The 110,502-nt window shown below is 66.4% G+C and carries 113 protein-coding genes (1 of these 113 only partly in view); 66 read left to right on the top strand and 47 right to left on the bottom strand.

Annotation, left to right across the window (positions count from 1 at the left end; translation table 11 throughout):
• Positions 1–125: 125 nt before the first annotated feature.
• The 7 genes from AC07PZ_RS00820 to AC07PZ_RS00790 all read right to left on the bottom strand — a co-directional run bounded on the left by AC07PZ_RS00820 (position 126) and on the right by AC07PZ_RS00790 (position 5,601).
• Positions 126–1,037: a helix-turn-helix domain-containing protein gene (locus AC07PZ_RS00820; protein ID WP_495293098.1), complete on the bottom strand. Its 912-nt coding sequence runs from the start codon at positions 1,035–1,037 to the stop codon at positions 126–128.
• Positions 1,038–1,472: 435 nt separating this feature from the next.
• Positions 1,473–1,802, bottom strand: a complete 330-nt coding sequence (locus tag AC07PZ_RS00815; RefSeq protein WP_495293097.1) for a hypothetical protein — start codon at positions 1,800–1,802, stop codon at positions 1,473–1,475.
• 235 nt (positions 1,803–2,037) lie between these two features.
• On the bottom strand, positions 2,038–2,256 hold the full coding sequence (locus AC07PZ_RS00810) for a hypothetical protein (protein WP_495293096.1): 219 nt from the start codon (positions 2,254–2,256) through the stop codon (positions 2,038–2,040).
• Between the two features lie 45 nt (positions 2,257–2,301).
• Positions 2,302–2,733, bottom strand: coding sequence for a large conductance mechanosensitive channel protein MscL (gene mscL, locus AC07PZ_RS00805; RefSeq protein ID WP_495293095.1), 432 nt, complete (start codon positions 2,731–2,733; stop codon positions 2,302–2,304).
• Positions 2,734–3,378: 645 nt separating this feature from the next.
• A complete protein-coding gene (locus AC07PZ_RS00800) occupies positions 3,379–4,068 on the bottom strand; it encodes a peroxiredoxin-like family protein (RefSeq protein ID WP_495293094.1) in 690 nt (229 codons plus the stop codon).
• A 31-nt stretch (positions 4,069–4,099) separates the two neighbouring features.
• Entirely contained in the window at positions 4,100–4,870 is a 771-nt protein-coding gene (locus tag AC07PZ_RS00795; RefSeq protein WP_495293093.1) for an enoyl-CoA hydratase/isomerase family protein, read from the bottom strand.
• Between the two features lie 95 nt (positions 4,871–4,965).
• Entirely contained in the window at positions 4,966–5,601 is a 636-nt protein-coding gene (locus AC07PZ_RS00790) for a glutathione S-transferase family protein (RefSeq protein ID WP_495293092.1), read from the bottom strand.
• A 103-nt stretch (positions 5,602–5,704) separates the two neighbouring features.
• On the opposite strand from AC07PZ_RS00790, the gene AC07PZ_RS00785 reads away from it, so the two are divergent.
• The 8 genes from AC07PZ_RS00785 to AC07PZ_RS00750 all read left to right on the top strand — a co-directional run bounded on the left by AC07PZ_RS00785 (position 5,705) and on the right by AC07PZ_RS00750 (position 13,871).
• Positions 5,705–6,598, top strand: coding sequence for a LysR family transcriptional regulator (locus AC07PZ_RS00785; protein WP_495293091.1), 894 nt, complete (start codon positions 5,705–5,707; stop codon positions 6,596–6,598).
• A gap of 227 nt (positions 6,599–6,825) precedes the next feature.
• Entirely contained in the window at positions 6,826–7,635 is an 810-nt protein-coding gene (locus AC07PZ_RS00780) for an IclR family transcriptional regulator (protein WP_495293090.1), read from the top strand.
• A 54-nt stretch (positions 7,636–7,689) separates the two neighbouring features.
• Positions 7,690–8,709, top strand: a complete 1,020-nt coding sequence (locus AC07PZ_RS00775; protein ID WP_495293089.1) for a TRAP transporter substrate-binding protein — start codon at positions 7,690–7,692, stop codon at positions 8,707–8,709.
• Positions 8,706–10,574 carry a TRAP transporter large permease gene (locus AC07PZ_RS00770; RefSeq protein ID WP_495293088.1) on the top strand — a complete coding sequence of 623 codons (1,869 nt, stop codon included), beginning with the start codon at positions 8,706–8,708 and terminating at the stop codon, positions 10,572–10,574. The genes AC07PZ_RS00775 and AC07PZ_RS00770 overlap by 4 nt, the downstream gene beginning before the upstream one ends.
• Positions 10,575–10,641: 67 nt before the next feature.
• Positions 10,642–11,274 carry a hypothetical protein gene (locus AC07PZ_RS00765; RefSeq protein ID WP_495293087.1) on the top strand — a complete coding sequence of 211 codons (633 nt, stop codon included), beginning with the start codon at positions 10,642–10,644 and terminating at the stop codon, positions 11,272–11,274.
• A 56-nt stretch (positions 11,275–11,330) separates the two neighbouring features.
• Entirely contained in the window at positions 11,331–11,768 is a 438-nt protein-coding gene (locus AC07PZ_RS00760) for a hypothetical protein (protein ID WP_495293086.1), read from the top strand.
• 168 nt (positions 11,769–11,936) lie between these two features.
• On the top strand, positions 11,937–13,070 hold the full coding sequence (locus tag AC07PZ_RS00755; RefSeq protein ID WP_495293085.1) for a hypothetical protein: 1,134 nt from the start codon (positions 11,937–11,939) through the stop codon (positions 13,068–13,070).
• A gap of 177 nt (positions 13,071–13,247) precedes the next feature.
• Complete coding sequence (locus AC07PZ_RS00750) at positions 13,248–13,871, top strand: TIGR02466 family protein (protein WP_495293084.1); 624 nt, start codon at positions 13,248–13,250, stop codon at positions 13,869–13,871.
• 85 nt (positions 13,872–13,956) lie between these two features.
• Here the strand turns inward: AC07PZ_RS00750 and AC07PZ_RS00745 are convergent, their stop codons facing one another.
• Entirely contained in the window at positions 13,957–15,234 is a 1,278-nt protein-coding gene (locus tag AC07PZ_RS00745; protein WP_495293083.1) for a twin-arginine translocation signal domain-containing protein, read from the bottom strand.
• Between the two features lie 414 nt (positions 15,235–15,648).
• Positions 15,649–16,248 (bottom strand): hypothetical protein, encoded by a 600-nt coding sequence (locus AC07PZ_RS00740; protein WP_495293082.1) that lies wholly within the window; start codon positions 16,246–16,248, stop codon positions 15,649–15,651.
• A 241-nt stretch (positions 16,249–16,489) separates the two neighbouring features.
• On the opposite strand from AC07PZ_RS00740, the gene AC07PZ_RS00735 reads away from it, so the two are divergent.
• Positions 16,490–16,906, top strand: coding sequence for a hypothetical protein (locus AC07PZ_RS00735; RefSeq protein WP_495293081.1), 417 nt, complete (start codon positions 16,490–16,492; stop codon positions 16,904–16,906).
• Positions 16,907–16,951: 45 nt separating this feature from the next.
• On the opposite strand, the gene AC07PZ_RS00730 is transcribed toward AC07PZ_RS00735, so the two are convergent.
• A complete protein-coding gene (locus AC07PZ_RS00730; RefSeq protein ID WP_495293080.1) occupies positions 16,952–17,689 on the bottom strand; it encodes an SDR family NAD(P)-dependent oxidoreductase in 738 nt (245 codons plus the stop codon).
• A gap of 208 nt (positions 17,690–17,897) precedes the next feature.
• Here AC07PZ_RS00730 and AC07PZ_RS00725 point away from each other — a divergent pair, with 208 nt between their 5' ends.
• The 5 genes from AC07PZ_RS00725 to AC07PZ_RS00705 are packed head-to-tail and all read left to right on the top strand — an operon-like array spanning position 17,898 to position 22,491.
• Positions 17,898–18,671 carry a class II aldolase/adducin family protein gene (locus AC07PZ_RS00725; protein WP_495293079.1) on the top strand — a complete coding sequence of 258 codons (774 nt, stop codon included), beginning with the start codon at positions 17,898–17,900 and terminating at the stop codon, positions 18,669–18,671.
• Positions 18,672–18,702: 31 nt separating this feature from the next.
• A complete protein-coding gene (locus AC07PZ_RS00720) occupies positions 18,703–19,698 on the top strand; it encodes an aliphatic sulfonate ABC transporter substrate-binding protein (protein ID WP_495293078.1) in 996 nt (331 codons plus the stop codon).
• A 32-nt stretch (positions 19,699–19,730) separates the two neighbouring features.
• Positions 19,731–20,546, top strand: a complete 816-nt coding sequence (locus AC07PZ_RS00715; protein ID WP_495293077.1) for an ABC transporter permease — start codon at positions 19,731–19,733, stop codon at positions 20,544–20,546.
• A gap of 2 nt (positions 20,547–20,548) precedes the next feature.
• Positions 20,549–21,265: an ABC transporter ATP-binding protein gene (locus AC07PZ_RS00710; RefSeq protein WP_495293076.1), complete on the top strand. Its 717-nt coding sequence runs from the start codon at positions 20,549–20,551 to the stop codon at positions 21,263–21,265.
• Positions 21,266–21,294: 29 nt separating this feature from the next.
• A complete protein-coding gene (locus AC07PZ_RS00705) occupies positions 21,295–22,491 on the top strand; it encodes an acyl-CoA dehydrogenase family protein (RefSeq protein WP_495293075.1) in 1,197 nt (398 codons plus the stop codon).
• 3 nt (positions 22,492–22,494) lie between these two features.
• Here AC07PZ_RS00705 and AC07PZ_RS00700 read toward each other — a convergent pair whose 3' ends face one another.
• Genes AC07PZ_RS00700 through AC07PZ_RS00650 form a run of 11 tightly spaced genes read right to left on the bottom strand, consistent with a single transcriptional unit; the run spans position 22,495 to position 35,697 of the window.
• A complete protein-coding gene (locus AC07PZ_RS00700) occupies positions 22,495–23,868 on the bottom strand; it encodes an MmgE/PrpD family protein (RefSeq protein WP_495293074.1) in 1,374 nt (457 codons plus the stop codon).
• Positions 23,865–25,094, bottom strand: a complete 1,230-nt coding sequence (locus tag AC07PZ_RS00695; RefSeq protein WP_495293073.1) for an SfnB family sulfur acquisition oxidoreductase — start codon at positions 25,092–25,094, stop codon at positions 23,865–23,867. Before AC07PZ_RS00695 ends, AC07PZ_RS00700 begins: the two co-directional genes overlap by 4 nt.
• A gap of 17 nt (positions 25,095–25,111) precedes the next feature.
• The gene (locus AC07PZ_RS00690; protein WP_495293072.1) at positions 25,112–26,413 is read right to left on the bottom strand and encodes an NtaA/DmoA family FMN-dependent monooxygenase; all 1,302 of its coding nucleotides are present in this window, start codon (positions 26,411–26,413) and stop codon (positions 25,112–25,114) included.
• The gene (locus AC07PZ_RS00685; RefSeq protein ID WP_495293071.1) at positions 26,410–27,633 is read right to left on the bottom strand and encodes an acyl-CoA dehydrogenase family protein; all 1,224 of its coding nucleotides are present in this window, start codon (positions 27,631–27,633) and stop codon (positions 26,410–26,412) included. The genes AC07PZ_RS00690 and AC07PZ_RS00685 overlap by 4 nt, the downstream gene beginning before the upstream one ends.
• The gene (locus tag AC07PZ_RS00680; protein ID WP_495293070.1) at positions 27,630–29,012 is read right to left on the bottom strand and encodes an LLM class flavin-dependent oxidoreductase; all 1,383 of its coding nucleotides are present in this window, start codon (positions 29,010–29,012) and stop codon (positions 27,630–27,632) included. The genes AC07PZ_RS00685 and AC07PZ_RS00680 overlap by 4 nt, the downstream gene beginning before the upstream one ends.
• Before the next feature lie 11 nt (positions 29,013–29,023).
• Positions 29,024–30,091 carry an ABC transporter substrate-binding protein gene (locus tag AC07PZ_RS00675; protein ID WP_495293069.1) on the bottom strand — a complete coding sequence of 356 codons (1,068 nt, stop codon included), beginning with the start codon at positions 30,089–30,091 and terminating at the stop codon, positions 29,024–29,026.
• Between the two features lie 29 nt (positions 30,092–30,120).
• Positions 30,121–31,188 carry an ABC transporter substrate-binding protein gene (locus AC07PZ_RS00670; RefSeq protein WP_495293068.1) on the bottom strand — a complete coding sequence of 356 codons (1,068 nt, stop codon included), beginning with the start codon at positions 31,186–31,188 and terminating at the stop codon, positions 30,121–30,123.
• A gap of 29 nt (positions 31,189–31,217) precedes the next feature.
• Positions 31,218–32,027, bottom strand: a complete 810-nt coding sequence (locus AC07PZ_RS00665) for an ABC transporter permease (protein WP_495293067.1) — start codon at positions 32,025–32,027, stop codon at positions 31,218–31,220.
• Entirely contained in the window at positions 32,024–32,932 is a 909-nt protein-coding gene (locus AC07PZ_RS00660; RefSeq protein WP_495293066.1) for an ABC transporter permease, read from the bottom strand. Before AC07PZ_RS00660 ends, AC07PZ_RS00665 begins: the two co-directional genes overlap by 4 nt.
• Positions 32,933–32,942: 10 nt before the next feature.
• Complete coding sequence (locus AC07PZ_RS00655; RefSeq protein ID WP_495293065.1) at positions 32,943–34,037, bottom strand: ABC transporter ATP-binding protein; 1,095 nt, start codon at positions 34,035–34,037, stop codon at positions 32,943–32,945.
• 25 nt (positions 34,038–34,062) lie between these two features.
• Complete coding sequence (locus tag AC07PZ_RS00650) at positions 34,063–35,697, bottom strand: rhodanese-like domain-containing protein (RefSeq protein ID WP_495293064.1); 1,635 nt, start codon at positions 35,695–35,697, stop codon at positions 34,063–34,065.
• A 109-nt stretch (positions 35,698–35,806) separates the two neighbouring features.
• Between AC07PZ_RS00650 and AC07PZ_RS00645 the strand changes: the two genes are divergently transcribed.
• From AC07PZ_RS00645 to AC07PZ_RS00600, 10 genes are all read left to right on the top strand, one after another.
• Positions 35,807–36,706: an IclR family transcriptional regulator gene (locus tag AC07PZ_RS00645; protein WP_495293063.1), complete on the top strand. Its 900-nt coding sequence runs from the start codon at positions 35,807–35,809 to the stop codon at positions 36,704–36,706.
• A 43-nt stretch (positions 36,707–36,749) separates the two neighbouring features.
• A complete protein-coding gene (locus AC07PZ_RS00640; RefSeq protein WP_495293062.1) occupies positions 36,750–37,085 on the top strand; it encodes a hypothetical protein in 336 nt (111 codons plus the stop codon).
• A 353-nt stretch (positions 37,086–37,438) separates the two neighbouring features.
• Positions 37,439–37,963, top strand: a complete 525-nt coding sequence (locus AC07PZ_RS00635; protein WP_495293061.1) for a TIGR02444 family protein — start codon at positions 37,439–37,441, stop codon at positions 37,961–37,963.
• Positions 37,964–38,194: 231 nt separating this feature from the next.
• A complete protein-coding gene (locus AC07PZ_RS00630; RefSeq protein WP_495293060.1) occupies positions 38,195–38,992 on the top strand; it encodes a class II aldolase/adducin family protein in 798 nt (265 codons plus the stop codon).
• A gap of 49 nt (positions 38,993–39,041) precedes the next feature.
• Positions 39,042–39,836, top strand: coding sequence for a substrate-binding periplasmic protein (locus tag AC07PZ_RS00625; protein WP_495293059.1), 795 nt, complete (start codon positions 39,042–39,044; stop codon positions 39,834–39,836).
• A gap of 41 nt (positions 39,837–39,877) precedes the next feature.
• Positions 39,878–40,642, top strand: coding sequence for an amino acid ABC transporter permease (locus tag AC07PZ_RS00620; protein ID WP_495293058.1), 765 nt, complete (start codon positions 39,878–39,880; stop codon positions 40,640–40,642).
• Positions 40,632–41,294: an amino acid ABC transporter permease gene (locus AC07PZ_RS00615; protein WP_495293057.1), complete on the top strand. Its 663-nt coding sequence runs from the start codon at positions 40,632–40,634 to the stop codon at positions 41,292–41,294. The genes AC07PZ_RS00620 and AC07PZ_RS00615 overlap by 11 nt, the downstream gene beginning before the upstream one ends.
• On the top strand, positions 41,291–42,046 hold the full coding sequence (locus AC07PZ_RS00610) for an amino acid ABC transporter ATP-binding protein (protein ID WP_495293056.1): 756 nt from the start codon (positions 41,291–41,293) through the stop codon (positions 42,044–42,046). Before AC07PZ_RS00615 ends, AC07PZ_RS00610 begins: the two co-directional genes overlap by 4 nt.
• Positions 42,039–43,472, top strand: a complete 1,434-nt coding sequence (locus AC07PZ_RS00605) for a UbiD family decarboxylase (RefSeq protein WP_495293055.1) — start codon at positions 42,039–42,041, stop codon at positions 43,470–43,472. Before AC07PZ_RS00610 ends, AC07PZ_RS00605 begins: the two co-directional genes overlap by 8 nt.
• On the top strand, positions 43,472–44,050 hold the full coding sequence (locus AC07PZ_RS00600; RefSeq protein ID WP_495293054.1) for a UbiX family flavin prenyltransferase: 579 nt from the start codon (positions 43,472–43,474) through the stop codon (positions 44,048–44,050). Before AC07PZ_RS00605 ends, AC07PZ_RS00600 begins: the two co-directional genes overlap by 1 nt.
• A 47-nt stretch (positions 44,051–44,097) precedes the next feature.
• Here AC07PZ_RS00600 and AC07PZ_RS00595 read toward each other — a convergent pair whose 3' ends face one another.
• Positions 44,098–45,030: a LysR family transcriptional regulator gene (locus AC07PZ_RS00595; RefSeq protein ID WP_495293053.1), complete on the bottom strand. Its 933-nt coding sequence runs from the start codon at positions 45,028–45,030 to the stop codon at positions 44,098–44,100.
• 67 nt (positions 45,031–45,097) lie between these two features.
• Here AC07PZ_RS00595 and AC07PZ_RS00590 point away from each other — a divergent pair, with 67 nt between their 5' ends.
• Positions 45,098–46,021, top strand: coding sequence for a LysR family transcriptional regulator (locus AC07PZ_RS00590; protein WP_495293052.1), 924 nt, complete (start codon positions 45,098–45,100; stop codon positions 46,019–46,021).
• A gap of 5 nt (positions 46,022–46,026) precedes the next feature.
• Here the strand turns inward: AC07PZ_RS00590 and argE are convergent, their stop codons facing one another.
• Genes argE through AC07PZ_RS00570 form a run of 4 tightly spaced genes read right to left on the bottom strand, consistent with a single transcriptional unit; the run spans position 46,027 to position 49,675 of the window.
• Positions 46,027–47,211, bottom strand: a complete 1,185-nt coding sequence (gene argE / locus AC07PZ_RS00585) for an acetylornithine deacetylase (RefSeq protein WP_495293935.1) — start codon at positions 47,209–47,211, stop codon at positions 46,027–46,029.
• Entirely contained in the window at positions 47,204–47,878 is a 675-nt protein-coding gene (locus AC07PZ_RS00580; protein WP_495293051.1) for a DUF1028 domain-containing protein, read from the bottom strand. Before AC07PZ_RS00580 ends, argE begins: the two co-directional genes overlap by 8 nt.
• A gap of 20 nt (positions 47,879–47,898) precedes the next feature.
• Positions 47,899–48,336, bottom strand: a complete 438-nt coding sequence (locus AC07PZ_RS00575) for a RidA family protein (protein ID WP_495293050.1) — start codon at positions 48,334–48,336, stop codon at positions 47,899–47,901.
• Positions 48,337–48,376: 40 nt separating this feature from the next.
• Entirely contained in the window at positions 48,377–49,675 is a 1,299-nt protein-coding gene (locus tag AC07PZ_RS00570) for a flavin-containing monooxygenase (RefSeq protein WP_495293049.1), read from the bottom strand.
• A 29-nt stretch (positions 49,676–49,704) separates the two neighbouring features.
• Between AC07PZ_RS00570 and AC07PZ_RS00565 the strand changes: the two genes are divergently transcribed.
• The gene (locus AC07PZ_RS00565; RefSeq protein WP_495293048.1) at positions 49,705–49,872 is read left to right on the top strand and encodes a hypothetical protein; all 168 of its coding nucleotides are present in this window, start codon (positions 49,705–49,707) and stop codon (positions 49,870–49,872) included.
• Between the two features lie 37 nt (positions 49,873–49,909).
• Here the strand turns inward: AC07PZ_RS00565 and AC07PZ_RS00560 are convergent, their stop codons facing one another.
• Positions 49,910–50,761 carry a LysR substrate-binding domain-containing protein gene (locus AC07PZ_RS00560; protein ID WP_495293047.1) on the bottom strand — a complete coding sequence of 284 codons (852 nt, stop codon included), beginning with the start codon at positions 50,759–50,761 and terminating at the stop codon, positions 49,910–49,912.
• Between the two features lie 120 nt (positions 50,762–50,881).
• Here AC07PZ_RS00560 and AC07PZ_RS00555 point away from each other — a divergent pair, with 120 nt between their 5' ends.
• Positions 50,882–51,844 carry a tripartite tricarboxylate transporter substrate binding protein gene (locus tag AC07PZ_RS00555; protein ID WP_495293046.1) on the top strand — a complete coding sequence of 321 codons (963 nt, stop codon included), beginning with the start codon at positions 50,882–50,884 and terminating at the stop codon, positions 51,842–51,844.
• 14 nt (positions 51,845–51,858) lie between these two features.
• Positions 51,859–52,962 (top strand): TauD/TfdA family dioxygenase, encoded by a 1,104-nt coding sequence (locus AC07PZ_RS00550; protein ID WP_495293045.1) that lies wholly within the window; start codon positions 51,859–51,861, stop codon positions 52,960–52,962.
• A 310-nt stretch (positions 52,963–53,272) separates the two neighbouring features.
• Here the strand turns inward: AC07PZ_RS00550 and AC07PZ_RS00545 are convergent, their stop codons facing one another.
• Positions 53,273–54,217: an AraC family transcriptional regulator gene (locus tag AC07PZ_RS00545; RefSeq protein WP_495293934.1), complete on the bottom strand. Its 945-nt coding sequence runs from the start codon at positions 54,215–54,217 to the stop codon at positions 53,273–53,275.
• Positions 54,218–54,302: 85 nt separating this feature from the next.
• On the opposite strand from AC07PZ_RS00545, the gene AC07PZ_RS00540 reads away from it, so the two are divergent.
• The gene (locus AC07PZ_RS00540) at positions 54,303–55,511 is read left to right on the top strand and encodes a multidrug effflux MFS transporter (RefSeq protein ID WP_495293044.1); all 1,209 of its coding nucleotides are present in this window, start codon (positions 54,303–54,305) and stop codon (positions 55,509–55,511) included.
• Positions 55,512–55,554: 43 nt separating this feature from the next.
• Here the strand turns inward: AC07PZ_RS00540 and AC07PZ_RS00535 are convergent, their stop codons facing one another.
• Entirely contained in the window at positions 55,555–56,121 is a 567-nt protein-coding gene (locus AC07PZ_RS00535) for a cupin domain-containing protein (RefSeq protein WP_495293043.1), read from the bottom strand.
• 130 nt (positions 56,122–56,251) lie between these two features.
• Between AC07PZ_RS00535 and AC07PZ_RS00530 the strand changes: the two genes are divergently transcribed.
• The 8 genes from AC07PZ_RS00530 to AC07PZ_RS00495 all read left to right on the top strand — a co-directional run bounded on the left by AC07PZ_RS00530 (position 56,252) and on the right by AC07PZ_RS00495 (position 65,445).
• On the top strand, positions 56,252–57,799 hold the full coding sequence (locus AC07PZ_RS00530; RefSeq protein WP_495293042.1) for an acetolactate synthase large subunit: 1,548 nt from the start codon (positions 56,252–56,254) through the stop codon (positions 57,797–57,799).
• Positions 57,800–57,940: 141 nt separating this feature from the next.
• Positions 57,941–59,551, top strand: coding sequence for an ABC transporter substrate-binding protein (locus AC07PZ_RS00525; protein ID WP_495293041.1), 1,611 nt, complete (start codon positions 57,941–57,943; stop codon positions 59,549–59,551).
• A 12-nt stretch (positions 59,552–59,563) separates the two neighbouring features.
• The gene (locus tag AC07PZ_RS00520) at positions 59,564–60,490 is read left to right on the top strand and encodes an ABC transporter permease (RefSeq protein WP_495293040.1); all 927 of its coding nucleotides are present in this window, start codon (positions 59,564–59,566) and stop codon (positions 60,488–60,490) included.
• Between the two features lie 3 nt (positions 60,491–60,493).
• Complete coding sequence (locus tag AC07PZ_RS00515) at positions 60,494–61,354, top strand: ABC transporter permease (protein ID WP_495293039.1); 861 nt, start codon at positions 60,494–60,496, stop codon at positions 61,352–61,354.
• A gap of 2 nt (positions 61,355–61,356) precedes the next feature.
• A complete protein-coding gene (locus AC07PZ_RS00510) occupies positions 61,357–62,397 on the top strand; it encodes an ABC transporter ATP-binding protein (protein ID WP_495293038.1) in 1,041 nt (346 codons plus the stop codon).
• On the top strand, positions 62,397–63,398 hold the full coding sequence (locus tag AC07PZ_RS00505; protein ID WP_495293037.1) for an ABC transporter ATP-binding protein: 1,002 nt from the start codon (positions 62,397–62,399) through the stop codon (positions 63,396–63,398). Before AC07PZ_RS00510 ends, AC07PZ_RS00505 begins: the two co-directional genes overlap by 1 nt.
• Complete coding sequence (locus AC07PZ_RS00500; protein ID WP_495293036.1) at positions 63,395–65,029, top strand: amidohydrolase; 1,635 nt, start codon at positions 63,395–63,397, stop codon at positions 65,027–65,029. The genes AC07PZ_RS00505 and AC07PZ_RS00500 overlap by 4 nt, the downstream gene beginning before the upstream one ends.
• A gap of 41 nt (positions 65,030–65,070) precedes the next feature.
• Complete coding sequence (locus tag AC07PZ_RS00495; RefSeq protein WP_495293035.1) at positions 65,071–65,445, top strand: RidA family protein; 375 nt, start codon at positions 65,071–65,073, stop codon at positions 65,443–65,445.
• 22 nt (positions 65,446–65,467) lie between these two features.
• Here AC07PZ_RS00495 and lipP1 read toward each other — a convergent pair whose 3' ends face one another.
• On the bottom strand, positions 65,468–66,442 hold the full coding sequence (gene lipP1, locus AC07PZ_RS00490) for a LipP1 family hormone-sensitive lipase (protein WP_495293034.1): 975 nt from the start codon (positions 66,440–66,442) through the stop codon (positions 65,468–65,470).
• Between the two features lie 239 nt (positions 66,443–66,681).
• On the opposite strand from lipP1, the gene AC07PZ_RS00485 reads away from it, so the two are divergent.
• Genes AC07PZ_RS00485 through AC07PZ_RS00460 form a run of 6 tightly spaced genes read left to right on the top strand, consistent with a single transcriptional unit; the run spans position 66,682 to position 72,632 of the window.
• A complete protein-coding gene (locus AC07PZ_RS00485) occupies positions 66,682–68,217 on the top strand; it encodes an ABC transporter substrate-binding protein (RefSeq protein ID WP_495293033.1) in 1,536 nt (511 codons plus the stop codon).
• A gap of 18 nt (positions 68,218–68,235) precedes the next feature.
• Positions 68,236–69,180 (top strand): ABC transporter permease, encoded by a 945-nt coding sequence (locus AC07PZ_RS00480; RefSeq protein ID WP_495293032.1) that lies wholly within the window; start codon positions 68,236–68,238, stop codon positions 69,178–69,180.
• The gene (locus AC07PZ_RS00475; protein WP_495293031.1) at positions 69,177–70,058 is read left to right on the top strand and encodes an ABC transporter permease; all 882 of its coding nucleotides are present in this window, start codon (positions 69,177–69,179) and stop codon (positions 70,056–70,058) included. The genes AC07PZ_RS00480 and AC07PZ_RS00475 overlap by 4 nt, the downstream gene beginning before the upstream one ends.
• The gene (locus AC07PZ_RS00470) at positions 70,058–71,107 is read left to right on the top strand and encodes an ABC transporter ATP-binding protein (protein ID WP_495293030.1); all 1,050 of its coding nucleotides are present in this window, start codon (positions 70,058–70,060) and stop codon (positions 71,105–71,107) included. Before AC07PZ_RS00475 ends, AC07PZ_RS00470 begins: the two co-directional genes overlap by 1 nt.
• Complete coding sequence (locus tag AC07PZ_RS00465) at positions 71,104–72,087, top strand: ABC transporter ATP-binding protein (protein ID WP_495293029.1); 984 nt, start codon at positions 71,104–71,106, stop codon at positions 72,085–72,087. Before AC07PZ_RS00470 ends, AC07PZ_RS00465 begins: the two co-directional genes overlap by 4 nt.
• Positions 72,088–72,122: 35 nt before the next feature.
• Positions 72,123–72,632, top strand: coding sequence for a RidA family protein (locus tag AC07PZ_RS00460; RefSeq protein WP_495293028.1), 510 nt, complete (start codon positions 72,123–72,125; stop codon positions 72,630–72,632).
• 62 nt (positions 72,633–72,694) lie between these two features.
• Here the strand turns inward: AC07PZ_RS00460 and AC07PZ_RS00455 are convergent, their stop codons facing one another.
• Positions 72,695–73,519: an IclR family transcriptional regulator gene (locus AC07PZ_RS00455; protein WP_495293027.1), complete on the bottom strand. Its 825-nt coding sequence runs from the start codon at positions 73,517–73,519 to the stop codon at positions 72,695–72,697.
• 92 nt (positions 73,520–73,611) lie between these two features.
• Between AC07PZ_RS00455 and AC07PZ_RS00450 the strand changes: the two genes are divergently transcribed.
• The 12 genes from AC07PZ_RS00450 (at position 73,612) to AC07PZ_RS00395 (ending at position 84,113) form a co-directional block, all read left to right on the top strand.
• Positions 73,612–74,802 (top strand): aminotransferase class V-fold PLP-dependent enzyme, encoded by a 1,191-nt coding sequence (locus tag AC07PZ_RS00450; protein ID WP_495293026.1) that lies wholly within the window; start codon positions 73,612–73,614, stop codon positions 74,800–74,802.
• A gap of 46 nt (positions 74,803–74,848) precedes the next feature.
• Positions 74,849–76,318 (top strand): M81 family metallopeptidase, encoded by a 1,470-nt coding sequence (locus AC07PZ_RS00445; protein ID WP_495293025.1) that lies wholly within the window; start codon positions 74,849–74,851, stop codon positions 76,316–76,318.
• Between the two features lie 131 nt (positions 76,319–76,449).
• Positions 76,450–77,232 carry a GntR family transcriptional regulator gene (locus tag AC07PZ_RS00440; RefSeq protein ID WP_495293024.1) on the top strand — a complete coding sequence of 261 codons (783 nt, stop codon included), beginning with the start codon at positions 76,450–76,452 and terminating at the stop codon, positions 77,230–77,232.
• A 45-nt stretch (positions 77,233–77,277) separates the two neighbouring features.
• Positions 77,278–77,973, top strand: coding sequence for a dienelactone hydrolase family protein (locus tag AC07PZ_RS00435; protein ID WP_495293023.1), 696 nt, complete (start codon positions 77,278–77,280; stop codon positions 77,971–77,973).
• A gap of 30 nt (positions 77,974–78,003) precedes the next feature.
• On the top strand, positions 78,004–78,774 hold the full coding sequence (locus AC07PZ_RS00430; protein ID WP_495293022.1) for an SDR family NAD(P)-dependent oxidoreductase: 771 nt from the start codon (positions 78,004–78,006) through the stop codon (positions 78,772–78,774).
• Between the two features lie 28 nt (positions 78,775–78,802).
• Positions 78,803–79,933, top strand: a complete 1,131-nt coding sequence (locus AC07PZ_RS00425; protein WP_495293021.1) for an ABC transporter substrate-binding protein — start codon at positions 78,803–78,805, stop codon at positions 79,931–79,933.
• Positions 79,934–79,957: 24 nt separating this feature from the next.
• Positions 79,958–80,833 carry a branched-chain amino acid ABC transporter permease gene (locus tag AC07PZ_RS00420; protein ID WP_495293020.1) on the top strand — a complete coding sequence of 292 codons (876 nt, stop codon included), beginning with the start codon at positions 79,958–79,960 and terminating at the stop codon, positions 80,831–80,833.
• 10 nt (positions 80,834–80,843) lie between these two features.
• The gene (locus AC07PZ_RS00415; protein WP_495293019.1) at positions 80,844–81,731 is read left to right on the top strand and encodes a branched-chain amino acid ABC transporter permease; all 888 of its coding nucleotides are present in this window, start codon (positions 80,844–80,846) and stop codon (positions 81,729–81,731) included.
• Complete coding sequence (locus tag AC07PZ_RS00410) at positions 81,728–82,525, top strand: ABC transporter ATP-binding protein (RefSeq protein ID WP_495293018.1); 798 nt, start codon at positions 81,728–81,730, stop codon at positions 82,523–82,525. The genes AC07PZ_RS00415 and AC07PZ_RS00410 overlap by 4 nt, the downstream gene beginning before the upstream one ends.
• Positions 82,518–83,237: an ABC transporter ATP-binding protein gene (locus AC07PZ_RS00405; protein WP_495293017.1), complete on the top strand. Its 720-nt coding sequence runs from the start codon at positions 82,518–82,520 to the stop codon at positions 83,235–83,237. Before AC07PZ_RS00410 ends, AC07PZ_RS00405 begins: the two co-directional genes overlap by 8 nt.
• A gap of 205 nt (positions 83,238–83,442) precedes the next feature.
• Positions 83,443–83,682, top strand: a complete 240-nt coding sequence (locus AC07PZ_RS00400; protein ID WP_495293016.1) for a hypothetical protein — start codon at positions 83,443–83,445, stop codon at positions 83,680–83,682.
• A gap of 107 nt (positions 83,683–83,789) precedes the next feature.
• Positions 83,790–84,113 carry a hypothetical protein gene (locus tag AC07PZ_RS00395; RefSeq protein ID WP_495293015.1) on the top strand — a complete coding sequence of 108 codons (324 nt, stop codon included), beginning with the start codon at positions 83,790–83,792 and terminating at the stop codon, positions 84,111–84,113.
• 49 nt (positions 84,114–84,162) lie between these two features.
• On the opposite strand, the gene yghU is transcribed toward AC07PZ_RS00395, so the two are convergent.
• The 6 genes from yghU to AC07PZ_RS00365 form a co-directional block, all read right to left on the bottom strand.
• A complete protein-coding gene (yghU, locus tag AC07PZ_RS00390; protein ID WP_495293014.1) occupies positions 84,163–85,014 on the bottom strand; it encodes a glutathione-dependent disulfide-bond oxidoreductase in 852 nt (283 codons plus the stop codon).
• Between the two features lie 172 nt (positions 85,015–85,186).
• Complete coding sequence (locus AC07PZ_RS00385) at positions 85,187–85,915, bottom strand: amino acid ABC transporter ATP-binding protein (RefSeq protein ID WP_495293013.1); 729 nt, start codon at positions 85,913–85,915, stop codon at positions 85,187–85,189.
• Positions 85,916–85,946: 31 nt separating this feature from the next.
• Positions 85,947–86,642 (bottom strand): amino acid ABC transporter permease, encoded by a 696-nt coding sequence (locus tag AC07PZ_RS00380; RefSeq protein WP_495293012.1) that lies wholly within the window; start codon positions 86,640–86,642, stop codon positions 85,947–85,949.
• Between the two features lie 4 nt (positions 86,643–86,646).
• The gene (locus AC07PZ_RS00375) at positions 86,647–87,333 is read right to left on the bottom strand and encodes an amino acid ABC transporter permease (RefSeq protein WP_495293011.1); all 687 of its coding nucleotides are present in this window, start codon (positions 87,331–87,333) and stop codon (positions 86,647–86,649) included.
• 28 nt (positions 87,334–87,361) lie between these two features.
• Positions 87,362–88,189 carry an ABC transporter substrate-binding protein gene (locus AC07PZ_RS00370; RefSeq protein ID WP_495293010.1) on the bottom strand — a complete coding sequence of 276 codons (828 nt, stop codon included), beginning with the start codon at positions 88,187–88,189 and terminating at the stop codon, positions 87,362–87,364.
• Between the two features lie 50 nt (positions 88,190–88,239).
• Positions 88,240–89,172 (bottom strand): prephenate dehydrogenase, encoded by a 933-nt coding sequence (locus AC07PZ_RS00365; RefSeq protein ID WP_495293009.1) that lies wholly within the window; start codon positions 89,170–89,172, stop codon positions 88,240–88,242.
• A 77-nt stretch (positions 89,173–89,249) separates the two neighbouring features.
• Here AC07PZ_RS00365 and AC07PZ_RS00360 point away from each other — a divergent pair, with 77 nt between their 5' ends.
• Positions 89,250–90,167 carry a LysR family transcriptional regulator gene (locus AC07PZ_RS00360; protein WP_495293008.1) on the top strand — a complete coding sequence of 306 codons (918 nt, stop codon included), beginning with the start codon at positions 89,250–89,252 and terminating at the stop codon, positions 90,165–90,167.
• A gap of 95 nt (positions 90,168–90,262) precedes the next feature.
• A complete protein-coding gene (locus AC07PZ_RS00355; RefSeq protein ID WP_495293007.1) occupies positions 90,263–91,261 on the top strand; it encodes a xylose isomerase in 999 nt (332 codons plus the stop codon).
• A 31-nt stretch (positions 91,262–91,292) separates the two neighbouring features.
• Here AC07PZ_RS00355 and AC07PZ_RS00350 read toward each other — a convergent pair whose 3' ends face one another.
• Genes AC07PZ_RS00350 through AC07PZ_RS00305 form a run of 10 tightly spaced genes read right to left on the bottom strand, consistent with a single transcriptional unit; the run spans position 91,293 to position 100,602 of the window.
• Positions 91,293–91,901: a glutathione S-transferase family protein gene (locus tag AC07PZ_RS00350; RefSeq protein WP_495293006.1), complete on the bottom strand. Its 609-nt coding sequence runs from the start codon at positions 91,899–91,901 to the stop codon at positions 91,293–91,295.
• 26 nt (positions 91,902–91,927) lie between these two features.
• The gene (locus AC07PZ_RS00345) at positions 91,928–93,637 is read right to left on the bottom strand and encodes an FAD-dependent oxidoreductase (protein WP_495293005.1); all 1,710 of its coding nucleotides are present in this window, start codon (positions 93,635–93,637) and stop codon (positions 91,928–91,930) included.
• Positions 93,634–94,368 carry an SDR family NAD(P)-dependent oxidoreductase gene (locus tag AC07PZ_RS00340; RefSeq protein WP_495293004.1) on the bottom strand — a complete coding sequence of 245 codons (735 nt, stop codon included), beginning with the start codon at positions 94,366–94,368 and terminating at the stop codon, positions 93,634–93,636. The genes AC07PZ_RS00345 and AC07PZ_RS00340 overlap by 4 nt, the downstream gene beginning before the upstream one ends.
• Positions 94,369–94,385: 17 nt before the next feature.
• On the bottom strand, positions 94,386–95,138 hold the full coding sequence (locus tag AC07PZ_RS00335; RefSeq protein ID WP_495293003.1) for an SDR family NAD(P)-dependent oxidoreductase: 753 nt from the start codon (positions 95,136–95,138) through the stop codon (positions 94,386–94,388).
• A gap of 33 nt (positions 95,139–95,171) precedes the next feature.
• Positions 95,172–95,879: an ABC transporter ATP-binding protein gene (locus tag AC07PZ_RS00330; protein WP_495293933.1), complete on the bottom strand. Its 708-nt coding sequence runs from the start codon at positions 95,877–95,879 to the stop codon at positions 95,172–95,174.
• A gap of 25 nt (positions 95,880–95,904) precedes the next feature.
• Positions 95,905–96,669, bottom strand: coding sequence for an ABC transporter ATP-binding protein (locus tag AC07PZ_RS00325; RefSeq protein WP_495293002.1), 765 nt, complete (start codon positions 96,667–96,669; stop codon positions 95,905–95,907).
• Positions 96,666–97,622 (bottom strand): branched-chain amino acid ABC transporter permease, encoded by a 957-nt coding sequence (locus tag AC07PZ_RS00320; RefSeq protein WP_495293001.1) that lies wholly within the window; start codon positions 97,620–97,622, stop codon positions 96,666–96,668. The genes AC07PZ_RS00325 and AC07PZ_RS00320 overlap by 4 nt, the downstream gene beginning before the upstream one ends.
• Positions 97,619–98,521, bottom strand: coding sequence for a branched-chain amino acid ABC transporter permease (locus AC07PZ_RS00315; protein WP_495293000.1), 903 nt, complete (start codon positions 98,519–98,521; stop codon positions 97,619–97,621). Before AC07PZ_RS00315 ends, AC07PZ_RS00320 begins: the two co-directional genes overlap by 4 nt.
• A gap of 52 nt (positions 98,522–98,573) precedes the next feature.
• A complete protein-coding gene (locus AC07PZ_RS00310; protein ID WP_495292999.1) occupies positions 98,574–99,782 on the bottom strand; it encodes an ABC transporter substrate-binding protein in 1,209 nt (402 codons plus the stop codon).
• A 46-nt stretch (positions 99,783–99,828) separates the two neighbouring features.
• Positions 99,829–100,602, bottom strand: a complete 774-nt coding sequence (locus AC07PZ_RS00305) for an SDR family NAD(P)-dependent oxidoreductase (RefSeq protein WP_495292998.1) — start codon at positions 100,600–100,602, stop codon at positions 99,829–99,831.
• 159 nt (positions 100,603–100,761) lie between these two features.
• Here AC07PZ_RS00305 and AC07PZ_RS00300 point away from each other — a divergent pair, with 159 nt between their 5' ends.
• From AC07PZ_RS00300 to AC07PZ_RS00260, 9 genes are all read left to right on the top strand, one after another.
• Positions 100,762–101,448 (top strand): GntR family transcriptional regulator, encoded by a 687-nt coding sequence (locus tag AC07PZ_RS00300; protein WP_495292997.1) that lies wholly within the window; start codon positions 100,762–100,764, stop codon positions 101,446–101,448.
• A gap of 97 nt (positions 101,449–101,545) precedes the next feature.
• The gene (locus AC07PZ_RS00295; protein ID WP_495292996.1) at positions 101,546–102,193 is read left to right on the top strand and encodes a TetR/AcrR family transcriptional regulator; all 648 of its coding nucleotides are present in this window, start codon (positions 101,546–101,548) and stop codon (positions 102,191–102,193) included.
• Between the two features lie 302 nt (positions 102,194–102,495).
• Positions 102,496–103,794, top strand: coding sequence for an aminotransferase class III-fold pyridoxal phosphate-dependent enzyme (locus AC07PZ_RS00290; RefSeq protein ID WP_495292995.1), 1,299 nt, complete (start codon positions 102,496–102,498; stop codon positions 103,792–103,794).
• A gap of 55 nt (positions 103,795–103,849) precedes the next feature.
• On the top strand, positions 103,850–105,421 hold the full coding sequence (locus AC07PZ_RS00285) for an ABC transporter substrate-binding protein (protein WP_495292994.1): 1,572 nt from the start codon (positions 103,850–103,852) through the stop codon (positions 105,419–105,421).
• Positions 105,422–105,452: 31 nt separating this feature from the next.
• Positions 105,453–105,794: a N,N-dimethylformamidase alpha subunit family protein gene (locus tag AC07PZ_RS00280; RefSeq protein WP_495292993.1), complete on the top strand. Its 342-nt coding sequence runs from the start codon at positions 105,453–105,455 to the stop codon at positions 105,792–105,794.
• A gap of 7 nt (positions 105,795–105,801) precedes the next feature.
• Positions 105,802–108,066 carry a N,N-dimethylformamidase beta subunit family domain-containing protein gene (locus AC07PZ_RS00275; RefSeq protein ID WP_495292992.1) on the top strand — a complete coding sequence of 755 codons (2,265 nt, stop codon included), beginning with the start codon at positions 105,802–105,804 and terminating at the stop codon, positions 108,064–108,066.
• Entirely contained in the window at positions 108,066–108,857 is a 792-nt protein-coding gene (gene fabG / locus AC07PZ_RS00270; RefSeq protein WP_495292991.1) for a 3-oxoacyl-ACP reductase FabG, read from the top strand. The genes AC07PZ_RS00275 and fabG overlap by 1 nt, the downstream gene beginning before the upstream one ends.
• A 3-nt stretch (positions 108,858–108,860) precedes the next feature.
• Complete coding sequence (locus AC07PZ_RS00265; protein WP_495292990.1) at positions 108,861–109,802, top strand: ABC transporter permease; 942 nt, start codon at positions 108,861–108,863, stop codon at positions 109,800–109,802.
• A gap of 53 nt (positions 109,803–109,855) precedes the next feature.
• Positions 109,856–110,502, top strand: partial view of an ABC transporter permease gene (locus AC07PZ_RS00260; protein WP_495293932.1) — the 5' portion only. It continues 250 nt past the right edge of the window; 647 of the gene's 897 nt are visible here — the first part of the coding sequence; the start codon lies at positions 109,856–109,858; its stop codon lies off the right edge, out of view.

Genomic DNA, 110,502 nt, shown 5'->3' with positions numbered 1-110,502 from the left:
TGCTCGCTCGACTGAGCCTGGATGCGACGACGTAGTCAATTTAAATCCGATCATTGTCGACAAGGCGACTGCGAGTCGTCTCTGACAAATGTGCTCGGCGCATGGTATGTCCGTGCTCGATTGGGCTATCTCACACGCCGCAGAAGCCGGTAGTCCGTTGGCGTCATGCCCTCGGAATTCCGAAAGGCCCGCCCGAAATGGCTCGCATCCGAAAATCCACAGTCCATGGCTATCTGAAGGATGCTCTGATCCGTGAACTCGAGTCGAATCTTGGCCTGCTGCAGCCGGGTGGCAATCAAATGTGAATGCGGAGAGAGTCCGAATCGAAGGCTGAATTGGCGAGAGAAGTGGTGCTTGCTCATCCCGGCCAGCTCCGCGAGCTGCGCGACCTCAATTCGTTGTTCAGGAGAGCGTGTGACGCGATCGAATGCCAGTTGCAGCGCATCCCGGGTGCTGCCGAGCAGCGGCTGGGCTCGACGGGCGTGCTGATAGTTCAGAAGAAGGTGGGATATGAGCGACTGCGTGATGCCATCTGCATACATTCGGCCTTCTCGCAGCGGCATGGCCATTGCCTTCACAAAATGCCCGCCGAGGACGTCGCCAAGTTCATCCGACAGATAGAGCGGCATGCTCTCCGCAATGGATCCGCTGAAGTCGATGCCGAAACGCCTGGCCACCGTCCTGATTCCATCGAATGGAATGTGGATGTGAAGCAGGTCGAATGAATTGGAGCACTGAAACCCCAGCGGGGCGCGAGGGGAGAAGCGCATCAGTCGCAGGCTGCCGGCTTGGACTGGTCCGGACCAGATTTCGCGATCGCCAATGTACGATTTCGCGCGCATCGGCTGAAGGACGATCGAGACAATGACCGAATGCGGCGGAACATTCGAAGAGACCTCGAAGAGACGAGCCGTAGGATTGGACCATCTGAATACGGATGCGCCGGAAGTGGGGAGCGCGACCAACGCGCTCGCGGACTGCATGCCCCATCGGCTTTCGATGAGATCCACTTGCTTGGGCGTGAGGGATGTCGCCATGTGAGTCACACTCTCGCTTGTTCAGTTCGGGCAAGCCCGTGGAGCACGGTGAAGCACATCAATTGAGTCAGGTCTAGATCTTAGTAAGCGTCGATCCGGGCATCCCTCATGTAACAAAACATGATCAAAAGATTCGGAAATAAATCACGAGTTAGCCGAGATACTCAGGATTTATTTCCAGGACCTCAATTCGAGAGAGTCACCCGAATGCCCAACACTCGCGCACGAGTCTCCGCGGTTTCATGTGCTACCGATTTAAGACATTGCTCATTGTTTGAATGTCGGCAACTTGCGTGTGGTGCATTGCAAGATATATCGCCGTGGTGCTCTGGAAAACCCGCATGCGGCCGATGAATGGCATCACTTACTGTGACCAGGATTCACTGGAGAACACTCTCTTGATCGATAGTCTGCTGTTCAGCCTCGGCGAGTCGTTCAGGGGGCACGGCGGCTGTCCTCGACATCGCTGTCCAGGCGCGCGAGTCCGAACTGCGATCCCAGCACCCGCAGATGACACCACATTGCATCGTAACGGCCACGCAGTGAGTAATTGGCCTGGACGATCCAGGTGTCCTCGCTGCGCGGCGTTGCTGGCCACTGGCTCGATGCCTCCAGATTGATGGATGGGCCGATGCGCTTGCTCACGTATTCTCCACATGCGACACGAGCATCGGCAACCTGCTTTTCTTTGGTCAGGGACAGCCAGGAGCCAATCGCGAGAAAGACGATTGCACAGATCAATACGAGGTAATGCCTATTCGCCATGGGCTTCTTCTACTTCGAACAACCTGCACCCGGCGCGCATTGGTCAGGTGCAATCCCATCAGGAAAAGACGTGCGGATTCTGTCAAATCTCATGGCAGGCGTCTCGCTTGAATCTGCTCGATCGATGGAACATTTGTGCTCCGCTGAGCTTTGCAATCCCACCATCGATGGGATTGTCTGATTTCTTCTGCTCAGCGCGGGAGGGGTGAAGCGCGGCGAGACCGGTTCGGGCCTGCTAGCGTCTCGTCCTCTTGAGGGACTTGCGCCGTGCACGGATGTATTTCTTGATCACTCCGAACACGGTGACACAGAGGCTGCCGAGAAGCACGATCAGCATGACAAGAAAAATGCTTCCCAGCAGAACCATGAGGTCGCCCTCAATGGGAAGGAGGATGAGTAAGGCAAGCATCGCAAGGAGTGCTGCCGCCAGATAGCCGTTGTTCTTCCAACTCATTTATTTTTTCTCTGAACTACTTGACACGATCAGGGTGCGTGTCGGCTACCTGCTTTTCAAGCTATCCCGGATTTCTCTCAAAAGCACGATGTCTTCTGGCGTGCTGACCGGGGCTGGCACTTTTGCAATCTCACTTCGTCTCAGTCGGCCAAGTTGCTTCACCATCATGAAGATGACGATGGAAAGAATGAAGAAATTGACGGCAATGGTGATGAAGTTGCCGTATGCGAGAACGGCGACGCCTGCCTTCTTGAGGTCTGTCAATGTGTTGGGAACACCCGCAGGAACGCTGCCCAGCACGATATAGAGATTCGAAAAGTCCAATTTCCCGAACAGGAGACCGACCACCGGCATGACCACGTCGCTCACCAAGGAGTCCACGATCTTGCCAAACGCTCCACCAATGATCACGCCGACTGCGAGATCGACGACATTTCCTTTGATTGCGAATTCCCTGAATTCTTTGGAGAGGCTCATATGACTGCGTGGTGGAGGCTTCTTTGAAGAGAAGAGAGGAATGAGACGACGTGCATCTGAACGTCGGAGGCGCGAGGATAGCGTCAGTACCCACAGCCCATGGCACTTGACTCGGTCTAGTCTCGAGTTTCACGACACATTCGTGAAATAATTCATACGAATAGTGTCCTGCGATGATCGACGGCCCACTCGTAACAAAATGTCGAGACTTTGAAGTGAGAAGACACAGGGCATCACGAATTGGATACCGCCTCATCCGCATAAAAAGGAATGAATTGGCAAGCGACGACGCCCACCGCTGGACAGGCAGAGGTGGGCTTTTCATTCTCGGAAGAGGAGTGCGGTCTCAGCGCGATTCGTTATGTTCTATATTTATTTTCTTTGCACTCGACGCGTGACAGGCTGTGTGAATCCAAATCCAATTCGGCGATTGTCTTCATAGGATACACATGATGTCTCGCTCTTTCATGCTCTTTGAATGGCACATTCGTGCTCGACGCAGCAGATGTCTCACGCGCAGGGACGGTCGCATTTGCTTGTCGCCGTGCCCGTGTGCGTGAGCCACTTTCCGTCATGAATCGAAGAGTCGGATTCAAGCGCCGTCACGATTCGACTTCAATGTCGTACTTGCGGTTGGCCGAGTTGTCATCGCGGAGCGCCCTGCCCATGATCGATGGCAAGTGCTTTCAATGTCGGCAGTAGTTCCGACGGGTCGGGGCGAAGGGTGTAATCGGGATTCACCTCCGCATAGGCGATCACGCCGTCCTGGCCGATGACGAAGCGAGCAGGCATGGGCAATGTCCAGCTCGGGTCGCCATTGAAGGCAGGCAGGTCGTTCTTCAGGCTCTTGTAGAGTTCGACCAGATAAGGCGGGAGCGCAAAGCGCAGGCCGAAGCTGGCGGCCACGTCATTGCGCACATCCGACAGGATGGGGAAAGCCAGTGCGTTTTGCCGCATCGACTTGCGGCTGTTCGGCGCGGTCTGGGGCGACACTGCGGCGAGGCTGGCACCTGCCTCCTGGAAGGCGGGCAAATTCGCCTGCAAGGCCTGCAGTTCCATGTTGCAGTAGGGACACCACACACCGCGATAGAAGCTCAACACCAGAGGACCTTTCTGAAGGAGCGAGGCCGAGGAGACGAGGTTTCCTTCTGCATCGGGCAAGGTGAAGGGCGGTGCGATGTCGCCCGCCTTGCGTGCACGTCGCGCCGCGCCCGAGGCAATGAGTTCGGTCGTGGCCTGGTGCATGGTGTCGATGACCGAGCGCGGCACGCTGTACGGCGGCTTGCCTGCTTCGAAGTCGGCCTTGAAGGCGTCGAGTCGGACCTGGAGTGTCATGGTCGTTCCTTGGTTGGGATGAGGCGGAAGGTCAAGCGGTCGTCGACATCGAACGGGCCACGTCGGCAGCGCTGATGCCTTCCAGTGCAAGTCCGTAGCCGGCGCCTTCGTCGACGAGGCGGCGCAGCTTCTGCGTGAGTGCGATGCGGGTGTAGCGGCCGGTCAGCGGCGGCAAGGCGGCGAGCGTCTCGGCGATCTCGTGAGCCCGGGCCAGCAGCGCATCGGCCGGCACGATTTCGTTGACCACGCCCCAGTCTTTCGCGGTTTGCGCGTCCAGCTTCTGCCGGGTCAGGATGAAGTAGCGGCCACGCACACTGCCGACGACCTCCGGCCAGAGCAGGTTGACGCCGTCGCCCGGCACGATGCCGAAGTCGAAATGCGGCTTGTCCTGGAACACCGTGGTGGGCGCCGCAAGCACGATGTCGGCGAGCAGCACATATTCCGAATGCAGCAGCACCGGGCCGTTGAGCGCGGCGATGACCGGCACTTCGATGTCCAGCAGATTCATCAGGACCTTCCTGCCTTCGCGGAAGATCTTGTCGTAGCCCCGGGGCGTGAAGAAGTCGAAACCTTCGGGATTGATGGCGTCCATGAAGGCGTCGCCGGCACCGGTCAGGATGACGACGCGGTTGTCGGGGTCGGAGCCGATCTGGTGGAACAGCTCCACGAATTGCTCGTGGGTGTGGCCGTTGAAGATCAGCTTGTCGCCATCGGTGTGAAGGGTGACCTCGAGCACGCCGCTGGCGGTGCGGGTCAGGCGCGCGTTGCTGAAAGAGTCGCTGTAGGTTTCGAAACGGGACATGGTGATTTCCTTTGGCTGAAAGCGGAGACGCAGAAGAATTGCGTGGTGGACAGGAACGAGAAGCGGGAAGCGGGAAGCGAGAAGTGCAGGGCGAGTCAGTCCGCCGCGAGCGCTGTGACACGAGCGATGGCTCGTTGAACGGCTGGCCGGGCCAGGAGCTGCGCGTACCAGCGCTGGACGTGGGGGAAGTCGTGCCGCTCCACGCCGGGAAACTCGCTGCGCCAGAACCATCCGAAGTGCGCGATGTCGGCGATGCTGTAGTCGCTGCCGGCGACGAATTCGCTTGTCGCCAGGTTCTCGTCAAGCAGCGCGGTCACCCGGTGCGCTTCGTTGGAAAAGCGTTGTTCGGCAATGGGCTGCGCCTGACCAGACAGGCGCTTGAAGAAGCCGGCCTGCCCGAATGCAGGGCTGACGGCCGACGCATGAAAGAAGAGCTGCTCGAACACCTTGGCGCGACCGAAGCCGCTGGCCGGCAGAAGGGCTCCGTGGGTTTCGGCCAGGTGCACCAGGATGGCGGCGGACTCGGTCAACACCTGGTGCCGGCCTGTGTGCGGATCGGCCTGCACCAGCACCGGCACCTTGCCGTTCGGGTTGAGTTCGAGGAAGGACGGCGCACGTTGCGCGCCTTGTTTCACGTTGACCGGGTGAAGCTGGTAATCGAGCCCCAGCTCTTCCAGGGCGATGGGCACCTTCAGGCTGTTGGGGGTTGCGAATGCGTAGACCTGAATCATTGGGCTGCTTCCATGTGTGTTGCGATGGATGCAGTGTTCCTCTATGGCCCAGGGAATGGAAGTTAGACTGAAAGCATATTCATGATTCCTGATAGGAATAAATATGGACCGTTTTCAGGCCATGAAGACCTTCGTGCGGGTGGTCGAGGCCGGCTCTTTTTCTGCCGCGTCGCGGCTGCTGCATGTGGGGCAGCCCGCGGTGTCGAAGACCGTGGCCCAGCTGGAGGACCAGATCGGCGTGCGGCTCCTGATGCGCTCCACCCAACGTCTGGCGCCGACCGAGGCGGGCCAGCGCTTCTACGAGCGGGCGAAGATCGCGCTGCAGGAAGCCGATGAAGCCGAGCTCGCCGCACGGGGCGCTGGCAGGGCGCTGACCGGGCAGTTGCGAGTCTCTGCCGCGCCCACGTTCGCACGGCTGCACGTCATTCCGCGATTGCCGCTCTTCCTGGCCGCGCATCCTGAGCTCGTGGTGGACTTCGTGCTCGATGACCGGCAGATCGACTTGATCGCCGAAGGCATCGATGTGTCGCTGCGCATGGGCGCCTTGGCCGAGTCCGGCGCCGTCGCGCGTCGCCTGGGGCGTTCGGCCCGCTCGGTCGTCGCCACGCCGGGCTATCTGGCGCGGGCCGGCAGGCCCCTGGTGCCCGGTGATCTGGCAGGGCACGAAACGCTGCTGGTGAGCCAGCCCAGCCAGGCGTGGAGCTTCACGAAAGACGGCACCGAAGCCTCGGTCATCGTGACAGGGCGGGTACGGCTGAGCGCTGCGGAAGGCATCCGCGCGGCGGTCTTGGCAGGCATGGGCCTGGCTATCGCATCCGACTGGATGTTCGCGCCCGAACTCGGCGATGGCCGGGTCGAACGTGTGCTGCCGGACTGGTCCTTGCCCGACATCGATCTGTGGGCGGTGTTTCCTACCGGGCGACTGGCCAGCGCGAAAGCCAGGGCCTTTGCAGACTTCGTTGCATTGGGGTTGGCGGAGGACAGCCTCGGCGCTTGAGCGTTCGTTCGGCAGATGGCGGTTTGCGTGGGTGGCGCGCCGACTCGGCAGGGCAAGAGAGGCCGCCCATGTGCAGCGCGGCCCGGCGACGCTTCTCGCCTGGAGAGCTTGCAAGTTCGCATAGGGTAAACACCACGCATTGGATGAAGATTTCATTTTGGAATCGACTTCCAAAATGAAATCTGATTCCCTAGAATGAGCCCATACCGGTTTAGAGCGGGGAGCTCATGAGCAACATCGTCGATCGCAGCTTCAAGATCCTGGAGGAGCTGTCCCATCACTCGGAAGGTCGCACCCTGTCCGAACTGGCCGAAAAGGCCGAGATGCCGCTGAGTGCGGCGCACCGCCTTCTCAACGACCTCATCGCCGCCGGCTATGTCCGCAAAGACGAACGGCACGGCGAGTTCGCCTTGACGATGCAGATCGTGTCGTTGGCGCTGCGACATCTCAGTTCCGGCGGCATCGTCGACGCAGCGCAGCCAACGCTCGAACGGCTCGCCACCAAAAGCAAGGAACTGGTGCGGCTGGCCGTCGTGGACGATGACCAGCTCGTCTACGTTGCAAAAGCGCAGGGCGCGACCCACGGGCTGCGCTACGACCCCGAGATGGGCCAGGTCGTCACCATCTCATGCAGTGCCGCGGGACTCGCATGGCTGGCCACCAAAAGCGAGGATGAGGCGCTGCGCCTCGTGGCCAAGCAGGGACTGGGTGATCCGGGCAACTACGGGCCCGATGCGCCCAGGACGCTCAAGCAGTTCATGGCCCAGGTGCAAGCGACCCAGAAGCGCGGGTACGCCACCACGGTGAACGTCTTCCTGCCCGGAATGAATTCGATGGCCGCGCCCGTCTTCAGTCCAAGGAAGGAAGTCATTGCGGTGCTGATCATCGCGGGCCCCATGAGCCGCCTTTCGCAAGAACGCATGGACTCGCTCAGCGACGCATTGCTGGATACGGCGAGCGAATTGGGCGCGGCCAGTTCCATATCCGCAATCTTCCAGCGGCGTCCGAATCAGCCCATTCCTTCCCGCAAGGCCTGATCGATTTTTTCTCACTGTTTCCACGTCAATACCAATTCATATCAGAGACGAACCATGACCACTCCATTCACTCGCCGCGCTCTTCTGGGAACCCTCGCCGCCGCACCGTTCGTGAGCGGGCCCTTCGTCACGCGCGCACGCGCCGCCGAATACACGTTCAAGGTCGCGCATCCGCTGGCCGCCAATCACCCTACCAATCTCAGGCTTCAGCAAGCTGCCGACCAGATTGCCAAAGACACGGACGGACGCGTCGAGCTTCGCCTCTTTCCCAACAATCAACTGGGCGGTGAGGTCGATCTGCTCAATCAGGTTCGCTCCGGCGCCGTGGAGATGTTCGTCGTGGGTGGACTGATCGCGTCCAGCGTGATCCCGATGGCCGCCCTGGACGGCGTCGGGTTCGCCTTCAAGGACTCGACATCGGTCATGAAAGGCATGGACGGCGCATTGGGCACGCACATCCGCAACGCGCTCAAGCAGGCCAATCTCTATGCGCCCGCCACGGTCTGGGACTACGGCTTCCGCCAGATCACGACCTCGACCCGAACGATCAAATCGGTGGAAGACATCAATGGAATGAAGATCCGCGTGCCGGGCGCCGCGGCGTATGTCGACCTGTTCAAGGCACTGGGTGCAGCACCGACGAGCATTCAGTTCAACGAGGTGTACCCGGCACTGCAGACGAAGATCGTTGACGGCCAGGAGAACCCGCTTGGCGTGATCGTGACGTCCAAGTTCTTCGAAGTCCAGAAGAACTGCGCACTCAGCAACCATATCTGGCAGGGCAACTGGATCCTGATCAACGGCCGCATCTGGCGCGGCCTGCCTGCAAACCTGCAGGAGATCATCGAGAAGCGTCTGAACGAAGCTGGACTTGCGCAGCGCCAAGACCTGGCAGGCCAGGAACAGTCTTACAAGGACGCGATGACGAAGGGTGGCGTTCAGTTCAATGCCATCGACGCCGACTCGTTCCGCAAGAAGCTGACCGCCGCAAACTACTACAGCGACGCGCGCAAGAAATTCGGCGATGCCGCCTGGAAGGTGCTCGAGCAAGCGGCGGGCGGGGAACTTGCATGAGTTCGCCTTCGCTGGCCCATGCCCCGCCGAGCCCGGCAGGGCGATGGCTCGATTCCGTGGATTCCTGGCTGGCGCGGATCGTCGAGTTCGTTGCCGCCGCATTGATCGTGGCGGAGGTGTGCCTCCTGTTCGCAGGAGTCATTGCCCGCTATGCGCTGCACCATCCGATCGTGTGGTCCGACGAGCTCGCCGGAAGCCTATTTCTCTGGCTCGGCATGCTTGGCTCCGTCATTGCGTTGAGAAGGGGAGAGCATCTGGCCTTCAGCGCGCTTTCTCGCAATGCGTCGCCAAAAATGCAAATTGTCTTGCGCGCCTCGGTGATGGCGGTCCTGCTGGTCACGCTGGCCCTGATGGTCCGCCCGGTCATGGATTACGTTGAAGACGAGGCTTTCGCACAATTGCCCAATCTCGGCGTGCCGTCGAGTTGGCGGGTGTTCGGCATCGAGCTCGGTATCGCGCTCATGATCGTGACCGTCGGGCTTCTCGCCATGAAGTCCAGACTGCTGGGCCCGACCGTTCTCGCCGCGTTGGGTCTCGCCGTCGCGGGTGTGGTCCTTTGGCTGGTTGCCCCCTGGCTGATGAAGATGGGCAATCTCAACCTGCTCGTCTTCTTCGTGCTGATCGTCGGGGCAGCGATCTTCATTGGCGTGCCGATCGGCTTCTCTTTCGGGATCGCGACGCTCAGCTACCTCGCGCTGACGACCACCACCCCGATGAGCGTGATCATCAATCGCCTCGACCAGGGCATGTCGCAACCCTTGTTGCTTGCGATTCCTCTGTTCATTTTTCTCGGCCTGCTCATCGAAGTGACCGGCTTCGCGAAGACGATCATCGCGTTCCTGGCTTCCTTGCTGGGGTTCATTCGCGGCGGACTGTATTACGTCCTGCTGGTCGCCATGCTGCTGGTGTCTGGCATTTCGGGCTCCAAGGTCGCCGACATGGCTGCCGTCGCGCCCGGGCTGTTTCCAGAAATGCGGCGCAGGGGCGCCAACGATGGCGATCTGGTCGCGCTGCTGGCGAGTTCCGCCGCCATGGCCGACACCATTCCTCCCAGCATCGTTCTGATCACGCTGGGCTCGGTCACGGGCATCTCGATTGCAAGTCTCTTTGCTGCAGGCCTGCTTCCCGCGCTTCTCCTGACGTTGTTCCTGGCTGCGGTCACCTTCGTCCGCTCGCGCTCCGAGCCGCCGCCGGCGGAAACCCGGCCGAACTGGACACTGGTGCGCAAGACGTTCATCTCGGCACTGCCGGCCATGGCCCTGCCTTTCGTGATTCGCTGGGCGGTCGTGGAGGGTGTGGCGACAGCGACCGAGGTCTCGACGATCGGCATCGTCTATGCCCTCGTGATCAGTATCCTGATCTACAGGCCTGTCCAGTGGTCGCGCTTCTATCCGATCCTGATCGAGACCGCCGCATTGTCGGGGGCCATCCTGTTCGTGATCGGCACGGCGACCGGCATGGCGTGGTCGCTGACCCAGTCGGGCTTTTCCGGCGACCTTGCGAGAGCGATGACCGCAGTGCCCGGCGGCGCGGCCGGCTTCCTCGCGATCACGATCGTCGTGTTCCTCCTCCTTGGGAACATCCTGGAGGGAATCCCGGCGATTCTTCTGTTCGCTCCGCTGCTGCTGCCGGTATCGCATGCCTTTGGCATCAACGATGTGCACTATTCGATGGTCGTCGTCATCGCGATGAGCATCGGGCTGTTCGCGCCGCCTTTCGGCATCGGTTTCTACGCCGCTTGCGCCATCGGCAAGGTGACGCCCGACGCAGTGATCAAGCACATGTGGCGGTATCTCGCCGTCCTTGTGGCTGGACTCGTCGTCATTGCTGCAGTACCTGCAATTTCCACCGTCTTTATCAAGTAAGCGAAGCGTTGATATGGCTCTTCTGGGCAAAGCTGCACTCGCCATGTGGTGGAACATGGCGAGCGAAATGAAATCCGAGTTCGAGGATTGGCATTCGCACGAACATTTCCCCGAGCGCCTCGGGGTCCCCGGCTTTCTTCGGAGCTCGCGCTGGACGAGCGTCGAAGGCGGCGAGGGCGTCTTCGTCATCTACGAGCTGCTGGATCATCAGGTCCTTTCGTCGCCCGGCTATCTTGCGCGACTCAATGACCCGACGCCCTGGTCCCGCAAGCTGATGCCGTATCACAAGCAGATGGTTCGCTGCCAGTCCCATGTGCTGGCTTCGCACGGAAGCCTGACGGCGCGATTTGCAATGACCGTCCGACTCGCTCCCGTTTCCGACGGGGCAGTGCGGTTATCTTCGGCGCTGATCGAGTTGGCCGGCAAGCTCGCCCGACATCCGGGGCTGACGGGCGTTCACCTGCTGCGACATGAAACCCCGGCCATCTCGCAGACCACCGAACAGAAGATCCGCGGAACGCCGGATGACGTGGCGGATTTCGTCCTGCTCGCGACCGCCTATGAAAGAGGGCCGCTTGGCGCTCTCGAGGCGGGTCTTCTGGCCGACAAGGCGCTTCAAGAGATGGGCGCCAGCGCAGATTCAGTCAGAAGAGGTATCTATTCGATCTCGCACTCCGCGGTCCCGACCGACGTTCGGTGATGAAACCACCGACCGCGGCAGGGCCATGTGCTGTCGACCTGCATGCAAGAGTCACCTTGAAAGCGGATGCTGATGATCAACTGATGCGCGCATACAGGGTTGCCAGCAAGGCCCTCAAGCGTGAAGACATCGATTGGTTGTGCAACGGGTTCTCTGCGTTCCTGGCCAGCAGCGGCCGCGTTCCACTGGAGCGGTGCTTGCGCCTCCCGACCAACGAGCGCGCACTGAGGCGCGCACGGCGCGATGACCTGCTGTGCATCGCCTGGCTCGCAACCGACCCGACGTCGTCCGCATGGCAACGCTCCGAGGCACTGGCTGCGGAGGTCAGGCGCTTCGGCACCCGCAAGTGGCCCAGATGGTCGACCCTGGTCGCGGCTCCCGACGGGGCGAGTGCCATGGATCGGGCACTTTTCGACGTATTCCGTTCGCACGAGCGCATACCCGGCACCGCCATGCAATTGCACAACATTGCGGCGCCATGTCGCAGCGATTGAGATAGCGCACAAGCGCCGTCTTGCGGGTCAATTGAAATCCGGACATGCCTGTCCGGCGCTTCTGGCGGCTCCTGCGTCGTGGCGCTCACAAAATTTGTTGCAGGCCTAATTTTGTGGACCCCTCCCTACACTCGTCTGACCGAATGCACCAAAACACTGGAGACAACGATGGAGAGACGCAATTTTCTTTCGGGCGCTGCCGTCATGGCGGCCGGACTGGCACTGGTCAAGGAGTCTGCCGCACAGACCGTCACGATCCCGGGACCGCAGAAGCTGGTCACCCAACTTTGGTCGCGTCATCTGCAATGGGTCAGTACCCAGGCCTATGCGCAATCAAAGCCCGAGAGCACTGGCATCATGATCGGCGATGCGCTCAGGCAGGCAGGGTACGCTGCCGTTGACCTCACAGTGCGGGCCGATGGTCATGTGCTTCCCCAGAACGTGGCCACGGTCCTTCCGTTGATGCTCAAGGGAATCCGCAGCACGGGAGCGATCTGTGATCACATCGGTGTCAATTTTGCGCCGCCGGCCGATCCGAACAACACCCAATGGATCACCGATCAGTTCGTGCACGAGATCCTGTCGGTGGCCGCCGCCAATGGGATCAAGAAGTACCGCTTCAACAATGCGGCAGCTGCCAGCTTCACGCCCAATACGTATGGCGACACCATGACGGCATTGCTCGATGGCGTCCGCGTGAATCATCAGCGGCTGGCGGCGATCAACGCCCAATACGGCGGGCTGTGCGGTGTTGCCCATACGCACGGGAGCAACATCGGCACCACCGTGTACGACTACGAATATTCGATGCGCGACATTGATCCCAGCCTGATCGCCATCAATCTCGCGATCAGCCATACGGCGGGCGCGGCGCCGCCTCCATCTTCGGGAACCGCGTTGTGGCAATTGGAGATGCGTCGCCATATGCCACGCATCAAGTGCACGGCCGTCGAGGACATGCGTGCAGCGGTCGACGGCGCCACCGGCGCAGTCAGCACCAGCACGATCGAGCCAAACCCGGCAACCACGGGTGGCGGCTTGATCAACTGGACTTCGTTCTATGAGTTGCTTCTCAATGGCGGTTACAGCGGCGCGGCCGAGTCGCAGATCGAATACACCATTCCCGACGCCATGGGTGGGACCATCAGCCTGAACAGCGCGTTCTTCGCGGACAACGCCGCATTCACGTCGGCGAGGTTGACGCCCGCCATGATGATCGCGACCATGAAGAACGCTTCCGATTTCATCCGGGCGCGGGCGACAGCTGCCGGTTGGGGGCAGAACGGGACTCAGATACTCTGAGCTCTTTCAGGGGAGGCCGCTTCTTGGGACGGCCGCTCCAGGGGAATGACGGGTGCGCCTTGTGCGCGCCCGTTTCCATTTGCGAAGTTGCCGATCGATGGGGCACGCCCTCCGGTCAGTCACACGCTCCGTGCCTCGGTCGGCTGGTTGCCGGCGACTCATACGAGAAGAAATGCCATGAAAGATGAAGTATTTGGCTTGTTTCCCACCCCCGTCCTTCGGGCCCCGGGCACGCTTGATAGGCGTTTGGTCGAAGGCCTGGTGAAGCACTTCAGCGCGCGAGCGACGCAGGACAACCAGGAGTCCGGCAAGCTGTCGCATACCGCGATGCTCAACCCCAACGACAGTCCGCTGCTGGTAGAAGCAGCATTGGCCATCACTCCCAAGGTCGTCGACATGGGTGCACTCATGTTCGGTCAACGGCTCGAGTGGGCAATCAAGGAAATGTGGGTCAATGTGCTCGAGTCTGGCGGCATGCAGGCGCAGCACATCCACGCCAACAGCTTCGTGTCGGGAATCGTCTATCTGACGCCAACGCACGCGGGTTCGCAAACCGTGTTCATGAAGTCGTCGACCGGCACCGACTTCGTTTTCAAGAACGACGGACCCGATGTGGCGTCCACGCCATTCAATGCCGAGCGCTGGATCAGTCCCGCCCCTGCGCCAGGCGACTTGCTGCTGTTTCCAAGCTATCTGCTTCACGCCGTTCCCCACAACCAGGGAGAGCGCCGCATGACGATGTCGTTCAACGCCATCCCGAACGGACTGAACTCGTGGGGTTACAGGGTCGAATTCGGCTGAACCAAAGAGAAACGGGCGCGCTCATGGCGGCGCGCCCGTTTTTCGGTTCAGGGGGCACGACCAGGAACGGCGCGCCCGTGAGTCCTCAGAGTATCTTGCTGTTGCTGCCGGCCTGGCCCCAGCCGGCAACTGCCGCACGCTCTCGAATAAAGGTGGAGGCGTTCTTCATGGTCGCGATCATCATCGCGGGCGTCAGATTGCCATTGACGAAGTTGGCGTTATCCGACCAGAAGGCAGTGTTCAGACTGATGCTCGCACCGGTGTTGCCGTTCGGAATGCTGTATTCGATCTGCGACTCTGCCGCGCCGCTGAAGCCGCCTCTCAGCAAGTGTCCATAGAAGTTGGTCCAGTTGATCACGCCGCCACCGGCGGTCCCCGGAAGCGGTTCGATCGTCGTACCACTCAAGGCGCCTGTGGTGGTATTGACTGCCGCACGCATGTCCTCGACGGCCGTGCACTTGATGCGCGGCATATGGCGACGCATCTCCAACTCCCACGCCGGGTTGCTCGTACCACCCAACGCTGCGCCCGCCGTGTGGCTGATCGCGAGATTGATGGCGATCAGGCCGGGATCGATGTCGCGCATGGCGTACTCGTAGTCGTAAACGCTGGTGCCGATGTTGCTACCGTGCGTATGGGCGACGCCGCACAGGTTGCCGTACTTGGCATTGAGCGCCGCCAGGCGCTCGTGATTCACCCTGACGCCATCGAGCAGCGTCGTCATGGCGTCGCCGAAGGTGTTGTTCGCAAAGGCGGCCAATGTGAGGGTGCCTGAGGTGCCTGGGACAGCAGTGCCGCCGGCATTGTTGAACCGGTATCTCTTGATGCCGTTGGCAGCCGCCACGGCCAGGATCTCCTCCACGTTCTCCGCCGCGATCCAGGTGGAATTGAGCGGATCTGTCAGCGGCGTGAAGTTGACGCCGATGTGGTCGCAGATCGCACCCGTGCTGCGTACGCCTTTCAGCATGTCCGGCAGATGTGTTTTCACGTTCTGGGGCAGTACATGGCCGTCGGCGCGCACGGTGAGGTCGACGGCCGCATAGCCGCATGCCAGGAGCGCCTCGCCGATCTTCACGCCGATGCCGTAGGGGTCCGTTCCATTCTGCGATTCAGCCTGTGTGCTGACCCATTGCAGGTGGCGCGACCAGAGTTGCGTGACCAACTGCTGAGGCTCTCCGGGCGTTGGCTCGACGGGAGGCGCCGGAGGTGCGGGGTCCGTGGAGACGGCATCTGCAGGAGGAGGCTCGGACCCCGACGGCAATTGCGCGACCTGTTCGGCGTCCGAACCGCCACCACCGCAGGCCGACAGGCCGACTCCAGCCACCAATGCGGCAGCCCCCGAAAGAAAATTACGTCTCTCCATCGCTCGTCTCCAGTGTTTTGATGCATTCGGTCGGACGAGTGTAGGGAGGGGGTCACAAAATTAGGCCTGCAACAAATTTTGTGGATGCCGCATGGCGGGGCTTCGCGCGGAGGCGTCAGATCGCCATCGGCAAGGTTGGAACGCCGGTCGACTGCGTCAACGCAGCCTTGCGATCGCCGCAGCAGAAGCATCCGACTGCCGACACGCCTCAAGGACCTCGGCCTTGAACCGCTCGCTGTGCATGCGACGGAGGGGCCGCTTAACCACCCCCATCTATTGCGTCCACATCGTTCATCGCGGACATGATGTCCGACTCTCAGGCAATCAAGATGACTTCACCGGGTGCTTACAAATGTGAAGCGGTTTAGGCATGCCATTTGATTTTGGCTCCAGCGCTAAAGAGGTCGTCCGCTGTTACCACTTCTCGTCTTTGGTAGGCGCGGCGACGGGACTGTATTCATCGGTCGTGTCAGACCCCTTTGTATGACCTGCGGATTTGGTAGTCGTGACGGACTTGGTCTGCGCAGGCTGACTGGCAGAGGCGCTGTGAGTGCAACCGGCCGGGGCACCCCGGGCTTCCGCCGAAATCATCTTGCTCAACTGCTCACGAAGTTCCAGCGCACCGGGCACGAAGGCGCGTGCGCCGAGACCGACGGAGCCCTCCTCCAACGTGCCATAGGAGGTCTGCGAGGCGACACGGTCAACGCGAAGGATGCCGGTTGGCGCCTCGCTACGGCCCAGGGAGCGACCGGTTTGCGGGTCTTTCAGCTCCTCACCCAAGTACACTACCCTCCAACGCTGGCCGGCGTGCAGCGTATCGCCGCCCTGACTCAACACCGCCTGATCTCCGTTCAAGGCGACGATGGACACCGGGAATATCTCGGAGATGATGGCGCTGCCGATTTGATCCGATAGCGAGTCCATCATCTGTGCGGCCATGCTCTTGCCGTCGATCACGCGGGGCATCGTGCTCGGATCTGCCGAGACCAACTTGTGCTCGAAGCTGTCCGACATCACAACTTCGCCTGTGGCCGCGTTGAGCCTCGGCGAACTGGGTAACGGCGACGGCGTTCGTGGCGTGATCTTCTCGTCAGGCGACACTTGGCTTCTCCGAACTCGCACGGCCGGTGGGGCAACAGTTCCTGCCTGGCTTATGCATGGAACCGGTTCTGCGACTGGGACAAGTTTCCGCGTTGCAGGCGCCTCAACGATACGGGTGGAACAGAACGCTGTATCGAGCATTGAGAGCACGTCGATGACGGTTTCTTTTGTCCAGTCGAGCAGTTTCAACGGCTCTTGGACGCAAACGTCCACCGGTACAACATCGATTACAGCGGCGTATCAGCCCAACCAATTGCCACTGCCTTCCTTGCCCAGCCTTGTTGGCAGCTATGGAGATCCCGCAGACAAGACCAGCGCCGCACCGGCGACCGTCTCCGCCGACGGCTCCATAACAGCTCGTATCACAAGCACCTGTTCAGTTGCGGGGACTCTCAGCCTGGCCGCTGGCGATCCCGCTTACCGGGTCACGCTCTTGGCAAGAGGCACATGTCCGGCCGGCTTTATTCCAGGCTCGGGTATCGTCATCTTCGACAAGAAGAATAATCAAATCTATCTTGTCTCGATGTACAACAGCGCCTCTGCAACTCTAGTCTCTGCAGTCAAGCGATAAGTCTCGGCGCGGTTGATCACACGGCCGTCCGGCCGCTGTCATTGTTCAAGTCCGATAGGACGGTCCGCCACCATCGACCTTCAGTACCGAGCCATTCACGAAGGCCGAAGCATCCGACAGCAAGTAGGAGGCCGCCTGTGCGATGTCGATCGGCTGACCCGGTGCGCCGATGGCGACATCGGGGCGCTTTCCGGCGTCGGGTCCGGCCTGTTCCATCGCTGCATAGCGCGGCGACAGGATAGGGCCCGGCGCGATGGCATTGGTGCGGACGCCGTGAGCGCCGTAGCGTCGCCCCAGGCCCTGGACCAGCAGGTCGAGCGCTGCGTTCACGCTCGCGCCGGGAAAGTGATGCGGTGGCGGATCGATGCCGCCACGCCCGGTGATCACGACGACACTGCCTTTGCCTTGTTGCACCAGGGCTGGCAGCGCCGCGCGCACCACACGCACCGTGCCCAGCAGTTTGGCTTCGATCACGCTGTGCCATTGCGCATCGTCGAGTTCCAGGAAGTCGCCGAAGGCGCCCACGTTGGTGCTGGCGACCAAACCGTCGAGCCGCCCATGCCGTTCCAGCAGCTGCGTCGTGGCGCGCTTCACCGCCGCATCGTCGGTCACATCGAGCGGCACCACGTCGATGCCCGGAAAGTCCGCGAAATCCTCCGCGCGGACGGAGCGTCCACTAGCGACCACGCGCGCGCCTTCGCCCGCCAGATGCCACGCCACCGCGCCGCCGAGCGCACCGGATGCACCAGTGACCCAGAAGACTTTTCCCGCATGGATGCTCATGTCGTTTTCTTTCGCGCAGCCGCGTCTGGCGGCCGCAAGTTTCAAGATTCAAGAGAGGACGACGATGCTAGATGGCGGTGCCGCAGGCCCAAACTCGTTTCCCGTACTTGCATAAACGGGGCGACCACATGAGCTCATTCGATATGCGTCGTTCGCAACGGTCGCTGCCGTACCTAGCATGCAAAGTTTCGACGACAACACGCGACGCATGCCTGCCGACACATTCACCGACACCGAGCACGCCGCACGCATCGACCTCGCTGCAGCCCACCGCGCTGCGGTGATGCACGATTTCCACGAGGGCATTGCGAATCACTTCACCTTTGCGCTGCCTGGGCAGCCCGGCCGGTTCCTGGTCGCGCCGTACGGACGCCACTGGGCCGAGATCAAGGCCAGCGACTTCATCGTGCTCGACTACGACGCGCAACAGCTTTCGGGCGATGGCGTGGTCGAGCAGTCCGCACTGTGCATCCACCTGCCGATCCATGCGGCTGATCCACAGCGTCACGCTGCGGTGCTTCACACGCACATGCCGTACGCCACGGCGCTCACGCGCCTGCAGAACCAGCACCTGCAACCCATCGGCCAGGCCGAGTTGCTGCTGCTGCCGCACATCGTCTACGACGAGGACTACGACGGCCTGGCCTATGACCTGTCGGAGGGCAGGCGCCTCGCGCGGCTGCTGGGCGACAAGAGCATCCTGTTTCTCGCCAACCATGGCGTGGTCGTGACGGGCCGCAGCGTGGCCGAGGCCTACGACCGGCTCTACCTGCTCGAACGCGCCGCGCGATTCCAGGTGCTCGCGTATTCCACCGGCCAACCATTGCGCATCCTGAGCCAGGCACAGCAGGACAAGGTTCGCCGCCAGTTCTCCGAGACCGCCCGCGACGGCGCAGCCTGGGGCGGTCAGCCCTACCACGCCTTGCATTTCGCGGCGCTCAAGCGTTTGCTGGACCTGCACAACCCGGGTTATGCCCTCTGACCGCCGCATCCAATCGATCCATAGGACTCCCATGACTGAAGTTCAACACCCGTTCTTCCCACCCACCGGCTTGCGCCGCCGCAATATCGTGACCGGTGCCGTCGGCATGGCCGCCGCATTGGCGCTGCCTTTCCATGCGGCGCGCGCTGCCCAGCAGATTCGCGCGGCCGACATCACCGGCTCGGGATTGAAGGCATTCTTCGAAGCCTCGGGCGAGGGCAAGGGCATCGACTACGAGGTGTCGTGGAGCCGCTTTCCGGCCGGCCAGCCGGTACACGAGGCCTTCAACGCGGGTGCCATCGACGTGAGTCGCACGGGGGATTCCGTGTTCCTGTTCGCCTACGGAACCGGCAGTCCGGCCAGGGCCGTGAACGCGTATGTGCTGCAGCCGACCTTCATGGAACTCGTAGTGAGCCCCAAGTCCGGCATCAAGACGGTGGCAGACCTCAAGGGCAAGAAGCTGGCTGTCAATTCCGGCGGCGGCCCGCACCTGATGGCCTTCGACCTGCTGGAGCAGGCCGGTGTTGCGCGTGAGGACGTGCAGCTCGTGTTCCTCACGCCGACCGATGCCAAGCCCGCATTTGCTTCGGGCGCCGTCGATGCCTGGCTGAGCTGGGCACCGTACTCGACGCTGGCCAAGGAACAGAACGGCGGCATCCCGATCGCCAACCTGAGCAACAACCGGCTGTACTCCGGCAACGACGTGTTGCTGGTGCACAAGGACACGGCGGCCAGCAAGCGCGCACTGGTCGAAGACTTTCTCGGTCGCACCGCTCGTGCGCACCGCTGGGCACTGGCCAACGTGGAGGAGGGCGTCAATGCCTTGTCGCGCGACACCAAGCTGGACAAGAAGGTCGCCCGCGCGATCCTCGCCGATTACCGGCCAACCCTTGTTGGTCTGACACCGGGTGTGCGCCAGTCCCTGCGCAACGCGGCCGAAGGCTTCTATCGCTACGGAATGATCAAGCAGCCCATCGCGAACATCGACGGCGCATTCGATGCCAGCTTCGCGCAGGCGACCGCCTGATTCCGTCGACTTCACCACCAGGACCGCATCGCATGCCGATCACCAACAGCATCGCCGTGGCCGAGCCACGCACAACGCCGCGCCGCCGGTCGGTCGCCCCCCTCGCACGCTACGTCTCGCCCGTGCTGGTGCTGGCGCTGTGGCAGCTGGCGTCCAGTGCGGGATGGGTGGACGAGCGCCTGTTCTCGTCGCCCCGGCAGGTCGCCATCACGCTGTGGGAACTGACCGCTTCGGGCGAGCTGGGCGAGCACCTGCTCAGTTCGCTGGCGCGCGCCGGCACCGGCCTGGCTGTTGGGCTGAGCCTGGGCGTGGCGCTGGCTTTGCTCGCGGGGCTGTCGCGCCGCGGGGAGAACGCGGTGGACGCCCTGTTGCAAATGGGCCGCACGCTGCCGCACCTGGCGCTGGTGCCGCTGTTCATCCTGTGGCTCGGCATCGGCGAGGCGCCCAAGGTCGCGCTCGTGGCGCTCGGCTGCCTGTTTCCCATCTACCTGAACCTGTTCGCCGGCGTGCGCGGCGTGGACCGCAAGATCCTCGAAGCCGCCGACACGCTGGGCCTGACGCGTGCCGAGAAGATCCGCCACATCGTGCTGCCCGGCGCGCTGCCTTCGTTCCTGGTCGGGCTGCGCTATTCGCTGAGCATTGCCTGGCTGTCGCTCGTTGTCGGGGAGCAGATCAACGCCACCAGCGGCATCGGCTACCTGGCGATGACCGCGCGCGACTACATGCGCACCGACATCATCATGGCCTGCCTGCTGGTCTATGCGGCGCTGGGCCTGGCCACCGACGGCCTCGTGCGCCACGCCGAGCGGCGCCTGCTGGCCTGGCGTCCCAGCGTGCTGAGAGACTGACGATGGCCGCGCAAGCTTCCCCTGTCGTGCGCGTGCGCCAGCTGACGCGGCGCTTCGGCGAGAACACCGTGCTGAAGCAGCTCGACCTGGACATCGCGCCCGGTGCCTTCGTGGCGCTGCTGGGCCGCTCGGGCTCGGGCAAGTCCACGCTGCTGCGCACGCTGGCCGGACTGGACACCGCGCCGGCCGGCAGCCTGAGCGTCCCGGCGCGCCGCTCGGTGGTGTTCCAGGAGCCACGGTTGGTGCCGTGGAAAACGGTGCGCGAGAACATCGCGCTGGGCCTGCGCGTGCCGAAGCCCGGCGCCCTCATCGAGGCTGCGCTGCAGGAGGTCGGCATCTCGCATCGCACCGACGCCTGGCCGCTCACGCTGTCGGGCGGTGAGGCACAGCGCGCGGCACTCGCGCGCTCACTGGTGCGCGACCCCGAACTGCTGCTGCTCGACGAACCCTTCGCAGCGCTCGACGCACTGACGCGCCTGCAGATGCAGCGGCTGGTTGCGCAGCTGTGGCAGAAGCACAAGTCCACGGTACTGCTGGTCACGCACGACGTGGACGAAGCACTGCTGCTGGCCGACCGGGTGCTGGTACTGGAGCACGGCCGCATCGCCGAAGACTTCGAGGTCGACCTGCCACGCCCGCGGCACAACGCGCATCCCGCGTTCGTGGAACTGCGCGAGCGCCTCCTGAACAGCCTGGGTGTGGCCGAACACACCGCATGACTCTTTACCCCGCATCTGAATCGATCCACGTGCCCCACAAAGACCTCCCACCCGTCTCCCTCGCCGACCTCGAAAAGCTGCTGCCCTGGGTCAGCGAACAGGAAGCCACGCCGCAGCGCGACACGGCCGCCGTCAAGCAGACCATGCAGCGCCTCAAGCAGGCCCGCCTCGGCGCGCTGCGCCTGCCGCGCGAACTGGGTGGCGCCGGCATCACGCTGACAGCGCTGTTCGATCACGTGATCCGTCTGGCCACGGCCGATGCGAGCGTGGCCCACGCCTGGCGCAACCACCTGAATGCCACCGAAGGCTTCCTGATCGACCGCAGCCGCATCGATGCGTACGCGCCCTGGCTGAACCGCATCGCACGCGGTGAAACCTTTGGCGCATCGGCCACCGAGCTGGGCCGGCAGAACGTCGGCAACCTGCGCTACGAGACCGCTGTCACGCAAGGGCCGCAGGGGCTGCGCCTCAACGGCCGCAAGTTCTACAGCACGGGCAACATATACGCCGACCACCTCTGGGTCTACGCGGTGGACGGCCAGGGTGAGTCGGTCAAGGTCATCGTGCCGGCCACGCGCGCCGGTGTGCACATCGCAGACGACTGGGACGGCTTCGGCCAGGAATTCACCGCCAGTGGCAGCACCACCTACACCGACGTCGTCGTCGAGCCGCAGGACGTCATACGCGATGTGCGCGCGACCGCATTGCCGTACTTCGCGACCTTCCCGCAGCTGTACCTGTCGGCGGTGGTGGCCGGCATCGTGCAGCGTGTCGTCGACGACGCAACGACGCTGCTCAAGGCGCGCGAGCGCAACTTCTACCATGCGGTCGAGCCCGTGGCGGCCGACGATCCGCTGCTGCAGACCGTGATCGGCCGCCTGGCCAGCGTGGCCCACATCGCACGCGTCGGCGTGCTGGACGCGGCCACACTGCTTGGCGCCGCCTACGACAGTGCCACCGCCGGCCAGGTGGATGCAGCGCTGTTCGAGCGCGCAGCCGACAGCACGGCGCGCACCAAGGTAGTCGTGGACGAACTTGCTTTGCGCGCCGCTGGCGAATTGTTCGAAGTGGCTGGCGCGTCCGCCACCCGCCGCGGTCAACGGCTGGACCGCCACTGGCGCAACCTGCGCACCGTCACGGCCCACAACCCGATCGTCTACAAGGCGCTGGCGATCGGCCGCAAGGTCGTGCACGGCACGCCGCTGCCGAACCTCTCGTATTTCTGAGCCTCAGCCTGCCACCGGCAGCAGGTCGTCGAACAGTTGCGACACGTCATGCATGCGCTCGATGTTGTCGATGCGTTCGATCAGAAGGTCGATGGACGTGCCGCCCAATGCTGCTCGGCCATGGCCCAGCGCCTGACGAGCCTTGGCGTGCAGAACGGCGTCGGTCACCGGCGCCTCTGGACCACCGGGCACCTGGTCGACCTGGCGCGACCAGCGGCGACCGTCGCTGGTCGTGACGTGCACGGTGGCCGGTGCGAACTGGCCGGTCCAGTCGTCGCGCGTGCGCACCACGATGCGGCGCGCCAGGGCGCCGACCTCGACGTCGTGCACGCGCGGTGCCTCGGTGTCGGCCAGCCCCAGGCTGCCACGAAGCAGCACGCAGGCGATGCCGTAGCGCACGCTGAACTGCGCGGCCACCTGCGGCGCATCGCCCGGTTCGAAGTCGCCGCCGATCAACCAACTGACGTGCGGTGTGAGTTCGACCTCCACCGCTTCGATGTCAGCGGCAGCGAGCGGCCCGTCGACCACGCGTGCCAGTGCGGCGGCCAGCGGCGCGGCGCTGAACAGGCAGACCGGAAACACCTTGACGGTGGTGTCCAGCAGCCGATAGTCCTCGCCGAAACCGTGCAACAGGCGTGTGCGATCAAGTGGACCGTAGAGCGCTTGCAAGCCGAAGCGGCCATCGAGAAAGTCCCAAGGGCCGGTGACGCCGCCAGCCGCGAGTTGCGCCGACAGCACGCCATCGCGCGCGGCAAAGGCCGTCAGCAGCCGCTTGGTCAGGCGGCGCTCGATGTGACTCTGATGGCTGCCGCGCGCGTTGCACTGCGCGATGCCGAGTGCGTGGCGCGTGCGCTGCGCGTCCAGATCCAGCAGCAGCGCGCCGGCCAGGCTGGCGCCGAACACGCCATACACCGAGCTCAGGAACCAGCCGCGGTCTTCCTGCGCGGCACCGGCCAGCCGGCACACAAGTTCACTTCCCAGCGCCAGCGCGCGAATCAGCGCACGCCCGCTGCGGCCGTGCTGCTGCGCCAGCGCGAGCGCGGCGGGCACCACGACGGCGTCGGCATGCACGCCGCCGTCCTGGTGCACGGTATCGAAATCCAGCGCCGCGGCCAGGCTGCCGTTGGCCAGCGCCGCACTCTGCGCGTCGATACGCAGGCCACCGTTCGCCCACAACGTGGCTGCGCCCTGGGCGCCCCGCGGCAGTGTGTCGCGCACGGCCTGCATGGCGTCGGCATCCGCGGCGGCCCAGGCCACGGCCACGGTGTCCAGTAGATGGCGCTTCACGGCGCTGCGCAATTTGGCCGGGATGTCCGCGTAAGCCGTCGCGTGCACGCGTGCCAGCAGCCTGCCCGCCAGGTCGTCGTCTGCGCTCACAGTGTTCCCGCCCGGGGTGGCGCGCTTCCGTTCAGGTAGTAGCTGCCGATGGTGTGGAACTTCCAGTGCACCGGGTCGTGCACGGTGTGCGTGCGCGCATTGCGCCAGTACAGGTCGAAGCCGTTGGCCGTGCGCGTGGTGCTCGCACCACCATACTGAAACAGGGCGTTGGTCGCGGCCAGCGCGACTTCGGTGGTCAGCACCTTGGCCTCGGCCGTGGCGACTGCGGCAGCGGTCACGCGCTGCGCCGTGGGTTCGGCCACGGCCACGTCGATCAGGCGACCGGCACGCTCCAGCAGCGCCTCGCCCGCGCGCAGGCGCACGCTGAGGTCGCCGATGCCGGAGATGACGTAGGGGTCGTCGCTGGCGCGCTCGATGCCGCTGCCGTGCAGCGGGCGGGCGCGCGTGCGCACGTAGTCGATGGTGGTGGCGACGGCCGCCTGGGCGATGCCGGCGTCGATGGCTGCATGGCCAAGCTGCGCCACGGTGCCCAGCGGCGTGCGCTCCTGGGCCAGTGCGGCGTCGAACACGCGATCGGCCGGCACGTCGACGCCCTCGAAGATGGCCGTGCCGCTGGCCGTGGTGCGTTGGCCCATCGCATCCCAATCGTCCAGGATGGTCACGCCCGGCGCATGGCGGTCGATGATGGCCACGGCGAGCCGACCGTCGTCGTCCAGCGCCGCGACGTTGATGAAGTCCGCATGCAGCGAACCCGTGGTGTAGTACTTGCGCCCGTCGAGGCGGCGCACGTCGCCGCGACCGGCGATGCGGGTTTCGAAGGTCTCCGGCGTGCGCCCGCCAATCTCCGACCAGGCATTGGCGAAGCGATGGCCCTGCAGCAGCTTGCCGAAGAAGAAGCGCTTCTGCGCATCGGTGCCCACCGCGTCGATCAGCCGCACCGTGATGTTGAAGTTGTTGACCACATGGCCGAGCGACGCGTCGGCGCCGGCCACCGCAGCGGCCACGCGCGCCACGGTCGCGTACGACACGCCGGCACCGCCATGGGCCTTGGGCACGGTGGCGGCGCTCAGGCCATGGCGCGTGAACGCGTCGAGCTGCGCCTCGGGAAAACGGCGCGCGCGGTCGCGGTCCAGGGCACCTTCGGCAAAGCCGGGTGCGAGGCGTGCGGCGACCTCCAGTGCATGGTCGTCGGAGCGGATGGGTTCCGCCGTGCGCTGCGGCGAGCGCCTCGCGGCCGGGGAGGGGGCGATGGTGGATATGGACACGTGGTGTTCCTCGGAAATCAGGCGGCGGCGGCCAGGCGGTCGATGAGCCGGCTCTGGGCATAGTCCGGCGGCCGCAGTCCGCGCCGGCGCAGTTCGGGCACGAGCAGGTTGACGAAGTCGTCCATGCAGGTCGGCAGTGCATGCGTGATGCACATGAAGCCGTGGCCGCCGCCGTCGGCCAGCAGCGCCTCGAGCTGCGTAGCCACCTGCGCCGGTGTGCCGACGATGTGCGGCCCCTGGCCGGCGGCATAGACCTTGGCGATCTCGCCAAGCGGCACGTCGGCGCCGAAGTCCTCGGACATCATCGACAGGTGGCTGCGGATGCCGCTGGTCTCGCCGATGTCGGGCAGCGGTTGCGTCGGGTCGAAACGGGCCAGGTCGGTGTTCAGGAAGGCAGAGAGCATCGTGAGCCCGGCGTCCACCGTTACGTTGTCGCGGATCTGCTGCTGCTTGCGGCGCGCTTCGGCTTCGGTCTCGGCGACGATCGGCACGATGCCCCACAGCACCTTCGGCCCGCCGTCGGTACGGCCCGCCAGCGCCGAAGCCTGCGCCACCTTGCCCACGTAGTCGCGCATGCCGCGCGCCGTATGGCGCAGGCCGAACAGCACGTCGGCATGCCGCACCGCGAAAGCCAGTCCGGCCGACGAGGCGCCGGCCTGAGCCAGCGCCGGCCGGCCCTGCGGCGAGCGCGGCACCGTGAAGCGACCTTCGCTGCGGAAATGCTTGCCCTCGAAATTCGTGCGCCGTACCTTGGCCGGGTCGGCGTACACGCCGCTCGCGCGGTCGGCCACGACGGCGTCGGCGTCCCAGCTGCTCCAGAGCTCGTGGCACAGCGCGAGGTATTCCTCGGCCCGGTCGTAGCGCGCGTCGTGCGCGACGAAAGGCTGACCGAACAGCCGCGCTTCGGCTTCGCCGGCCGAGGTCACGATGTTCCAGCCCACGCGGCCTTCGGTCAGATGGTCGAGCGTGGCGAACTGGCGCGCCGTCCAGTAGGGCGGCAGGAAGGCCGTGCTCAGCGTGGTGATGACGCCCAGGTTCGTGGTGACGCGCGCCATGATGGGAATCAACGGCAGCGGGTCGTGCCGCGGGCACTGCACGGCGAAGCGCACGGTGTCGTCGCCGTTGCCGCGGTAGGTTTCGTAGATCGAGTACGAGTCGGACAGGAACACCGCGTCGATGCCACCGCGCTCGGCGGTGCGCGCGATATGTTCCCAGTAGGCAGGGCGGTCGTAGCGAAAACCCTGGAAGGACTGCGGCAGCCGCCACTGGCCCACGGTGTGCGGCGATGCCGAGTGCGACAGGAAGAAGGTGAGGATCATCGGTTCGACACCGAAGGTTGCTCGATGCCCAGCACGTGGCGGCCGACGATGCCGGTCTGCTTGTCGACCGAGTCGTGCAGCGTCAGCGTGCGCGCATTGCGCCAGAAGCGGTCGGCCGCGTAGGCGCGCGACGCCAGCCGTGCACCGCCGATCTGGAACAGCCGCGAGGACGCCTCCAGCGCCACCTGACTGGCGAACACCTTGGCCTGGTAGACGGCGCTGAGCACCTCCTGGATCGTGCCTTCGCCGCGCTCGATGCCGTCCATCAGGTCGGCGGCATTGCGCACCAGCGCGGCCGCGGCCGAGAGCTGGATGCGCAGGCTGCCGATGTGGCCTTGCAGAGAGGGCTCGTCCGCTGCGCGTGCATAGCCCGCCGTGGGCTTGAGCCGCGTGTTCACGTGGTCGATCGCGAAAGCCAGCGCGGCCTCGCCGATGCCCACGAAGATGCTGGCAAAGCCCAGCTGGAACAGCGGCGCGAAGATCTGCGCGCGCGGTCGCGTGGCGGCGTCGCCGAGCACCCAGAGCGGTTCGACCACCGTGTCCTGCACGATCAGCTTGCCGCTGGTGGTGGCGCGCTGGCCCATGCCGTCCCAGGTGTCGAGCACGCTCAAAGCCGCGTGCTCGCGCGGCAGCACCACCCAGGTGGTGGCCGGTGGCGCCAGTTCGCCGGGCGTGCCGGCGGCGCCGCTCGCGCACTGGAACAGCGCGTAGCTGCATCCCAGCGAGCCGGTGGCAAAGGCCTTCTCGGCGCGGATGCGCCAGCCACCGTCCACCGGCTCGGCCGTGGACTGCAGGTTGACACGCTTGTTGTCGTGCGTGAAGCGCTCGTTCGGCTCGGCGCCGACGAAGCAGAAGGTGGCAGCGCGCTCCCGCACGTCGGTGGCGATGCGGTCGGCCAGCGTGTCGCTGCCCAGCAGTTCGACCGCGAACAGCGCGGCGTTCTGCACGGCGAACAACTGGGCCGTGTTGCTGCACGCCGCGGCCAGGCGCACCAGCCCGTCGAAGTACGCGCGGTAGGGCAGGTCCACGCCCAGGCCCAGGCCGCCGCGCCGGCGCGACAGGCCCACGCGCAACAGGCCGGCCTCGGCCAGCAGGGCGATGCTTTCGGTCGGGTAGGTGGCCTGTTCGTCGACCTGCGCGGCGCGCGCCTGCAGTGCGGGCCAGGCCTGGTCGATGGCGGTGCGCAGGGCGTGCGCGGTCGGGGTCGAGTGGGTGCTCATTGGAAAGCCTCGGGTGGGCGGCGATGGGTAGCGGCCGGGTGCTGCACGGGCAGCCAGGGACCGCGGCCGGGGAAGAGCTTTTCGCGCAGGGTGCCGCTGTCGCAAGCCGTCTTGTAGCGGCCACGCCGTTGCAGTTCGGGCACCGCCAGGTCGACGAACGCGTCCAGACTTTCGGGCTGCACCACGCGCATGAGGTTGAAGCCATCGACATCGGTGCGGTCCAGCCAGTCGAGCAGCCCATCCGCCACGTCGGCCGGTGAGCCGACGATGAAGGGGCCACGCCCGCCGATGCCGTCGAAGCCGATCAGGTCGCGCGGCGTCAGCGGCTTTTCGCTGCGCACCGTGATGTTCTCCACCATGGACTGCAGCGAGTTGGTCTTGACGAAACCGACGGGCTCGTCGAGGCCCTGGCGCGACAGGTCGATGCCGGTCCAACCTGACAGCAGCGCGAGCTGGCCGACCGGATCGATGTAGCTTGCGTATTCGTCGCGCAACGCCTCGGCCTCCGCGCGCGTGGGCGCCACGATGACGGTGGCGCCGAGGAAAACCTGCACGTCGTTGGCGTGACGACCCTGCGCAACCGCGTGCTCGCGGATGTCGCGCACGGCCTGGGCCACGATGGCTTGCGTCTGGCCATTCAGGAATACGCACTCGGCATGCCGGCCGGCGAACTCCTTGCCGCGCCGTGAGGTGCCGGCCTGGTAGAGCACCGGCACGCGCTGCGGCGAAGGCTGGCTCAGGTGCACGCCATCGACCTTGTAGTAGGGGCCGTCGTGCTGCACGCGGTGCACCTTGCGCACGTCGACATAGGGCTCGCCCGGGCCGGCCTGTGCGTTGAGCGCGCCATCCTCCCAGCTGCCTTCCCAGAGCTTGTAGACGGCATCGAGAAAGTCGTCCCCGGCCTCGTAGCGCTGGTCGTGTTCGCGCACTGTCTGCTGGCCCATGCCGAGCGCTGTGCTCTTGAGATAGCCGGTCACGATGTTCCAGCCGACCCGCCCTTGCGTCAGGTGGTCCAGCGTGCTGAAGCGGCGCGCGAACTGATACGGGTTCTCGTAGGTCAGGTTGGCCGTGAGCCCGAAGCCCAGGTTCCGCGTGACCGCGGCCATCGCCGGCACCACCAGCAGCGGATCACAGGAAGGCGCCTGGGCACCGGTGGCCAGCGCGGCGTCGGTGCTGCCTTCATAGACGTCGTAAAAGCCCAGGCCGTCGGCGATGAAGACGCCGTCGAACAGGCCGCGCTCGGCGGTCTTCGCCAGATCGGTCCAGTAGTCGAGCGCGACGTGCCGGCGCGACTGGTCGCGCGGATGGCGCCACAACCCTGCCCAGGAGTGCGACGGTGTGTTCATCTGGAACACGTTGAGCCGGAGTTGCTTGGCCATCGGTCGGGCCCTCAACGCGCCGTGATCACACGGTTCCACTGGTCCACGGCACGTTCATGCGCGGGCCAGTACTTGTTCCAGTCCGGCAGGTAGAGCTGCTTGACCTGATCGATGGTGTAGATGATCTTGCCCGACAGCTCGGTGTCGGCCGCGATCACCGGCGCCAGCAGGCGATTGGTCGGGCCGTAGTAGAAGTCGATCGCCAGGCCCAGTTGCAGCAGCGGCCCCAGCGTCTCGTTGATGAACTGGTGAGCGGCCTCGGCGTGCGGCGTGCCGGCCACGATGTCGATGGTCGAGTTGTACGAGACCGATCCCTCCTTGGGCCGCACGACCTTGATGGTGCGCACCTGGTCGCCGATGGCGTACGCACGGCCGTCGGCCCACGGCGCGGCCCAGACTTCGCCGGCCTTGAGCTGGTTCTCAAGATCCTGCGAGGTGTTGTAGTAGCTGCGTGCCTTGATCTTGGCGATCTCGTTCACGGACTTGGTCAGGTCGGACTCGTCACCGCCTAGCTGGCGCGCGGTCTGGATCGCGAACGCGCGGCCGGCACCGTTGTCCAGCACCGGGATGGCGACGCGGTTGGCCAGGCGCGGATCCCAGAGGTCCTTCCACGAGGTCGGCGCCGGGATGCCGGCCTGCTTGAACTTCTCGGCGTTGTAGACGAGCGCCAGCGAGACGAAGTCGAAGTCGGGGCCGTAGCCGTCCTTGTTCTTCAGTTCGTCGTAGACGTACTTCGCGTTCGGGATCTTCGAGAAGTCGGGCTTCTGCAGCACGCCGGCCTTGATGGCGTTGGCACGCACGTCGCTGTCGAGCAGCACCACGTCGTAGGGCACGTTGCGACCGCGCGCCGCAATCAGCTTGGCCACGTGATCGGACGAGTTGCCGTCGATGAACTGGACCTTGTTGCCGGTCTTGTTCGTGTAGATCGTGGCCGCGTACTTGATGAAGGTCTGGGTGGCCTTGCCGCCCCAGTTGGACACGCGCAGCGTGATCGGTTCGGGATCGGCGGCGTGGCTGGGCACGCTGGCGGCGAGGAAGGCGACGCTCAGAGCGGCCGTGAAGAGGGTGCGACGTTGCATGGTGTGTGGCTCGGTTGGCTTGTGAGAGGTCAGCGTTTGGTGATGAGGCGGTTCCACTGGTCGAGCGCGCGTTCGTGCGCGGACCAGTACTTGTTCCAATCGGGGTGGTAGAGCGTGCGCAGCTGCTCCAGCGTGTAGATCAGCTTGGAGGCCAGCTCCGGATCGGCCGCGATGACGGGGGTCAGCAGCCGGTTGGTCGGGCCGTAATAGAAGTCGATGGCATTGCCCAGCTGCAGCAGCGGGCCGTAGACCTCGTTGATGAACTGGTGCGCGGCCAGCACGTGCGGCGTGCCGGCGACCACGTCGACCTTGGCGTTGTACGACACCGTGCCTTCCTTGGGCCGCACGCCCTTGAGCGTGCGCACCTGGTCCACGATCGAATAGACACGGCCGTCGGCCATGGGCGCGGCCCAGACCTCGCCCGACTTGAGCAGCGCCTCCAGTTCCTGCGACGTGGTGTAGTAATTGCGCGCCTTGATCTTGGCGATTTCCTGCACGGCCTTGGTCAGGTCGGACTCGTCGCCGCCGAGCCGGCGTGCGGTCTGGATCGCGAACTCGCGGCCGGCGCCGTTGCCGAGGTCCGGAATGGCGACGCGGTCGGCCAGGCGCGGGTCCCACAGGTCCTGCCACGAAGTCGGCTCGGGGATGCCGGCCTGGCGCAGCTTCTCGGCATTGATGACGATGGCGGCCGACACGAAGGCGATGTCCGGCCCGTAGCCGTCCTTGGGCTTGAGCTCGTCATAGACCAGCTTGGCGTTGGGCGCCTTGTCGTAGTCGAGCTTCTGCAGCACGCCGGCCTGGATGGCGCTGGCGCGCGTGTCGCCGTCGAGCAGCACCACGTCGTAGGGCACGTTGCGGCCGCGCGCGGCGACCAGCTTGGCCACATGGTCGGCGGAGCTGCCGTCGATGAACTGGACCTTGATGCCGGTCTTGTTGGTGAAGATGGCCGCAGCGTATTTAGCGAACATCTGGGTCGACTTGCCGCCCCAGCCGGACACGCGCAGCGTGATCGGTTCCGGGTCGGCCGCCTGGCTGAGCGGGGCGGCGAGCAGCAGTGCGGCGGCGGCCAGCGGTGCGAGCAGGGCTTTGAATTTCATGGGCGTGGATGTGGGGGTGAAAGAAGAATTCAGCGGCCGAACGGGCCGGCGCGGTCCAGCCGCAGGAAGCGCGACAGCACCAGCAGCAACACGGCCCAGGCTGCGACGATCAACGTGCTGAGCGCGGTGATGGCGTTGTCGAACTCGACCTCGATGGACGTGAACAACTTGACGGGCAGCGTCAGCACGGCGGGGTTGCCGATGAACCAGGCGATGACCATGTCGTCGAACGACAGCACGAACGCGAAGATGGCGCCGGCCGCGATGCCCGGCACCAGCGCGGGCAGCGTGATGCGCACGAAGGCGTAGAACGGCGCGGCGCCCAGGCTCTGTGCGGCCTCGTCGATGGCCACGTCGTAATGGGCAAAGCTGGCGACCACGGTGCGCACGACGATCGGCAGCGTCATGACGCCCTGCAACAGCACGATGGCGACGGTGCTGCCGTTGAGCGCCAGACCGATCTCGTCCTGCGCCAGCAACGCGAACTTGAAGCCCGCGACCGCCACGACGATGGACGGCACCGCCAGCGGCGCCAGCAGCATGGCGTTGAGTGGCACGACGAAGCGCGACCGCGACCGTGCGATGACAACCGCTGCCGGTACGCCCAGCAGCAGCACCAGCAGCGTGGAGGACGTGGCCAGTTGCACGCTGTACCACAGGGCCTCGAAGTAGCTCGGGTCGATGCTCTGGTACCACCGCAGGCTGAAGCCCTGCGGCGGGAAGCTCAGGGCGCCTTGCGGCGACAGCGATGCCAGCACCACACCCACGAAGGGCAGCAGCAGGAACACCGGTACGGCCACCACCAGCATCCGATAGACCAGGCGCAACAGCGTGTTCATTTCGGCACCTTCTCGGCCATCAGGCGCATGGCGACCAGCATCGCGACGATGGCGGCCACCATGGTCAGCATGGCAGCCGTTGCGCCGACCGGGTAGTTCAGGACGGCGCGGATCTGCTGGTTGATGTAGAGCGCCATCAGCATCACGCGCTTGCCGCCCAGGATGCCGGGGGTGACCAGTGCGCTGATGGAGGCCATGAACACCAGCAGCGCGCCCGCGATCAGGCCCGGCCGCGCCAGTGGCAACACCACGCGCCAGAAGGTCTGCCAGGGCGTGGCGCCCAGGTTGATCGCGGCCTCTTCGATGGCCGGATCGATCTTGCGGATCGTCGCGCTGAGCATCAGGATCATGATGGGGAACTGCACGTGGACCATGCCGATCACCGCGCCCAGGTAGTTGAAGATCCATTGGTGCGGCTGTTCAACCAGGCCGGTCCGCAGCAGCAGCCAGTTGAGCAGGCCGTTCTCGCCCAGGATGGGCAGCCAGCCCAGATTGCGGATGACCACGCTGACCAGCAGCGGCACCACGGTGACGAAGAGCAGGGCGGGCCGCCAGCGCGAGGACGTGCGTGCCAGGAAATAGGCGAACGGAAAGCCAAGCACGGCGCAGACCACAGCCGTGGTCAAGCCATACAGGAAGGTGTCCCAGAGGATGCCGACGTAGTAGGCGTCGGTCGCGAAACGCTGGTAATTGGCAAGCGTCCAGCCTGGGTCCACGCGGCCCATGCCGCCGCCCGGATGCAGCGAGACCGTGAACAGGTAGCCGATGGGCGCTGCGAACAGCAGCGCCAGGAACACCAGCGCCGGGCTGGCCAGCAGAAGGCGCAGCGGGCTGGCCTGCCACGGCGGTGCGACGGCAGCGGGGTTGGCAAGCACAGGGCGCAGGGGCAATGGAATGCTGGACATGCGTCTGCCTTCAGTGCGGGACAGCCGGTGCGTCGTCCAGCAGCACCGATCGCTCGGGCTGCCAGCCCACGTCGAGCAGCTCGCCCACGCGCGGTGGCGCCGCGCCGTGGCTGCGGATCTGCAACTGCAGTGCATCGCTGGCACGTACCGTGATCTGCCAGCCGTCGCCCTGGTAGAGCACCTGCTCCACCGCGACACGCAGCTGGTTGGGATGTTGGTTGCCGAATTCGATGCTCTCGGGCCTCACGGACAGGATGCGTTTGCCACCTGGCAATGTCGAGCGGGACGTCGAAGCGGTGCTGCTTAGCCGTATCGCCGTCGCATCGGCACCGTGGCGCAGCGCCTGCACACCATGCGCATCGGGCGGGCCGTCGAGCTCTACGTCGATGAAGTTGGTCTTGCCGACGAAGCCGGCCACGTACTTGTTGGCCGGTCGCTCGTACAGCGCGCGCGGCGTGTCGATCTGGCTGATGCGGCCACGGTCCATCACCGCGATGCGGTCGGACAGCAACAGCGCTTCGCCCTGGTCGTGCGTGACGAACAGCGTCGTGATGCCCAACCGCGCCTGGATCGCCTTGATCTCGGCCTGCAGTTCTTCGCGCAGCTTCTGGTCGAGCGCGCCGAGCGGCTCGTCGAGCAGCAGCACGCGCGGATTGACCACGATGGCGCGCGCCAGTGCCACGCGCTGCTTCTGTCCGCCCGACAGCTGCGCCGGCAGTCGTGCCGCGAAGCCTTCCAGGCGCACGAGTTTCAAGGCGTCGCGCACGCGGCGCTCCGCTTCGGCGCGTGGCACCTTGCGCACGCGCAGGCCGAATGCCACATTGGCCGCCACGTCCAGGTGCGGAAAAAGCGCGTACTGCTGGAACACCATGCCGGTGTCGCGCAGGTGGGGCGCGAGTGCGGTGACATCCTTCTCACCGATCACGACACGACCGGCATCGGGTGCCACGAAGCCGGCCACCATGCGCAGGCAGGTGGTCTTGCCGCAGCCGCTGGCGCCCAGCAGGGTGACGAACTCGCCGTCGGCGATGGAAAGCGAGACGTCGTCGACGACGCGCTGCACGCCATAGGTCTTGACGACATTGCCCAGTTGTAGGGTGGCCATGGGTGCTCTCGTGCCGTTGCTGCGCTCAGGCGCGCGCCGGGGTGGCGGGAAAGTCGCGGAAGGCGACCAGCGGATCACGCTCGATCTGCGCGAGCAGGTCGATTTCCCAGCGCAAGTACTCGCGGAAGGCGGCGTGCGGGTCGGCCACGCGGTAGGGCGAGCGCCAGCTGTCGTCGGGTTCGTGCAGCAGGGCGGTGGGGCCGGTCTCCAGCGGCTGGCCGAGCGCTTGCCACGCCGCCGTGCCGCCCTCCAGCGCGCTCACCGTGCGGCCGAGCAGCCGAGCCAGGTCGGCGGCTGCCAGGCGTGCCAACCGGCCATCGGGCGATGTGGTGACCAGCGGCTGGCCGGACAGGCCGGCCAGCCCGTCGGGCAGGCGTGCGCGGACCGCATAGAACGCAGCCGGAATGTGACCGTCTTCGTACACCGGCGCCGGTGCGAAATCGATGACCTGTGCCGAGCCCTCGGCCAGCGACCGCGCCAACGCGGCCGGCGTCACCAGCGGCACTTCGGGCAACGGGGCCAGCAGCAATTCAGGCTCGGCACCCGTAGCCGTGGCGCCGCCCGCCGGCAGGCGGTAGGCGAAGACCTCGCCCCAGGCCAGCTGTTGCAGCCACGAGGCCGTGATCGCCGCGCGTGCGCCCAGCGCGTCGTCCACCAGCACGATGCGCGCATGGCGCGCGCCGACATGCTTGTCGAGCTCCTGCACCAATTGGCCGCCCTCGATCCAGGCACTGCCGGGCAGATGTCCGGCGGCATATTCGGCGCGCGTGCGCACGTCGTAGATGTACAGGCTGCGGCTGTCTTGTTGCGCTTGCAGGTCGGCCAGGCCGGCGGCGTCCAGCCAGTGCAGGCCGTAGCGTTGCGTCAGGTGCGCTACGGTCTGGCGCGGTTCCGGTGCGTCGACTGCGGGAGCCGCGGGCAATTGCGCGGGCTGGCCGTGCTGCAGTGTGTAGCCCTCCAGCAGCCAGTCCATGGTGCCGTTGCGCAGCGCGACCACGCGGTTGGGGAGCCCGGCGTTGATCAGCGCCTGCGCGCCGATGATCGAGCGCGTGCGGCCCGCGCAGTTGACGACCACGAGTGTCTCCGGCGACCGCAACAGGCCGTGCACGCGGTAGGGCAGTTCGGCGTTCGGCACCGAATGGGCACCAGGCAGGCTGAAATCCTCGAACTCCTGCGCGGTTCGGCCATCCAGCACCACCAGGTCGTCGCCGGCGGCCAGCCCGGCTTTCAGCTCGCCCACGGAAACCGAAGGCGTGTGGTCGCGATGTTCGACGAATTCGCCGAAGGCCTTGGTGTAGGTGCTGGCACCGGTGTAGACCTCCTGGCCGGCAGCGTGCCAGGCTGCGAGGCCGCCGCGCAGCACACGCACGTCGCTGAATCCAAGTGCCTGCAAACCCCCAGCGGCGCGTTGCGACAGCAGGCCGCCGTCGGCATCCGTCACCACGATGCGCACGTCGCGCCGGCGCAGCAGGCGGCCTGCGCGCAATTCCAGCTGGCTCAACGGCAGTGGCACCGACCACAGGAGATGGCCGTCGCGCACTTGCACGCCTTCTTCACGTGCATCGACGATGGCGAGTTCGTGGCCGTCCTGGAGCGCGCGCAGCAACGCGTCCACGTCCAGGAACTCGAGGGATGTCAGATCGGCGGTGGCATGGGTCATGGCGTAGGAACAGCGGGAGTCGCTGCAATGATTTCCGAATAACGGAAGATGTAATGTGAATATCGGAATACTTGTTCCGAAATCAGTTTAGACTTGCGTTGAAACTGGCATGAAAGTGTTTTCGCATAAGGAAATGCGAAACCTGAGCAAGGCACATGCGGTGATCGAGAAGCACAGGAGGCAATGCATGGACGGGGTGTCGTCGGTCGCTAGGAGAGCGTCGGAAAAGTCGAGCGAATCAGGCTCATTGGCTCGCGGCCTTCAGGTGATGGGCGTGTTGCACGCGGCGATGCGTCCGCTGGGCGTCTCCGAGATCGCGGAAGAAACGGGGCTGGCTTCCAGCACCGTGCACAGGCTTCTGCAGACCCTCGTGGAGCATGGGCAAGTCACGCGCACGCCGGCGAGCCGCTACCGACCATCGGCGCGCAGCCTGCTGCCGTTGCTGCTGGACCATCCGGTCAGTGCGTTGCGGCGCGACAGCAGCGAACTGCTGCGCACGCTGTGCACGCGTTATGGGCCTTCGACCAGCCTGATCCTGTTCTTCGGTTACGAGCGTGCGTTGATTGAGTTGGCCCTGGGCCGCTACAGCGTGACGCCGTACTACGACACGCACCTGAGCAATCCGTATCACGCGACGGTTTCAGGCAAGTTGCTGCTGAGCGGCCTCGCACCGGCCGAGCGTGCCGCGCTGCTGGGCGACAAGCCGCTGCGCGCGCCGACACCCAACACGCTGGTGGACCGGGACGCACTCGAGCGCGAGCTGGAAGTCGTGCATGCTGAGGGCTATGCCACGAACATGCATGAGAACGTGGTGGGAATTTCGGCGGTGGGCGCACGCCTGGTGTCGCCGAGTCGGCGCAACATCGGCGCCATCGTCATGTCGGGGCCGAGCGAATATTTCGGCGCCGAGTCCCGGAAGGCTATGAAGGACGACCTGTTGCAGACGGCTGACCTGCTCAACAACACCTCGTCGGCCTTGCGGGCTGTTGCGCGCTATCTGGCCGAGTGACGCGTCGGCCTCGCCATCCGGGCTCGGGCAGTATGCTGGACCGATGGAAAGCTTCTTCCTGTTCCTGTTGATCACCGTCGCTGTCGGGCCGCTGATGCTGCTCGGGCTCTATGTACTGGCCGACTACTTCGGATTGAAGATGGCAGGCCGGATGCTCGATGCGCTGGCTGGATTGCTGAAATTCCAGTGGCTGGCCGGCAGCGCGCTGAACATCGTTGGCGGGCTCGCGATCAGCGCGTTGGGCGGCTGGTTTATCTGGCACTCCGATGCGCTTCCCCAGAGACTCGCGGGTGCGCTGCTCGTGCCGTTCGGTCTTTGGCGAACCTGCAGAGGCGCCGTTTTCATGAGCGCGTTGCTGAGGCGCCGGACGCCGCGCTGACGGAAAGCCCATGCAGCGCCGTAGGCGGCCAATCAGGTGTTGCTTGGCGCACCCGATGCTCCAGCGATCAGTCTCCCGCCGGACATCGAACACGGCCCCCGTGGTGAAGCTGTACGCCGGGCTGGCGACCCAGGCGACCATAGCGGCTACCTCATCGGGCAGGCTGATGCGTCCCATCGGAAACGGCGCGTATCGCTGCCGATATTTAACATAAGACACATTGTATAAATTCAAGACTTCTGAACGATCTCAGCCTCATATGGATAGATGATCTATTCTGAATATCCGCCCAAGCAGGATTGCGCATCATTTTGAACAGCACCTTGCCAATGCCGCACCAAACTGAGTCGAACATGCACGCTGCCGGCCATTCACCGCATCCACGCCAGGACGAGCCAACGGACCCGTTATCGCTCGCCTGGCAACGCGTTCTCCATCTGTACGACCATCCTGGCGTCTCACAGGCATGTCTCTTGCTTCAAAATGAAGCATCGGTCGATGTGATGGTTTTGCTGTTCGCGATCGATTTGGCAACCGAGCAAAACATTGCGCTTTCGGATCCGGCAATTGCCGAGGCCGACAACGCCGTGGCCTCGTGGCGCTCGCGGATGATTCTGTCGTTGCGCGCGCTGAGAACAGATTGCACGGGCAAAAACGAACTGAAATCGCTCAGAAAAGCCCTGCTTGAAGCAGAGCTTCAGGCCGAACGATGTTCGCTCAGGTTGCTGATGGAAGCATTTGACCGCTCGAGAACAAATGAAACTGGATCGTCCGAAAATCTGATTTCACGGATAGTCCGGTTTTATTCGAAGGCGGCTGCCCGTCCGGAGTTGAATATTTCAATTGATTGCCTGCAAAGGCTCGTGACGACTCGTTAGGCTTCGAGCCTGCCCCGAGTCCGCCGTCTCGCCGAAAACCCCGGCGCCTCACTCTCCGCATCGGATTTCTTGCGATTTTTGCTCGCAGGAAGAGCCGCGCATTCTTTTTCGACTGCATAGGCTGAAACTGGCGGTTGCATAAAAATATTGTTTTTTCTTTTTTTGTCCGGGCGTTTGATAATTCGGCGTCCGGCAGCCTGATATCCGGCATTGTGCCACCCTCCCCTCAAAATGAATATCAATTCAAAATTGCAATTCAATCCAAATCCGAAGCGCCACGGCTGGTTCGACCCGGAACCTGAGCGCTCGCTGGACGACGAACGCCTGCATCGGCGCCAAATGCTCGCCGGTGCGTACAGAATTTTCGCGGACGTGGGCTTCGGCCAGGGGCTGGCTGGTCACATCACCGTGCGGGATCCGGAATACCAGGATTATTTCTGGGTGAATCCATGGGGCAAGCACTTTTCGCAGATATGCGTATCGGATCTGTTGCTTGTCAATTCAAAAGGCGAAATCATGATCGGCAAGGGGCCGTTGAATGGTGCAGCCTTTGCGATCCATTCTGCATTGCACGAGGCGCGCCCGGACGTCACGGCAGCCGCTCACACCCATTCGCTTTACGGCAAGGCTTGGTCGACATTGAAACGTCCGCTGGATCCGATTTCCCAGGATGCCTGCGTATTTTATGGACAGCATGCATTATTCGACGAATACACGGGAGTCGTGATCGACCTGAGCGAAGGCCAGCGTATTGCCAAGGTATTGGGCGACAAGCGCGCGGTGATTCTTGCAAACCATGGCTTGCTGACGACCGGCCCGACGGTCGAATCCGCTTGCTGGTGGTACATCCTGATGGAAAACGTCTGCCAGGTTCAGTTATTGGCCGAAGCTGCCGGGAAAGTGATTTCGATCGATCACGAAACCGCCGTCAAGACGCACGAAGTCATCGGCCGCGTCGGCAGTGCGCAAAAGTCATTTGAGGCTCTTTACCAGGTCATCCTCAAGAAGGATCCCGGCTTTCTCGAATGATCGCGTTCTAGGTCGATCATTTTTCAAATCAATAATTGAAGGAAAAGTCATGTCAATTCAGATGAAAATCATCGGTGCCGCAACGGCAGCGCTTGCATTTATCGGCACCGCACATGCCGCGGACGAGCTTTTGCAGCAAATCAAGGCGCGCGGCGTTCTGCGTGTTTGCCAGAGTCCATATACGCCCTACAACGTCAAGGACCCGATGACCAACGAATGGTCGGGCATCAATGTGGATATCGTGAAGGCCATCGCGGCGGATCTGAAGGTGAAGATCGAGGACGTGGATTCCACATTCCCGACAATCATTCCTTCGCTGCAGTCCAACAAATGCGATGTGTCCGCCGGGGCGACGTACATCACTCCCGAGCGGTCGAAACAGGCGCTCTTCTCCATTCCCAATGCGGAAGACACCAAGACTGCCGTCGTGCCGAAGAACTCCACCGCCAAGACGTTGGCGGAGTTGGACAAGCCAGGCACGGTCATCTCGGTGCGGGCCGGATCCGGCGAAGAAACGCTGGCCCGCAGCGTCTTCAAGAACGCCACCGTGCGCCCCACCACATCCGATGCGGCACAGCCCCATCTGATGGAGGTGGCGACCGGGCGCGCAGATGCGGCCATCGCGGGATATACCGGCGCCTACATGTTCGCCAGCCGCAATGCCAACATGAACATCAAGCTGCTGGACAACATCAAGATGGAGCCCACGCCCTTTGCCTTGATGATGCCCCTCGGAGAGGTGCGGCTGAAGCAGGCGATCGATGGCGTGATCGAACGCATGCAAAAGAATGGTGAACTGACGGCCATCGTCAACCGATACATGCCCAAGCAGGCAGGCAACTGAATCCCGGGACAGCTGGACAAAGTCGCCCGGAGGTATCGACGGTGGTTTCTTCTCGCCGAGCGAAGCATGTTTCGCTCGCTATCAGCCTGGCTCTGCTGGCGTTGGCGTTGAGCTCGGTCAATTGGCAATTCGTCTCGACGTTGAGCTTGACCGAAGTCTTGAAATGGTGGCGGCCGCTGTCGATCGCCGGCTTGCTCACGCTGTCGATCACGGCCTGCGCCGTGGTTCTGGGCTTGGGCATGGGCATCCTGATTGCGGTTGCCATGTGGCTGCCTATCGGGCGGGTGCTCAAGGCGTTCCTGAGCCTGTACATCGAGTTCGGCAGAAACGTGCCGTTGATCGTTCAGTTGTTCTGGATCCACTTCTCGCTGCCATTGCTGACCGGCGTGTCCACCAATGCATTCGTCAGCGGATTCGTGGCGCTGGCTCTTCAATCCAGCGCCTACCTGGCCGACATCACACGCGGCGGGATTCAGTCGGTCGCGCCTGGCCAATGGCAGGCGGCGCACGCCCTGGGCCTGCCCAGCCGCTGGATATGGGGCGAGGTGATATTGCCCCAGGCGATGCGAACCATGCTGCCGGCCATCGGCAACCTGGCCACCAGTTTTCTCAATGCCAGCGCATTGCTCAGCCTGTTGGGCGTGAGCGAATTGACCAATGTGTCCACCAAGATCAGCGACTACGCGATGAGACCCATCGAGATCATGACGGCGACCGCCGTTCTCTACCTGGCCTGCAATCTCGTGGTGGCGGGCTTGTTCCACTGGCTGGAACGCCGGTTCTCGCGGGCTCCTCATGCAATTTGATCCGCTGTATGTCCTGTCGGCCATCCCCGAATTGTTGAAGGGGCTGCAGTTCACCCTGTGGTTGGTGCTGGCGTCGACAGTGCTGGGCGTCCTGATCGGTCTGTTGGTGTGCTTCGGCAAGCTGTACGCGACTGGGCCGCTCAACATGGCCTGCCGCGTGTACGTGATCGTGGTGCGCGGGATTCCCGAGATCATCGTCATGTTCTGGGTCTACTACTGTTGCCCGCTGGTCTTCAATGCGCGCCCTTCCGGCTTTGCAAGCGCGGCCATCGCCATGGCGCTGTATTCGGGCGCGATGCTTGCCGAGATATTCCGCGCGGGCATCCAGGCCGTGCCGAGCGGGCAGCACCAGGCAGCCAAGGCGCTCGGTTTGCCAAGCCTCTGGTTATGGCTGGAGGTCATCGGGCCGCAAGCCGTACGGACCATGATTCCGGCATTGCTGGGAATCCTGTCGCTGCAGATCAAGATCTCCGGTATGGCGTCGGCGATCGGCGTTGGCGAACTGGTGTACCGGACCACCATCCTGGCCGGCCAGAACTTCCGTTACTTCGAGCTCTACACGACAGCCGGGCTCATCTATTTCATGATCATCTTCGCGCTCAGCGCGATGGCGCGAGCCTATGAGCTTCGCCTGAGAGGCACTGCCAAATGACGATTGCTCCCAATGCGCCTGCCGAGGTCATCATCGATTGCAGGCAGGTCACGAAGACCTATCAGGCGGTGCAGGTGCTCAAGGGCATCGACCTGCGGGTGAAGCGCGGCGAAGTCATTTGCCTGGTGGGACCGTCCGGCGGCGGCAAGTCGACTCTGCTGCGCTCGCTCAACGGCCTCGAGGACATCTCGGGCGGCTCGATCAACGTGATGGGTTCCCAGTTGCCCGGCGATGCGCGGACCATCCGCCGCATCCGGGCGGAGGTGGGCATGTTGTTCCAGAACTTCAACCTGTTCCCGCACCTCACGGTGCGCCGCAATCTCACCATCTCGCCCATGCGTGCAAGGCATGTGGCCAGGGCCAAGGCAGAGAAACGCGCGGAAGAATTGCTGGAGCGGGTCGGCATTGCCAATCAGATCGACAAATACCCATCGCAACTCTCCGGCGGCCAACAGCAGCGTGTTGCCATTGCGCGGGCACTGGCGATGGACCCGCAGGTCATGCTGTTCGACGAGCCGACCTCGGCACTCGACCCGGAGATGGTTCAAGAGGTCTTGCAGGTCATGCGCGAGCTGGCGTCGAGCGGGATGACGATGCTGATCGTCACTCACGAGATGAGGTTCGCCGAGGAAGTCGCCGACCGCATTCTCTTCATGCACGACGGCGTCATTGCCGTCGATTGCTCACCGCGAGCGTTCTTCCATGAGCAGGACGACCCGCGTGTGAAGCGTTTCCTCAACCGCCTTGGCTGAGTTTCAGCCGAGCCCGTACCGTTTGTTTGATTGCACTTCCATGAGTAAAGAATTCAGTCTCCGCCATTTCCTGCAACGCATTGAGGAAGACGACCCCGGCGCCATCGTCCGGGTGAAGGACCAGGTCACCACGGACCATGACATGACGACCGTGATCATGAACCTGGACCGCGCCAATCAGTATCCGGTGGTGATTTTCGAGAACGTTGCGGGACACTCGATGCCGGTCGTCACCAACCTGCTGGCCACGCGGCGCCGTCTGGCGCTGGCACTCGGCGTGGCGGAAAAGGACTTGATCGAATCGTGGTCCAGCCGTTCCGACGCCCTGATCGACCCGGTCCTGTGCGAGACCGGACCCGTCCGCGATATCGAATTGACTGGCCTGGATGTCGACCTGGGCAGCCTGCCGATCACCTCGCACTTCAACGAGGACGCCGGCAAGTACATCACCAACGGCATCATCGTGGCCAAGCATCCGGAGACCGGCGTGCGCAATGCCAGCTTCCACCGCATGCAGATCAAGGGGAAGAGCCGGATCGGCACCAGCCTGCACAGTCGTCGGCATCTGTGGAATTACGCCAAGCGCGCAGAAGAACTCGGCCAGGATCTTCCTATTTCCATCGTGATCGGCGCCGCACCGGAATTCACCTTGGGCGGCCTCTGGAAGGGCTCGATCGAAATCGACGAATACGCGGTGATCGGCGGCATCGTGGGCGCCCCGATGGAAATCGTGGCCGGACTGACCGTGCCGGTCGAATCGCCAGCGGCAGCCGAGATCGTGCTGGAAGGCAAGATCCTGTGCGGCGTCCGCGAACCCGAAGGCCCATTCGCCGAATTCACCGGCTATGCGACCGCGCGTTCCACCCAGCACGTGGTGGAGATCACGGCAATTCGTCGCCGGGCCGATGCGCTTTATCACGACATCATTCCGGGCATCTCCGAAGAGCACACGCAGTTGCTTGCGGTCCCCCAGGAAGCGCGCCTGCTGCGCACGCTGCGCCAGCAATATCCCAACGTCACCAAGGTGGCGTACCCCAAGTCCGGCACCTGCCGCTTTCATGCGGTGATCGCGCTGCGCGATTGCGCTCCCGGGCAGGCGCGCAATGTCGCCGCGGCCGCACTGGGGGATGACCTGAGCCTGAAACTCGCGGTTGTGGTGGACGACGACATCGACGTCCACAGCGACTTCGATGTGATGTGGGCCATCTGCACGCGCATGCAGGCACATCAGGACATCGACATCCTGCACCGCGCGATGGGCGCGATCCTGGACCCATCGAACGACGCCGGCCTGACCTCGAAGATGATCGTCGATGCCACCCGGCCCAGCGCCGAGTACGCGGTGCGCCACACGCTGACGCCGGCATCGATCGAACGGACCAAGAACATCGTCGCCGCCATCCTGGCCGGCAAGCGGACGGTGTGATGGCGGAGTCGACGCGACGCCGCATCATCGTCGGGATCGCCGGCGCATCGGGGGCCATCTACGGCGTCCGGTGTCTCGAGCTGCTGCGAGCGGCGGGCTGCGAAACCCACCTGGTCGTCAGCCGCGCGGGCGAGATGACGTTGAAGGACGAGGTCGGCCTGTCGCGCGACGACCTGCTGTCGCGTTGCGACGTACTGCATGCGATCAACAACATCGGCGCCTCCATCGCCAGCGGTTCGTTTCGCAACGAAGGCATGATCATCGCGCCTTGCTCCGTCAAGACACTGGCGGAGATCGTCACCGGCGTCACTTCGACGCTGCTCACTCGTGCGGCAGACGTCGCGCTGAAGGAGCGCCGCAAGCTGTTGCTGATGGTGCGCGAGACACCGTTGCACCTGGGTCACCTGCGCTCGATGACACAGGCGGTGGAAATGGGCGCGGTCATCATTCCGCCAATGCCGGCTTTCTATGCAAAGCCGAGAACGGTGGACGACATCGTCCATTACACGGCGAGCCGGGCCCTGGACCATTTCGGGATCGACACCGGCATCCATCGCTGGCAAGGACTCGGTGCCTGAGCCGCCACGCGATGCACAGATCCACGCGTACCGAAAACCTGCGCCACCTACACGCGGTGACTGCTGTGCAGAAGCTTGATCTCCGCCTCGCAGAACGATGCGAATCGTTGAACCACCATCCGCGGCTTGAGCGCGGCAGAGCGGGCTATTCCCACCGTGGTCGGTGCGAGTTCTTCCTTGAACGGCTTGACCACGAAGTCGGCGCCATCGACCGTGCGCGCGGACTTGAGCGGAAAGTTCAGGATGCTGAATCCGAGTCCGTTGGCCACCATGCCGCGCACGACCTCCGGTTGGGACGACCGGAAAGCCGGCACCGGGCAAGGTCCCACCGCATCGAAAAGATGCGCGAAGTATTCGCGGCTGTAGGGCAGGTCGAGCAGCACGTAGGGCTCGTGCAGCAACTGCGTCAACGACACGGCGGACTCTTTGGCGAGCGGGTGCTGCGCGGGCAATATCAGGTAGGGCGGCAGCGCTGCGATGGGGGTGAACGAAATATCCTCGGTCAGGTTCAGGTCATAGGTCAGTGCGAGGTCGAGCGTCCCCACGCGCAAGCCGTGCAGCAGGTCATGCTGATGTTCTTCGAGAGTCCGAAAACGGATACCGGAGAAATCGCGAATGAACCGGCTGATGAGCGCCGGCATGACCAACGGCGCCAGCGACACCATGCAGCCCAGCGAAATCTCACCCGTCATTCCGCCGTCCATGGTCCGGGCCGCCAGCTGCAGGTCCTCGGCATTCTTCAGCAGGTTCTGCGCCTGGCCCAGCATGTCGCGTCCGGCCTGGGTCAACGACAGTCCGCTCGCGTGATGGCGCATGAAAAGCTGAATGCCGAAGGACGACTCCAGCTCGGACATGGCGGTCGAGATCGAGGGCTGCGAGATATGCAGTTTCTTTGCGGCTGCGGTGAATGACAGCACCTCCGCAGTCACCACGAAATAGCGCAACTGCTTCAGCGAAAAACGGACTTTCGTTTCATCCATGACGCGTATTTCTTCTCCCGGATTTCAGTTCAGGCAACGCGGACGCCAGCGTGCGTGAAGGCAGTGTATGGCTTCCTATACCCTCAGACAGCTCAAGTATTTTCTGACGACGGTCAAGGCCGGCAGCGTGGCCGAAGCCTCGCGCCAACTGTATATCGCGCAGCCATCCATCGCGCATGCGATCAAGACGCTGGAGGACAACTTCGGCGTGAAGCTGTTCATCCGCCACCATGCCCAGGGAGTGTCGTTGACGCCGAGCGGCACGCGCTTCTATCGCGAGGCCGAAGAGCTGCTGCGCATTGCGCGTGAATTCGAGCAGAACGCGCTGGCCGACAACGACATCGTGGCGGGTCAGGTCGACATCGGTTGCTACGAAACGGTGGCACCGCTCTATCTGCCGCAACTGATGGCGGAATTCAAGGCATTGCATCCCACGGTAGGCATCCGGATACGCGACGGAGACCAGGAGGAACTGGTGCAGGGGCTGACTGCCGGAACCTTCGATCTGGCCTTTCTCTACGACCACGATCTGGACGACACCATCGTGAGAGCAGCGCTCATGCCGCCGCAGAAGCCTTATGTGCTGCTGCCGGAGGACCACCGCTTTGCAGGTCGGGCGCAGGTATCGCTGCGCGACATGGCGCAGGAGCCGATGATCCTGCTGGACGTGCAGCCCAGCCGAACCTATTTCGTCAGCGTCTTTCACGAACTGGGCCTCAAGCCGAACATCGTCTTCGGCTCGCCCTCCATCGAGATGGTCCGCGGCATGGTTGGACAGGGCTTCGGGTTCTCGCTGCTGGTGACTCGTCCGCATTCGCCCTTCACTTACGACGGGAAGAAGGTCGTGGCCATCGACATTGCCGAGTCGATATCCACTTCCGGCCTGGTCAGCGCCCGGCTGCGCCGCGGGCAGCTGACCAAGCCAGCCAAGCTGTTCGAAGACTTCTGCCGCGAACGGCTCGGGCGGCTGAGCGCCGGTACGGCGCACTGACACCGTCAACTCTCGCCAGCGAGTGGGTCGTCCGGCCGGCACAGGATGTCCGCGAGGCGGGCCAGCATGGCGTCGCACCGCGTCAACTGATCCACGCTGACGAACTCGTCGGGCTTGTGGCCTTGGTCCATGCTGCCCGGGCCGCAGACCACGGTAGGAATCCCCGCCTGCTCGAACAGTCCGCCTTCGGTCCCGAAGGCCACCGTGCCGAAGTCGTCCGATCCGCACAGTTGGGCAAGCAGACGTGCGCCTGGCGAGTTCGGTGGCGTTGCCAGCCCGGGATACGCGCTTAGGTGCTCGAACTCGATCGCCGTGCCCTGGTTCACCGACTGCATGCGTGGCAGCAGTTCGGTCTCGGCGTATGTCCGAAGTCCATCGGGCACCTGTTGCGGATCGAAGCCTGGCAGCGCGCGAACCTCGAAATCGAAGACGCATTCGGCCGGCACGATGTTGAGCGCCTGGCCGCCCCGAATCAACCCGGTCTGTACGGTGCTGAACGGAGGGTCGAAGCGGCCGTCCTGCAGCTCGGGCCGCGTCAGCCCCTCGCCGATATCCTCGAGCCTGGCGATCAGCCGGGCCGCGGTCTGGATGGCGTTGACACCATAGGGCGCATAGGCCGAGTGGCAAGCGGCTCCCTTGACCTGGCAACGCATCGCGAGCTTGCCCTTGTGACCCAGCACGGGCTTCATCTCGGTCGGTTCGCCGATCAGGCACAGGCGCGGCTTCACGGGACGCGCTGCCAGTTGCGCGAGCATCGGCCGCACCCCCAGGCAACCCACTTCTTCGTCGTAGGAAAACGCCAGATGCACCGGCAGCTTCAACGGACGGGCGAGAAAGAGCGGCACCGCCGCCAGCACGCAGGCGATGAAGCCCTTCATGTCGGCCGTGCCGCGCCCATGCAGGCGTCCGTCTTTTTCGGTCAGGCAGAACGGCTCGACAGTCCAGGACTGTCCGTCGGTGGGCACCACATCCGTATGGCCGGACAACGCGATGCCCCCCACTTCCTGCGGGCCGATGGTGGCGTAGAGGCTGGCCTTGGTTCCTTCGGCGTTGTGAAAAAGCTCGCAAGCGACGCCCAGGCTCGCGAGGTGGTCGCGGATGAAGGCGATGAGGGCGAGGTTGGACTCCCTGCTGACGGTCGCGAAAGAGATCAGCCGCTCGAGCAACGCCCGGCTGTCGCACTCATTCATCGCCGGGCACGCCGTAGCTGGGCGCGGCGGACGGGTCGAGCGCACGGTCCACATAGGCTTGCATCTGCGGGCTGTATGCCTGCCACAGGCGGTCGAGCTGGCCGATAGGATCTTCATCGGCCCAGTCCACCCGCAAGTCGACCAGCGGCCATTCGAGATCACCGTAGATCTTGAGCGCGGCCGAATGCACGGGCCCCGCCTCGCCGCCTTCGCCCATCCCGGCATGCATCGCGGCGAGCAGGCGCTGCGGCAGGCTGCCGGATGCCGTTTCGAAAGCGCGGGGCATGCATTGGATGACCTCCAGGCTCGCCAGCATGTTGCCCGCCGCAACGCATTGGATGCCCGACACGGCGGTGTTCAACCCGAGCGACTGGCCGCCGGAGAAGAAGGCCGTGCGACCCTGTGCGTCCACGACGGTGACTTGCCGATAGGCATTCCATGCGTCGCCAGCCAGCGCCCGGTCGAGCGCCGCAGCGGGATTCAACTGCTGTTCGAGCCCGTCCAGAACGCGCAGTCCCAACGCAGGCAAGGTGACGTTCTGGCTGGACACGGCACCGACGCCTGAACGCACCCACGGGCAGCGCGCGCCCACGGCGATGCTGGACGAACTGATGGCGACGCCGAGTTGGCCGGTTCTGGCGCATCGGCCGACGATGGAAAAGGTCATCGGATGTTCCTCGTGCCGGGTCAGGCCTGCGGCGGCTGCCAGCCTTCGGGGATGACGGCGATCACATCGATCTCCATCAGCCATTGCGGCTGGCCCAGGGCCACCACCACCAGGCCCGTGGAGATGGGAAATACGCCCTTGAGCCATTTGCCGACCTCCTGGTAGACGGGCTCGCGGTAGCGCGCGTCCGTCAGATAAGTCGTGGTCTTGACGACGTGCGACAGGTCGCTGCCGGCTTCTTCGAGCAGTTGCTTCAGGTTCTTCATCGCCTGCTCGGCCTGTGCGCGCGGGTCGCCGAGGCCGACCAGCCGGCCGTCGAAATCGGTACCGACCTGGCCGCGTACGTAGACCGTGTTGCCGGCGCGGACCGCCTGGCACAGGTCGTTGTTCAACGACTGATTCGGATAGGTGTCCTTGGTGTTGAACATCCGGATCCGCTCATGCGTCACTGGGCTCATCGGGTCCTCCTGGAAAAACTTGAATGAAGAATGAAGGCGATCAGAGAGCGCCCGCCACAGCGGCCTCGGGCGCAGGCACTTTCGCGCCGGCCGCATAGGCCAAGTAGCTGCGCTGGATGGCGATGTGGTCGGCCACCAGCTTGGCGTCATGCCATACGCCCCATATGAACGTCGAGCCACGGCGCGACTGCCAGGGCAGGCCCAGGAAATAGACGCCAGGCTCGCTGGACACACCGCGTTGATGGCGCGGCGCACCGTGGGCATCGAAGGCATCGACCTCCAGCCAGCCGTAGTCGCGGGTGTAGCCCGTGGCCCAGATGACCGAAGCGACCCCGGCCGCAGCGAGGTCCAGTTCCAGCACCGGGTTGGCCAGGCAGTCGGGGTCGGCAGGCATGTGGCGCGCTTCGGGCTCTTCGGGCAGATCCAGGCCATTGCGTTCGACATACGCATCCGCCGCGTCCAGCAGGGCCAGGTAGTTCTCGTCGCCACGAGAAATGTTGGCCGCCAGGTCGGACTGGAAATGCGCAATGCCGTTCTCGAACGATCGAGTCAAGCCGAGCAGGGTCATGCCCTGATGTGCGAGCCTGCGGAAGTCGATGGTCTGGCCACCGCGCGCGCCGCTCACGGCGATGGTCACGTGCTCGTAGCCGGGCCGGGGGGCTTCCACATCCCAAAGGCCGAGCACCCCCAGCCACCAACAGTAGTCGCGGCCGCGATACGCCCGCGGCGGGCGGTCATGTGCGCCGACCGACAGATAGACCTTGCGGCCGGCGCGCATCAATTCATCCGCGATCTGGACACCGGAAGAACCCGCACCCACCACCAGCACGGCGCCCGCGGGCAGTTGCGAGGGATTGCGGTAGCCGGCGCTGTGCATCTGCAGCACGGTGCCTTCTTTCGGTGCGATCGGCGGGATCACGGGCGTCTGAAACGCACCTGTCGCCACCACCACGCGAGTCGCATCGATGGTGCCCTGGCTGGTTTCCACAGTGAAGCCGGCCCGGCCCCGGTTGCGCACCACGCGCGTCACGTCCACGCCGGTGCGGACCGGCGCTGCGAACTTTCGGGCATAGGCTTCGAAATAGGCGGCCACGCGCTCCTTGTGCGGAAATGCGTCGGGATCCAGCTCGTCAAATTCGAGTCCGGGAAAGCGGTCGTGCCAGGCCGGACCGTTGGCCACGAGCGAATCCCAACGGCCGGTGCGCCAGCGTTCGGCGATGCGACTGCGTTCCAGCACGAGATGGGGAATGCCCAGGCGGGCCAGATGCTCGCTTGCTGCGACACCGGCCTGCCCTGCGCCTATCACCAGGGTGTCAATGGACTCGATTTCAAATTTCATACATAGCTCTGGCAATCCGCCTGGAATTGATGACTCGACGCTTCGAGAAACTGATCGCGCAGCATGATTTCGGCTGCGATGGCGGATTCTGGTCGGGCCAGAGACAATGCGAAACGAGGTTTTTTATGGTCGCTGAGAAGGATATTGGTGCATTGCCAATGGCGGTTAATGCCTGGACCGTGGTAGAGATCCGGTGAAGGTGCTCAGGCCCATACCGGCCCGCGTCCCGGCGCCCTAGCGCAGCAGCGCCCGAGCCGACTTCTTGAATTCCTCGATGAAGCCGCGCGCCAGGGCCGACAGAGGACGCGCCGGATTGCCGATGACGGAAATGTGCAGTTGCGCGGGCGCCTTGAATGGTCGCCAGTGGACCTGGATACCCGGGCCGGCCACCGTGGCGCGGTCCACCAGCGCCACGCCGACGCCGGCCCTGGCGAACCAGCAGGACGAAGGCCCGGATCGCAATTCAAGGTCGATGTCTCGCCCGTTCAGCAACTGCTGCGCCACCGGCCGGACCTCCGGGTAGGAAATGACGCGCTCGCCACGCAGATCGCTGGCGGTGATGTGCCTGCGCTGGGCCAGCCGATGGTCCGGCGCCATCGCGCAGACCACCCCGCACTCGAGTGACGCCAGAACCTCCAGATTCGGCAACGGGGGCGCCTGCAGAAGGATTCCGACCTCCGCATCGCCGTCCTCCAGTGCCCGCAGCACCAGGGCCGGAACCAGCAGGCTCACGTTCAGGTCGATCATCGGCCGCTCCTTGAGCACCTGTGCGACCGCATGCGGGACCAGCATCGTGGCGAGGCTGGCCGTGGCGGCGATCCGCAATGACCCCGTCTTGCTGTCGCCGAGGTCCTTGCCCAGCGCGCGAACCCGCTCGACACCTCGCCATACGCGCTCGATTTCCTCATAGAGCACATGAGCCTCGGGTGTAGGCACCAGCCGGCCCTTGATGCGCTCGAAGAGTCCGCAACCGGCACGCGCCTGTGCGACCGCCAGCAGCTTGCTGGCCGCGGGTTCGGAGACGTGCAGCAACTGCGCGGCGCCCCGCACGGTACCCGTCAGCATGACCGCCCGAAATACTTCCATGTGCCGAAGATTCATGGGCGACAGATTAACTTAAGGTTAATTTTGTCCGACGATATTTCAATTGTGATTAACCACTTCGCACGCGAGACTCGATGACCGATTCATAACAAGGAGACCTCGATGAAGTACCGCGACCGGCTCATGCTGCCTTGGCTTGCATGCCTTCCCCTCGTGTCGCGCGCGAACGGCGTCTGGCCGGCCCGGCCCGTTCGCCTGGTGGTGCCCTTCTCGGCGGGCGGCGCCACCGACTCGGTGGCACGATTGCTGGCGAACCGGCTCAACACCGCATGGGACCAGCCCGTGGTCGTCGACAACAGGCCCGGATCCGGAACCATCCTGGGCACGGACATCGTCGCCAAGGCACCGGCCGATGGCTACACCTTCGGCGTCGTGGTGTCGTCGCATGCCATCAACCCCAGTCTGCGCAGCAAGCTGCCCTACGACACCCTCAAGGACTTCGCGCCGGTCAGCGAGGTCGGCGTGCAGCACATGGTGATCGCGGCCAACCCGGCCTTGCCGGCGAACAACATCGCCGAACTCATTGCCCTCGCGAAGCAGCAGCCCGGCAAGCTCAGCTATGCCAGCCCGGGCACCGGCACCGCCCTGCATCTGGGCATGGAGCTCCTGAAGGTCAAGGCCGGACTGGATATCCTGCATGTTCCCTACAAGGGTGGCGCGCCAGCGCAGCAAGACGTGATGGGCGGCCAGGTACCGCTGCTGCTGGACATCTATCACAGCGCCGCCCCGTTGATCAAGTCGGGTCGCCTCAAGGCCATCGCATTGCTGAGCCCGCAGCGCCCGCCGTCCATTGCGGACATACCGACGGTCGATGAGACCGTGCCCGGCGTCAGTGCGCTGAGTTCGATCGGGATCGTCGCGCCGGCAGGCACGCCCGATGCCATCGTCCACAAGACCAGCGCCGACATCGCAACGCTCCTGGCCAACAAGGCGTTCGCGCAGCAGTTCCGCGACATGGGTGTCGACCCGGTCGCATCCACGCCAGAAGACTTCGGTCGTCGGATCCGAGCCGACATCGCCAAGTGGGCACCCGTCGTGAAATTCTCTGGCGCCACCGTCGATTGAAAGGACGCGTTGAAATGACCCATCCCCTACCCCACGGCTCCAGCTCCTTTGCCTGGAATGCCAACTCGTTCGAGTCCTCTGCCGACTACTGCCTGACGCTGTCCGACGTGGAGCGCCAGGAGCTGCGGCGTGCCGTTGCAGGGCTTGCCGATCCGAAGCATCCCGAGGCCGGACCGGTCGATGCCGATGCGATGCCCACGCTGTCGCCCCGGCTTCGTGCCGCCTACGAGGAGGTCCGCAACGGCCGTGGTTTCGTCGTCCTGCGAGGACTTCCGGTCGACGACGACGTGAGCCTGGACGAGTTCATTGCGGCCGTCTGGATCGCCGGCAACCAATTCGGCAAGCCGCTGTCCCAGAACACGCGGGGAGATCTCATCGGCCACGTGGTGGATGCATCGGCAGAGGACGCGACGCCACGGATGTACCGCAGCAACCTGGAGCTTCGTCCGCACAGCGACATCACGGCGATGATCTCGCTCGCCTGCTGGCACAAGTCCCAGTCGGGAGGCGCGTCGGTCATCGCCAGTGCGGTGACGGTGCACGACGAACTGGCGCGTCGGCATCCCGAAGCGCTGCCCTACCTCTATCGCGGGTTCCACTACCACCAGGTGGGCGAAGAAGCGCCGGGCGCGCCGCCCGTGACGCGCAACCGCGTGCCGGTGTTTGCCGTGCGCGACGAACAGCTGAGTTCTCGCTACCTCCGCTCCAACCTGGTCGCGGGGCATCGGGCGCTGGATCTGCCGCTCAGCCCGGAAGAGATCAACGCGCTGAACGCGTTCGACGAGGTCTCAACGGCGCCGGAGAACAGGCTGGCCTTCTTCCTGGAGCGTGGCGACATGATCATGATCAACAACTACACGGTCATGCATGCGCGCACCTCCTTCACCAACTTTCCGGAGCCGGAGCGAAAGCGCCACCTCGTCCGGCTGTGGCTGGATCAGCCGGGCTTCCGCAATGTGCCGCCGGAGTTCATCTTTCACGAAGCCAACGGCGTTCCGCGGCGAGAGGGCCAGACCGCGACGCTCAACTTCAAGCAGCTCTACAAGGACGACCCCGTGGCGAGCGGCGGCGTCGCCGACCTCAAGGTGACGGACGAGATGGCGTCGGCGCGGCGCTGATCAGCGCCACACGTAATGTCCCCTGACCAGGTGCCCATGTTCGCGGTGCGCCGGAACCCACACCTTCTTCTTGTGATGAGGCCGCACGTCGTGGCGCGCAGGCCCGTCGTGGCGTGGCATGGGTTGGGCGAAAGACGTGGCGCAAACCACCGCCGTGGCAAGGAGGACAACAAGCTTTTTCATGGAGATATCCAAGGATGACAAGCCCAGATCGGGCTCAGATCGACCATAGCGGTGATGGCGGAGTGGCCCGTCAGCTAAATACGACTGTCGGTGAGCGACATTGGCAGTTGCCACGACAGCCCTTTGCTCATCCGCCGCCGGGTTGAGGTTCGCGCAGGGCCGACCTGAAGCGTCCCGGGCTCTGGCCGGTGGCGCGCTTGAAGGCCGCGCTGAACGCGGTGTCCGACTGGTAGCCCACACGCTCGGCGATGTTCGCGATGCCCGAGTCGCCGTGCTTCAACGCATGCCGCGCGACCGTCATCCGCCAGTGCACCAGATAGTCGAGCGGCGTGCTGCCGGTGAGCCGTTTGAAGCGCACCGCAAAGGCTGTGCGTGACATGCCCGCCACGTCGGCAAGGCTGTCGACCGTCCAGCGCCATGCCAGGTCGCCGTGCAGCGCCGCCAGCGCCGAGCCGATGCGGGCGTCGCCCATGGCGCCAAGCCAGCCCTGCGGCTGCGGCGTGGTCGCGAGGTACACCCGCAGCGCCTGCACCAAGACCAGCGCCGCGAGGTTCGCCTTGGCGATCACGGCGCCCGGGCGCACATCGCCAGCCTCCCACCGCAGCAGGTCGAGCAGTCCGGCCAGCGGCTCCGTGCCGCTGGCGGCGGCCCGCAAGTGAATCAGCGGCGGCAGATGGCGCAGAAGCAATTCGCCGATCTCGCCTTCGAACGTGAAGCGCCCATTGGAAAGCACCACACGCGCACCGTCCGCCGGATCACCGAAACGCACCACGCCGTCGGCTCCCCGGTGATCGCGATAGGCCGGACCGGCGTCCTGTTCAGGCCCGCCAGGCGGCACGCTGGCCGCCGAAAACGGCTGGCCGTTGGTGAGCAGGTAGAAGTCGCCCTCTTCCATCAACACAGGCGGCGCGTCGGCCAACTGCAACTGCATGCGCCCCGCGAGCACGCTGCCCAGCTTGATGTGCGATGCATAAGGCGGATAGCGGAAGGCCCAGCGCCCATGCGCCTCCAACCGGGAAGACAAGGTGCTGCCGACCTGCAGCATCGAGAGCACGTCGGAAAGCGGATCCATCGGCTTGGGCATGGTGTACGTTCGAATAGGAAAAGGCGCGTTCTGATTATTCACAACAACGCCTGGAAACGGAAAGATGGGGTGCATGTCCTCCTCCACCGCCCCGCTCACCCACGCCGCCCGGATTCGCCGCCACGCGATCGTCCTGGGCCTGCTCACCGCCATCGGCCCCTTCGCCATCGACATGTACCTGCCTGCGCTTCCTGCGATCGGCCGCAGCCTCGGAGCCGCAACGGACGCCGTGCAGGCCAGCCTGATGGCCTTCTTTCTTGCGCTCGGTGCAGGCCAGTTGCTGGCCGGTCCGCTGTCGGACATGCTGGGGCGGCGGCGGCCGATGCTGGTCGGCCTGAGCCTGTTCATCGCGGCCAGCATCGGTTGCGCACTGGCCCCGAACATCGAACTGCTGATCGCCCTGCGCTTCGTGCAGGGGCTGGGCGCGTGCGCCTGCATGGTCACGCCGCGCGCCATCGTGCGCGACCTCTACGTCGGCCCCGACGCGGCACACCTGATGTCTCTCGGGCTCACGGTCTACAGCGTCTCGCCGATCGTCGCCCCGCTCTTCGGGAGTATCGTGGCGGACGTCGCGGGCTGGCGCAGCGTGTTCGCCGTGATTGCCGTACTGGCAGTGGCCGGCGTCGCGACGGTCGTCTGGCTGCTGCCCGAAACGCGCCCCGCGGCCGCCCGGCGGCAGAGCGGCCTGCGCAGTGCACTGGCGGGATACGGCGTGCTGCTGCGCGACCGCCAGTTCCTGAGCGTCGCGTGCATGGCGTCTCTGGCCCTGTCGACATTCTTCGTCTACGTCGCCAACTCGTCGTTCGTGATGAGCACGCATTTCGGCGTCGCACCCCGAAGCTATGCGCTGCTTTTCGCGGTCAACGCGGTGGCGCTGGTAGTGGTGTCGCAATTCAACGGGAGGCTCGTCGCAAGGTTCGGCCTGCGGCGGCTGCTGCGCATGGCCGTGTCCGTCCAGGCGATCGTCATGGTCGCGCTCTTCGTGCTGACGGTGGCCGGCATCGACCGGCTCGATGTGCTGGTCGGCATGCTCGTCATCGGCTATGGATGCAACGGCGTGATCGTGCCCGCGGCGTTCGTCCTGGGCATGGAGAAGCACCCTGCCCTGGCCGGCACCGCCTCGGCCCTGATGGGCACCTTCAATTTCGTCGGCGGCGCGGTGGTGGTGGCGCTGGTCTCGCGCTTTGCAGATGGCACGCCGCTTCCGATGCTCGCGGGGATCGCGACCTGCGCCGTCGGTGCGCTTGCGCTGGCTTGTCTCGGCGCCGGACGGATCCGATAGCGGCTGCGCGCCAAGCCGACGAAGGCGCGCGGTCCGGCTTGCTTCAGAGAAACGGCGGCGTGCAGCCGCTCACCACTTCGCAGGTCTCATCGCCCACGTTGCGGAAGCGATGCGGCTGCCGGCTGTCGAACAGGTAGGCATCGCCCGCCTTGAGAATCTGCTTCTGCAGACCCACCGTGAGTTCGAGTTCGCCGCGCACCACGATACCGCCCTCTTCCGCCTCATGCTGCAGCATGGCCCGCCCGGTGTCGGCACCCGGCTCATAGAACTCGTGCAAGACCTGCAAGGTGCGGCCCCGGACGTCACCGACCTGGCGGAAGGAGATCTTTCCCTTCGTCAGCGGGATCAGTTGCGACGCGCGATAGAACACCTGCTCCTGTGGTGGCGAATCCAGTGCGAAGAACTCGGCCAGCGGCATCGGTATGCCTTGCAGGATCTTGCGCAGCGACGCAACCGAAGGGCTCACGCGGTTCTGTTCGATCAGGGACACGATGCCGTTGGTCACGCCCGAACGCCGCGCCAATTCGCGCTGCGACAGACCGCAGCGGGTGCGCAATGCGCGCAGGCGCGCACCCACGTCGAAGTCTTCGTGAACGTTCAGCTCTTCCATCCCGTCTCCTCCTGATCACTGTTTAACATATTTGCCATTTTATAGATTTCGAGCAAAATTCGGAACACCCGGCGTACACCTCGAACCCCCGCCGCTGCCACTTCATCACCCACTTTGAAAGGATCACAAAATGATAGGAGCAGATGCGCTGGTGCGGACGCTGCTTGCCGCGGGCATCGACACCGTCTTCGCCAATCCGGGCACGTCCGAGATGCACATGGTGTCGGCGCTGGACCGCAATCCGGGCGTGCGACCGGTGCTTGCGCTGTTCGAGGGCGTCGCCACCGGTGCGGCGGACGGCTATGCGCGCATCGCGGAAAAGCCCGCGGCCACGCTGCTGCACCTCGGGCCGGGCCTGGCGAACGGCCTGGCCAACCTGCACAACGCGCGCAAGGCCCGCACGCCCGTGCTGAACATCGTCGGGGACCATGCCACCCATCACCTGGCGTACGACGCGCCACTGACTTCGGACCTCGACGGCATTGCGCGCACGGTGTCGCACTGGGTCGGCCGCGCCGGTTCCGCCGCCGAGGTGACGGGCGTCACGGCCCGCGCCATCGGCGCCGCGCGGACCCGCCCCGGACAGATCGCGACCCTGCTGCTGCCGGCCGATGCGGCCTGGGGCGCGGCCAGTGCCGACGTCGCGCCGATCGCACCGCCTGCCGCACCGACCCTGGACACCGGTGCCGTCGAAGCAGCCGCCGCCCTGCTTCGACGCCTGGGCAGCAAGGCCATGCTGCTGCTGGGTGGCACGGCGATGCTCGGTGATGGTGCGCGGCACGCACTCGCCATCGCCCAGGCGACGGGCTGCCGCCTGAGCGCCCAGGGCGCCAACGCACGCATCCAGCGCGGCGGCGGCACGCCACTGTTGACGCGGGTCCCGTTCCAGGTCGATCAGGCTGTTCAATATTTTGCACAGACCGAGGTGCTGGTGCGCATCGGCGCGCCGGTGCCGGTCGCCTTCTTCGCCTATCCGGACAAGCCCAGCCTGCTGATTCCCGACACCTGCGACGTGTTCGATGCCGCGCCGGAAGGCCACGACCCGCTGCTCACGCTGCAGGCGCTCAGCCAGGCGCTGGACACCGGTCCCCACAAGGCGGTCGTCCCGCTGCTCCCGGCGATCGCCGTGCCGCACGGGCCGCTCAACCACGACAGCATTGCCGCGGCAGTGGCGTCGACCTTGCCAGAGAACGCCATCGTGGTGGACGAAGCCATCACCACCGGTCGGCAGATCTACCCGGTCACGGCCGCGTCGCCGACCCACGACTGGCTCAACAACATGGGCGGATCGATCGGCTACGGCTTGCCCGTGGCGCTGGGCGCCGCCATCGCGGCGCCGGGCCGGAAGGTGCTCGTCATGGTCGGTGACGGCAGCGCGTTCTACACCGAGCAGGCGCTGTGGTCGATGGCACGCGAAGGCCTGGACGTGACGGTTCTGATCTTCGCCAACCGCTCCTACGCCATCCTGCGCAACGAGTGGCAGAAGATCGGCGCAGGCGACGCGGGCGCGCGGGCACGAGACATGCTCAGTCTCGATCGCCCCGACCCGGATTGGGTCGCCATCGCACGCGGACATGGCATGTCGGGCGAGCGCGTCACCGACGCGCAGGGGCTGGCCGCAGCGCTCACGCGCCGCTACGGGCAGAGCGGGCCGGGGTTGATCGAGGCGTGGTTCTGACGGGCGCGAACTTTGACCTGATTAAAATAATTGACATAATTTAACTTTCGTCTATTATTTGATTCAACCGTCTGGTGGATCAGATCCACGTCGCCGCAGTTTTCCGAGCCCCACGCCTTTGAACGAACGGACACGATCGACATGAACAAGCGCACTGCCACCCTCCTGGTGCTGGCCCTGACTGCAGCCACAGCCGCCACGAGTGCCGAAGAGCCTCGGCGCGGCGGCACCTTCAGCTACATCGCGCCGCATGGCGACAGCGTGTCGACCCTGGACCCGTCGCGTTCGACGCGCACCCAGGACTTCATGATTTCCTTCGGCCTGCACTGCATGCTGTACCGCTGGGACGCCGCACAGAAGAAGCCCGTGCCCGACCTGGCGGAGAGCATCGAGAAGATGCCCGGCGCGGCGCCGAAGTACCTGGTCAAGCTGCGGCCGAACGCCAAGTTCCACAACGGCCGCAGCGTGACCGCGGACGATGTGATCTACAGCTACAACCGCACGATGGAGCCCGGCAAGGGCTACAGCGGCGTGCGCTACGTCAGCTCCATCGCCGGCGCGGAAGACGTGGCGGCCGGCCGCAGCAAGAGCATGTCGGGTCTGCGCAAGATCAACGACACGACGCTCGAACTCACCATGGCCGACAGCATCGATCCCGGCTACCTGCTGTTCTGGCCGGCCACCGCGATCCTGCCCAGGGAAGAACTGGAGAAGCGCGGCGACCGCTTCGGTGCGCAGCCGGTCGGCTGCGGCCCGTTCGAGCTGCAGGAGCTGGTGCGCGGCAGCCACGTGACCTTGAAGCGCTTCGACGGTTACTACATCCCGGGCCGGCCGTACCTCGACAAGGTGGTCTACAACATCATGGGCGAGGCCGCACCGCGCGACCTCGCCTTCCGCTCCGGCCAGCTCGACGCGACCACGGTCGTCGCGGCGCAGATCACCGCCTACCGGAACGATCCCGCGCTGCGTGCCAACCTGCTCGAGGTCGTGACCGACTACACACGCCACATGGGCTTCAACCCCGACTTCAAGCCCTTCCAGGACAAGCGGGTGCGCCAGGCCATCAACTACGCGGTCGATCGCAAGCTCGTGATCGAGAAGCTGCTGCGCGGCCAGGCGATGCTCGCCACCGGCTGGCTGCCGTCGACCAGCCAGGCCTACGACCCGGCGCTGCCACCCTATGGCTACGACCCGGCCAAGGCCAAGGCGCTGATGAAGGAGGCCGGCTACGAAAAGGGCTTCGACCTCGAGGTCACGACCAACAACAACAGCGCCTACGGCATTGCGGTGGTCGAGGCGATCACGCCCTACCTGAAGGCGATCGGCATCACGCTGAAGCCGAAGGTGGTCGAGAACGCGATCGCGGTCGAGACGATGTTCCAGACGGGCAAGTACGAGGCCTACATGTGGGCCTACAGCTCCGGCCCCGACCCGTACGTGGCCGCCAAGCGCTTCACGTCCGACACCTCGCGCAGCTCGGGCAACTCGATCGCCTACAGGAATCCGCAGTACGACAGCGTCGTGGCCGCTGCCGGGCAGGCCAAGACGGAAGCCGAGCGCATCGAGCGCCTGCGTATCGCCAACAAGATCATGGTCGAGGACGCGCCGATGTGGTTCTTCAACTACGACAAGGCGGTGATGGCGTACAAGCCCTGGGTGCACGGCCTGCAGCCCAACTCGGTGCACATCACCTACCAGTATCCGGACCTGATCTGGGTCGACGCCAAGTCGCCCCGCGCCAACGCCAGGTAAGCGGGGCACCCCATGCTCCATTACGCACTGCGCCGGCTCTGGCAGCTGGTGCCCACCGTGGCCGTGGTCACGCTGATCATCTTCGTGCTCTTCAACGTGGTGCCGGGCTCGGCCGTGTCGGCCAACGCCACCGACCACCTCGACCCGCAGGCCATCGCGCAGATGCGCGAGCAGTTCGGCCTGGACCGGCCGCTGTACGCGCGCTACCTGAGCTTCATGGGCCATCTGGCGCTTGGCGATTTCGGTGTCTCGATCAACACGCAGCAGCCGGTCTGGGACCTGCTCGCGCCGCGGATCTGGCCGTCCTTGCAGCTCGCGCTGGCCGCGATGGGCGTGGCGATCGTGCTGGGCGTTCCGCTCGGCTTCCTGTCGGGGCTGCGGCAAGGCACGGCGGTCGATTCGGCCGCCAGCGTGATCGCGGTCTCGGGCCTGTCGATGCCGCAGTTCTGGTTCGGCCTGCTGCTGATGTACCTGTTCTCGGTCAAGCTCGGCTGGCTGCCGACCATGGGCTACGGTGAAGGCGGCATCGTCAACCTGATCCTGCCGGCGCTGAGCCTGGGCGTGTCCTTCATGGCGCTGCTGGCACGCACCACGCGCGCATCGGTCATCGAGATCCTGCACACGGACTACATCCGTACCGCGCATGCCAAGGGGCTCAAGACCTCGCTGATCTACGGCAAGCACGTGATGCGCAACGCCGGCACGCTGATCCTCACGACCGCCGGGCTGCAGTTCGGCGCCATCATGGGCAAGGCCGTGATCATCGAGAAGCTGTTCAGCTGGCCGGGCGTGGGTTCGCTGCTGATCGACTCGATCTTCGTGCGCGACATCGCGGTCGCGCAGGCCTGCGTGATCGTGATGATCATCTTCTTCCTGCTGGTCAGCCTGGCGGTGGACCTGCTCTACACCGTCGTCGATCCACGCATCGAGCACCGCTGAGCCATGACCACCTTCAAGTCTTTCAAGTTCATCGCCTTCTCGCGCAGCCATGCCAGCCTGGTGGCGGGCGCCGTGATCATCGTGGGCATGCTGCTGTTCGCGCTGCTGGCGGGCTGGCTCGCGCCCTACAACCCGTTCGACGGCGGCAACCTGATGGTGGCCGACGAGGCACCGTCCGGCGCCTTCTGGTTCGGCACCGATGCCCAGGGCCGCGACGTGCTGTCGCAGGTCATCTACGGCGCGCGGGTGTCGCTGGCCATCGGCGTCGGCACGCAGCTCGTCAACGCCGTGATCGGCATCGTGCTGGGCCTGACGGCCGGCTACTTCGGCGGCTGGTGGGACGACGTGGTGAGCTCGCTCACCGGCATCTTCCTGACGGTGCCGACGCTGATCTTCGCGCTGGCCATCATGGCCGTGCTCGGGCCGGGGCTCACCAACGTGTTCGTCGCGCTGGGCCTCACGCACTGGGCCTACACCTGCCGCATCACGCGCTCCCAGGTGCTGCTGGTGCGCTCGATGGGCTACGTGAACGCGGCGCACCTGATGGGCTTCGGGCCCTGGCACATCATGTTCCGCCAGATCCTGCCCAACATCGCGGGCCCGATCCTGGTCATCACCACGCTGGGCATCGGCGCGGCGATCCTGCTCGAAGCATCGCTGTCCTTCGTCGGGCTCGGCGCCCAGCCGCCGAGCGTGAGCTGGGGGCTGATGCTGGCGACCGCCCGCGAGGTGATCTTCACGTCGCCCTGGATGTCGGTGTTCCCGGGGCTGGCGATCTTCCTCGCGGTGCTCGGCTTCAACCTGCTGGGCGACGGCATGCGCGACCTGCTCGACCCGCACACCCAACAGGCCATGAAAGGCTGAGCATGACGAGCCTGTCCACGCCCGAACCCGCGGCCGCCGGCGCCGCGCCGTCCACTGCACCACTGCTGCAGGTGCGCGACCTGTCGCTGAGCTTTCCCGGCCCCGCCGGCCGGCACAACGTCATCGACCACGTGTCGCTCGAACTGCGCCGCGGCGAAGTGCTCGGCCTGGTCGGCGAATCGGGCTGCGGCAAGAGCGTCACGGCGCTGTCGGTGGCCGGGCTCGTCAAGCGGCCGCCCGGCCGCTTCGAGAGCGGCTCGATCCTGCTCGAAGGCACCGACCTGCTGAGCCTGCCGCCGGCTGCGCACCGGCTGATCCGCGGCCGGCGCATCGCGATGATCTTCCAGGAGCCGATGACCTCGCTCAACCCGGTGTTCCCGGTCGGCCGGCAGATCGCCGAGGTGTTCGAAACCCATCTGGGCCTGTCGCGCGGCGAGAGCTGGGAGCGGGCGGTGCACACGCTCGAGATGGTGCAGATCCCGGCGCCGGCGCGCCGCGCGCACGACTATCCGCACCAGCTGTCGGGCGGCATGCGCCAGCGCGTGATGATCGCCATGGCCCTGGCCTGCAGCCCCGACGTGCTGATCGCCGATGAACCGACGACGGCGCTCGACGTCACCGTGCAGGCGCAGATCATCGACCTCATGCACAAGCTGCGCGACGAGCTCGGCACCACGATCCTCTTCATCAGCCACGACCTGTCGCTGGTGGCGGACTTTGCCGATCGCATCGCGGTGATGTATGCGGGGCAGATCATCGAGGAAGGTCCGGCCCGCTCGGTGTTCCGTGAGCCGGCGCATCCGTACACGCAGGGCCTGCTGCGCTCCATGCCGCGGCTGGGGCAGCGCCTGTTGCACGGGCGCACCCGGCTGCCCGAGATTCCCGGCACGGTGCCGCGCCCATCCGAGCGGCTGGTCGGATGCCGCTTCCGGCCGCGCTGCGGGCTGGCCGTGGCGGCCTGCGCCGAGCCGCTTCCGCTGTTCGCCGGCAACCTGACGCAGCGCGCACGCTGCGTGTTGGCGCCCGCGCAGGAGGCTTCGTGATGAATTCGCCGATCGTCACTGCCCCCCCGGACCACCCGATCGACACGGCCGAGGCACTGCTGGACGTGCGCGACCTGTCCGTGCATTTCAAGGTCAAGCCCGACCGCATGTTCGGCAAGCCCGCGACGCTGCGCGCCGTCGACGGCATCAGCTTCAGCCTGCGGCGCGGCGAGTCGCTGGGCATCGTGGGCGAATCGGGCTGCGGCAAGACGTCGGCCGCCCTGGCGCTGGTCGGCCTGACGACGCCGACCCATGGCGAGATCCGCATCGACGGCAAGCCCGTGGCGTCCGACCGGAAGCAGCGGCTCGCACTCGCGCAGCAGGTGCAACTGGTGTTCCAGGACCCGTACAGCTCGCTCAACCCGCGCATGACGGTGGGTGCGACGCTGCGCGACCCTTTGCTGCTGCATGGCCTGTGCACGCGCGAGACGGTCGATGCGCGGGTGCACGAGCTGCTGGCACAGGTCGGGCTGCGACCCGAGCACGCCGACCGCTACCCGAACGAGTTCTCGGGTGGCCAGCGGCAACGGATCGGCATCGCGCGCGCGCTGGCGCTGAAGCCGGCGATCCTGGTGGGAGACGAACCGGTGAGCGCACTCGACGTGTCGGTGCAGGCGCAGATCCTCAACCTGCTGCTCGACCTGCAGCAGTCGCTCGGGCTGTCGCTGGTGATCATTTCGCACAACCTGGCGGTGATCGAACACCTGTGCGATCAGGTCGTCGTGATGTACCTCGGCCGCATCGTCGAGCAAGGCAGCTATGCGGACGTCACGGGCGCGCCGCTGCATCCCTACACGCAGGCGCTGATCGCCGCGGCGCCGGGCAGCGTGACCGCGGGCCCGCGCGTGGTGCTGCAGGGCGACCTGCCGAGCCCGCTCGATCCACCGCCGGGCTGCCCGTTCAACCCACGCTGCGCACGCGCGACCGACATCTGCCGCTCGGACATGCCGGCACTCGAGAAGCGCACGGCCACGCATGTCGTGGCCTGCCACCACGCATGACAAGCCCCTCGCACGCCACCCCGGTCGACGACGGCCTGCTGGTGCTCGGCGCACGCGTCGTCACCATGGACCCGCAGCAGCCCGAGGCGCAGGCGATTGCCGTGCGCAACGGGCGCATCGCCCACGTGGGCGGCACCGACGCCGCACGCGCCGCCGCCGGCCCCGCCGCACGGGTCATCGAGGCGCACGGTGGCACGGTACTGCCCGGCCTGATCGATTGCCACGGCCACCTGCTGAGCTACGGCGAGAGCCTGCGCCGGCTCGACCTCCATCACACGCCCGACTTCGCGACGCTGGTGGAACGCGCGGCCGCGCAGGCCGCGACGCTCCCCGCGGGCAGCTGGATCAGCGGCCGCGGCTGGGATTCGAGCGTCTGGGGCGGCGACGGCGCGGTCGACCTCGACCTGCTGTCGCGCGCCGTTCCGCACCATCCCGTGTTCCTGAATCGGCACGACGGCCATGCCGCGATCGTCAACCAGGCGGCGCTCGACCGCGCCGGCATCGACGCCGCCACGGCCGACCCGGTCGGCGGTGCGCTCGCGCGGCGCGACGGCCGCCTCACCGGCTTGCTGATCGAGAACGCCGCCCGCCTCGTGTCCGCCCACATCGCACGGCCGCAGGCCGCCGAACGGCAGGAACTGATCGCGCTGGCCGGCCGGCGTTGCCTGGAACTCGGCATCACCGGCGTGTTCGACGCCATCGACGCGCCGGAATGGCTCGACGACCTGCACGCGCTGATGGATGCCGCCACGCCGATGCCGCGCGTGTTCGGGCTCATGCGGGCGCAGGAGCACCCGGACCCCGTCGCCCTGGCGGCCGGGTTGTTCGACGACGCGCACGATGGCCATCTCTCGCTGCGGCGGCTGCGCATGATCATGGACGGCGGCATGGGCGCACGCGGCGCGCGCATGCATGCGCCCTATCTCGACGACGAAGGCACGCGCGGCTTCCTGATGCTGGCGCCCGGGCGCGTGGCCGCCGCCACGCGCGCCGCGCTGGCGCGCGGCTGGTCGATGTGCGTGCATGCCATCGGCGACGAGGCCATCGACCAGTTGCTGGACATCTGGGAGCCCCTGCTGCAAGGCGTGCCCGCATCGACCCATCGCTTCATGGTGGAACACTGCGTGGTACCGACCGACACGGCGCTGGCACGGCTCGCGCGGCTCGGCGTGGTGGCGTCGGTGCAGCCGCTGCATGCGGTGAACGTGGCGCGCTGGATCGGTGCCCGGCTCGGCCCCGAACGCGCGGCCCATGCCTATGCATTCCGCCGGCTCCGGGATGCGGGCATTCCGCTGGCGATGGGCTCGGACTTTCCGGTCGCGTCGCCCGACCCGCGGCTCGGATGGCGCGCCGGCATCACCCGCAGCTTCATCGGCGCGGGCGGCCAGCCCGAAGTCTCGTTGCCGGCACAGCGCCTGCCCGTGCAGGACATGCTGGCCGGCTACACGCGCACCGCCGCCTGGACGGCCTTCGCGGAAGACCAGCTCGGCATGCTGCGTGCCGGCCTGAAGGCCGACCTCGCGATCTTCGACGGCGACCTGCTCGCGACCGATCCGCATGCGCTGGCCGACCTCCCGCTGCGCGCCACCGTGATGGACGGCGTCGTGGTGCACGAAGCCGAGGCCGCATGAGCCCTCTCCCACCCTCATCTCACTCATCCGAAAGAACAGCGATGTCGATCGTCCGCAGCGGGCGCCTGCCCTACATGAACCGCGTCGTGGCCCACCAGGGCGTGCTGCACCTGGGTGGCGTCATTGCCGACGACCGCAGTGCCGGCATGGCCGGCCAGATGGCCCAGATCGCCGGCAAGATCGACCGGCTGCTGGCCGACAACGGCAGCGACCGGCGCCACATCCTGTCGGCGGTGATCTACGCGACCGACCTGTCGCGCAAGGACGAAATGAACCGTGCCTGGCTCGAGTGGCTGCCGGACGACGCGCTGCCGACGCGCGCCACCATCGGCGTGAGCGATCTCGGCGCGCCGGACATCCTGCTCGAAGTGACGCTGTGCGCCGCCCAGGCCGGCGCGGCGGCGCCTGCGGACTGAGGCCGGTGGTGCCGGGCCGGCCTCAGGCGCCGGCCACGAACGCCCGCTGCAGTTCCGCGCAGCACAGCGCGACCGCGGTGCGCGCTTCGGTCAGCACCCGGCCCATCGGCACGAAGCCGTGGATCTGCCGCTCGAAGCAGACGTGGCTCACCACGTTGCCCGCGCCTGAGAGCGCATCCGCATAGTCCAGGCCTTCATCGCGCAGCGGGTCGTAGCCGGCCGTGATCACCAGCGTGCGCGGCAGGCCGGACAGGTCGGGCGCGAGCAAGGGCGACGCGCGCCAGTCCGTGTCCTGCCGCGGGTCCGCGATGTAGTGGTCGTGGAAGTACGCCATGGTGTCGCGCGTCAGCAGGTAGCCCTGGCCGTTGGCGGTGTGGGACGGCTGGCCGCGCCGCATGTCGGTGGCGGGATAGATCAGCAACTGGAACATCACCCGCAACGCATCGCCGGCCTGATCGCGCGCATGGTCGCGCGCCATCAACGCCATCACCGCCGCCAGGTTGCCGCCCGCGCTGTCGCCGCCGACCGCGATCCGGCGCGCATCGAGGCCGAGGCGGCCGGCCTGCGCATGCACCCAGCGCAGGGCGGCAAAGGCGTCGTCCACCGCAGCGGGAAAGCGGTGCTCGGGCCCCATCCGGTAATCGACTGCGACGACCGCGCAGCCGGCGCCCTTTGCCAGGTCGCGGCACAGCGTGTCGTGGGTCTCGAGGTCGCCGATCACCCAGCCACCGCCGTGGAAGTACACGAGGACGGGCAAGGCGCCGCCGACGGGCGCATCGCTCGCCGGCAAGGGCTTGTAGAGGCGCAGCGGAACCGGCCCGTGCGGCCCGTCGGCCGCGAGGTCGACGACCTCGGCCATCTCGACCGGATCGGGCTGCGTGAAGGTACGCCGGTCGCGGTACAGGCTGCGGGCTTCGGCCGGACTCAGCGTGTGCGTCGGCGGCACGCCGCGTTCGGTCATCAGGTCGAGCAAGGCGCGGGCTTCGGGATGGAGCATGCGGGGCTTTCGGAGGTGGATGGAGAAGTGGATCTGCAGATCGCATCCTGCCACCGACACACGCTCTGCGGGGGCTGGCGGTAGCCAAGGCGACACCCGGCCCGAGACAGGCGAACGCCGTCCGCAACGAAAGGTTGCCCGCTGTAAACGCTTGGTCTATGATTCCATATCAATGATATTTATTCCATAACAATGGAATTTTCGACGGCTTCTTCAACGTTCATCCTGCGGGGTCATCCATGAACATGTTCAGTAGCAAAAGGCGAGCCGTGCTCGCCATGTCGGCCATGCTGGCATTCGGCGCCATGCTGCCAGCCGCGGCGCAGAACCGCGGCGGCGTGATCAACGTCGCCACCGCCAGCGAGGTGCCCACACTCGACCCGATGGCGTCGACGGCCGACCTGGTCGGTGTCGTCACCCAGCATTTCTACGAAACGCTCTACACCTTCGACGCCAAGTGGATGGTCGCGCCGCTGGTGGCCGAATCCCTGCCCGAGATCAGCGCCGACAACCGGGTCTACACCATCGCGCTGCGCCACGGCATCAGCTTCCACAGCGGCGCCGCGATGACGTCCGCGGACGTGGTCGACTCGCTCAAGCGCTGGACGCGTGTCGCGCCGCGCGGCAAGCAGATCGCGGCCAACATCGAGGCGATCGAAGCCGTCGACCCCTACAAGGTGCGCATCCGGCTGAAGGAGCCCTATGTGCCGCTGATGTCGCTGCTGGCGTTCAACAACTCAGCGGCCGTCGTCATGCCGGCCGGCACGCCCGACGCCGCGCCGAAGATGCCCGTGGGCACCGGCCCCTACCAGGTGCGCGAGTACAAGCCCGACCAGTACCTGCAGCTGGTGCGATTCGACAAGTACGCGCCGCGCACCGAAGCGGCCAACGCCTATGCCGGCGCGCGCAAGCAATACCTGGACGAGATCCGCTTCGTGCCGGTGTCCGACGTCAACACGCGCATCGAGGGCGCGCTGTCGGGCCAGTACGACTTCGCGGATGCGATCGGCTCCGAGTCGATCGACCGCATCAAGGGCAAGGTCACGCCCTTCATGCTGAAGCCCGCGGGCTGGTCGCTGTTCGTGCTGAACACGCAGAAGGGCCTGTTCGCCAACCAGAAGCTGCGGCTGGCGGTGCAGGCCGCGCTGAGCATGGACGACATCATGGTCGCCTCGATGGGACGCAAGGAGTTCTACAACGCGAGCGGTGCGCTGTACCCCGAAGGCTATGCCTGGCACACGATGGAAGGCGTCAAGGGGCACTACAACCTGGCCGATCCGCAGAAGGCCGCGGCGCTCATGAAGGAAGGCGGCTATGACGGCAAGCCGGTGCGCATCCTGACCACCCGTGCCTACGAAAGCTTCTATCAGCAGACGCTCGTCGCCAGCGAATACCTGAAGGCCGCGGGCTTCAAGGTCGACCTGCAGGTGGTCGATGGCGCCACGCTGTTCCAGCGCCGCGTGAATCCGGAGCTGTGGGACATGTTCGTGACGGCGTCGCCCTTCCTGCCCGAGCCCGCCTTGATCGCGACGCTGTCGGAGAGCTATCCGGGCTGGTGGTCCACGCCGGCGCGCAAGAAGGCCGTGGACGCCATGAACTCCGAGGCCGACCCGGCCAGGCGCGTGAAGCTCTGGGCCGAGGTGCAGAAGGCGGTCTACGACGAGGCGCCCTGGATGAAGCTGGGCGACTACAACTCGCTGGCCGCCAAGTCGAACGGCCTGCAGGGCCTGACGCCGATGCCGTGGCCGTTCTTCTGGAACGCCTACAAGAACTGATCCGCCCCGCCACGCCCCGTGATCCGCTACATCCTCCAACGCATCGCGGGCCTGGCCGCCGTGCTGTTCCTCGTCGCGACGATCGTGTTCGTCATCGTGCGGATCGCGCCCGGCGACCCGGCGGCGATCATGCTCGGCCCCGACGCCAACGCGGCGGACATCGCATCGCTGCGCCAGAACCTGGGGCTCGATGCACCGCGCTGGAAGCAGTACGGCATGTTCCTCGCGCAACTGGCGAGCGGCGACCTGGGACAGTCGATCTTCCTGAACCGGCCTGTCGCGACCGCGCTGCGCGACCGGGCCGAGCCCACGCTGTTCCTGACGCTCTTCACGATGGTGATCGCCACGCTCTGTGCGGTGCCGCTGGGCGTGCTCGCCGCCTACCGCCGACACGGCCTGCTCGACCGCTGCGTGACGGCCTTCGCGATGCTGGCCGCCAGCGTGCCCAGCTTCTGGCTCGGACTGCTGCTGATCCAGCTCATCGCCGCCTGGCTCGGCTGGCTGCCGGTGTCGGGCTATGGCGAGCCCGGCGCTTCGCTGGCCACCCGGCTCTCGCACCTGGTGCTGCCGGCGCTCGCGCTCAGCGCCGGTGCCAGCGCGATCATCCTGCGCTCGACCCGGGCCAGCATGCTCGATGTGCTGAACGACCCTTATGTGCGCACCGCGCGCTCCAAGGGCATGGGCGAGTTCCGGGTGGTCGCACGCCACGCGCTGCGCAATGCGCTGATCCCGATCATCACGGTGCTCGGGCTGACGGCGGCTTCGCTGATCTCCGGCGCGGTGGTCACCGAGACCGTCTTCAGCCTGCCGGGCGTGGGCAACCTCGTGGTCTCGGCGGTCACGCGCCGCGACTATCCGGTCATCCAGGGCGCGCTGCTCGTCGTGGCCGCGATCTACGTCCTGTTCAATTTCGCGGTCGACATGCTGTACCTCGCCGTCGACCCGCGGGTGCGCTACCAATGAACACCATCGTCTCCATCGACACGCTGCCGCCGCCGCCCACGCGCTGGCAGGCCTTGCTGACCCTGCTGGCGGGGCACAAGCTCGCAGCCACGGCGCTGCTGCTGTTGTTGGCCATGGGCCTGCTGGCGGTGCTGGCGCCCTGGGTCTCGCCCTTTCCGCCGGGCAAGCTCTCGATCGCCAATCGCCTGCTCGCACCGTCCGCCATCCACTGGTTCGGCACCGACGAGTACGGCCGCGACGTGTTCAGCCGCACCGTCTATTCGGCGCGCGTCTCGCTGCTGGTGGGCCTGTCGGTGGTGGCCGCCTCCGGCGTGGTCGGCATCGTATTGGGCATCCTCGCGGGCTCGTCGCGGCGGCTCGACCTCGTGCTGTCGCGCCTGATGGACGCGATGATGGCCTTCCCCGACGTGCTGCTGGCCATCGCACTGGTCGCGGCGCTCGGCCCGTCGCTCGCCACGGTCATCGTTGCGCTGAGCATCGTCTACGCGCCACGGCTGGCGCGCGTGGTGCGGGCATCGACGCTGGTCATCCGCGAACTGCCTTATGTGGAAGCCGCGCGCGCCCTGGGCGTGTCGAGCCTGCGCATCGCGGTGCGGCACGTGCTGCGCAACCTGGTGTCGCCGCTGCTGGTGCAGGGCAGCTTCATCTTCGCCTACGCGATCCTGGCGGAGGCCGGACTGTCCTTTCTCGGCGTGGGCGTCGACCCGGACGTGCCGACCTGGGGAACCATGATCGCCGCCGGCCGGCAGTACGTCGGCCGCGCGAACTGGCTCATGTTCTGTCCCGGCGTGGCGATCGTGCTGGCCGCCCTGTGCCTGCAGATCGTCGGCGACAGCCTGCGCGACCTGCTCGACCCCACCGTGCAGAAGACCCTGTGATGAACACACCCATGACCGTGTCCGCCCCTCGCACCGCCCTGCCCGAGGACGTGGCCTGCCGCGTCGAAGGCTTGCAGACCAGCTTCCGGCAAGGCCGCCACTGGGTGAAGTCGATCGACGGCGTGAGCTTCGACGTGCCGCGCGGCCGCACGCTGGCGATCGTCGGCGAGTCCGGCTCCGGCAAGTCGGTCACCAGCCTGTCGATGCTGCGCCTGCTGCCACCCAACGGCCGCGTGGTGGGCGGCAGCGTGCTGTACCGCGACCGCGCGGGCAGCGTGCACGACCTCGCCAGCCTGCCCGAACGCCGCATGCGTGCCATCCGCGGCAGCGGCATCGCGATGATCTTCCAGGAGCCGATGACCAGCCTGAACCCGCTGTTCACCGTCGGCGACCAGATCGCGGAAATGGTGCAGCTGCATGAGCCCGTCACGCGCGCAGCGGCGCTGGCGCGTGCGACCCGCATGCTCGAACTGGTCGAGATCCCGTCCGCCGCACGCCGGGTGAACGACTATCCGCACCAGATGTCGGGTGGCATGCGGCAGCGCGTGATGATCGCGATGGCACTGGTGTGCAACCCGACGCTGCTGATCGCCGACGAGCCGACCACCGCGCTGGACGTGACCATCCAGGCCCAGATCGTGGCGCTGCTCCAGCGCCTGCAGGGAGAGCTGGGCATGAGCATCGTCTTCATCACGCACAACCTGGGCGTGGTCGCCGAGGTCGCGCACGACGTCGTGGTGATGTACGCAGGCCGCGTGGCGGAACGCGCCTCGGTGCCCGACCTCTTCGCACGCCAGAAGCATCCCTACACCCGCGGCCTGCTGGCCTGCATTCCGAATGCGGCGCGCGACCGCGCACCCGACGGCCGCAAGCTGCGGCTGAAGCCGATCTTCGGCAACGTGCCGCCGGCCGGCCGCTGGCCGCCGGGCTGCACCTTCGCGCCGCGCTGCGAGTTCGGCGACGCCGGCTGCACGAGCGCCGTGCCGCCGCTGGTGGCCGCTGGCGCGGCCGGCCATCTCTCGAGCTGCTGGAAGCAGGCCCAGCTATGACGCAGACATCGATTCCCGTTGCCACCGAAGCGCCACTGCTCGACATCGTCGACCTGGTCAAGGAATTCCCGGTGCGCTCCGGTTCCGTGCGCGCGGTCGACGGCGTGAGTTTTTCGATCGGCCGCGGCCGCATCGTCGGCCTGGTCGGCGAATCGGGCTCGGGCAAGACGACCGTCGGGCGCAGTCTTCTGCGGCTGGTCGAGCCCTCCGGCGGACAGGCGATGTTCGACGGCGTCGACCTGTTCTCGCTGCCGGCGCAACGGATGCGCGCCTACCGGCGACGCTTGCAGATGGTGTTCCAGGACCCGTTCTCGAGCCTCAACCCGCGCCTGCGCGTGGGCGACATCATCGGCGAGGCGATCGACACGCACCGGCTCGCGACCGGCGCCGCGCGGCGCGAGCGCATCGCCGATCTGCTCACCCAGGTCGGACTGAGCCCCGACCATGTGCGGCGCTTTCCGCACGAGTTTTCGGGCGGCCAGCGTCAGCGCATCGGCATCGCGCGCGCCCTGGCGGTCGAGCCCGAATGCATCGTGGCGGACGAGCCGGTGTCGGCGCTCGACGTGTCGGTGCAGGCGCAGATCATCAACCTGATCCAGGACCTGCAGGCACAGCGCGGCTTGAGCGTGCTGTTCATCTCGCACGACCTGTCGGTGGTCGAGTACCTCTGCGACGACGTGGTCGTGATGTACCTGGGCCGCGTGATGGAACGCGGACCGAGCGCACAGGTGTACGCCGCGCCGCGCCATCCGTACACGCGCGCGCTGCTGTCGGCGTCGCCGGTGCCCGACCCTGGCCGCCGTTCGCAGCGCATCGCGCTGCGCGGCGACATCCCGAGCCCGCTCGCGCCGCCTTCGGGCTGCGTCTTCCGCACGCGCTGCCCGCACGCGATCGCGTCCTGCGCCGAAGTGCGTCCCGTGCTCGAAACCGTCGGCAACGCGCACAGCGCGGCCTGCATCCGGCTGGCCGAACTGGCCTGAGCCTCTTCGGGTCTGCAAGTTTTCAAGGAGTCCTTTTGAACGAAACCGCTTCATCGTCCCCGTCGTTGCGTGCGACCTCGCTGTCCCGCTACGAACGGCTGCGCGCGATGGGAATCGCCCTTCCGCCGCCGCCGCCGCCGGTGGCCAACTTCGTCACGCACGTGAGTGCGGGCGGCGTGCTCTACCTGTCCGGCCAGGGTCCGCGCACGGCCGACGGCCACATGTACACGGGCAAGGTCGGCGCCGACGTCAGCGTGGCCGAGGCGTATGCGCATGCGCGCCTGACGGGCATCAACCTGCTGGCCGTGATGCAGGAGGCCCTGCAGGACCTGGGCCGCGTCGGCCGCATCCTCAAGCTCTTCGGGATGGTCAACGCCGTGCCCGACTTCGCGGAACATCCGCAGGTCATCAACGGCTGCTCCGACCTGTTCGTCGAACTCTTCGGCAGCGTTGCCGGCAGCCATGCGCGCTCGGCCGTGGGGCTGGGCTCGCTGCCCGGCAACATCACGGTCGAGATCGAGGCGATCGTCGCGATCGAGGACTGAACCGTGCGCCGTTGTTTCGCCACGCGTGCCGCATGTGCCACATGTGCCACACGCACCGCATGTCAGCCGGGCCAGCCCAGTGTCTTCTGCACCTGCAGCGACGCCTTCTTGACCGCGTTGGTGTAGTGCGCATGGTCGTCGTCCACCCGCTGTTCCGGCAGCACGATCGAGATCGTGGCCACGCAGGCGCCGCTCGCGTCGCAGATCGGCGATGCGATGCAGGCGATCGCGTAGTCCGATTCGCCCACCTGGATCGACAGCCGTTCGTGCAGCGCCACTTCGGCGGCGCGCGCCAGTTGCGTCGCGTCGGTGTCGGCGCGGCCGGTGCGCGAGGCCTTGGCGCCGCGACGGAACAGCGCGATGCGCTCGGACTCGCGCAGGTGCCCCACCAGCAGACGGCCGGACGCCGTCCAGTTGAGCGGCACGCGCGAGCCTACGCGCGAGTTGACCTGGAAGTGCCCCGGCCCTTCGGCCATGCCGACGACGACCATGTCGTCGCCGTCGCGCATGCAGACCTGGACGGTCTCGCCCACCTCGTCGCGCAGCACCTGCATCTCGTGATTCGCCACTTCGAGGAAGTCGAGCGAGTGCGCGTAGCTCAGCCCGTAGTGGTAGAGCCGTGCGCCGAACCAGACCGTGCCGTCGAGCCGGCGCGACAGCAGGCCACGCTCGACCAGGCTCTCGATCAGCAGGTAGGCGGTCGACAGCGGCAGCCCGAGCGACTTGGCCATGGCATAGGGCGCGGCCGGCGTGCCGGTCTGCTGCAGGTGGTCGAGGATCTGCAGCGCACGGTCGATGCCGCTGACGCGCGAGCGCCGCTCGGTGCCCGGCTTGTCGTCGGCGTCGGTGCCGGTATCGGAGGCCGCAGCGGCTTTCGAGGCAGTCATGGCGTGTTTCGTATTTATGGAATGAATGCCGTTATTCTGGCATTCGGACCGCCGGGCGCGATGCGGCCGGCTTCTTCTCCAAGGAGTCAGATGTGAAAGATATCCGCGAATCCTACGGCTTGCGCCGCGTCATCAATGCGTCGGGCACGATGACCTCGCTCGGTGCGTCGATCGCCGTGCCGGAGGCGATCGAGGCGGCGTCCGCGATGCTGCGTCAGTTCGTCGAAATGTCCGACCTGCAGCGCCATGCCGGCCGCACGATCGCCGAGGCCTGCGGCAGCGAGGCCGGCTTCGTCACCGCTTCGTGCTCGGCCGGCATCACCATGGCGGTGGCCGGCGCCATGACGCGCGACGACCTGGGCGCGGTCGAGCGCCTGCCCGACACCCGTGGCCTGCGCGACGAGGTGCTCGTGCAGGCCGGCCACCTCGTCAACTACGGCGCGCCGATCGACCAGGCGATCCGCATCGCAGGCGCCAAGGTCGTGCCGGTGGGCCAGGCCACGACGGCGCGCCGCTACCAGCTCGAGTCGGCCATCACCGAACGCACCGCCGCGGCGGTCTACGTGGTGTCGCACCACACGGTGCAGTACGGGCTCATCGACCTCGCCGAATTCGTCGCGGTGTGCCACGTGCACAACGTGCCGGTGATCGTCGACGCCGCGTCCGAATACGACCTGCGCGGCTTCCTCGCGACGGGCGCCGACGTGTGCCTCTATTCGGCGCACAAGTTCCTGGGCGGGCTGACGGCGGGCATCGTGGCGGGCCGCAAGGATTGGGTGCGCCGCGCCTATATCCAGAACATCGGCATCGGCCGCGGCATGAAGGTCGGCAAGGAAAGCATCGCCGGCGCGATGGCCGCGCTGCAGGCGTGGACCGTGCGCGACCATGCCGCGGACCGCCAGCGCCAGGACGGCCATCTCCACCTGTGGGCCCGGACGCTCGCCGACCGGCCCGGCGTGCGTGCCGAGATCCTGCCCGACCCCACGCGCAATCCGTTGAGCCGGCTCCGCGTCTGGGTGGCGCCCGAAGGCGCACGCACCACGGCCTGGGACCTGGCCGACAGCCTGGCACAGGGCGAACGGCCGGTGATCGTGCGCGACGACGAGATCGACCAGGGCTACTTCGAGCTCGACCCATGCAACCTGCATCCGGGCGAGGAAGCCATCGTGGCGCAGCGGCTGGCCGACGCGTTCGACGCCGCACTGCGCGACGCACCGCCGCCCTCGCCGATCTTCGAACGGCGCAACCGCCATGCCGCCAGCCTGCTGCGCTGGCCCGACTGACCCGACGCCCCAACCCTTCCTGACAGTCCACGATCCGGAGATCGACATGCGCCTCTTCTCGGCCACGCTGGCCACTGAAACCAACACCTTCTCGCCGCTGCTGACGTCGCTCGACGACTACAAGGCCGCCGTCTTCCTGCGCCCCGGCGAACATCCGACCGAGGCGCCCCTGTTCGGGACTGCGCCCTTGTGGGTCGCCCGGCGCCGCGCCGAAGCCGAGGGCTTCACGCTGATCGAGGGCAGCTGCTTTGCCGCCGCACCCGCAGGCACGACCGGCCGGCGCGCCTACGAGACCATGCGTGACGAAATCATCGGCCAGGTCGAGGCCGCATTGCCGCTCGATGGCGTGCTGCTCGGCCTGCACGGCGCGATGGTGGCCGACGGCTACGACGATGTCGAAGGCGACATCGTGGGCCGCGTGCGCGCGCTGGTCGGTCCGGCCTGCTCGATCGGCGTGGAGCTCGATCCGCATTGCCATCTCACGTTGGCCCGCGTGCGCGACGCCGACATCACGATCCTGTTCAAGGAATTCCCGCATACCGATGTGGTGGAGCGCGCTGAGGAAGTGCTCGACCTGGTACTGCGCCAGATCCGCGGAGAGATCCGGCCGGTGTCCTCGATCTTCGATTGCCAGCAGCTCGGCAGCTACCGCACCACGTTGCCGCTGATGCGCGCGCTGGTCGACGACATCCAGGCGATGGAAGGCAAGGACGGCATCCTGTCGATCTCCATCGGCCACTCATTCCCCTACGGCGACGTGCCCGAGATCGGCACGCGCGTGCTGGTGATCACCGACAACGACAAGGCCACCGCGGACCGTGTCGCGACCGAGATCGGGCAGCGGCTGGTCGGCATGCGCGGCCGGACGATGCCCGAATACCTGGAGGTCGACGACGGCGTCGCGCAGGCGATGGCCGCAACCGAATGGCCGGTAGTGATCGCCGATCCGGCCGACAACGCGGGCGGCGGCGCGGGCAGCGACAACACGACGATCCTGCGCGCCCTGATCGACCGCAACGCGCAGGGTGCCGTGCTCGGGCCGCTGTGGGACCCGATCGCAGTGCAGCTGTGCTTTGCGGCGGAAGTCGGTGGCCGGCTGAACCTGCGCTTCGGCGGCAAGGCGAGCGCGGCGTCGGGTGTTCCGGTGGATGCGCTGGTCACGGTCACGGGCCTGGCACGCAACTGCTTCCAGTCGCTGGGCCGCACCGAGCACCGGCTGGGCGATTGCGCCGCCGTGCGCGTGGGCGACGTCGAAGTGGTGCTGACCACGGTACGCGACCAGGCTTTCGGCCTGGCGTTGTTCACCAACCTGGGCATCGATCCGCGGCAGCGCCGGATCGTGGTCCTGAAGTCGAACAACCACTTCATGGCGGCCTACGGGCCGATCGCGAAGCGCGTGATGTTCATCGATGCCGACGGGCCGATGGTCAGCGACTTCCGCAAGATTCCCTACGTGAAGATCGGCCGGCCGTTGTGGCCGCTGGACGAGGAAACGGCGCCCAAGCTGATCTTCTGAACGGTCTCGCGCGCCGCCATCGAGCAGGTGGCAAAAGACGCGCCGCGGCACCGCCCGGCACGCGTCCGGCAAAAAAATTGGCTCCGCCTGGAAACGGAGATATGATTCGGACCTAAATATTAGGTTCGAACTTGAAAAACAAGTCCACTCCAAATCTCCAGCTGGTCGCCGAGACACCCGAGGCGACGGCAGCCAAGGCGCCGCTGTACCGCCGGCTGGCCGACGAGCTCGCCCAGGACATCCAGACCGGCACCTATGCCGTCGGCACCGTGATGCCGACCGAGGTCGAACTGGCCGAACTGCGCCAGGTCAGCCGCGGGTCGGTGCGCGACGCGCTTCAGCTCCTTTCGGAATGGGGCATGGTGGAACGCGCACGCAAGATCGGTACCCGCGTGCTGCGCAGCCAGCCGGTCAAGGGCTACGTCCAGCGCATGAACGGGCTCGGCGACACCCTCGGCTTCGCCGGCGACACGGTGATGCGCATCGACGAGGTGATCGACGTGTCCGAGCCGGACGAGCCCGGCCTGGCCGGCGAGAACAGCGCCACCGGCTTCTGGCTGCAGATCACCGGCGCCCGCCATCTGCCCGAGAACCCCGAGGTGTCGACCTGGACCCGCGTCTTCGTGAGCGGCCCGCTGTCCGGCATCCGGCCGCTGCTGAATTCCGAGAAGGATTCGATCTACGAACTCATCGAGCAGGCCTACGGGCTGCGCGTCTCGCGGCTGCGGCAGAAGGTCACGGCGATCGCGCTGCCGGCCATCGCCGCGCCGGTGCTGAAGCTGCCCGAAGGCACGCCGGTCCTGGAAGTCCAGGCCTGGCTCTATGCGCAGGACGGCCAGCTCGTGGAGTTCGTCCGCTCGATCCACAACCCTGCGCTCTATTCCATGGAGTTCACGGCGCAAAGCAGCAACTGAGCGCCCTCCTCCTTCCTCTTCTTTCCCATCTCTTTTCGATTTCCCATGAGCAACACACTTCAGATCTCTTCCCGCGACGGCCGCCAGTTCGACGCCCTCTATGCCGCGGCGCCCGAAAGCAGTGCGCCGGCCATCGTGCTGGTGCAGGAGATCTTCGGCATCAACCACGCGATGAAGGAAGCCGTGCGCGAATGGTCGGCGCTCGGCTACCACGTGATCTGCCCGGACCTGTTCTGGCGCCAGCAGCCGAACGTGGTGCTGGAACCCCAGACGCCCGGCGACTTCGACAAGGCGATCGCGCTGATGCAGGGCATGGACCCGGCACTGGCGCTCGACGACATCGGCGCCACGCGCGACTGGCTGAAGTCGACGCTCGGCCATGAACGCATCGCCGTGCTCGGCTACTGCCTGGGCGGCCGGCTGTCGGTGCAGGCCGCCATCGCGCACCCGTTCCGTTGCGCGGTGAGCTACTACGGCGTCGGCCTGGAAGAAGTGCTGCCGTCGGCCACGACCGCCACGCCGCCGTCGCTGCTGCACATCGCGGAGCTCGACCATTTCGTGCCGGCGCCGGTGCGCGCGCAGATCCTCGCGCGCGTCGACGCGCTGCCGCAGCTCGAGGCGCATGTCTATGAAGGCTGCGACCACGCCTTCGCCCGGCGCGACGGCGATGCCTTCGTCGCCGCGGCTGCCGCCCTGGCCGAACAGCGCTCGCTCGCCTTCATGGCGAAGCACGTCGCCTGAGGCATCGCGCCGCAGCGATCCGGAGCCACGATGGGCATCCAATCACAAGTCCCGGCCTTCGACGGTGCCGTCGCGGTCGTCACCGGTGCCGCCGCAGGCATCGGCCGCGCCACCGCGCTGGCCTTCGCGTCGCGCGGCGCCCGCGTGGTGCTGATCGACATCGAGGCCGACGGGCTCGCCGCGACCTCGGCGGAAATCCAAGCCCGAGGCGGCATCGCGCTGTCGCTGTGCAGCAGCGTGGCCGACGAGCAGGCGATGCAGGCCGCAGCCGACGAGGTGGCGCGTGCCTTCGGCCGCTGCGACGTGCTGGTCAACAACGCGGGCGTGCTGCTGCGCGGCAGCTTCACCGGACCCGAGGCGTCAACGCAGTGGCGGCGCACGCTCGACGTCAACCTGTCCGGCGCCTTCTATGCGAGCCGGGCCTTCCTGCCGCTGCTGCAGGCCGCTCCGGGCTGCATCGTGAACGTCGCGTCGATCCATGCCTGCGTGGCGGTCGAGAACTCGGCCGCCTACACGGCGTCGAAGGGCGGCCTCAAGCAGCTCACGCAGGCGCTCTCGCTGGAACTCGCACCGATGGGCATCCGGGTCAACGCGGTCGCGCCCGGCAGCATCGAGACCGCCATGACGGCCGTCACGCGCGCCAACGGCGCCGCGCCGTCGAAGTTCCTGGAACGCGTGCCGCTGCGGCGCGCCGGCCAGCCAGCCGACGTGGTCAACGCCATCCAGTTCCTTGCCTCCGATCTCGCCAGCTACATCACCGGTGCCACCTTGCCGGTGGATGGCGGCTATCTCGCCAACTGATTTCTGCAACCCTCTGAAAGACACTGACATGCGAAAGTTCGACCTGCTCTGTGCAGTCACGGCGACCCTGCTCGCCGCGATCGGTGCACCCGCCCTGGCTCAGGACATCAAGATCGGCTTCCCGGGCCCGATCACCGGCCCGGCTTCCTTTCTCGGACAACAGATGAAATGGGGCGCCGAACAGGCGGTCGAGGACATCAACAAGCGCGGCGGCGTGCTGGGCCGCAAGGTCTCTTTCATCATGCAGGACAGCCAGTGCCGGCCTGCCGATGCGGTGTCGGCCGCTGAAAAGCTGGTATCGCAGGACAAGGTCGACTTCCTCCTCGGCGACCTGTGTTCGGGCGCGACGATGGCCGTGATGCCGCTGGCCGAGAAGGCGGGCAAGCCGATGATCGTGTCGATCTCCACGTTGCCCGAGATCACCGAGAAAGCCGGCGTCGGCGGCAACAAGTGGGTGTTCCGCACCGTGCCCGACGACCGCATGCTGGCCGGCGTGATCGGCACGCAGCTGGCCAAGACCAAGACCATCGCCTTCCTCGCCGAAGACACCGACTACGGCCGCAGCGCGATCAAGCTGGTGAAGGAACGCCTCGGCGCCGACACCAAGGTCATCTCGGAGGACTACGTGAAGAACACCGAGACCGACTTCCTGCCGATGCTCACCAAGTTCCGCTCGAGCAAGCCAGAGGCGCTGGCGGTCTACGTGCTCGACCAGCAGGGCTTCAACTTCATGAAGCAGTACACCCAGTTCGGCCTGACGATGCCGCTGGTCGCGCGCCCGCCGCTCGTCGCGCCGCTCGTGAAGGACATGCTCGCCACCGGCAAGTTCGACGGCTCGTGGACGGTTTACCCGTACTACGACCAGTTCAGCTCGCCGGCGAACGACGCCTTCACCAAGCCCTTCGCCGAGAAGAACAAGCAGGGCCCGCACTACGTCGCCTACGGCATCTATGAAAGCATCATGGTCGCGGCCGACGCCATCCAGCGCGCCGGCACGACCGAGTCCGCCGCGGTGCGCGAGGCACTGGTCAAGACGCAATACAAGGGCATCCTCGGCACGATCAGCTTCGACGACCACAACCAGTCGCACAACAACCTGATGTTCATGAAGGTCGAGCAGGGCAAGCTGGCCGTCAAGGACCTGGTCTCGGGCCGCTGAGCGCATCCAGGGAGTCTTGAGAACATGGACGCGTCGCTGCTGCTGCAGTTGCTGGCGAACGGTGTCAGCGTGGGGCTGGGCTATGGCCTGGCCGCCGTCGGGCTGGCACTGGTCTTCGGCATCCTCGAACAGGTGAACTTCGCGCACGGCGAGGTCTACATGGTGGGCGCGTTCGCGCTGTGGTTCTTCGGCCAGCGCGCTGGCCTGCCCTATGGCGTGGCCTATCCGCTGATGGTCGTGCTGATGGCGGGCTTCGGCCTGCTGATGGCGGAGGTGGTCTTCCTGCCGACGCTGAACCGGCCCTTCGAGTCGGTCATCCTCGCGACCTTCGCGGTCTCGATCATCCTGCAGAACCTGGTGCGGCTGGTGTTCAGCGCCACCCCGCTGCACATCGATTCGCCGCTCGAAGGCCTGACGCTCGACCTCGGCGGCGTGCTGCTGTTCGGCCAGCGCATGTTCGTCGCGATCGTCGCGGTGCTGGCCCTGGCGCTGCTCACCACCTTCCTGCGTCGCACCGAGACCGGCCGCGCGATGCGCGCCATGGCGCAGAGCAAGGACGCCTGCCTGATGGTCGGCATCGACGTGCGCCGCATCACCCGCATCACCGCGGCGGCCGGCGCCGCCCTGTGCGCGCTCGCCGCCGGTGCGATGGCGCCGATGTTCGACCTGTACCCGAACATGGGCTCCGACGTGGTGTTCAAGAGTTTCGCTGTCGTGATCATCGGCGGCATGGGCAACATCTCGGGCGCGATGCTGGCCGGCCTGCTGCTCGGCGTGGCCGAGAGCATGGCGGGTGGCGTGCTCGGCGCGGCCTACCGCGACGGCATCGGCTTCGTGCTGATGATCGGCATGCTGCTGCTGCGCCCGCAAGGCCTGTTCGGCAAATCGGTGCGGGTCTGAAGGAGCCGACATGGACATGTTCTCCCCTTACCTGCTGCACATCGGCATCATGACCGGCATCTACGTGCTGCTGGTCCAGTCGCTCAACATCATGTTGGGCTATTCCGGATTGCTGTCGCTGGCCACGCCGGCGCTGTTCGGCATGGGCGCGTATGCGTCCGCGCTGCTGAGCATGAAGTTCGGCTGGGACGCGACGCTGACCTTCGCCTGCGCCACGGCCATCGGCGCGGTCACGGGCGTGGCGCTCGGCGTGCCGTCGCTGCGGCTGTCGCGCCATTCCTTCGTGATCGTCACGCTGTCGGTCACGCTGCTGCTGCAACTCGTCGCCAGCAACTGGATCGACCTGACGCGCGGTTCGCTCGGCATCGCCGACATCCCGGCGGCGCGGCTGCTCGGCTTCACACTGGGCAGCAAGACGGCCTGGCTGGCCTTCATGGCGGTGCTGTCGCTGCTGGCGATCGCCGCGACCTGGTCGATCGTGTCGTCCCGCCTGGGCCGCGCCATGATCGCCGTGCGCGACAACGAGCCGCTGGCCATCGCGGCCGGCATCGACGTGCTCAAGATGCGGCTGTTCGCCTTCGCATGCTCCGGCGCCTTCGCCGGGCTGGCAGGCGCCTGCTACGCGCACTACCTGACCTTCATCGATCCGGGCATCTTCGGCTTCTCGATTTCCGAGTCGCTGCTGGTCATGGTGATCCTCGGCGGCTCCGGCACGCTGTGGGGGCCGGTGGTCGGTGCGGTCATCTTCACTGCATTGCCCGAGGTTCTGCGCATGGCGCCTGAAATGAAATCGCTGCTCTACGGCACCCTGCTGCTGCTGATCGTGCTGTTCATGCCGCAAGGCATGGCGCGCTGGTTCGGCCGGCCCGTGGCCAGCGGTGCGGGAGCCGGCAAATGAGCACGGTGCTGAAAGCCAGCGACATCCGCAAGGCCTACCGCGGCGTGGTGGCGCTCGACGGTGTCTCGATCGAGCTGCCCGCGGGCAGCATCACCGGCCTGATCGGCCCCAACGGCTCGGGCAAGTCGACGCTGTTCGACTGCATCTGCGGCTTCCAGGCGCGCGATGCGGGCTCGGTCACGCTCGACGGCAAGGACCTGGCCGGCCTGCCGCCGCAGCGCATCGCCCGCCTGGGCCTGCGCCGCACCTTCCAGCAACTGCGCGTGTTCCCCGAACTCACGCTGCGCCAGAACCTGCTGACGGCCGCGCAGGCGGCGCCCGGCTTCTCGTACCTGAGCGAGCTGCTGCGCACGCCGGCCGTGCGGGCGCACGAGCGGCAGATGATGGAGCGGGCCGACGCCATGCTCGAAGAAATCCAGCTCACCCGGCTCGCCGGCGCGCTGGCCGGCGGCCTCTCGTACGGGCAGAAGAAGCTGCTCGAACTCGGCATGGCGCTGATGAACGAGCCGAAGCTGCTGCTGCTCGACGAGCCGATGGCAGGCGTCAACCCGACGCTGGTCGAAGGCCTCAAGGAGGCACTGCTGCGGGTGAACCGGCGTGGCATCGCGCTGCTGATCGTCGAGCACAACCTCAAGCTGGTGTTCGAGATCTCGCAGCGCATCTACGTGCTGGAACAGGGGCGCATGCTGGTGCATGGAACGCCCGAGGAAGTGGCGCGGGACGACCGCGTGATCGAGGCCTATCTCGGCCGTCGCGACCCGGTGACGGGCGCCCAGGGAGCACAACTTGACTGAACCGGTGATCCGCATCGACCAGCTCGTCGGCGGCTACGGCGACCTGACCATCCTCCATGGCGTCGACATGACCGTGCCGGCCGGATCGTGGACCACGATCATCGGCGCCAACGGCGCGGGCAAGTCGACCTTGCTGAAGGCGATCGCCGGCATCGTGCGCAGCCGCGGTGGTTCGGTCCAGTTCGAGGGCCGCGACGTTACCGCGCTCGACTCGCTCGCCCGGCTCAAGGGCGGCATCGGGCTGGTGCCGCAGGGCCGCTGCAACTTCCCGCTGCTGTCGGTCGCCGAGAACCTCAAGCTCGGCGCCTTCACCCGCAAGCTTCCGGCGGCAGAGCTGGACGTCGAACTGCAGCAGATGACCGACCGCTTCCCGCGCCTCAAGCAGCGCTGGACCACCCTGGCCGGCAACCTGAGCGGCGGCGAGCAGCAGGTCATGGAAATGGCGATGGTGCTGCTGGCCAAGCCGCGGCTGCTGCTGCTCGACGAGCCGTCGCTCGGCCTGTCGCCCCAGGCGATGGGCATGGTCTTCGACACCATCCGCGAGCTGACGGCCTCGGGCCTGTCGGTGCTGATGGTCGAACAGAACGCCCGGCAGGCGCTGGAATGCTGCGACTACGGCGTGGTCATGGAACTGGGCCGCAACAAGCTGTTCGACCGCGCGGGCGACGTGCTCGCGCATCCGGAAATCCGGCGGATGTTCCTGGGGCTCTGAGCCGCCGGGGCTTTTTTGCCCCCTGCGGGCGCCGCCAGCGGCCGGCGGCGCTCCGCATCGGCAACCGCCGGGAGTCACCGGGAATCACCGGGAACCATCGGGAATACGCGGGGCAGGTCATCCAGATCCGGTTTCGTTCGTTGTGTGGCACAGGAATCCAACGAAACGAACCGGGAACAGGCACCGCCTGCGGGGAAAAGAACCGATGAAGCAGCTTCTCTTGTACGCAGCCATCGCCATCGCGGTGGCGGCGTCGTGGTTGTCGATGGCCAGCGACAAGCGCGAGACCGAAGTCAAGATGGCGTGCGAGCAGGCCCTGGGCGGCCCACCCGGCCGCGCTGGCGGCTCCGTGCCGCCGCCGGTCGCCGCCGGCGCAGCCGCTTCGCCTTTGGTGCAGGTCAATGAAGAGCAGCGCACATGCCGCCCCCGCACGCCGGACCAGTGACGCGCCCCGCTTGCTGGTTTGACCTGACATCCGTTATGCCTGCCGATCGTTGGACGTTCATCTGAAAGAAACCTGAAGAACCCCGTGTCGCCTCGGAGGAGAGGGATATGAAGAAAACGTTTTTATTGGTCGTCCCGATCGTCGCCGTGGCGGTCACCTCGTGCATTTCCCTGGCGAACGAAAAGCAGATCGCGGACGCGCGGGTCGCCTGCGGCCAGTATGTGGCGCATCGCCTCGGCCCATCCGGCAACCTGGAAGCCACCAGCCAGTGGCCCGCGACCGAACGCACGCCCGACACCTGGATGGTGCAGGCCAACTATTCGCTGCGCGGCCGCTACGACGCGATGTGGTGCCAGCTGAAGGTGCTGGGCTCCCAGTTCGGCCTGGCCCGGATCGACACGCAGTACGAAGACAGCCGCCGGGCGCCGTGATCGTGATCCGGCCCGGTCAGCCGCCTCGCCCTGCCCGCCCTGCCCGCCCTCAGTTCGACGCCGCGTCGAAATCCGCGGCGGAATGCCGTTCGGCCAGCTGGCCCGCTTCGCCCGAGACCCGGTTGACGAGGCGGCCGCGCTGCACCGCCGGCCGTTCGGCGATCCGCTCGGCCCAGCGCCGCACGTGGACGTATGTCTCGACCTGCAGGAATTCCGCCGCGCCATAGACCTGGCCCCTGACCAATGCGCCGTACCAGGGCCAGACGGCGATGTCGGCGATCGTGTAGTCGTCGCCCGCCAGATAGGGCGTCAGCGCCAGGCGCCGGTCCAGCACGTCCAGCTGGCGCTTGACCTCCATGGCGAACCGGTTGATCGCGTATTCGATCTTGGTCGGCGCATAGGCATAGAAATGCCCGAAGCCGCCACCCAGGTAGGGCGCGCTGCCCATCTGCCAGAACAGCCACGACAGGCATTCGGCGCGCCGGGCGCGGTCGGTCGGCAGCAGCGCGCCGAACTTCTCCGCCAGGTAGGTCAGGATCGCGCCCGACTCGAACACCCGCACCGGCGTCGGCTCGCTGCGGTCCAGCAGCGCCGGGATCTTGGAATTCGGGTTCACCCCGACGAAGCCGCTGCCGAACTGGTCGCCTTCATTGATCCTGATGAGCCAGGCGTCGTACTCCGCGCCTTCATGGCCCAGCGCCAGGAGTTCTTCCAGCATCACCGTGACCTTGACGCCATTGGGCGTCGCCAGCGAATAGAGCTGCAGCGGATGCTTGCCGACCGGCAGTTCCTTGTCGTGCGTCGGCCCCGCGATCGGGCGGTTGATGCTGGCGAACCTGCCGCCGTTTTCCTTGTTCCAGACCCAGACCTTGGGCGGAACGTAATCCGAAGAATCGACCATGCGTTGGACTCCATGTGCGGGACGACCGGGCCCCGGGAAAAAGAGCCCGCAGCTTAGGACAAAGCCCGCGCTGCGAATGCCCGCGCGAGAGGAAGACCGGCCCTGGCTGGGGTCAAGCGCGCGGCGGCCTGCAGCGGCGGCCGGATTGCCATGATTCCGCCGGCGGCGGCGATCAGCCCATCCGGATGTCGGCGACGAACTTCTGCGCGCGCGGATGCTGCGGCCGATTGAAGAACTCGGACGGCGTGGCGCGTTCGAGCACCCGTCCGGCTTCGAGAAACCAGACCTGGTCGGCCACCTCGCGCGCGAAACCCATCTCGTGGGTCACGCAGACCATGGTCATGCCCTGCCAGGCGAGATCCCGCATCACGGCCAGCACCTCGCCCACCATCTCGGGGTCGAGCGCGCTGGTCGGCTCGTCGAACAGGATCAGCGGCGGCTTCATTGCCAGCGTGCGCGCGATCGCCACGCGCTGCTGCTGGCCGCCCGACAGCTCGCCGGGAAAGCGCATCGCCTTGTCGGCCAGGCCGACGCGGTCGAGCAGCTTCTGCGCCATCTGCCGCGCGTCCGCCCGCGAGACGCCGCCGACCTCGGTCGGCGCGAGCATCACGTTGTCCAGCGCGCTCAGGTGCGGGAACAGGTTGAAGCTCTGGAACACGAAGCCGATGCCGGCGCGCAGCCGGTTGAGGTCGGTGCCGGGCGCATGCACGTCCTGGCCATTGACGCGGATGCGTCCGCTGTCGATCGGCTCCAGCCGGTTCACGGTGCGGATCAGCGTCGACTTGCCGGAGCCGGACGGCCCGCAGACGACGATGACCTCGCCGGCCTCGACGCGCCCGCTCACCTCGGTGAGCACGCGCGTGGCGCCATAGGATTTGCTGACGTTGTCGAACTCGAGCATGGCGGATGTTTTCTCAGGGCGGTCAGGCGATTCAGGCCGGTCGGCTGCGGCGCGAGGCACCGATGCGGCGCTCCACCGCCGCCACGGCACGGCCGAGCGAGAAGCAGACGATGAAGTAGGTGATGGCCAGCAGCGCATAGACCTCGAAAGGCCGCGTCAGCAACTGGCCGTTGATCTGGTAGGCGGCGTTGGTGAGCTCGTCGACGCCGATCACGTAGGCCAGCGAGGTGTTCTTCACGACCACGACGAACTGGTTGAGCATGCTCGGGATCATGTTGTAGAGCGCCTGCGGCAGGATCACCTTGCGCAGCGTTCGCCAGTAGCCCAGGCCCAGCGTGCGCGCGGCTTCCTGCTGGCCGCGCGGCAGCGCGGCGATGCCGGCGCGCACGATTTCGCCGAGGTAGGCGCTTTCGTAGACCACCAGTGCCACCAGCATCATCAGCGTGGCGCTCACCTGGCCGCCGGTGAGCAGCGGCACCGCGAAGTAGGCCCAGAACACCACCAGCAGCAGCGGCAGTCCGCGAACCGAGTTGGCGTAGGCCGCCGCGGCCCATTGGACGGCGCGGATCGGCGAGGTGCGCGCGATGCCGACCAGCACCGCGAGCGGAAAGGACAGCAGCAGCGCCGCGGCCGCCAGGATCAGCGTCATCGCCAGGCCGCCGAGCGGGCCCTGCGGGTACTGGCCGATCAGCAGGATCAGGCCGTAGTCGCGAAGGATGTCGAGCATCGGTTCAGCTCCGCGCGGTGGTGAAGCGGCGGCTGGCCCAGGCGCCGGCGCCCATGATCAGCCAGGAGATCGCGAGGTAGCCGGCCGACGCGATGAGGAAGGCCTCGAAGGTGCGGTAAGTCTCGTTCTCGATCTGGCGCGTGGCGTGCATCAGCTCGGCCACGCCCACGGTCATCGCCAGGCTCGACGCCTTGAACAGCGCCAGCGTCTGGTTGACCAGCGGCGGCAGCGCGGCGCGCAGTGCCTGCGGCAGCAGGATGTACATGAGGGACTGCCGGTAGTTCATGCCGAGCGAGCGGGCCGCCTCGGCCTGCCCCTTGGGCAGCGAACGCAGGCCGCTGCGCAGGTCTTCGCTCATGTAGGCGGCCGCGTAGAGCGTCAGCGCGATGCACGAGAGGAAGAACTCGCCGTCGTGCCGGTTGATCCAGCGCTGCGCCAGCTTGGGCAGCAACTGCGGCACGCCGAAGTACCAGACGAAGATCTGCACCAGCCCCGGCACGTTGCGGTGGTATTCGACGAAGAGCCACACCGCACGCTGCGCCCAGGGGCCGGCGGCGCTGCGCACCGCCATCAGCAGCGAGGCCAGCAGCATCGCCAGCACCCAGCTGAGCGCGAACAGCCGGGCGGTGACGCCCAGGCCGTGCAGCAGCAGGGTCACGTAATCCGGATTGGCGAGCAGCAGGTCTCTCATGACGGGTTTCGAAGGGGCTCAGGCGGATTTACTGCGCGAAGGTCGAGATCGGCGTCAGCTTCTTCTCGCGGGCGAAGGCGAAGCGGGTCGTCGGGCCGTACCACTTGGTCCACAGCGTGTCGATCTCGCCGGCTTTCTCCATGTCTTCCAGCGTCTTATTGACGGCCGCCAGCAAGGCCGGCTCGCCCTTCTTCACGCCCAGCGCGGTCGGCTCCCAGGCCAGGCTGTCGTTGATGAACATCGCCTCGCCCTTCGACTCCGCCAGGTAGCGCAGGCCGGCGGTGTGCGAGGTCGAGAAGCCGTCGACCTTGTCCTGTGCGAGCGCCAGGTAGGCCGAGGGGCCGTCCTGATAGGTCACGATCTCGGTGTTGGGCAAGGCACGGCGCGCGAAGATCTCGGTGGTGGCGCTCTTCACTGCGCTCACGCGCTTGCCGGCGAGCTTGGCGAAGCTGTCGATGCCGGCGCTCTTCATGACCATCACGCGGATCGGCACCTGGTAGTGCGCCGCCGTGAAGTCGACCTGCTGCGCGCGCTCCTTCGTGTAGCCCAGCGCGGCCGACACCAGGTCGACGCGGCCGGTGGCCAGCTCGGGAATGCGCTGCTCGATCGACAGGCCCTTGTGTTCCAGCTTCAGGCCCATGCGCTTGGCGATGGCGGCGCACATGTCGACGTCGAAGCCGACGATCTGGCGGGTCTGCGGGTCCTGGAAGCCGAGCGGCTCGGTGGTGGTCAGCGTGCCGCAGACCAGCGTGCCGCGGGCCTTCATGTCGGCGAGCTGGTCGGCGGCCGCGCCGAAGGAGGCGAGGACCGTGAGGGCGGCCAGCGCAAGGCGGGCGGTCGTGGCGGACAGTTTCATCGAAAGCTCCTGGATATGGATGGAAGGGAACACGGGAAACGGGTGGCCGGTCAGGCGGCGTGCGCGGGCGGACGCTGGCCCTCCGACGGGTCGGGCACGGCGCCTGCCGCATGGAAGCGGCGCGCCAGCGCGAAGGCTTCCGCCAGCGCGGCAGTATCGCCCTCGGAAAGCTGGTGGCGCATCAACGCCAGCGCGTCGCTCAGGCGATCGATCTCTTCGACCAGCGGCCGGCGGTTGTGCAGTGCGATGTCGGCCCACAGTGCCGGGTCGGACGAACCGAGCCGCGTGAAGCCGCGGTAGCCCGAGCCCTGGTGCGCCGGCCAGTGGGCGGCTTCGGGCCGCACGGCCAGGCTGTGCAGGTAGGCGTAGGTGAGCAGTTGCGGCAGATGGCTGATGCCGGCGTAGATGCTGTCGTGCTCTGCCGCCGGCAGGCTCGCGACCTGCGCGCCCAGCATCGACCAGAAGCTGCGCACGCGCGCCACGGCATTGGCGTCGGTGCGGGCATCGGGCGTGAGGATGCAGCGCTTGCCGGCGAACAGGTCGGCCTCGGCCGCGGCCCAGCCGTGCTGCGCCTTGCCGGCGATCGGATGGCTGGGCACGAAGCGCCGGAGCGCCGCCGCACCGCCCTCTTCCAGCGCGGCCACGACCGGCGCCTTCACGCTCGCCACGTCGAAGCCGACCGCGCGGCCGGCACCGATGCGCGCGGCATGCAGCCGGATGAAGTCGAGCAGCACGCCCACCGGCTGGCACAGCACGACGAGGTCGTGCGTGTCGAACAGCGCACCGCCGTCCTCGGCGACCTCGTCGATCCAGCCGTCGGTGCGCAGCCGCTGCAGCAGCGCGGCGTCCTGGTCGAGGCCGGTGATGTGCAAGGGCCGGCCGGTCACGCGCAGCGCGCGCACGATCGAGCCGCCGATCAGGCCGACGCCGCAGACGGCGACGCGCAAGGTACCGAGGGAGGATGAGGCCGGCTGCAAGGACATGGCGCGCAGTGTGCAGCGCCGGTCCATCGGCTAGCAAATGCCAAAATATGCCAATTCCATAACTTGACGTTAAGCCCATGAACCTGCGCCAGATCGAGGTCTTCCGCGCCGTGATGCAGGCCGGATCGATCTCCGGCGCCGCCACCGCGCTGCATGTGTCGCAACCCGCGGTGAGCCGGCTGGTGCGCTACCTGGAAGTGAAGCTGGGCGTGCCGCTGTTCGAGCGCACCGGCAGCCGCCTGCATCCGACGCCCGAGGCGCATGCGCTGAAGCGCGAGGTCGACAGTGCCTACCGCAGCATCGACCGCGTCCGCACCTTTGCCGAACAGCTGCGCCATGGCGTGGCCGACACGCTGCGCATCGCGTCCAACCTGAGCACCGGCCTGGAACTGGTGCCGCGCGCCATCGCCGACATCAAGACGCGCATGCCCCGGCTGCACATCACGGTGGAAATCGCGACGCACGCGCAGATCACCGACCAGTTGCTCAGCGGCGAATGCGACATCGGCGTGGTGTCGTTCGTGCAGCACTTCCACCCGTCCATCAACGCGCACCCGATCGGCGAAGGCGAGGTGCTCTGCGCGATGTCGCCCGCCCATCCGCTGGCGGCGCAGAAGCGCATCACGCTGGACATGCTGCGCCGGCCCGACGTGATCTCCTTCGGCCACGAGACGCCGCACGGCAAGATCGTGAACACCCTGGTCGGCACCCAGGAGCCGCCGCTCGACCCGACGGTCGACGTGCGCTATGCCTATGTGGCCTGCAGCATCGCCGCCAGTGGATGGGGCGTTGCCGTGGTCGACGACATGACGGCACGGCATTGCGAAAGCGACCGGCTGGTGCTGCGTCCGCTGGCGCGGCCGATCCGCTACAGCGCCTGTGCCATGAGCAGCGCCGAACGGCCGCTGTCGAGCGCGGGCCGCGAGGTCGTGCAGCTGCTGGCCGCGCATTGGGAGGCATCGTTCGGCAGGAAGAAGGCGCGCCGCCGCCCATAACAAAGCGTTAACGACGACGCACAAGGTATCAAGTGCCATGTCGCGCTTGCCGACCTAGACTGGGCCGCACGCTATCTCCAGGACCCGGGACAGACATGATCGACAAGATATCCATCGGCTGCAGCGGCCGCGGCGTTCGCCATACCGTGGCCGAAGAAGTGAACAGCATGTTCGCGATGGTCAAGGAAGCCGGCGTGCACGACCACTTCGACCGCCTTCCCCAGCCGGGCGAGGAACGGCAGTACATGCTGGCCTCCGAAAAGTACGGCATTCCGATCCGCACCGGGTCGATCGTCTACCGCCTGGGCGGCACCTGGGCCGACCTGGAGAAGAACCTGCGGACCGCGCAGGTCGCGGGCGGCGAGTTCCACAACATCCTGCTGAACACGACCGACGTGGCCGGCCGCGTGCTGTCCGACGACGAGGTGGTCGACTGCTACGCGCAGGCGCACGAGCTGGGCCGGAAGATCGGCATCTCGATCGGCTTCGAAGTGCACATCGACATGTGGTCGGAAGACTTCCGCCGCATCGCGCGCGTGGCGCGCGGCGTGCGTGCGCGCGGACTGCCGTTCAACTTCATCCTCGACCACAGCCACGTGCTGCTGAAGCTCGGCAACCTGGAAGAACAGGACGCGAGCGGCATCCGCGCCGACGTGGCGTCCGGCGAGCTGGTCATCGACCCGTTCGAGGCGGGCAACGTCTTCGACGAGTGGCTGCGGATGGACATGGTCGCGTGGCTGCAGGTGCGTTCCGTCGCGCCCAACGGACCGAAGAACGTCTGGGCGCAGCGCTACGGCGGCGGTGGCTGGGGGCGCGCCTGCCAGTACCCGTTCATCAAGCCGAAGCCGGGCGAATGGCACTCGGACTGGCAGGCCTACCGGCTCGAGCCCAGCAAGCAGGTGGTGCGCAAGGCCCTGGCCTACCACTTCAGCCATGAGGCCAGCCCGCTGCGCTACATCACGACCGAGATGATCGACATGCCTGATTACGGCGAGAACGCGAAGTACTCGCTGTTCGAGAACAACGTCGCCATTGCGCAGTGGGTGCGCGACGAGGCGGCGCGGATCGCCGCCGGCCTGGCCCCGACGCCCTGACCCGATCAGCTCGCCGCTGCCGGCCGGTCGCTCAGAGCGCCCAGGTCGCCTGCAGCGACGGGCGCGCCGAGAACGCCGCGAACCACTGCGCGACGGCCGGATGCCGGCTGCGCCAGTCGAAGCCGGCAAAGCGCAGGTCGAGATACCACAGGGCGCAGGCCACGGTCAGCGTGCCGATGTCCACGCGCCCCGGTGCGAGCAGCGCCGGGTTCGCGCCCAGATGCGCGAGCGAGGTCTCGGCCTTGTCGAGCTGGCCGGCGCGCCATTCGGGCCACTGCAGCGCCTCGGGGCGCTGCACGTCCTCGTAGCGTGCGAGCAGCGCGCCGTCGAGGATGCCGTCGCCCAGCGCCTGCAGCGTGAGCGCGTCCCAGCGCGCTGCGCCTTCGCGCGGGAACAGCGCGCCGCCACCGAGCCGGTCGAGGTACTCGCAGATCACGCGGCTGTCGAACAGCACAGCGCCGTCGTCGGTGATGAAGGTCGGCACCTTGCCCAGCGGGTTCTTCGGGATGATGTCCTGGTCGCGCTGGACCGGCCCGGCGTTCGACGGCAGCAGTTCGATGCGGCCGTCCAGCCCGAGCTCGTGTGCGGTCACCAGGCACTTGCGCACATAGGGGGAGAAGGGAGAGAAATAGAGCTTCATGGTTTCAGTTCAGGAGTTCAGGCCGTTCAGAGAGCTTGCGACTGTGCGGCATGCCGGCCGGCGATCCAGCCAAAGGTCAGCGCCGGGCCGAGCGTGATGCCGGGCGCGGGGTATTCGCCGCCCATCACCGAATGCATGTCGTTGCCGGCCATGTACAGGCCCGGGATCGGCTGGCCGGCAGCGTCGAGCGCCTGCGCGTTCTCGTTGCACGCGATGCCGGCGGCGGTGCCGATGTCGCCAGCGACCACCTTCACCGCATAGAACGGTGCGCGCTGCAGCGGGCCGAGGCAGGCGTTGGGCTTCTGGTCGGCATCGCCCAGGTAGCGGTTGTAGACGGTGTCGCCCTTGCCGAAGTCCTCGTCCTTGCCGCTGGCCGCCAGCGCATTGAAGCGCTGCGCCGAGGCTTCGAGCCGGGCGCCGTCGATGCCCAGCGCGTCGCCCAGCGCTCGCAGCGTCTGCGCCTTGACCAGGTACCCGTCGCGCACCAGGTGCTCGCGGGGACGGCCACCAGGCAGCGCCAGGCCCATGCCCCACTTCTCCATGAAATCGTGGTCGCAGACCAGGTAGGCGGGCAGCGTCGGCACGGTCTCGTTCGACCGGTACATGCCGCGCACGAACTCGTGGTACGAGGTCGACTCGTTGACGAAGCGCTCGCCGGCCTGGTTGACCGCCATCAGGCCGGGCTTGGCGCGGTCCCACACCAGGTGCGGATAGCGCACGACGCTGCCGTCCGCGCGCTCCAGGATCGACACCGGCGCCCAGAAGGCGGGGCTCGCGTGGCCGCTGCCCATCGCCGCACCGGCCTCGCGCGCGAGTGCGATCCCTTCTCCGCGATTGCCCTGTGGCGACATCGACCAGGCGCCGGTCGGCTGCGGATACAGCTCGCCGCGCAAGGACGGGTCCCAGGGAAAGCCGCCGGTCGCCACCACGACGCCCTGCGTCGCGCGGACCCGGACCGTCTTGCCGCCGCGCAGCAGCCACACGCCGGTGACGCGGCCGCCGTCCACCTGCAGCTTCTGCAACGGCGTGTCGAGCCAGTACGCGATGCGGCGGTCCAGCACGCTCTTGAAGAGCCGCGCGGCCAGCGCATTGCCCAGCACGAGCCGGGTGCCGCGGTGGTAGCCGCGCAGCCGGTCGGCGAAGAAGCGCAGCACCAGCTTCATGCCCTCGCGCCACGAGGTGAACGACTTGGTGACCGCCAGCAGATGCTTGGCATCCGTCATCGTGATCATCATGCCGCCGAGCACCATGAACTCGGGCAGCGGATCGCGCAGCTCGCGAAAGTGCCTGCCGAGCAGCCGGCCGTCGAACATCGCCGGATCGAGCGAGCGCCCGCCCATGGCGGCACCGTCGCGGTCCGGGTGGTAGTCCGGCGAATAGCTGCGCGCCACCAGCTTGACGTCGGTATGGCGGTCGAAGAAATCGACCATGCCCGCGCAGTTGCGCAGGAAGGCCTGCTGCATCTCGGCCGGCGCGGCATCGCCCACCGTGTTGCGCATGTACGTCCAGGCCGCGTCGAAGCTGTCGGGATGCCCGATCTTCGCGGCCTGCGCGTTCAGCGGTGCCCAGACCGCACCGCCCGAAACGGCGGTCGATCCACCGACCCGGTCGGTCTTCTCGACCAGCAGCACCTTGCGGCCCTCGATGGTGGCCGACAGCGCCGCCGCCATGCCGCCGGTACCGGCGCCGATCACGACGACGTCGTAGGTGTCGTCCCAAAGCTCGCTGGAAGTCATGCGCCGGACCCGCCCAGCGACTTGCCGCCGTCGACGAACAGCACCTGCCCGGTGATGAAGCCGGTCTGCGACGAGACCAGGAAGGACACCGCCTGGGCGATGTCTTCAGGCCGGCCGGCCTTGCCGGTCGGTTGCAACGCCAGTTGCGCGGCCAGCCGCTCGGGCGTGAGCGCGCGCAGGATCGGCGTGTCGATCAGGCCCGGCGCGATCGCGTTGACCAGGATGCCGCGCGGCGCGAGTTCCATCGCGCTCGCGCGGGTGTAGCCGACGACCGCCGCCTTCGACGCCACGTAGTGCGGATGGTTCTTCGCGCCCAGGTACGCGCGCGATGCGATGTTCACGATGCGGCCGCCCTCCGGCATGGTCTTCGCGACTTCCTGCGTCAGCGTGGCCACGGCGATCAGGTTGACCTCGTAGGCGCGGCGGAAGTCGGCGTTGCTGACCTCGAGGAACTTGCGTTCGTCGAAGATGCCGGCGTTGTTGACGAGCGCCTGCACCGGCGGCAGCGAGCGCACCAGGCCGCGCACGGCGTCCTCGTCGGTCAGGTCGAGCACGCGGCACTGCACGGCCAGCCCGAGTCCGACGAGCCGTTCGGTCTCTCGCTGCGCGAGCGCCTCGTCGCGGTCCACCATCGTCACCGCGAAGCCGTCGCGCGCGAGGCGCTCGACAGTGGCGAGTCCCATGCCGCCGGCGCCGCCGGTGACCAATGCAATCGGTTTGCTGCTGTTCATGTCGAACGGGTCCTGTGTCATGCGGAGAGAAAGCCGCCGTCGACCGGCAGCACCACGCCATTGACGTAGCTGGCCATCGGCGAGCAGAGGAAGACGACCGGACCGACGATCTCGTCGACCTCGCCGCCGCGCGCCATCGGCACGCGCTTCATGTACCAGTCGGTACCGCCCGGCACGGCGAGCTGCGGCGCGATCATCTCGGTGAGCATCAGCCCCGGTGCGATCGCATTGGCACGCACGCCGAAGGGTGCGAGCTCGCGCGCCAGCACCTGCGTGAGCGAGCGCACCGCGCCCTTCGACGCGACGTAGCCGGCCGACGAGATGCCGCTCACGAAGGCGACGATCGACGACAGGTTGACGATGCTGCCGCGCGTCTTCTTCAGCGCCGGAACGAACGCATGCGTGACGTTGAACAGCCCCTGCAGGTTGACCTCGATCAACCGGTCCCACACCTCGGTCGCCTGCGGGTCGTCGACACGCGACTTGCCCGAGATGCCGGCGTTGTTGATGAGCGCGTCGATCGGCCCGAAGCGCGCCTCCAGGTCGGCCGCGCAGGCCTGCACCGCGGCGCGATCGGTCACGTCGATGGCGACGCTCCAGGCCTGGCCGCCCGACGCGACGATCGATGCGGCGACGGCCTCGGCGCGCGCCAGGTCGATGTCGGCCGCGATCACGCGCGCGCCTTCCCTGGCGAAGCCGTGCGCGATGGCCGAGCCCAGCCCGCCGCCCGCGCCGGTGACGAGTGCCAGCTTGTCCTTCAATAGATCCATGGTGTCTCCTGTGTGTGCTGGAACGGCGTCGCGTCAGACGCCGAGGTACGCCCGGCGCACGGCCGGGTCGTTGATGAGCTGGTCGGACGGGCCTTCGAGCGTGATCTCGCCGTTCTCCAGGATGTAGGCATGGCTCGCCACCGTGAGCGCGAGGCGCACGTCCTGCTCGACCAGCAGGATCGTGAGTCCCTGCTCGCGGTTGAGGCGCTGGATCGACTCGAAGATCTGCTCGACCAGCAGCGGCGACAGGCCCATCGACGGCTCGTCGAACATGATCATGCGAGGCCGCGACATCAGCGCGCGGCCGATCGCCAGCATCTGCTGCTCGCCGCCGGACAAGGTCGCGGCGCGCTGGTCGGCGCGCTCCTTCAGACGCGGGAACATGGCGAAGACCTTCTCGAAATCCTCGGCCATCTCGCTGCGGTTGCGCCGCAGGAAAGCGCCGAGTTCGAGGTTCTCGCGCACGCTCATTTCCTTGAAGACCTCGCGGCCTTCGGGCACCTGCACCAGCCCGCGCCGCACGATCTCGTCGGACGGCAGGCGCTGGATCGGCGCGCCGTCGAAGACCACCTCGCCGGCGGTCGGGTTGATCAGGCGCGAGATGGCGTTGAGCGTGCTGCTCTTGCCCGCGCCGTTGCTGCCGAGCAGCGCCACGATGCCGCCTTGCGGCACCTGCAGCGACACATGCGACAGCGCCTGGATGGCACCGTAGGAGGCGCTGATGCCGCGCAGTTCGAGCATCGGCGGGGTCGGGTTGCGTGGGGTCTCAGGCACGGGCGGCTCCCTTGCCGAGATAGGCTTCGATCACGGTCGGGTCCTCGCTGATTTCCTTGGGCGTGCCTTCGGCGATCTTCTGGCCGAAGGACATCACGGTGATGCGGTTGGAGATCGACATCACGAGCTGCATCACGTGCTCCACCAGCAGCACGGTGATGCCGTCGCGCCGGGCGAGTTCGGTGAGCAGGTGGTCGAGCTTCTCGATGTCGCGGTTGCGCAGGCCGGCGGCCGGCTCGTCCAGCAGCAACAGCTTGGGCTTCAGCGCCAGTGCGCGGGCGATCTCCAGCAGCTTCTGGTGGCCGAAGTCGAGTTCCTTGGCGCGGGTGTTGCGGTCGTGGGTCAGGCCCACGCGTTCGATCAGGCTGTCGACCAGGTCGCGGACTTCGCCGCTCGGCCGCCGCAGCAGCCGCCCCAGCGTGTTCGCGCTGTGCGAATGGCAGCCGAGCAGCACGTTCTCGTAGACGCTGAGATCGCCGAACAGCTCCAGGTTCTGGAAGGTGCGCGCCACGCCCAGGCCGGCCATGCGGGTCGGCGGGAAATGGGTCACGTCCTCGCCTTCGAGCCGGATGCGGCCCTCGCTGGGCTGGTAGTAGCGCGAGATGCAGTTGAAGGTGGTCGACTTGCCCGCGCCGTTCGGGCCGATCAGCGCATGGATGGTGCCGCGCTCGACCTGGAACGACAGCGCGTTCACCGCCACCAGGCCACCGAAGCGCACGGTGATGCCCGCGACATCGAGGAAGGGCTGTGCGCTCATTGAGTCGTCTCCTTCGCCACGTGTTGCCGCGCGGCCCGCTTGTTGCGGTCGGCGAAGAGCCCCTTGGGGCGGAACATCATGAAGCCCATCAGGATCAGGCCGTAGATGATTTCCTGCACCGACATCAGCTGGCGCAGCAGTTCGGAGATCAGGCCGAACGCGATGGCGCCGGCCACCGCACCACGCACCGAGCCCATGCCGCCCACCACGACCATCGTCAGCACCAGGATCGTGGTCTGGAAGCCCAGGCTTTCCGGATGGATGAAGGACGTGAACAGCGTGTACATGCCGCCCGCCACACCGGCGAAGGCCGCGGAAATGGCGAATGCGCTCTGCTTCATGGCCTTGACGTTGATGCCCATCGCCATGGCGGCCACGTCGCTTTCGCGCACCGCGCGCAGCGCCGAGCCGTATTGCGAGCGGGCCAGTGCCACGGTCAGCCACAGCATCAGGCCGGCCAGCACGATGACGAAGGGATAGGCCTGCAGGTCGTTGGTCAGCTTGTAGCCGAACAGTTCCGCCGGCTGCATCTGCATGCCGTTGGAGCCGCCGGTGACGCGCTCCCAGCTCAGGAACACCCATTGCATCGCCTCGCCGAAGGCGAAGGTGGCGAGTGCCAGGTAGATGTCGCGCATGCGCAGCGCCAGGTAGCCGATCAGGAAGCCGAGCACCGCCGACAGCAGGCCGCCGGCCAGGATCGACACGACGAAGGGCGGATGCCAGGCCGCATTGATGATGCCGGCCGTGTAGATGCCGATGCCGTAGAAGGCGGCATGCGCCAGGGCGAACTGCCCGGCCTCGCCGATCACCACGTGCATGCCGAGCGACAGCACGACGAAGACGGCCAGCAGGTTGACGACATACAGCACATAGCCCGACACGGTGAAGGGCAGGACCATCAGGATCAGGGCGCCGACCAGCAGCGCCCAGTGGTCACGGGTCATGGATTTCATACTTTCTTCACTTGGGGCTTGCCGCCCAGGATGCCCTGCGGGCGCACGACCAGCGTGACGAGGATGGCCAGGAACGGCGCGACCACGATGGCGTTGGTGGAGATGAACAGGCCCACCAGGTTCTCGACGATGCCGATGATCAGGCCGCCCAGCACCGCGCCCGGCAGGCTGGTGAAGCCGCCGACGATCGCCGCGGCATACGCCAGGATCGCGATGTGCGCGATGTCGGGCGTGATCAGCACCTTGGGCGTGATCAGCAGCGCCGCCAGCGCCGCGATGACGCCGGACATCGCCCAGACCATCATGCGGATGTGCGACAGGCGGATGCCCACGATCTGCGCTGCGCGCGGGTTCATGCCGACCGCGCGCATCGCCTTGCCGATACGGGTGCGGCTGAACATCAGGTAGATCAGCAGCATCAGCACGACGGAGCTGAAGAAGATGGTGATGTCGAGCCGCGTCAGGAACGCGTCGCCGATGATCACCGGGTCGTTCGCGACCAGCGAAGGCAGCGAGCGCGGCGTGTCGCCAAGGCCGGTCTGGCGCACCAGGCCCTTGAGCGTGTAGGCCAGGCCCAGCGTGGCGATCACCAGTTGCGGGCCCACGCCCTTCGAATGCGTGACGCGTTCCATCACGACGCCCTGGAACAGCGCGGCGCCGACGGCCACCGCGACCACCGTCAGCGGAATGACCAGCGCATAGGGCAGCCCGGCGATCAGCAGCAGCGACAGCGCCACATAGCCGCCGATCATGAAGATTTCGCCCTGCGCGAAGTTGGGCACGTCGGTCGTCTTGAAGATGGCGACGATGGCGATGGCCAGCAGCGCATACACGCTGCCGGTCACCAGGCCGGACAACACGCCCTGCTGCAGAAACAGCCAGATCTCACTGAAACTCATAGCGTTGCGGAAGGCGCCCGCACGCTGCGGGCGGCCTTCCCTCCTTGGTGGATTACTTGGGCTGGTAGGTCCACAGGCTGCGGTATGCGCCCGGAACCGCGGCCATGTTGGTGCCGTCGAACTTCAGGTAGATGGCCGACTTCTGGCCCGCGTGGTCGGTCGGCGTCAGCTCGATCGGGCCGGCCATCACGTTCGACTCGAACTTGGTCTGCGACAGCGCCGTCAGGAACTTCTCGCGGGTCAGGTCCGGGCCCGCGGCCTTCAGCGCGTTGACCACCGTCATCGCCGACGGAATGCCGTAGGGCATGTAGGTCTGCGGATAGCCGGGCTTGGCGGCGAGCTCGGGGTAGTAGCTCTTGTACATGTCGTAGACCCACTTGAGCTTGGGGCCGCCGGCCACGTCGGTCATGACTTCCTGCAGGTAGACGTTCTTGAACGCTTCCTTGTTGCCGACGTTCTCCACCAGTTGCTTCAGGTCGGCCGTGCCGTTGACCGCGATGACGATCGGCTTGGTCCAGCCCAGCTCCTGCGCCTTCTTCACCAGCAGGCTCACGGGGCGCGCGTAGGTGGTGATGAGCAGCACGTCCGGGTTGGCCGCGCGGATCTTCAGCATCGGCGCGGTGACGTCCGTCAGGTTGGGCGCCACCGACTGCACCTGCAGGTCGACGCCGAGCTTCTTGGCCTGGAATTCCGCGGCTTCGAGGTTCCAGCCGCCATAGGCGTCGTCATGGTTGATGTAGCCGATCTTCTTGCCCTTCAGGTGCTCGACGGCGAACTGCACCATCGAGCCGCCCACCGCACGCTGCGAGATGGAGAAGGCGCCGTAGATGTACTTCGACGGCGGATACAGCGCGCCGTCGCCGGAGGCGTTCAGCATCACGAACGGGATCTGCGAGCGCTCGACGTACTCGCGCGCGCCGACCACCGCCGCGGAGCAGGAGCCGCCGTTCAGCGCGAACACCTTGTCCTGCTCGGTCAGCTTCTTGACGGCGGCCAGCAGGTCGTTGGCGTTGCAGCGATCGTCCTCGATCACCAGTTCGATCTTGCGGCCGTTGATGCCGCCTTCCTTGTTGACCTTGTCGTAGTACATCTTGGCCGCGTTCATCACGTCGAAGCCATAGGCCATCGAGTTGCCGGACAAGGGGCCGAACAGGCCGATCTTGATGGTCTTGTCGGTGAGTCCCGGGTCCTGCTGCGCATGCGCAGCGCCAAGGGTCAGGCCGCAGACGGCCAGTGCGATCAGGTTCTTCAGTCGTTTCATGTTGTCTCCTTCTGGTTTGTCGAGAGGCGCGGGGAAAAGCGTTGCGTCACTGCATGCGGTAGCCGCCATTGACGTCGATCACGTCGCCGGTGATGTACGCCGCAGCCGGCGACACCAGGTAGCTCACGGCGGCGGCCACGTCGTCCACCGTGCCGACCCGGCCGAGCGGAATGTTCTGCGCCACGGCGGCGAGCGCGCCGCTGCTGGACACGGTGCTGCGCAGCATCTCGGTGTCGATCAGCCCGGGGGCGATGACGTTGGACGTGATGCCCAGGTGCGCGGCCTCGCGTGCGAAAGCCTTGGCATAGCCGTGGACGGCCGCCTTGGCGGCGATGTAGGCCGAACTCGAGCGGTAGCCGCCGAGCTGCGCCGCGACCGAGCCGAAGAACACCACGCGGCCGTCCGCCGCGGGTGCCGCTTCACGGCGGCGCAGGTATTCGCGGCTGCAGAGGAAGGCGCCGCGGGTGTTCACCGCGAAACTGCGCTCCCATGTATCCACGGTCATGTCCTTGATCAGCGGGCGCTCGCCATTCGGCAGGATCAGCAGGCCGGCCACGCAGACCAGCACCGACACCGCGCCGAACGACGACTCCACGTCCTCGAACAGGCCCTGCACGGCGGCTTCGTCCGATACGTCGACCGTGCGCGCGGCATGCGGCGCACCCAGGCTCTCGGCGACGCGCGCCGCGTTGGCGCCGTCGATGTCGGCGATCACCACCCGAAGGCCTTCGGCGGCCAGCTTGCGCGCGACGGCCTCGCCGATACCGCGCCCGCCTCCCGTGACCACCGCCAACCGGCCTTGCGTTGAACTGTCTGGCATGCATGTCCCTTTCAAAATCTCTATGTCTCAGGTCAGGGCGGGAGTATGTATACATGCAAGCGAATAAATCACGGGGTTTACCCTGTTAAACGCTTAAATAAGGCATCCACGTATACTTGATGCCATCAACAAAATTGCTCGATGAATGGGGAGACCGCCTTGGAAACACTGTCCCAACAGGTCACGGACACGCTGCGCGACTGGGTTCTCCACGGGCGGTTCAAGGCCGGCGAGCGCATCGAGGAGATTCCGACGGCGCAGGCCATGGGCGTGTCGCGCACGCCGGTGCGTGCCGCGCTGCAGGCGCTCGCCAACGAGGGGCTGATCGACCACCAGCCCAAGCGCGGCTACCTCGTCAGGGCGTTCGAACTGGAGACGATCGTCGCGGCCTACGAGGTGCGCGCGGTGCTCGAAGGGCTCGCATGCCGGAGCGCGGCGCAGCGCGGCCTGAGCGCCGCACAGGCGCAGACGCTGCGCGATTGCCTGGCCGATGGCGACCGCATCCTCGGCAAGGGCGTGCTGCTGCCGGAGGACCACGAGCCCTACCAGCAGATCAACGTCGCGCTGCACAACACGCTGCTGTCGGCGTCGTCCAATCCGTGGCTGAGCCGGTTCGCCGAGCAGGCGCACAACATTCCCTATGCCTCGGACCGCATCGTGCTGTGGGACGTGGAGCACGCCGTGATCCTGCGATCCCACGGCGACCACCACCGGATCGTCGAAGCCGTGCTGGCCGGCGACTGCACCCGCGCGGAGCAACTGATGCGCGAGCACGTGTACTACGCGGGCATCATCTTCAGGAACAACTTCGAGCGCCTGATGAAGGACGGCGGGGCCGCGGCTTAGCCTGGCGCGCAAGTTGCGGTACATGCGGCCATTGCTGCCGGTACGATTCGCGATCGCCGCGTTTCGACGCCACCGCACCCCAGACCTGCAAGGCTTCATGAATTCCGAACCCGTCGCCCGCCCGCGAAGCGGCCCCCGCAATCCGGTGCGCAAGCATGCGCAGGAACGCTTCGACGCCCTGCTCGACGCCACGGAAAAGCTGCTGGCCGCAAGCCTGAACGAAGAGATCAGCCTGGCGCAGATCGCCGAGCTCGCGGCCGTGCCGCTGGCGTCGGTCTACCACTTCTTCCCGAACCGGAACGCGGCTTTCGTCGCCCTGGCGCAGCGCTTCCACTCCGAGCTCTGGCGGCTGGCCGCGCAGCCGCACGAGCCCGCGCCGCAGAGCTGGCAGGAGATGGTGGAGCGCAACCAGCGGCGTTCGTCCGGCTACCTGAACGACCATCCCGCGGCGCTGCGGCTCTTCATGGGCGCCGGCGTCAGCGTGCAGGTGCGCAACCTGGACATGCATGGCAACACGGTGCTGACGCGCCTGCGCATGGACCAGTTCTCCCGCTACTTCGAGATGCCGCGCATCCCCGATCTCGAGAAGCGCCTCGGCGTCGCGCTCGCGGTGTCCGACGGGGTCTGGGCCCTGTCGTACAGCGCCCACGGGCGCATTACCGACGACTACATCCTGGAGTCGGTCCGCGCGGCCAACGCCTATCTCCGCTGCTTCATGCCGGAAGTGCTTCAGCCGAAGGCCTGAGCACCGGGCGGCGTTGGCGCAACCTAGGGTCACCACCCTATTTCTCGAATAATCTACAAGTAAGCTTCGACTTGGCATCGTCCTTGCGACGATCCTTGCGCGTGCATTCCTTCAGTCGATTTTTCTCTTGGGAATGCCCACTTGAGGGGCACTCCGCACCACGATGAATCTGCGGCACACGAAACGTCAAATTGTTGTTGAAGTCGAATTTTCTATCAATTAATATCGATCAAGACGCATCGGTCCTTCAGGCCGACAGCGCCTCCAGTTCGTCGACCAACACAAGCAAGGACGGTTCTCTCATGTGGACAAATATCCAGAACAAGGCGCTTCAGGCGCGTGCCGAACGCGTGATGCCGGGCGGCATGTACGGCCATGAATCGACGCGGCTGCTGCCGGCGGATTTCCCCCAGTTCTTCCAGCGCGCGCAGGGCTCGCGCCTGTGGGACGTCGACGGCAACGAGTACATCGACTACATGTGCGCCTTCGGCCCGAACCTGCTGGGCTACGGCCATGAGAAGGTCGAGCAGGCGGCCCGCGCGCAGGCTCAGCGCGGCGACACCATGACCGGCCCGAGCGACGCGATGGTGCGGCTGGCCGAGCTGTTCGTGGACACCATCACGCACGCCGACTGGGCGATGTTCTGCAAGAACGGCAGCGACGCGACGGCCATGGCGCTGGTCTGCGTGCGCGCGCACCGCCAGCGCCGCAAGGTGCTGCTCGCGCAAGGTGCCTATCACGGCGCGGCGCCGTGGTGCATGCCGCAGGCGGCCGGCAGCACGCCCGAAGACCGCGCGCACATCATCCCGTTCCGCTACAACGACCTGGCGAGCCTGGCCGAAGCCGTCGAGCTTGCCGGCGACGACCTGGCCGGCATCTTCGCCACGCCGTTCCGCCACGAGGCCTTTGGCGACCAGTACCTGCCCGACGCGGCCTATGCGCGCGAGGTGCGCCGCATCTGCGACGAGCGCGATGCGCTGCTGGTGGTCGACGACGTGCGTGCGGGTTTCCGCATGGCGCGCGACTGCAGCTGGTCGGCGCTCGGCGTGCAGCCCGACCTGAGCACCTGGGGCAAGTGCATCGCCAACGGCCACCCGATCTCGGCGCTGCTCGGCTCCGACAAGGCGCGCGACGCAGCCATGCGGATCTACGTGACGGGCTCGTTCTGGTTCTCCGCCGTGCCGATGGAAGCGGCCATTGCCACGCTGCACGAGATCCGCGACTCGGACTACCTGGAGCGCATCGCGCACACCGGCCAGTTGCTGCGCGACGGCCTCGATGCGCAGGCCCGCAGCCACGGCTTCGCCATGCGCCAGACCGGCCCGGCGCAGATGCCGCAGATCTTCTTTGCGGACGACCCCGACATGCGTCTCGGCTATGCCTGGACCGCCGCCGCGATCCGGCGCGGCGTGTACCTGCATCCGTACCACAACATGTTCATCAACGCGGCACTGACGCCGGCCGACGTGGCGCTCACGCTGGAGCGCACCGACGACGCCTTCGCCGAGCTGCGCCGAACCCACGCCTCGCTCCCGCCGCAGGCCGACGCCCGCGTGATCGAGCGCATCCGCCGCGCCGCGCTGGCGACCGCGCCGGCCTGACGCGCACGCCCTGTTCCACCCTCACTTCACCTCTTCCCAGCTCCAGGAGAACCGCATGAAACGCAGAGATGTACTCAAGGCCGGCGCCGCCGGCGCACTGTTGCCAGGCTTCGCGATCGGGCAATCCGCCAAGGTGCTCAAGTTCGTGCCCCAGGCGGACCTGGCGCTGCTGGACCCGGTGCAGACGACCGGGCTCGTCACGCGCAACCACGCCATGATGGTGTTCGACACGCTCTACGGGGTGGACAACCAGTTCCAGCCGCAGCCGCAGATGGTGGCGGGCCACCAGATCACCGACGACGGCAAGACCTGGACGCTCACGCTGCGCGACAAGCTCAGCTTCCACGACGGCACGCCGGTGCTGGCGCGCGACGCGGTCGCGAGCATCGAGCGCTGGTCCAAGGTCGACGTGCTGGGGCAGCTGATGCGTGCGCAGCTCGACGAGCTCAGCGCCCCGACCGACAAGACGCTGCGCTTCCGCTTCAAGAAGCCTTTTCCGATGCTGCCGCTCGCGCTCAGCAAGACCAGCGGCATGTGTCCGATCATGCCGGCGCGGCTCGCCGCGACCGAGCCGTCGGTGCAGGTGACCGAGATGGTGGGCAGCGGCCCTTTCCGCTTCGTGGCCGGCGAGCGCGTGCCGGGCTCGCGTGCGGTCTACCAGAAGTTCGCGGGCTACGTGCCGCGCGAAGGCGCCGCGGCCTTCACCTCGGGCGGCAAGATGGCCTACGTCGACCGCGTCGAGTGGCACACCATCCCCGACGCGGCCACCGCCGCGGCAGCGCTGCAATCCGGCGAGGTCGACTGGTGGGAACAGCCGATTCCCGACCTGATCCCGATCCTGCGCGGCCACAAGGACATCAACGTGCAGGTGCACGACAAGGCCGGCTCGATGGCCATGCTCCGCTTCAACCAGCTCAACGCGCCGTTCGACAACCCGGCCGTGCGCCGGGCGCTGCTCGCGGGCATCACCCAGGCCGACTACATGATGGCCGCCATGGGGGAGGACAAGCTGCGCTGGCGCGACAACGTGGGTTTCTTCCTGCCGGGCACGCCCTTCGCCAACGACGGCGGCATGGCCGCGCTCACCAGCCCGCGCAGCCTCGACAAGGTCAAGAAGGACCTGGCCGCCGCCGGCTACAAGGGCGAGAAGGTCGTCATGCTGGTGCCGACCGACTTCGCCGTGCTCAACGCGATGAGCGAGGTCGCGGGCGACTACTTCAAGCGCGTCGGCATCAACCTCGACTACCAGTCGCTCGACTGGGGCACGGTGCTGCAGCGCCTGGCGTCCAAGCAGCCGATCGACAAGGGCGGCTGGAGCCTGTTCTGCAACTTCGTGCCCGGCATCATCACGACCGCCCCGCCGCTGCACACCTACATGCGCGGCATCGGCGCCAAGGGCACTTTCGGCTGGCCCGAGAGCGCCAAGCACGAAGCCCTGCTCGACACCTTCTTCAACGCGACGACGCTGCCCGAACAGCAGCGCATCGCGCGCGAGATGCAGGTGCAGGCCTTCGAGGACGTGCCCTACATCCCGACCGGCCTGATGCTCCAGCCCGCGGCCTACCGCAAGAGCCTGAGCGGCGTGCTCGACGGCTCGCCGCTGTTCTACAACGTCAAGAAGGCCTGACCGAAGGCTTCGTCCGGAAAGCGGCTCGCCCATGCTCACCACAGACCCCCTTCAGGCGCACTACCCGATCGACCCGACGCGCCTCGACCTGGCGCGCGAGTTCCGCCGCACGCCGCGCGGGCACTACAGCCTGGAACTGCAGCTCGTGCTCTACCGCATGCGCTGGTCCGGCGCCGGCCTGCGGCACGTGCTGCTCGCGATCGAGCCCGGCAAGCGCTGGATGCTCGCGCAGCTGCCCGCACGCCGCGGCGAGCCGGTCAAGACCTTTCCGGACCAGGTCTTCACCAGCATCGCCGACGCGGAATGGGCTGTGTTCTGCCTGCGCTGGGAGCTGCTCACCGGCCACTCGCTTTCGACCCTGAATCTGGACTGACGCCACCATGCTCAATACCGTTGCCGTGATCGGCTATGCCTTGCCGCTGGAGGCCGCGTGCGGTTCGACCGTGCAGTTCAAGCTCAGCAGCGACCGCCTCGCCAGTGCGCAGGCCGAGATCGTGAAGATCCGCTGCGGCGACCCGGATCCTTCCGGCCCGGGCGTCCGCCTGCAGCCGATGCCGTCGCCGGTCGACGGCGCGGTCGCGCTGTCGCACCAGCCGATCCACGCGGGTTCCTGCGCGGTCGTCGACGACGCGCCGGTACTTCAGGGGATGGGCAGCTTCAGCATCGGCTGCTGGATCTGGCCGACCCGACTGGAAGCCGGCGCGCAGACCGTGCTCGCACGCTGGCGCGACGACACGCAGCAAGGCTGGCGGCTCGGCCTCGATGCGCAGGGGCGGATGAGCTTCAGCGTCGGCGTGCAGGGCCGCGTGTTCAGCGTGGCGACGACGCGGCCGCTGATGGAACGCGAATGGGCCTTCGTCGGCGCCTCGCTCGACCTGGCACGCGGCGAGCTGCGCGTGTTCCAGCTGAGCCTCGACCGGCTCGCCGGACGCGACCGCAGCGACGACAGCGTGGCGGCCGGACCGACGCAGGTCGACTGGCCCTCATCGCTGGCACTCACCTTCGCGGCGCACCTGCGCGACGACGGTGCTGCGCGCCACGTGGCCGGCCACTTCAACGGCAAGATCGATCGGCCGCGCCTGCATGCCGGCGTGCCCGGCATCGACGCCTTGCGCGCCAGTGCCGCGATGCTGCGGCCCGAACGCGGCGACGCCGACCTCGTGGGCGCCTGGGACTTCGCCGATGCGATCGGCAGCGACACCTGCACCGACCGCGGTCCGCACGGGCTGCACGGCACGCTGCGCAATGCGCCGACGCGTGCCGTCACAGGCGCCAACTGGGCCGCACGCACGCCGCACTGGACGGAGGCGCCCGACGAGTACGGCGCGATCCATTTCCACGACGACGACATCGACGACTGCGGCTGGGACACCAACCTGTCGCTCACGATCCCGGCCGACTGGCCCAGCGGCTTCTATTCGCTGCGCCTGACCGCCACCGATGCGGACGGCGGCCCGGCCGAAAGCCACGTGCCCTTCTTCATCGGCGCGCAGCCCGGCAAGGCACGCGCCCGGCTGGCCTTCGTCGCGTCGACCGCGACCTTCCTGGCCTACTCGAACAGTGCGATCCGGCTCGACCTGCAGCCGACCGAGGCCATGCTCGAACAACTGCTGGTGCTGGGCCCCGACGACGTCTACCTGCAGGAGCACCGCGAGCTCGGTCTCTCGACCTACGACACCCATGGCGACGGCAGCGGCTGGTGCTATGCGAGCGCGGCGCGCCCCATCCTCAACATGCGTCCCCTCGGCGGCGGCTACTACCAGATGGACACGCGGGTCATCGACTGGCTCGACAGCACCGGCATTCCGTACGACGTCATCACCGACGAGGCGATCCACCGCCACGGCGCACAGTTGCTCGCGGGCTACGGCTGCGTCGTGACCGGCTGCCATCCCGAGTACTACACCCAGCAGATGCTCGACGCCTTCGAGACCTACCAAGCGGACGGCGGTCGCCACATCTACCTCGGCGGCAACGGCTTCTACTGGCGCACCGCCTTCCATCCGTCCAAGCCCGGCCGCATCGAGATCCGGCGCGGCCTCACCGGCACGCGCACCTGGGAGGGCGAACCCGGCGAGAACGGCCTGTCGACCACCGGCGAACCCAGCGGCCTGTGGCGCAGCAACGGCCGGCCGCCACAGCGCCTGGTCGGCGTCGGCTTCGACGCGCAGGTGTTCGACCGCGGCTGCGCCTACCGGCGCCTGCCGGCCAGCCACGACCCGCGCGCCGCCTTCATCTTCGAAGGCGTCGGTGCCGAGGAGGTGATCGGCGACTTCGGCCTGCGCGGCGGTGCCGGCGGCCACGAGATCGACCGCGTCGACATGCGCCTCGGATCGCCGCCGAACCTGCTGCACGTGGCCACGGCCGATGCCTTCGGCTCCGGCGGACTGGCGACGCCGGAAGAGTTCGGCGTGAGCCACCGCGGCCTCGGCGGCGACCAGAACTCGCAGATCCGCGCCGACATGACCTTCTTCCCGACCGCGCGCGGCGGTGCGGTGTTCACCACCGGATCGATCGCCTGGGGCATGGCCTTCGCGCACCGCGGCTACGACAACAACGTGAGCCGCATCACCGGCAACGTGCTGCGCCGCTTCCTGGACCCGGCGCCGTTCGACGGCTTCGGCACCGAAGAGGAGCCGCGCTGATGTTCGCCTCGATGCAGGGCCGCACGGCCATCGTCACCGGCGCGAGCCGCGGCATCGGGCGCGGCATTGCGGCGCGCTTCGCGGCCGCGGGCATGCACGTGCTGGTGGTCGCGCGCCGCCAGGACGACGCCGACGCGGTGGCGCGCGACATCGGCGGCACGGCCTCGGGCTTCGCTGCCGACGTCACCGACCCGGCCGCCATGCAGGCGATGGCGGCGGCGGCACGCGCGCGCTACGGCAGCATCGACGTGCTGTGCGCCAACGCGGGCATCTTCCCGCGCGCCCGCATCGACGAGATGACGGCGCAGGACTTCGACACGATGACCGACGTGAACCTGAAGGGCACCTTCCTGTCGGTGCAGGCCTGCCTGCCGGCGATGAAGGCGCAGCGCCAGGGCCGCATCGTGATCATCGGCTCGATCACCGGCACCACCGGCGGCTACCCGGGCTATGCGCATTACGCGGCGAGCAAGGCCGGCCAGCTCGGCTTCATGCGCTCCGCGGCCATCGAGCTGGGGCCGTGGGACATCACGGTCAACGCGGTGCTGCCGGGCAACGTGCAGACCGACGACCAACCCGCCAACAAGACCGCCTACCAGCAGAAGAAGCTGACGATGAGCGCGCTGCGCCGCCTGGCGACGGTCGACGACATCGCCAATGGCGCGCTCTTCCTGGCCAGCCGAGAGGCCGGCGCCATCACGGGGCAGACGCTGATCGTCGACGGCGGGCAGTCGTTGCCCGAGTCGCCCTCGGCGATCGACGAGGCGATGGCCGCCGCCGGCCGGGCCTGAGCGATGTTCAACTACGTGCTGCGCCGCGCCGGCGCCACCTTGCCGGTGATGGCGCTGGTCGCCTTCTTCATCTTCAGCCTGCTCTACCTCGCACCCGGCGACCCTGCCGCGATGATCGCGGGCGACCAGGCCACGCCGGAAGACCTGGCCCGCATCCGCGAGAGCCTGGGCCTGTCGCGGCCGTTTCTCGTGCAGTTCGGCGACTGGGCCTGGCGCGTGCTGCACTTCGACCTGGGCAAGTCGATCTTCACCGGCACGCCGGTGACGGCGCTGATCGGCCAGCGGCTCGAGGCCACCGGTTCGCTGCTGGTGCTGACGCTGGTCGCCGCCGTGGTCGTGGCCGTGCCGCTGGGCGTCGTCGCGGCCTGGAAGTCGGGCAGCCTGTTCGACCGCGCGATCATGGCCTTCGCGGTCTTCGGCTTCTCGGTGCCGGTGTTCGCCATCGGCTATCTCATCGCCTGGGTATTCGCGCTGCAGCTGCAATGGCTGCCGGTGCAGGGCTATGTGCCGTTGTCGGAAGGCGTCTGGCCCTGGCTGCAACGGCTGCTGCTGCCCGCGCTGACCATGAGCTTCGGCTATGTCGCGCTGATCGCACGCATCACGCGCACCACCATGCTCGAAGTGCTGCAGCAGGACTACGTGCGCACCGCGCGCGCCAAGGGGCTGGCCAGCAAGGGCGTGCTGTTCGTGCATGCGCTGAAGAACGCCTCGGTGCCGATCGTCACCGTGATCGGGCTGGGCATCGCGATGCTGATCGGCGGTGCCGTGGTCACCGAAAGCGTGTTCGCGATCCCCGGCATCGGCCGGCTGACGGTCGACGCCATCCTGCGCCGCGACTACCCGGTGATCCAGGGCGTGGTGCTGATGTTCAGCTTCGTCTACATGCTGATCAACCTGTTGATCGACGTCTCCTACACCCTGCTCGATCCGAGGATCCGGTATTGAACTCCCTTCACGTTCCTGCCGAGGTGCGGCGCCTGTCGCCGGCGGCCGATGCCATGCCGGCCACGCCGCCGCCGGAAGCGCCGGCGCTGCCCGACCTGTTGCCGCCCGTGGTGCGCCGCACCGGCTGGATCGGCCATGTGCGCCGCCATCCGACCATCGCGATCGGCGGCGGCCTGCTGCTGCTGTTGATCCTCGTCGGCCTGCTCGCGCCCTGGCTGGGCACCGTCGACCCGAGCGCGATCTCGCCGGCCCGGCGCACCCGCGTGCCATCGGCCGAATACTGGTTCGGCACCGACATGCTGGGCCGCGACGTCTATTCGCGCGTGCTGCTGGGCACCCGGGTGTCGCTGATCGTGGGCTTCTCGGTCGCCTTCATCGCGACGGCGGTCGGCCTGGCGATCGGACTGGTCTCGGGCTTCGTGCGCTGGGCCGACGGACCGATCATGCGGGCCATGGACGCGCTGATGTCCATCCCGCCGATCCTGCTGGCAATCGCGCTGATGGCGCTCACGCGCGGCAGCATCGGCAACGTGATCATCGCGATCACGATCGCGGAGATCCCGCGGGTGTCGCGGCTGGTGCGCGGCGTGGTGCTGTCGCTGCGCGAGCAGGCCTATGTCGACGCCGCCATCACCACCGGCACGCCGACGCTGCGCATCATCGCGCGCCACATCATGCCCAACACCATCGCGCCGATGAT

The organism is Variovorax sp. GW821-FHT10B04 (genome assembly GCF_059415645.1).
This window is presented reverse-complemented; position numbering and strand designations above follow the sequence as displayed.

Excerpts from the sequence above, each read along its gene's own strand:
- AC07PZ_RS00305 (WP_495292998.1), bottom strand. The coding sequence starts at position 100,602 with ATGCCAGACAGTTCAACGCAAGGCCGGTTGGCGGTGGTCACGGGAGGC.
- AC07PZ_RS00560 (WP_495293047.1), bottom strand. The coding sequence starts at position 50,761 with ATGGAAGTATTTCGGGCGGTCATGCTGACGGGTACCGTGCGGGGCGCC.
- AC07PZ_RS00550 (WP_495293045.1), top strand. The coding sequence starts at position 51,859 with ATGACCCATCCCCTACCCCACGGCTCCAGCTCCTTTGCCTGGAATGCC.
- AC07PZ_RS00470 (WP_495293030.1), top strand. The coding sequence starts at position 70,058 with ATGAACACACCCATGACCGTGTCCGCCCCTCGCACCGCCCTGCCCGAG.
- AC07PZ_RS00555 (WP_495293046.1), top strand. The coding sequence starts at position 50,882 with ATGAAGTACCGCGACCGGCTCATGCTGCCTTGGCTTGCATGCCTTCCC.
- AC07PZ_RS00540 (WP_495293044.1), top strand. The coding sequence starts at position 54,303 with ATGTCCTCCTCCACCGCCCCGCTCACCCACGCCGCCCGGATTCGCCGC.
- AC07PZ_RS00820 (WP_495293098.1), bottom strand. The coding sequence starts at position 1,037 with ATGGCGACATCCCTCACGCCCAAGCAAGTGGATCTCATCGAAAGCCGA.
- AC07PZ_RS00420 (WP_495293020.1), top strand. The coding sequence starts at position 79,958 with ATGGACGCGTCGCTGCTGCTGCAGTTGCTGGCGAACGGTGTCAGCGTG.
- AC07PZ_RS00775 (WP_495293089.1), top strand. The coding sequence starts at position 7,690 with ATGACCACTCCATTCACTCGCCGCGCTCTTCTGGGAACCCTCGCCGCC.
- AC07PZ_RS00740 (WP_495293082.1), bottom strand. The coding sequence starts at position 16,248 with ATGTCGGACAGCTTCGAGCACAAGTTGGTCTCGGCAGATCCGAGCACG.
- AC07PZ_RS00615 (WP_495293057.1), top strand. The coding sequence starts at position 40,632 with ATGCAATTTGATCCGCTGTATGTCCTGTCGGCCATCCCCGAATTGTTG.
- AC07PZ_RS00810 (WP_495293096.1), bottom strand. The coding sequence starts at position 2,256 with ATGAGTTGGAAGAACAACGGCTATCTGGCGGCAGCACTCCTTGCGATG.
- AC07PZ_RS00355 (WP_495293007.1), top strand. The coding sequence starts at position 90,263 with ATGATCGACAAGATATCCATCGGCTGCAGCGGCCGCGGCGTTCGCCAT.
- AC07PZ_RS00600 (WP_495293054.1), top strand. The coding sequence starts at position 43,472 with ATGGCGGAGTCGACGCGACGCCGCATCATCGTCGGGATCGCCGGCGCA.
- AC07PZ_RS00430 (WP_495293022.1), top strand. The coding sequence starts at position 78,004 with ATGGGCATCCAATCACAAGTCCCGGCCTTCGACGGTGCCGTCGCGGTC.
- AC07PZ_RS00400 (WP_495293016.1), top strand. The coding sequence starts at position 83,443 with ATGAAGCAGCTTCTCTTGTACGCAGCCATCGCCATCGCGGTGGCGGCG.
- AC07PZ_RS00715 (WP_495293077.1), top strand. The coding sequence starts at position 19,731 with ATGCCGATCACCAACAGCATCGCCGTGGCCGAGCCACGCACAACGCCG.
- AC07PZ_RS00610 (WP_495293056.1), top strand. The coding sequence starts at position 41,291 with ATGACGATTGCTCCCAATGCGCCTGCCGAGGTCATCATCGATTGCAGG.
- mscL (WP_495293095.1), bottom strand. The coding sequence starts at position 2,733 with ATGAGCCTCTCCAAAGAATTCAGGGAATTCGCAATCAAAGGAAATGTC.
- AC07PZ_RS00745 (WP_495293083.1), bottom strand. The coding sequence starts at position 15,234 with ATGGAGAGACGTAATTTTCTTTCGGGGGCTGCCGCATTGGTGGCTGGA.
- AC07PZ_RS00455 (WP_495293027.1), bottom strand. The coding sequence starts at position 73,519 with ATGACTGCCTCGAAAGCCGCTGCGGCCTCCGATACCGGCACCGACGCC.
- AC07PZ_RS00685 (WP_495293071.1), bottom strand. The coding sequence starts at position 27,633 with ATGAGCACCCACTCGACCCCGACCGCGCACGCCCTGCGCACCGCCATC.
- AC07PZ_RS00495 (WP_495293035.1), top strand. The coding sequence starts at position 65,071 with ATGTCGATCGTCCGCAGCGGGCGCCTGCCCTACATGAACCGCGTCGTG.
- AC07PZ_RS00575 (WP_495293050.1), bottom strand. The coding sequence starts at position 48,336 with ATGAGCCCAGTGACGCATGAGCGGATCCGGATGTTCAACACCAAGGAC.
- AC07PZ_RS00530 (WP_495293042.1), top strand. The coding sequence starts at position 56,252 with ATGATAGGAGCAGATGCGCTGGTGCGGACGCTGCTTGCCGCGGGCATC.
- AC07PZ_RS00435 (WP_495293023.1), top strand. The coding sequence starts at position 77,278 with ATGAGCAACACACTTCAGATCTCTTCCCGCGACGGCCGCCAGTTCGAC.
- AC07PZ_RS00510 (WP_495293038.1), top strand. The coding sequence starts at position 61,357 with ATGACGAGCCTGTCCACGCCCGAACCCGCGGCCGCCGGCGCCGCGCCG.
- AC07PZ_RS00365 (WP_495293009.1), bottom strand. The coding sequence starts at position 89,172 with ATGTCCTTGCAGCCGGCCTCATCCTCCCTCGGTACCTTGCGCGTCGCC.
- AC07PZ_RS00445 (WP_495293025.1), top strand. The coding sequence starts at position 74,849 with ATGCGCCTCTTCTCGGCCACGCTGGCCACTGAAACCAACACCTTCTCG.
- AC07PZ_RS00765 (WP_495293087.1), top strand. The coding sequence starts at position 10,642 with ATGAAATCCGAGTTCGAGGATTGGCATTCGCACGAACATTTCCCCGAG.
- AC07PZ_RS00735 (WP_495293081.1), top strand. The coding sequence starts at position 16,490 with ATGACGGTTTCTTTTGTCCAGTCGAGCAGTTTCAACGGCTCTTGGACG.
- AC07PZ_RS00360 (WP_495293008.1), top strand. The coding sequence starts at position 89,250 with ATGAACCTGCGCCAGATCGAGGTCTTCCGCGCCGTGATGCAGGCCGGA.
- AC07PZ_RS00650 (WP_495293064.1), bottom strand. The coding sequence starts at position 35,697 with ATGACCCATGCCACCGCCGATCTGACATCCCTCGAGTTCCTGGACGTG.
- AC07PZ_RS00475 (WP_495293031.1), top strand. The coding sequence starts at position 69,177 with ATGAACACCATCGTCTCCATCGACACGCTGCCGCCGCCGCCCACGCGC.
- AC07PZ_RS00505 (WP_495293037.1), top strand. The coding sequence starts at position 62,397 with ATGAATTCGCCGATCGTCACTGCCCCCCCGGACCACCCGATCGACACG.
- yghU (WP_495293014.1), bottom strand. The coding sequence starts at position 85,014 with ATGGTCGATTCTTCGGATTACGTTCCGCCCAAGGTCTGGGTCTGGAAC.
- AC07PZ_RS00285 (WP_495292994.1), top strand. The coding sequence starts at position 103,850 with ATGAAACGCAGAGATGTACTCAAGGCCGGCGCCGCCGGCGCACTGTTG.
- AC07PZ_RS00325 (WP_495293002.1), bottom strand. The coding sequence starts at position 96,669 with ATGAGCGCACAGCCCTTCCTCGATGTCGCGGGCATCACCGTGCGCTTC.
- AC07PZ_RS00500 (WP_495293036.1), top strand. The coding sequence starts at position 63,395 with ATGACAAGCCCCTCGCACGCCACCCCGGTCGACGACGGCCTGCTGGTG.
- AC07PZ_RS00485 (WP_495293033.1), top strand. The coding sequence starts at position 66,682 with ATGAACATGTTCAGTAGCAAAAGGCGAGCCGTGCTCGCCATGTCGGCC.
- AC07PZ_RS00425 (WP_495293021.1), top strand. The coding sequence starts at position 78,803 with ATGCGAAAGTTCGACCTGCTCTGTGCAGTCACGGCGACCCTGCTCGCC.
- AC07PZ_RS00375 (WP_495293011.1), bottom strand. The coding sequence starts at position 87,333 with ATGAGAGACCTGCTGCTCGCCAATCCGGATTACGTGACCCTGCTGCTG.
- AC07PZ_RS00535 (WP_495293043.1), bottom strand. The coding sequence starts at position 56,121 with ATGGAAGAGCTGAACGTTCACGAAGACTTCGACGTGGGTGCGCGCCTG.
- AC07PZ_RS00385 (WP_495293013.1), bottom strand. The coding sequence starts at position 85,915 with ATGCTCGAGTTCGACAACGTCAGCAAATCCTATGGCGCCACGCGCGTG.
- AC07PZ_RS00625 (WP_495293059.1), top strand. The coding sequence starts at position 39,042 with ATGTCAATTCAGATGAAAATCATCGGTGCCGCAACGGCAGCGCTTGCA.
- AC07PZ_RS00755 (WP_495293085.1), top strand. The coding sequence starts at position 11,937 with ATGGAGAGACGCAATTTTCTTTCGGGCGCTGCCGTCATGGCGGCCGGA.
- AC07PZ_RS00265 (WP_495292990.1), top strand. The coding sequence starts at position 108,861 with ATGTTCAACTACGTGCTGCGCCGCGCCGGCGCCACCTTGCCGGTGATG.
- AC07PZ_RS00410 (WP_495293018.1), top strand. The coding sequence starts at position 81,728 with ATGAGCACGGTGCTGAAAGCCAGCGACATCCGCAAGGCCTACCGCGGC.
- AC07PZ_RS00315 (WP_495293000.1), bottom strand. The coding sequence starts at position 98,521 with ATGAGTTTCAGTGAGATCTGGCTGTTTCTGCAGCAGGGCGTGTTGTCC.
- AC07PZ_RS00665 (WP_495293067.1), bottom strand. The coding sequence starts at position 32,027 with ATGAACACGCTGTTGCGCCTGGTCTATCGGATGCTGGTGGTGGCCGTA.
- AC07PZ_RS00720 (WP_495293078.1), top strand. The coding sequence starts at position 18,703 with ATGACTGAAGTTCAACACCCGTTCTTCCCACCCACCGGCTTGCGCCGC.
- AC07PZ_RS00795 (WP_495293093.1), bottom strand. The coding sequence starts at position 4,870 with ATGTCCCGTTTCGAAACCTACAGCGACTCTTTCAGCAACGCGCGCCTG.
- AC07PZ_RS00350 (WP_495293006.1), bottom strand. The coding sequence starts at position 91,901 with ATGAAGCTCTATTTCTCTCCCTTCTCCCCCTATGTGCGCAAGTGCCTG.
- AC07PZ_RS00725 (WP_495293079.1), top strand. The coding sequence starts at position 17,898 with ATGCCTGCCGACACATTCACCGACACCGAGCACGCCGCACGCATCGAC.
- AC07PZ_RS00680 (WP_495293070.1), bottom strand. The coding sequence starts at position 29,012 with ATGGCCAAGCAACTCCGGCTCAACGTGTTCCAGATGAACACACCGTCG.
- AC07PZ_RS00290 (WP_495292995.1), top strand. The coding sequence starts at position 102,496 with ATGTGGACAAATATCCAGAACAAGGCGCTTCAGGCGCGTGCCGAACGC.
- AC07PZ_RS00595 (WP_495293053.1), bottom strand. The coding sequence starts at position 45,030 with ATGGATGAAACGAAAGTCCGTTTTTCGCTGAAGCAGTTGCGCTATTTC.
- AC07PZ_RS00320 (WP_495293001.1), bottom strand. The coding sequence starts at position 97,622 with ATGAAATCCATGACCCGTGACCACTGGGCGCTGCTGGTCGGCGCCCTG.
- AC07PZ_RS00280 (WP_495292993.1), top strand. The coding sequence starts at position 105,453 with ATGCTCACCACAGACCCCCTTCAGGCGCACTACCCGATCGACCCGACG.
- AC07PZ_RS00525 (WP_495293041.1), top strand. The coding sequence starts at position 57,941 with ATGAACAAGCGCACTGCCACCCTCCTGGTGCTGGCCCTGACTGCAGCC.
- AC07PZ_RS00655 (WP_495293065.1), bottom strand. The coding sequence starts at position 34,037 with ATGGCCACCCTACAACTGGGCAATGTCGTCAAGACCTATGGCGTGCAG.
- AC07PZ_RS00395 (WP_495293015.1), top strand. The coding sequence starts at position 83,790 with ATGAAGAAAACGTTTTTATTGGTCGTCCCGATCGTCGCCGTGGCGGTC.
- AC07PZ_RS00815 (WP_495293097.1), bottom strand. The coding sequence starts at position 1,802 with ATGGCGAATAGGCATTACCTCGTATTGATCTGTGCAATCGTCTTTCTC.
- AC07PZ_RS00590 (WP_495293052.1), top strand. The coding sequence starts at position 45,098 with ATGGCTTCCTATACCCTCAGACAGCTCAAGTATTTTCTGACGACGGTC.
- AC07PZ_RS00750 (WP_495293084.1), top strand. The coding sequence starts at position 13,248 with ATGAAAGATGAAGTATTTGGCTTGTTTCCCACCCCCGTCCTTCGGGCC.
- AC07PZ_RS00545 (WP_495293934.1), bottom strand. The coding sequence starts at position 54,217 with ATGGATCCGCTTTCCGACGTGCTCTCGATGCTGCAGGTCGGCAGCACC.
- AC07PZ_RS00675 (WP_495293069.1), bottom strand. The coding sequence starts at position 30,091 with ATGCAACGTCGCACCCTCTTCACGGCCGCTCTGAGCGTCGCCTTCCTC.
- AC07PZ_RS00790 (WP_495293092.1), bottom strand. The coding sequence starts at position 5,601 with ATGATTCAGGTCTACGCATTCGCAACCCCCAACAGCCTGAAGGTGCCC.
- AC07PZ_RS00415 (WP_495293019.1), top strand. The coding sequence starts at position 80,844 with ATGGACATGTTCTCCCCTTACCTGCTGCACATCGGCATCATGACCGGC.
- AC07PZ_RS00310 (WP_495292999.1), bottom strand. The coding sequence starts at position 99,782 with ATGAAACGACTGAAGAACCTGATCGCACTGGCCGTCTGCGGCCTGACC.
- AC07PZ_RS00800 (WP_495293094.1), bottom strand. The coding sequence starts at position 4,068 with ATGACACTCCAGGTCCGACTCGACGCCTTCAAGGCCGACTTCGAAGCA.
- AC07PZ_RS00690 (WP_495293072.1), bottom strand. The coding sequence starts at position 26,413 with ATGATCCTCACCTTCTTCCTGTCGCACTCGGCATCGCCGCACACCGTG.
- AC07PZ_RS00330 (WP_495293933.1), bottom strand. The coding sequence starts at position 95,879 with ATGCTCGAACTGCGCGGCATCAGCGCCTCCTACGGTGCCATCCAGGCG.
- AC07PZ_RS00710 (WP_495293076.1), top strand. The coding sequence starts at position 20,549 with ATGGCCGCGCAAGCTTCCCCTGTCGTGCGCGTGCGCCAGCTGACGCGG.
- AC07PZ_RS00295 (WP_495292996.1), top strand. The coding sequence starts at position 101,546 with ATGAATTCCGAACCCGTCGCCCGCCCGCGAAGCGGCCCCCGCAATCCG.
- AC07PZ_RS00640 (WP_495293062.1), top strand. The coding sequence starts at position 36,750 with ATGGAAAGCTTCTTCCTGTTCCTGTTGATCACCGTCGCTGTCGGGCCG.
- AC07PZ_RS00515 (WP_495293039.1), top strand. The coding sequence starts at position 60,494 with ATGACCACCTTCAAGTCTTTCAAGTTCATCGCCTTCTCGCGCAGCCAT.
- argE (WP_495293935.1), bottom strand. The coding sequence starts at position 47,211 with ATGAATGAGTGCGACAGCCGGGCGTTGCTCGAGCGGCTGATCTCTTTC.
- AC07PZ_RS00780 (WP_495293090.1), top strand. The coding sequence starts at position 6,826 with ATGAGCAACATCGTCGATCGCAGCTTCAAGATCCTGGAGGAGCTGTCC.
- AC07PZ_RS00335 (WP_495293003.1), bottom strand. The coding sequence starts at position 95,138 with ATGGATCTATTGAAGGACAAGCTGGCACTCGTCACCGGCGCGGGCGGC.
- AC07PZ_RS00380 (WP_495293012.1), bottom strand. The coding sequence starts at position 86,642 with ATGCTCGACATCCTTCGCGACTACGGCCTGATCCTGCTGATCGGCCAG.
- AC07PZ_RS00770 (WP_495293088.1), top strand. The coding sequence starts at position 8,706 with ATGAGTTCGCCTTCGCTGGCCCATGCCCCGCCGAGCCCGGCAGGGCGA.
- AC07PZ_RS00670 (WP_495293068.1), bottom strand. The coding sequence starts at position 31,188 with ATGAAATTCAAAGCCCTGCTCGCACCGCTGGCCGCCGCCGCACTGCTG.
- AC07PZ_RS00345 (WP_495293005.1), bottom strand. The coding sequence starts at position 93,637 with ATGACTTCCAGCGAGCTTTGGGACGACACCTACGACGTCGTCGTGATC.
- AC07PZ_RS00275 (WP_495292992.1), top strand. The coding sequence starts at position 105,802 with ATGCTCAATACCGTTGCCGTGATCGGCTATGCCTTGCCGCTGGAGGCC.
- fabG (WP_495292991.1), top strand. The coding sequence starts at position 108,066 with ATGTTCGCCTCGATGCAGGGCCGCACGGCCATCGTCACCGGCGCGAGC.
- AC07PZ_RS00635 (WP_495293061.1), top strand. The coding sequence starts at position 37,439 with ATGCACGCTGCCGGCCATTCACCGCATCCACGCCAGGACGAGCCAACG.
- AC07PZ_RS00340 (WP_495293004.1), bottom strand. The coding sequence starts at position 94,368 with ATGAACAGCAGCAAACCGATTGCATTGGTCACCGGCGGCGCCGGCGGC.
- AC07PZ_RS00370 (WP_495293010.1), bottom strand. The coding sequence starts at position 88,189 with ATGAAACTGTCCGCCACGACCGCCCGCCTTGCGCTGGCCGCCCTCACG.
- AC07PZ_RS00645 (WP_495293063.1), top strand. The coding sequence starts at position 35,807 with ATGAAAGTGTTTTCGCATAAGGAAATGCGAAACCTGAGCAAGGCACAT.
- AC07PZ_RS00580 (WP_495293051.1), bottom strand. The coding sequence starts at position 47,878 with ATGACCTTTTCCATCGTCGGCCGATGCGCCAGAACCGGCCAACTCGGC.
- AC07PZ_RS00730 (WP_495293080.1), bottom strand. The coding sequence starts at position 17,689 with ATGAGCATCCATGCGGGAAAAGTCTTCTGGGTCACTGGTGCATCCGGT.
- lipP1 (WP_495293034.1), bottom strand. The coding sequence starts at position 66,442 with ATGCTCCATCCCGAAGCCCGCGCCTTGCTCGACCTGATGACCGAACGC.
- AC07PZ_RS00565 (WP_495293048.1), top strand. The coding sequence starts at position 49,705 with ATGACTCGACGCTTCGAGAAACTGATCGCGCAGCATGATTTCGGCTGC.
- AC07PZ_RS00465 (WP_495293029.1), top strand. The coding sequence starts at position 71,104 with ATGACGCAGACATCGATTCCCGTTGCCACCGAAGCGCCACTGCTCGAC.
- AC07PZ_RS00630 (WP_495293060.1), top strand. The coding sequence starts at position 38,195 with ATGAATATCAATTCAAAATTGCAATTCAATCCAAATCCGAAGCGCCAC.
- AC07PZ_RS00570 (WP_495293049.1), bottom strand. The coding sequence starts at position 49,675 with ATGAAATTTGAAATCGAGTCCATTGACACCCTGGTGATAGGCGCAGGG.
- AC07PZ_RS00660 (WP_495293066.1), bottom strand. The coding sequence starts at position 32,932 with ATGTCCAGCATTCCATTGCCCCTGCGCCCTGTGCTTGCCAACCCCGCT.
- AC07PZ_RS00785 (WP_495293091.1), top strand. The coding sequence starts at position 5,705 with ATGGACCGTTTTCAGGCCATGAAGACCTTCGTGCGGGTGGTCGAGGCC.
- AC07PZ_RS00520 (WP_495293040.1), top strand. The coding sequence starts at position 59,564 with ATGCTCCATTACGCACTGCGCCGGCTCTGGCAGCTGGTGCCCACCGTG.